Annotated in this window: 101 protein-coding genes, 1 tRNA gene and 1 other RNA gene (1 of these 103 only partly in view); 61 read left to right on the top strand and 42 right to left on the bottom strand. The window is 41.5% G+C overall.

Annotation, left to right across the window (positions count from 1 at the left end):
• Positions 1 to 334 precede the first annotated feature (334 nt).
• From ribF to PR808_RS06835, 9 genes are all read left to right on the top strand, one after another.
• Positions 335 to 1,273 (top strand): bifunctional riboflavin kinase/FAD synthetase, encoded by a 939-nt coding sequence (gene ribF / locus PR808_RS06795; RefSeq protein WP_206084532.1) that lies wholly within the window; start codon positions 335 to 337, stop codon positions 1,271 to 1,273.
• A 28-nt stretch (positions 1,274 to 1,301) separates the two neighbouring features.
• The gene (gene ileS / locus PR808_RS06800; protein WP_206084533.1) at positions 1,302 to 4,112 is read left to right on the top strand and encodes an isoleucine--tRNA ligase; all 2,811 of its coding nucleotides are present in this window, start codon (positions 1,302 to 1,304) and stop codon (positions 4,110 to 4,112) included.
• Positions 4,112 to 4,615 carry a signal peptidase II gene (gene lspA / locus PR808_RS06805; protein ID WP_206084534.1) on the top strand — a complete coding sequence of 168 codons (504 nt, stop codon included), beginning with the start codon at positions 4,112 to 4,114 and terminating at the stop codon, positions 4,613 to 4,615. Before ileS ends, lspA begins: the two co-directional genes overlap by 1 nt.
• Before the next feature lie 83 nt (positions 4,616 to 4,698).
• Entirely contained in the window at positions 4,699 to 5,169 is a 471-nt protein-coding gene (gene fkpB, locus PR808_RS06810) for an FKBP-type peptidyl-prolyl cis-trans isomerase (protein ID WP_206084535.1), read from the top strand.
• A complete protein-coding gene (ispH, locus tag PR808_RS06815; RefSeq protein ID WP_206084536.1) occupies positions 5,150 to 6,103 on the top strand; it encodes a 4-hydroxy-3-methylbut-2-enyl diphosphate reductase in 954 nt (317 codons plus the stop codon). The genes fkpB and ispH overlap by 20 nt, the downstream gene beginning before the upstream one ends.
• Before the next feature lie 299 nt (positions 6,104 to 6,402).
• A complete protein-coding gene (gene dapB / locus PR808_RS06820; RefSeq protein ID WP_206084537.1) occupies positions 6,403 to 7,224 on the top strand; it encodes a 4-hydroxy-tetrahydrodipicolinate reductase in 822 nt (273 codons plus the stop codon).
• 444 nt (positions 7,225 to 7,668) lie between these two features.
• Positions 7,669 to 8,832: a glutamine-hydrolyzing carbamoyl-phosphate synthase small subunit gene (gene carA, locus PR808_RS06825; protein ID WP_272538975.1), complete on the top strand. Its 1,164-nt coding sequence runs from the start codon at positions 7,669 to 7,671 to the stop codon at positions 8,830 to 8,832.
• A 13-nt stretch (positions 8,833 to 8,845) separates the two neighbouring features.
• Positions 8,846 to 12,067 carry a carbamoyl-phosphate synthase large subunit gene (gene carB, locus PR808_RS06830; RefSeq protein WP_206084539.1) on the top strand — a complete coding sequence of 1,074 codons (3,222 nt, stop codon included), beginning with the start codon at positions 8,846 to 8,848 and terminating at the stop codon, positions 12,065 to 12,067.
• Between the two features lie 168 nt (positions 12,068 to 12,235).
• Complete coding sequence (locus tag PR808_RS06835; RefSeq protein ID WP_272538976.1) at positions 12,236 to 13,261, top strand: MerR family transcriptional regulator; 1,026 nt, start codon at positions 12,236 to 12,238, stop codon at positions 13,259 to 13,261.
• Positions 13,262 to 13,299: 38 nt separating this feature from the next.
• Here PR808_RS06835 and PR808_RS06840 read toward each other — a convergent pair whose 3' ends face one another.
• The gene (locus PR808_RS06840) at positions 13,300 to 13,968 is read right to left on the bottom strand and encodes a DedA family protein (protein WP_206084541.1); all 669 of its coding nucleotides are present in this window, start codon (positions 13,966 to 13,968) and stop codon (positions 13,300 to 13,302) included.
• Between the two features lie 150 nt (positions 13,969 to 14,118).
• Positions 14,119 to 15,303, bottom strand: coding sequence for a cystathionine beta-lyase (gene metC / locus PR808_RS06845; RefSeq protein ID WP_206084542.1), 1,185 nt, complete (start codon positions 15,301 to 15,303; stop codon positions 14,119 to 14,121).
• A gap of 430 nt (positions 15,304 to 15,733) precedes the next feature.
• Here metC and exbB point away from each other — a divergent pair, with 430 nt between their 5' ends.
• The 4 genes from exbB to yedF all read left to right on the top strand — a co-directional run bounded on the left by exbB (position 15,734) and on the right by yedF (position 20,167).
• Positions 15,734 to 16,660 carry a tonB-system energizer ExbB gene (gene exbB / locus PR808_RS06850; protein WP_206084543.1) on the top strand — a complete coding sequence of 309 codons (927 nt, stop codon included), beginning with the start codon at positions 15,734 to 15,736 and terminating at the stop codon, positions 16,658 to 16,660.
• A gap of 5 nt (positions 16,661 to 16,665) precedes the next feature.
• Positions 16,666 to 17,091 (top strand): TonB system transport protein ExbD, encoded by a 426-nt coding sequence (exbD, locus tag PR808_RS06855; protein ID WP_206084544.1) that lies wholly within the window; start codon positions 16,666 to 16,668, stop codon positions 17,089 to 17,091.
• Positions 17,092 to 18,716: 1,625 nt separating this feature from the next.
• The gene (gene yedE, locus PR808_RS06860; protein WP_206084790.1) at positions 18,717 to 19,931 is read left to right on the top strand and encodes a selenium metabolism membrane protein YedE/FdhT; all 1,215 of its coding nucleotides are present in this window, start codon (positions 18,717 to 18,719) and stop codon (positions 19,929 to 19,931) included.
• On the top strand, positions 19,928 to 20,167 hold the full coding sequence (yedF, locus tag PR808_RS06865) for a sulfurtransferase-like selenium metabolism protein YedF (protein WP_206084545.1): 240 nt from the start codon (positions 19,928 to 19,930) through the stop codon (positions 20,165 to 20,167). Before yedE ends, yedF begins: the two co-directional genes overlap by 4 nt.
• A 396-nt stretch (positions 20,168 to 20,563) precedes the next feature.
• Here the strand turns inward: yedF and PR808_RS06870 are convergent, their stop codons facing one another.
• Complete coding sequence (locus PR808_RS06870; protein ID WP_206084546.1) at positions 20,564 to 21,073, bottom strand: GNAT family N-acetyltransferase; 510 nt, start codon at positions 21,071 to 21,073, stop codon at positions 20,564 to 20,566.
• Positions 21,074 to 21,313: 240 nt separating this feature from the next.
• Positions 21,314 to 22,219: a recombination-associated protein RdgC gene (rdgC, locus tag PR808_RS06875; RefSeq protein ID WP_206084547.1), complete on the bottom strand. Its 906-nt coding sequence runs from the start codon at positions 22,217 to 22,219 to the stop codon at positions 21,314 to 21,316.
• Positions 22,220 to 22,429: 210 nt separating this feature from the next.
• On the opposite strand from rdgC, the gene mak reads away from it, so the two are divergent.
• Together mak and PR808_RS06885 are read left to right on the top strand one after the other, a co-directional pair.
• Positions 22,430 to 23,335, top strand: a complete 906-nt coding sequence (gene mak / locus PR808_RS06880; RefSeq protein ID WP_272538977.1) for a fructokinase — start codon at positions 22,430 to 22,432, stop codon at positions 23,333 to 23,335.
• Positions 23,336 to 23,983: 648 nt separating this feature from the next.
• The gene (locus PR808_RS06885) at positions 23,984 to 25,933 is read left to right on the top strand and encodes a bifunctional 2',3'-cyclic-nucleotide 2'-phosphodiesterase/3'-nucleotidase (protein ID WP_206084549.1); all 1,950 of its coding nucleotides are present in this window, start codon (positions 23,984 to 23,986) and stop codon (positions 25,931 to 25,933) included.
• A gap of 175 nt (positions 25,934 to 26,108) precedes the next feature.
• Here PR808_RS06885 and PR808_RS06890 read toward each other — a convergent pair whose 3' ends face one another.
• The 3 genes from PR808_RS06890 to PR808_RS06900 form a co-directional block, all read right to left on the bottom strand.
• Positions 26,109 to 26,408 (bottom strand): type 1 fimbrial protein, encoded by a 300-nt coding sequence (locus PR808_RS06890; RefSeq protein WP_206084550.1) that lies wholly within the window; start codon positions 26,406 to 26,408, stop codon positions 26,109 to 26,111.
• Positions 26,409 to 26,857: 449 nt separating this feature from the next.
• A complete protein-coding gene (locus tag PR808_RS06895) occupies positions 26,858 to 27,457 on the bottom strand; it encodes a nitroreductase family protein (protein WP_206084551.1) in 600 nt (199 codons plus the stop codon).
• Between the two features lie 350 nt (positions 27,458 to 27,807).
• Positions 27,808 to 28,668 (bottom strand): MetQ/NlpA family ABC transporter substrate-binding protein, encoded by an 861-nt coding sequence (locus PR808_RS06900; RefSeq protein WP_272538978.1) that lies wholly within the window; start codon positions 28,666 to 28,668, stop codon positions 27,808 to 27,810.
• A gap of 250 nt (positions 28,669 to 28,918) precedes the next feature.
• Here PR808_RS06900 and PR808_RS06905 point away from each other — a divergent pair, with 250 nt between their 5' ends.
• Together PR808_RS06905 and PR808_RS06910 are read left to right on the top strand one after the other, a co-directional pair.
• Positions 28,919 to 29,953, top strand: coding sequence for an isopenicillin N synthase family dioxygenase (locus tag PR808_RS06905; RefSeq protein ID WP_272538979.1), 1,035 nt, complete (start codon positions 28,919 to 28,921; stop codon positions 29,951 to 29,953).
• A 49-nt stretch (positions 29,954 to 30,002) separates the two neighbouring features.
• Positions 30,003 to 31,286 (top strand): cystathionine gamma-synthase family protein, encoded by a 1,284-nt coding sequence (locus PR808_RS06910; RefSeq protein ID WP_206084554.1) that lies wholly within the window; start codon positions 30,003 to 30,005, stop codon positions 31,284 to 31,286.
• A gap of 51 nt (positions 31,287 to 31,337) precedes the next feature.
• Here PR808_RS06910 and PR808_RS06915 read toward each other — a convergent pair whose 3' ends face one another.
• Complete coding sequence (locus PR808_RS06915) at positions 31,338 to 35,021, bottom strand: AAA family ATPase (protein ID WP_272538980.1); 3,684 nt, start codon at positions 35,019 to 35,021, stop codon at positions 31,338 to 31,340.
• Between the two features lie 5 nt (positions 35,022 to 35,026).
• Positions 35,027 to 36,238: an exonuclease subunit SbcD gene (sbcD, locus tag PR808_RS06920; protein WP_272538981.1), complete on the bottom strand. Its 1,212-nt coding sequence runs from the start codon at positions 36,236 to 36,238 to the stop codon at positions 35,027 to 35,029.
• Positions 36,239 to 36,474: 236 nt separating this feature from the next.
• Here sbcD and phoB point away from each other — a divergent pair, with 236 nt between their 5' ends.
• The 4 genes from phoB (at position 36,475) to PR808_RS06940 (ending at position 40,790) form a co-directional block, all read left to right on the top strand.
• On the top strand, positions 36,475 to 37,164 hold the full coding sequence (phoB, locus tag PR808_RS06925) for a phosphate regulon transcriptional regulator PhoB (RefSeq protein ID WP_206084557.1): 690 nt from the start codon (positions 36,475 to 36,477) through the stop codon (positions 37,162 to 37,164).
• Between the two features lie 23 nt (positions 37,165 to 37,187).
• The gene (phoR, locus tag PR808_RS06930) at positions 37,188 to 38,498 is read left to right on the top strand and encodes a phosphate regulon sensor histidine kinase PhoR (RefSeq protein ID WP_206084558.1); all 1,311 of its coding nucleotides are present in this window, start codon (positions 37,188 to 37,190) and stop codon (positions 38,496 to 38,498) included.
• 491 nt (positions 38,499 to 38,989) lie between these two features.
• Positions 38,990 to 40,315, top strand: a complete 1,326-nt coding sequence (gene brnQ, locus PR808_RS06935; protein ID WP_206084559.1) for a branched-chain amino acid transport system II carrier protein — start codon at positions 38,990 to 38,992, stop codon at positions 40,313 to 40,315.
• A 157-nt stretch (positions 40,316 to 40,472) separates the two neighbouring features.
• Complete coding sequence (locus tag PR808_RS06940; RefSeq protein WP_272538982.1) at positions 40,473 to 40,790, top strand: helix-turn-helix domain-containing protein; 318 nt, start codon at positions 40,473 to 40,475, stop codon at positions 40,788 to 40,790.
• 42 nt (positions 40,791 to 40,832) lie between these two features.
• Here the strand turns inward: PR808_RS06940 and ggt are convergent, their stop codons facing one another.
• The 4 genes from ggt to PR808_RS06960 form a co-directional block, all read right to left on the bottom strand.
• A complete protein-coding gene (gene ggt / locus PR808_RS06945; RefSeq protein WP_272538983.1) occupies positions 40,833 to 42,599 on the bottom strand; it encodes a gamma-glutamyltransferase in 1,767 nt (588 codons plus the stop codon).
• Between the two features lie 210 nt (positions 42,600 to 42,809).
• On the bottom strand, positions 42,810 to 43,430 hold the full coding sequence (locus tag PR808_RS06950) for a hypothetical protein (protein WP_272538984.1): 621 nt from the start codon (positions 43,428 to 43,430) through the stop codon (positions 42,810 to 42,812).
• Between the two features lie 193 nt (positions 43,431 to 43,623).
• Complete coding sequence (locus tag PR808_RS06955) at positions 43,624 to 44,226, bottom strand: peroxiredoxin C (protein ID WP_219245721.1); 603 nt, start codon at positions 44,224 to 44,226, stop codon at positions 43,624 to 43,626.
• A gap of 211 nt (positions 44,227 to 44,437) precedes the next feature.
• The gene (locus tag PR808_RS06960; protein ID WP_206084564.1) at positions 44,438 to 45,049 is read right to left on the bottom strand and encodes an acyl carrier protein phosphodiesterase; all 612 of its coding nucleotides are present in this window, start codon (positions 45,047 to 45,049) and stop codon (positions 44,438 to 44,440) included.
• 453 nt (positions 45,050 to 45,502) lie between these two features.
• Between PR808_RS06960 and queA the strand changes: the two genes are divergently transcribed.
• The 11 genes from queA to pgpA all read left to right on the top strand — a co-directional run bounded on the left by queA (position 45,503) and on the right by pgpA (position 55,745).
• Positions 45,503 to 46,573 (top strand): tRNA preQ1(34) S-adenosylmethionine ribosyltransferase-isomerase QueA, encoded by a 1,071-nt coding sequence (gene queA, locus PR808_RS06965; RefSeq protein ID WP_206084565.1) that lies wholly within the window; start codon positions 45,503 to 45,505, stop codon positions 46,571 to 46,573.
• Positions 46,574 to 46,662: 89 nt separating this feature from the next.
• Positions 46,663 to 47,790 (top strand): tRNA guanosine(34) transglycosylase Tgt, encoded by a 1,128-nt coding sequence (tgt, locus tag PR808_RS06970; protein ID WP_219245724.1) that lies wholly within the window; start codon positions 46,663 to 46,665, stop codon positions 47,788 to 47,790.
• A gap of 135 nt (positions 47,791 to 47,925) precedes the next feature.
• The gene (gene yajC / locus PR808_RS06975) at positions 47,926 to 48,258 is read left to right on the top strand and encodes a preprotein translocase subunit YajC (protein ID WP_004905542.1); all 333 of its coding nucleotides are present in this window, start codon (positions 47,926 to 47,928) and stop codon (positions 48,256 to 48,258) included.
• Between the two features lie 26 nt (positions 48,259 to 48,284).
• Positions 48,285 to 50,132, top strand: coding sequence for a protein translocase subunit SecD (gene secD, locus PR808_RS06980; RefSeq protein ID WP_272538985.1), 1,848 nt, complete (start codon positions 48,285 to 48,287; stop codon positions 50,130 to 50,132).
• 10 nt (positions 50,133 to 50,142) lie between these two features.
• Positions 50,143 to 51,111: a protein translocase subunit SecF gene (gene secF, locus PR808_RS06985; protein ID WP_272538986.1), complete on the top strand. Its 969-nt coding sequence runs from the start codon at positions 50,143 to 50,145 to the stop codon at positions 51,109 to 51,111.
• Between the two features lie 245 nt (positions 51,112 to 51,356).
• Entirely contained in the window at positions 51,357 to 51,806 is a 450-nt protein-coding gene (gene nrdR, locus PR808_RS06990; protein ID WP_206084569.1) for a transcriptional regulator NrdR, read from the top strand.
• A gap of 8 nt (positions 51,807 to 51,814) precedes the next feature.
• The gene (gene ribD / locus PR808_RS06995; protein ID WP_272539039.1) at positions 51,815 to 52,927 is read left to right on the top strand and encodes a bifunctional diaminohydroxyphosphoribosylaminopyrimidine deaminase/5-amino-6-(5-phosphoribosylamino)uracil reductase RibD; all 1,113 of its coding nucleotides are present in this window, start codon (positions 51,815 to 51,817) and stop codon (positions 52,925 to 52,927) included.
• A gap of 91 nt (positions 52,928 to 53,018) precedes the next feature.
• Positions 53,019 to 53,492 carry a 6,7-dimethyl-8-ribityllumazine synthase gene (gene ribH / locus PR808_RS07000; RefSeq protein WP_206084570.1) on the top strand — a complete coding sequence of 158 codons (474 nt, stop codon included), beginning with the start codon at positions 53,019 to 53,021 and terminating at the stop codon, positions 53,490 to 53,492.
• Between the two features lie 89 nt (positions 53,493 to 53,581).
• Positions 53,582 to 53,998 (top strand): transcription antitermination factor NusB, encoded by a 417-nt coding sequence (gene nusB, locus PR808_RS07005; RefSeq protein ID WP_036958557.1) that lies wholly within the window; start codon positions 53,582 to 53,584, stop codon positions 53,996 to 53,998.
• 252 nt (positions 53,999 to 54,250) lie between these two features.
• Positions 54,251 to 55,243, top strand: a complete 993-nt coding sequence (gene thiL, locus PR808_RS07010; protein ID WP_272538987.1) for a thiamine-phosphate kinase — start codon at positions 54,251 to 54,253, stop codon at positions 55,241 to 55,243.
• Positions 55,233 to 55,745, top strand: a complete 513-nt coding sequence (pgpA, locus tag PR808_RS07015; protein WP_272538988.1) for a phosphatidylglycerophosphatase A — start codon at positions 55,233 to 55,235, stop codon at positions 55,743 to 55,745. The genes thiL and pgpA overlap by 11 nt, the downstream gene beginning before the upstream one ends.
• Positions 55,746 to 55,797: 52 nt before the next feature.
• Here the strand turns inward: pgpA and PR808_RS07020 are convergent, their stop codons facing one another.
• From PR808_RS07020 to fixA, 5 genes are all read right to left on the bottom strand, one after another.
• On the bottom strand, positions 55,798 to 57,123 hold the full coding sequence (locus PR808_RS07020; RefSeq protein ID WP_206084573.1) for an MFS transporter: 1,326 nt from the start codon (positions 57,121 to 57,123) through the stop codon (positions 55,798 to 55,800).
• A gap of 73 nt (positions 57,124 to 57,196) precedes the next feature.
• Positions 57,197 to 57,484, bottom strand: coding sequence for a ferredoxin-like protein FixX (gene fixX / locus PR808_RS07025; RefSeq protein ID WP_206084574.1), 288 nt, complete (start codon positions 57,482 to 57,484; stop codon positions 57,197 to 57,199).
• Complete coding sequence (fixC, locus tag PR808_RS07030) at positions 57,481 to 58,767, bottom strand: FAD-dependent oxidoreductase FixC (protein ID WP_272538989.1); 1,287 nt, start codon at positions 58,765 to 58,767, stop codon at positions 57,481 to 57,483. Before fixC ends, fixX begins: the two co-directional genes overlap by 4 nt.
• A 52-nt stretch (positions 58,768 to 58,819) precedes the next feature.
• Positions 58,820 to 59,761 carry an FAD-binding protein gene (locus tag PR808_RS07035; protein ID WP_272538990.1) on the bottom strand — a complete coding sequence of 314 codons (942 nt, stop codon included), beginning with the start codon at positions 59,759 to 59,761 and terminating at the stop codon, positions 58,820 to 58,822.
• A gap of 11 nt (positions 59,762 to 59,772) precedes the next feature.
• Complete coding sequence (gene fixA / locus PR808_RS07040) at positions 59,773 to 60,543, bottom strand: putative electron transfer flavoprotein FixA (protein WP_272538991.1); 771 nt, start codon at positions 60,541 to 60,543, stop codon at positions 59,773 to 59,775.
• A 504-nt stretch (positions 60,544 to 61,047) separates the two neighbouring features.
• Here fixA and caiT point away from each other — a divergent pair.
• From caiT to caiE, 6 genes are all read left to right on the top strand, one after another.
• Complete coding sequence (gene caiT / locus PR808_RS07045; RefSeq protein ID WP_272538992.1) at positions 61,048 to 62,565, top strand: L-carnitine/gamma-butyrobetaine antiporter; 1,518 nt, start codon at positions 61,048 to 61,050, stop codon at positions 62,563 to 62,565.
• 34 nt (positions 62,566 to 62,599) lie between these two features.
• A complete protein-coding gene (caiA, locus tag PR808_RS07050; RefSeq protein ID WP_102139025.1) occupies positions 62,600 to 63,742 on the top strand; it encodes a crotonobetainyl-CoA dehydrogenase in 1,143 nt (380 codons plus the stop codon).
• 72 nt (positions 63,743 to 63,814) lie between these two features.
• A complete protein-coding gene (caiB, locus tag PR808_RS07055) occupies positions 63,815 to 65,035 on the top strand; it encodes an L-carnitine CoA-transferase (RefSeq protein ID WP_206084579.1) in 1,221 nt (406 codons plus the stop codon).
• A 72-nt stretch (positions 65,036 to 65,107) separates the two neighbouring features.
• Entirely contained in the window at positions 65,108 to 66,667 is a 1,560-nt protein-coding gene (caiC, locus tag PR808_RS07060; RefSeq protein ID WP_272538993.1) for a crotonobetaine/carnitine-CoA ligase, read from the top strand.
• An 85-nt stretch (positions 66,668 to 66,752) separates the two neighbouring features.
• Positions 66,753 to 67,538, top strand: a complete 786-nt coding sequence (gene caiD, locus PR808_RS07065) for a crotonobetainyl-CoA hydratase (protein WP_206084581.1) — start codon at positions 66,753 to 66,755, stop codon at positions 67,536 to 67,538.
• A 23-nt stretch (positions 67,539 to 67,561) separates the two neighbouring features.
• A complete protein-coding gene (gene caiE, locus PR808_RS07070) occupies positions 67,562 to 68,155 on the top strand; it encodes a carnitine operon protein CaiE (protein WP_272538994.1) in 594 nt (197 codons plus the stop codon).
• 67 nt (positions 68,156 to 68,222) lie between these two features.
• On the opposite strand, the gene caiF is transcribed toward caiE, so the two are convergent.
• From caiF to xseB, 4 genes are all read right to left on the bottom strand, one after another.
• Positions 68,223 to 68,615: a carnitine metabolism transcriptional regulator CaiF gene (gene caiF / locus PR808_RS07075; protein ID WP_206084583.1), complete on the bottom strand. Its 393-nt coding sequence runs from the start codon at positions 68,613 to 68,615 to the stop codon at positions 68,223 to 68,225.
• Positions 68,616 to 69,155: 540 nt separating this feature from the next.
• Complete coding sequence (gene dxs, locus PR808_RS07080; protein WP_272538995.1) at positions 69,156 to 71,021, bottom strand: 1-deoxy-D-xylulose-5-phosphate synthase; 1,866 nt, start codon at positions 71,019 to 71,021, stop codon at positions 69,156 to 69,158.
• Positions 71,022 to 71,255: 234 nt separating this feature from the next.
• Positions 71,256 to 72,173, bottom strand: coding sequence for a (2E,6E)-farnesyl diphosphate synthase (gene ispA, locus PR808_RS07085; RefSeq protein WP_206084585.1), 918 nt, complete (start codon positions 72,171 to 72,173; stop codon positions 71,256 to 71,258).
• A gap of 3 nt (positions 72,174 to 72,176) precedes the next feature.
• Complete coding sequence (xseB, locus tag PR808_RS07090) at positions 72,177 to 72,428, bottom strand: exodeoxyribonuclease VII small subunit (protein WP_206084586.1); 252 nt, start codon at positions 72,426 to 72,428, stop codon at positions 72,177 to 72,179.
• Between the two features lie 219 nt (positions 72,429 to 72,647).
• On the opposite strand from xseB, the gene thiI reads away from it, so the two are divergent.
• The gene (thiI, locus tag PR808_RS07095) at positions 72,648 to 74,099 is read left to right on the top strand and encodes a tRNA uracil 4-sulfurtransferase ThiI (protein ID WP_206084587.1); all 1,452 of its coding nucleotides are present in this window, start codon (positions 72,648 to 72,650) and stop codon (positions 74,097 to 74,099) included.
• Positions 74,100 to 74,170: 71 nt separating this feature from the next.
• On the opposite strand, the gene PR808_RS07100 is transcribed toward thiI, so the two are convergent.
• From PR808_RS07100 to panE, 4 genes are all read right to left on the bottom strand, one after another.
• Positions 74,171 to 74,314 (bottom strand): Hok/Gef family protein, encoded by a 144-nt coding sequence (locus PR808_RS07100; RefSeq protein ID WP_206084588.1) that lies wholly within the window; start codon positions 74,312 to 74,314, stop codon positions 74,171 to 74,173.
• A 389-nt stretch (positions 74,315 to 74,703) separates the two neighbouring features.
• Positions 74,704 to 74,847: a Hok/Gef family protein gene (locus PR808_RS07105; protein ID WP_206084588.1), complete on the bottom strand. Its 144-nt coding sequence runs from the start codon at positions 74,845 to 74,847 to the stop codon at positions 74,704 to 74,706.
• Positions 74,848 to 75,091: 244 nt separating this feature from the next.
• Positions 75,092 to 75,712 (bottom strand): protein deglycase YajL, encoded by a 621-nt coding sequence (yajL, locus tag PR808_RS07110; protein ID WP_206084589.1) that lies wholly within the window; start codon positions 75,710 to 75,712, stop codon positions 75,092 to 75,094.
• The gene (gene panE / locus PR808_RS07115; protein WP_206084590.1) at positions 75,675 to 76,586 is read right to left on the bottom strand and encodes a 2-dehydropantoate 2-reductase; all 912 of its coding nucleotides are present in this window, start codon (positions 76,584 to 76,586) and stop codon (positions 75,675 to 75,677) included. The genes yajL and panE overlap by 38 nt, the downstream gene beginning before the upstream one ends.
• A 183-nt stretch (positions 76,587 to 76,769) precedes the next feature.
• Here panE and PR808_RS07120 point away from each other — a divergent pair, with 183 nt between their 5' ends.
• Positions 76,770 to 77,261, top strand: a complete 492-nt coding sequence (locus PR808_RS07120; RefSeq protein ID WP_042846924.1) for a YajQ family cyclic di-GMP-binding protein — start codon at positions 76,770 to 76,772, stop codon at positions 77,259 to 77,261.
• 55 nt (positions 77,262 to 77,316) lie between these two features.
• On the opposite strand, the gene PR808_RS07125 is transcribed toward PR808_RS07120, so the two are convergent.
• From PR808_RS07125 to PR808_RS07165, 9 genes are all read right to left on the bottom strand, one after another.
• Positions 77,317 to 78,678, bottom strand: coding sequence for an MFS transporter (locus PR808_RS07125; protein ID WP_272538996.1), 1,362 nt, complete (start codon positions 78,676 to 78,678; stop codon positions 77,317 to 77,319).
• A gap of 313 nt (positions 78,679 to 78,991) precedes the next feature.
• Positions 78,992 to 79,879, bottom strand: coding sequence for a heme o synthase (cyoE, locus tag PR808_RS07130; RefSeq protein ID WP_206084592.1), 888 nt, complete (start codon positions 79,877 to 79,879; stop codon positions 78,992 to 78,994).
• A gap of 12 nt (positions 79,880 to 79,891) precedes the next feature.
• Positions 79,892 to 80,224: a cytochrome o ubiquinol oxidase subunit IV gene (locus PR808_RS07135; RefSeq protein ID WP_206084593.1), complete on the bottom strand. Its 333-nt coding sequence runs from the start codon at positions 80,222 to 80,224 to the stop codon at positions 79,892 to 79,894.
• Entirely contained in the window at positions 80,225 to 80,839 is a 615-nt protein-coding gene (locus tag PR808_RS07140; RefSeq protein WP_272538997.1) for a cytochrome o ubiquinol oxidase subunit III, read from the bottom strand.
• A complete protein-coding gene (cyoB, locus tag PR808_RS07145) occupies positions 80,829 to 82,820 on the bottom strand; it encodes a cytochrome o ubiquinol oxidase subunit I (protein ID WP_206084595.1) in 1,992 nt (663 codons plus the stop codon). The genes PR808_RS07140 and cyoB overlap by 11 nt, the downstream gene beginning before the upstream one ends.
• Before the next feature lie 4 nt (positions 82,821 to 82,824).
• Complete coding sequence (gene cyoA, locus PR808_RS07150; protein ID WP_206084596.1) at positions 82,825 to 83,775, bottom strand: cytochrome o ubiquinol oxidase subunit II; 951 nt, start codon at positions 83,773 to 83,775, stop codon at positions 82,825 to 82,827.
• A 426-nt stretch (positions 83,776 to 84,201) separates the two neighbouring features.
• Positions 84,202 to 84,972 carry a nucleoside-specific channel-forming Tsx family protein gene (locus PR808_RS07155; protein WP_272538998.1) on the bottom strand — a complete coding sequence of 257 codons (771 nt, stop codon included), beginning with the start codon at positions 84,970 to 84,972 and terminating at the stop codon, positions 84,202 to 84,204.
• A 276-nt stretch (positions 84,973 to 85,248) separates the two neighbouring features.
• The gene (gene ampG / locus PR808_RS07160; protein ID WP_272538999.1) at positions 85,249 to 86,751 is read right to left on the bottom strand and encodes a muropeptide MFS transporter AmpG; all 1,503 of its coding nucleotides are present in this window, start codon (positions 86,749 to 86,751) and stop codon (positions 85,249 to 85,251) included.
• 121 nt (positions 86,752 to 86,872) lie between these two features.
• Complete coding sequence (locus tag PR808_RS07165; protein ID WP_206084599.1) at positions 86,873 to 87,454, bottom strand: YajG family lipoprotein; 582 nt, start codon at positions 87,452 to 87,454, stop codon at positions 86,873 to 86,875.
• A gap of 264 nt (positions 87,455 to 87,718) precedes the next feature.
• On the opposite strand from PR808_RS07165, the gene bolA reads away from it, so the two are divergent.
• From bolA to PR808_RS07210, 9 genes are all read left to right on the top strand, one after another.
• Positions 87,719 to 88,057, top strand: coding sequence for a transcriptional regulator BolA (bolA, locus tag PR808_RS07170; protein ID WP_206084600.1), 339 nt, complete (start codon positions 87,719 to 87,721; stop codon positions 88,055 to 88,057).
• A 352-nt stretch (positions 88,058 to 88,409) separates the two neighbouring features.
• A complete protein-coding gene (gene tig, locus PR808_RS07175) occupies positions 88,410 to 89,714 on the top strand; it encodes a trigger factor (RefSeq protein ID WP_206084601.1) in 1,305 nt (434 codons plus the stop codon).
• A 541-nt stretch (positions 89,715 to 90,255) separates the two neighbouring features.
• Positions 90,256 to 90,876, top strand: a complete 621-nt coding sequence (clpP, locus tag PR808_RS07180) for an ATP-dependent Clp endopeptidase proteolytic subunit ClpP (RefSeq protein ID WP_206084602.1) — start codon at positions 90,256 to 90,258, stop codon at positions 90,874 to 90,876.
• 118 nt (positions 90,877 to 90,994) lie between these two features.
• Positions 90,995 to 92,272: an ATP-dependent protease ATP-binding subunit ClpX gene (gene clpX, locus PR808_RS07185; protein WP_206084603.1), complete on the top strand. Its 1,278-nt coding sequence runs from the start codon at positions 90,995 to 90,997 to the stop codon at positions 92,270 to 92,272.
• A 206-nt stretch (positions 92,273 to 92,478) separates the two neighbouring features.
• Entirely contained in the window at positions 92,479 to 94,914 is a 2,436-nt protein-coding gene (gene lon / locus PR808_RS07190) for an endopeptidase La (protein WP_206084604.1), read from the top strand.
• Between the two features lie 234 nt (positions 94,915 to 95,148).
• Positions 95,149 to 95,424 carry a nucleoid-associated protein HU-beta gene (hupB, locus tag PR808_RS07195; protein WP_206084605.1) on the top strand — a complete coding sequence of 92 codons (276 nt, stop codon included), beginning with the start codon at positions 95,149 to 95,151 and terminating at the stop codon, positions 95,422 to 95,424.
• 175 nt (positions 95,425 to 95,599) lie between these two features.
• Positions 95,600 to 97,471 carry a peptidylprolyl isomerase gene (gene ppiD, locus PR808_RS07200; RefSeq protein ID WP_206084606.1) on the top strand — a complete coding sequence of 624 codons (1,872 nt, stop codon included), beginning with the start codon at positions 95,600 to 95,602 and terminating at the stop codon, positions 97,469 to 97,471.
• A gap of 144 nt (positions 97,472 to 97,615) precedes the next feature.
• Positions 97,616 to 97,987 (top strand): ComEA family DNA-binding protein, encoded by a 372-nt coding sequence (locus PR808_RS07205; RefSeq protein WP_272539000.1) that lies wholly within the window; start codon positions 97,616 to 97,618, stop codon positions 97,985 to 97,987.
• 181 nt (positions 97,988 to 98,168) lie between these two features.
• Positions 98,169 to 98,594 (top strand): acyl-CoA thioesterase, encoded by a 426-nt coding sequence (locus PR808_RS07210; RefSeq protein WP_206084608.1) that lies wholly within the window; start codon positions 98,169 to 98,171, stop codon positions 98,592 to 98,594.
• 55 nt (positions 98,595 to 98,649) lie between these two features.
• Here the strand turns inward: PR808_RS07210 and queC are convergent, their stop codons facing one another.
• Positions 98,650 to 99,345: a 7-cyano-7-deazaguanine synthase QueC gene (gene queC, locus PR808_RS07215; RefSeq protein ID WP_272539001.1), complete on the bottom strand. Its 696-nt coding sequence runs from the start codon at positions 99,343 to 99,345 to the stop codon at positions 98,650 to 98,652.
• A 277-nt stretch (positions 99,346 to 99,622) separates the two neighbouring features.
• Between queC and PR808_RS07220 the strand changes: the two genes are divergently transcribed.
• The 5 genes from PR808_RS07220 to amtB all read left to right on the top strand — a co-directional run bounded on the left by PR808_RS07220 (position 99,623) and on the right by amtB (position 105,488).
• A complete protein-coding gene (locus PR808_RS07220; RefSeq protein ID WP_206084610.1) occupies positions 99,623 to 100,084 on the top strand; it encodes an Lrp/AsnC family transcriptional regulator in 462 nt (153 codons plus the stop codon).
• 74 nt (positions 100,085 to 100,158) lie between these two features.
• Complete coding sequence (locus PR808_RS07225; protein ID WP_272539002.1) at positions 100,159 to 101,904, top strand: SmdA family multidrug ABC transporter permease/ATP-binding protein; 1,746 nt, start codon at positions 100,159 to 100,161, stop codon at positions 101,902 to 101,904.
• Positions 101,901 to 103,685 (top strand): SmdB family multidrug efflux ABC transporter permease/ATP-binding protein, encoded by a 1,785-nt coding sequence (locus PR808_RS07230; RefSeq protein ID WP_272539003.1) that lies wholly within the window; start codon positions 101,901 to 101,903, stop codon positions 103,683 to 103,685. The genes PR808_RS07225 and PR808_RS07230 overlap by 4 nt, the downstream gene beginning before the upstream one ends.
• A 173-nt stretch (positions 103,686 to 103,858) precedes the next feature.
• Entirely contained in the window at positions 103,859 to 104,197 is a 339-nt protein-coding gene (locus tag PR808_RS07235; RefSeq protein ID WP_206084614.1) for a P-II family nitrogen regulator, read from the top strand.
• 10 nt (positions 104,198 to 104,207) lie between these two features.
• Positions 104,208 to 105,488, top strand: coding sequence for an ammonium transporter AmtB (gene amtB, locus PR808_RS07240; protein ID WP_206084616.1), 1,281 nt, complete (start codon positions 104,208 to 104,210; stop codon positions 105,486 to 105,488).
• A 132-nt stretch (positions 105,489 to 105,620) separates the two neighbouring features.
• On the opposite strand, the gene tesB is transcribed toward amtB, so the two are convergent.
• Positions 105,621 to 106,487: an acyl-CoA thioesterase II gene (gene tesB, locus PR808_RS07245; RefSeq protein ID WP_206084617.1), complete on the bottom strand. Its 867-nt coding sequence runs from the start codon at positions 106,485 to 106,487 to the stop codon at positions 105,621 to 105,623.
• A gap of 238 nt (positions 106,488 to 106,725) precedes the next feature.
• Between tesB and PR808_RS07250 the strand changes: the two genes are divergently transcribed.
• A complete protein-coding gene (locus PR808_RS07250) occupies positions 106,726 to 107,184 on the top strand; it encodes a YbaY family lipoprotein (RefSeq protein WP_206084618.1) in 459 nt (152 codons plus the stop codon).
• 152 nt (positions 107,185 to 107,336) lie between these two features.
• Positions 107,337 to 107,433: signal recognition particle sRNA small type (gene ffs, locus PR808_RS07255), an RNA gene on the top strand.
• 356 nt (positions 107,434 to 107,789) lie between these two features.
• Here ffs and PR808_RS07260 read toward each other — a convergent pair.
• The 4 genes from PR808_RS07260 to gloB all read right to left on the bottom strand — a co-directional run bounded on the left by PR808_RS07260 (position 107,790) and on the right by gloB (position 111,146).
• On the bottom strand, positions 107,790 to 107,993 hold the full coding sequence (locus tag PR808_RS07260; protein ID WP_004905417.1) for an HHA domain-containing protein: 204 nt from the start codon (positions 107,991 to 107,993) through the stop codon (positions 107,790 to 107,792).
• Positions 107,994 to 108,066: 73 nt separating this feature from the next.
• Complete coding sequence (tomB, locus tag PR808_RS07265; RefSeq protein WP_225820328.1) at positions 108,067 to 108,435, bottom strand: Hha toxicity modulator TomB; 369 nt, start codon at positions 108,433 to 108,435, stop codon at positions 108,067 to 108,069.
• Positions 108,436 to 108,935: 500 nt separating this feature from the next.
• The gene (gene mltD, locus PR808_RS07270) at positions 108,936 to 110,309 is read right to left on the bottom strand and encodes a murein transglycosylase D (RefSeq protein ID WP_206084622.1); all 1,374 of its coding nucleotides are present in this window, start codon (positions 110,307 to 110,309) and stop codon (positions 108,936 to 108,938) included.
• 81 nt (positions 110,310 to 110,390) lie between these two features.
• On the bottom strand, positions 110,391 to 111,146 hold the full coding sequence (gene gloB, locus PR808_RS07275) for a hydroxyacylglutathione hydrolase (protein ID WP_206084624.1): 756 nt from the start codon (positions 111,144 to 111,146) through the stop codon (positions 110,391 to 110,393).
• Between the two features lie 34 nt (positions 111,147 to 111,180).
• On the opposite strand from gloB, the gene PR808_RS07280 reads away from it, so the two are divergent.
• On the top strand, positions 111,181 to 111,912 hold the full coding sequence (locus tag PR808_RS07280; protein ID WP_272539004.1) for a class I SAM-dependent methyltransferase: 732 nt from the start codon (positions 111,181 to 111,183) through the stop codon (positions 111,910 to 111,912).
• On the opposite strand, the gene rnhA is transcribed toward PR808_RS07280, so the two are convergent.
• Positions 111,909 to 112,379, bottom strand: coding sequence for a ribonuclease HI (gene rnhA, locus PR808_RS07285; protein ID WP_206084630.1), 471 nt, complete (start codon positions 112,377 to 112,379; stop codon positions 111,909 to 111,911). The genes PR808_RS07280 and rnhA overlap by 4 nt on opposite strands.
• 54 nt (positions 112,380 to 112,433) lie before the next feature.
• Between rnhA and dnaQ the strand changes: the two genes are divergently transcribed.
• The 4 genes from dnaQ to ecpA all read left to right on the top strand — a co-directional run.
• Positions 112,434 to 113,192, top strand: coding sequence for a DNA polymerase III subunit epsilon (dnaQ, locus tag PR808_RS07290; RefSeq protein WP_272539005.1), 759 nt, complete (start codon positions 112,434 to 112,436; stop codon positions 113,190 to 113,192).
• Between the two features lie 154 nt (positions 113,193 to 113,346).
• Positions 113,347 to 113,423, top strand: a tRNA-Asp gene (locus tag PR808_RS07295).
• Between the two features lie 977 nt (positions 113,424 to 114,400).
• A complete protein-coding gene (locus PR808_RS07300) occupies positions 114,401 to 114,697 on the top strand; it encodes a helix-turn-helix domain-containing protein (protein ID WP_272539006.1) in 297 nt (98 codons plus the stop codon).
• Positions 114,698 to 114,822: 125 nt separating this feature from the next.
• On the top strand, positions 114,823 to 115,343 hold the 5' portion of the coding sequence (gene ecpA, locus PR808_RS07305; RefSeq protein ID WP_206084636.1) for a common pilus major fimbrillin subunit EcpA. 85 nt of this gene lie beyond the right edge of the window; only the first 521 of its 606 coding nucleotides appear in the window; the start codon lies at positions 114,823 to 114,825; the stop codon falls past the right edge of the window.

The raw sequence follows: 115,343 nt of genomic DNA on the forward strand, positions 1-115,343 counted from the left end.
TATGATATTTGCTCGCTTATTGATTGCTTATTAATCACGAAATGTGTTTAGCTATAGGCATTGATGAGAAAACGATAAAAATTGAATATTTTTAGAGACCTCGGAACAAATTTGTTGTATTGATAATCCATTGGTTATCCCAACATTTTTTGATATCTATGCCTAATTGCTCATATTGGGTAGCATTGTGGCTTGTTGTTCACGTAAAATAGATGGCTATTAGGTCGTGTTAGAATCAAAAAAATAGGGTTTAATGTAACCTTTTGCGAACTAAGGTTAACCTTATGCGTCGTACAAGGTATAATCCTGCAATTTCCTCGGTATTGAGCCTGTTATGGAGCTAATTCGCGGTATACAGAATATCCGGGCGTGCCATCATGGTTGCGTGCTGACTATTGGTAATTTTGACGGTGTTCATCGTGGGCACCAAGTATTACTTCAAAATTTGAAACTCAAGGGTAAGGAACTTGGCTTACCTACGGTTGTGATGATTTTTGAGCCACAACCTCTTGAATTTTTTATTGGTGACAAAGCGCCTGCGCGTTTGACACGTTTAAGAGATAAAGTTAAATACCTCGCAGACAGTGGTATTGACTACCTTCTTTGTGTTGAATTTAACCAGCACTTTGCCTCTTTAACACCCGCTGAGTTTGTCTCAGATTTACTGGTTGACAAATTAGGGGTGAAATATCTCGCCATCGGTGATGATTTCCGTTTTGGGAAAAATCGCATGGGGGATTTTGCCTTTTTGCAGCAAGCAGGTGAAGAGTTTGGGTTTGAGGTTGCTGATACAGAAAGCTTTTGTGATTCAGGTCTTCGCATCAGCAGCACGGCCATTCGTAAGGCTATTCAGGTTAACGACCTTGAATTGGCGGAAAACCTGTTAGGGCATGCCTATCGGATTAGTGGGCGAGTGGTTCATGGTAACCAGCTTGGCAGAACAATAGGTTTTCCGACGGCAAACCTACCATTAAAACGTTTAGTCACACCAGTGACGGGTGTGTATGCTGTAGAAGTTTATGGTTTAGGTGATAAGCCTTTGCCTGGTGTGGCGAATATCGGCACACGACCGACTGTATCTGGAAAAGGAACGCAGTTAGAAGTTCATCTGATTGATGCCACTATGGATTTATATGGGCGTCATATCGATGTAGTGTTACGTAAGAAATTACGTGATGAGCAGCGGTTTGCTTCGTTGGAAGCGCTTAAGGAGCAAATTGCTAATGATGTAATTGCAGCAAGAGAATATCTTACTGCAATAGGAATCAGATAATTTAGCGGAAAATTGGAACTGAGAATCGATGAGTGACTATAAAAATACCCTGAATCTACCAGAAACAGGGTTCCCAATGCGTGGCGATCTCGCTAAACGCGAACCACAGATGTTAGAGCGCTGGTACAAAGAAGGTTTGTACCAAGCAATCCGTAAAGCAAAATCGGGCAAGAAAACCTTTATTCTGCACGATGGCCCTCCATATGCTAACGGCAGTATTCATATTGGTCACTCAGTTAACAAAATTCTCAAAGATATTATTATTAAATCCAAAGGATTAGCGGGTTATGATTCCCCGTATATTCCTGGTTGGGATTGCCATGGCTTACCGATTGAACACAAAGTTGAACAAATCGTGGGTAAACCAGGAGAAAAAGTTTCCGCCGCTGAATTTCGTGCACAATGCCGCCAATATGCAAAAGAGCAAATTGAAGGCCAAAAAGCTGACTTTATACGTCTTGGTGTATTAGGTGAGTGGGATAAACCCTACTTAACCATGGACTTCAAAACCGAAGCCCACATCATCAGAGCGTTAGCAAAAACCATTGCAAACGGCCATTTAGTGAAAGGTGCTAAGCCTGTTCATTGGTGTACAGCATGTGGTTCTTCATTAGCTGAAGCTGAAGTTGAGTATTATGACAAAACTTCCCCATCTATCTACGTTCGTTTCCCTGCAGTAGATAGCAAAGTGGTGTGTGAAAAATTCGGGGTTACGAGTGATAAAACGCCATCACTGGTTATCTGGACAACAACACCGTGGACATTGCCTGCTAACCGCGCAATCTCGTTGAATCCTGAATTTAAATACAACTTGGTACAAGCGAATGGCGAATTAGTCATTTTAGCAGCTGACCTTGTTGAAGATGTAATGAAAACTGTTGGTATCGACGAATGGGCAGTTTTAGGTGAATGTGAAGGTTCTGCGCTTGAACTGCTGCGTTTTGAACATCCATTTATGGGCTTTGATGTTCCTGCTATCTTAGGTGACCATGTTACATTAGATGCAGGTACAGGTGCCGTTCATACTGCGCCAGGTCATGGTCCTGAGGACTATGTGGTTGGCCAAAAATACGGTTTAGAGACAGCAAACCCTGTTGGGCCAGACGGTTGTTTCTTAGCCAATACCTATCCAACACTGGATGGTGTGTTCATTTTTAAAGCTAATGATTTAATTGTTGAGCTATTAAATGAAAAAGGCGCGTTGCTGTATAAAAAAGCAATCACGCACAGCTACCCATGTTGCTGGCGTCATAAAACCCCCGTTATTTTCCGTGCAACACCACAATGGTTTATTGGCATGGATAAAAATGGCTTACGCGAACAATCATTGAAAGAAATTGATATCGTTCAGTGGATCCCTGGTTGGGGTCGCGCACGTATTGAGTCAATGGTTGAAAACCGCCCTGACTGGTGTATCTCTCGCCAGCGTACTTGGGGAACGCCGATGTCTTTGTTTGTTCATAAAGATACGGAAGAGCTTCATCCTCGTACGTTAGAATTAATGGAAGAAGTCGCTAAACGCGTTGAGGTTGACGGTATTCAAGCATGGTGGGATCTTGACCCAGCTGAATTACTGGGTGATGAAGCTGAAACCTACCGTAAAGTACCAGATACACTAGACGTCTGGTTTGACTCTGGGTCTACACACTTTGCCGTAGTTGATGCACGTCCTGAATTCCATGGTAATTCAGCTGACATGTACTTGGAAGGCTCTGACCAACACCGTGGCTGGTTCATGTCCTCATTGATGTTATCAACAGCAATGAAAGGCAAAGCGCCATATCGCCAAGTGTTAACGCACGGTTTCACCGTTGATGGCCAAGGCCGTAAAATGTCTAAATCATTAGGCAATACGGTAAGTCCACAAGATGTCATGAATAAACTGGGTGCAGATATTCTGCGTCTATGGGTTGCTTCGACGGATTATACAGGTGAAATCGCGGTCTCTGATGAAATCTTAAAACGTGCAGCGGATTCATATCGCCGTATTCGTAATACTGCCCGCTTCTTGTTGGCGAACCTTAATGGTTTCAATCCAGAAACGGACATGGTGAAACCTGAAGACATGGTGGTGTTAGACCGTTGGGCGGTTAGCCGTGCGCTTGAAGCACAACAAGAAATCGCCAAAGCGTATGATGAATATGATTTCCTTTCCGTTATTCAGCGTTTAATGCATTTCTGCTCTATCGAAATGGGTTCGTTCTATCTGGATATCATTAAAGACCGTCAGTACACAGCGAAAGGCGACAGCTTAGCGCGTCGTAGCTGCCAAACAGCTCTGTTCCATATCGTTGAAGCGTTAGTACGTTGGATAGCCCCAGTACTTTCTTTCACTTCAGACGAAATCTGGAATGAATTACCAGGAAAACGTGCTCAATTCGTTCTAACCGAAGAATGGTATAACGGCTTATTTGGTTTAGATGAGTCAAATGAAATGAATAACAGCTTCTGGTCTGAACTGCTGGCGGTTCGCGGTGAAGTGAATAAAGTGTTAGAGCAAGCGCGTACAGATAAACACATTGGTGGCTCACTAGAGGCTGCGGTGACGTTATATGCAGATAAAGACTTAGCAAACAAACTGCAAAGTTTAGGTGATGAACTGCGTTTCGTTCTGCTGACTTCTCAAGCGACTGTCGCGGATATTGCAACGGCGTCTGCTGATGCGCAAGAGAGCGAGTTAAAAGGCCTTAAAATTGCCTTTAGTAAAGCGGAAGGCGAAAAATGCCCACGTTGCTGGCATTATGCGAGCGATATCGGCTCATCAAGCGAGCAACCAGAAATTTGTGGTCGCTGTGTGACGAACGTAGCCGGTGACGGCGAATTGCGTAAGTTTGCTTAATGAAGACGCCTATTTGTTCTACTGGCCTGCGTTGGTTATGGCTAACCATCGTGATTATCGTGGCAGATTTAGGAATAAAGCAGTTGGTGCTAAAAGACCTGAATCTGTATGAACCACATGCTGTAATGCCATTTTTCAACATCATGTACGCCCAAAATTTTGGTGCGGCATTTAGTTTCTTGGCTGATGAAGGCGGCTGGCAGCGTTGGTTCTTTGCGGGTATTGCGGTGGGAATTTCCATTATTTTAATGGTGATGATGTACCGCCAAAGCGCGCAAAAACGCCTATCCAATATTGCTTACGCACTCATTATTGGCGGGGCAATTGGCAACCTTAGCGACCGTCTGGTTCATGGGTTTGTCGTTGATTACCTTGATATTTATGTCGGTAATTGGCACTGGCCAACATTCAACCTAGCTGATATGGCAATTTGTATTGGTGCTGCTTTAGTTATTTTGGAAGGTTTTTTACCAGAAAAGCCAAAGCAGGAAAAAGCCAAATAAATTGGTAGCACAATAGGTTACAATGTAATGACACACAGCCCAGATTTTCTGGGCTGAATTTTATGACAAAATAGGTTTGGTTTATGTCTACTCAAATACAGGCTCAGAGCGCAGTTTTACTGCATTTCACATTGAAATTGGAAGATGGCTCTACAGCCGATTCTTCACACGCACAAGGAAAGCCTGCGTTGTTTGTGTTAGGGAATGATTCGTTATCACCTGAACTTGAGGCCAAATTAATTGGGCTTAACGAAGGTGAAAAGAAAAATTTTTCATTACCTGGTGATACTGTTTTTGGTAAACATAACCCTGATTTAGTGCAGTATTTTTCATTGCGTGATTTTATGGATACAGGTATCCCTGAAATTGGGACTATCATGTTATTTACCGCAATGAATGGCAGCGAAATGCCTGGTGTAGTAAAATCGATCGAAGGTGAATCGATCACTGTTGATTTTAATCACCCACTCGCTGAGCAACAAATTAGCTTTGAAATTGAAGTGCTTGAAGTAGACCCGCAATTGGAGAATCACAATGCAAATATTAATGGCTAACCCTCGTGGTTTTTGTGCTGGTGTTGACCGCGCAATTAGCATTGTAGAAAGGGCATTAGAACTATACGGCGCACCTATCTATGTTCGTCATGAAGTGGTTCATAACCGTTATGTAGTTGATGATTTGCGTCAGCGTGGTGCTATTTTTATTGAAGAAATTTCTGAAGTACCAGATGGTTCAATCTTAATTTTTTCTGCACATGGTGTGTCACAAGCTATCCGCCAAGAAGCACGTTCTCGTGATTTGACCATGCTATTTGATGCAACATGCCCACTAGTGACTAAAGTACACATGGAAGTCGCTCGTGCAAGCCGTAAAGGTAAAGAAGCGATTTTGATTGGGCATGCGGGGCATCCAGAAGTCGAAGGGACAATGGGGCAATATAGCAACCCTGAAGGTGGTATGTATCTTGTTGAAAGCCCAGAAGATGTTTGGAAATTGAAAGTTAAAGACGAAAATAATTTATCGTTTATGACACAAACGACACTTTCTGTGGATGACACTTCAGATGTCATTGATGCACTAACCGCACGTTTCCCTAGTATTGTTGGGCCACGTAAAGATGATATTTGTTATGCAACAACCAATAGGCAGGAAGCGGCAAGAGAGCTGGCTGAGCGTGCAGATATTGTGCTAGTTGTAGGCTCTAAAAACTCATCAAACTCAAACCGTCTTGCTGAACTTGCATCAAGAATGCAAAAACCTGCATTTTTGATTGATGGTGCAGAAGACATCCAAACTGAGTGGCTAACGGATAAAAATATTATTGGTTTAACGGCTGGGGCGTCAGCGCCTGATATTTTAGTTCGTCAAGTTATTGATAGATTAAAAGAGCTTGGTGCAGACTCTGTTGTTGAACTACAAGGCCGTGAAGAAAATATTGTTTTTGAAGTGCCAAAAGAATTGCGAGTCGAAGTTAAAGAAATTAACTAATACATAGCATACATAGCAGCATATTATTCAAAGAGTCATTTTGTATCATCAAGGTGGCTCGGTCTTTTTTATTCTGATTTTTTCTTTCCTACTTTTCTTATCATCAACACTTTTTCTGATAATCAGTCCGCGTTCTACGTTTTTGTTAATAACTGTCGATTAATACTGGCAGAATCTCATCATGATGGTTAATCTGTAACGCAATAATAAACTAAATTGTTTGTGAAAAATATTGATATTCACGTGAGATACTCAGTTTAAATTTAGTCATTTGCATCAATAATGAAAAAGGATGAACCATGGAAAATTCAGTGGTACGTGTTGCGATTGTCGGCTCAGGTGGTCGTATGGGACGGCAGTTAATTCAAGCGGCACAACAACAAGATGGCATTCAATTAGGCGCTGCTATTGAGCGAGAAGGCTCTTCGCTGATTGGCGCAGATGCAGGTGAGCTTGCAGGAGTTGGTAAACTAGGAATTTATATTACGAATTCTCTTGATAAAGTCGTTGATGATTTTGATGTTGTTATTGATTTCACCCGGCCTGAAGGCACGCTGCATTATTTAGCATTTTGCAAAGCTAACCAAAAGGGCATGGTTATTGGCACAACAGGTTTTGATGAACAAGGGAAACAAGCTATTGCTGATGCGGCAAAAGTCATTCCAATTGTGTTCGCGGCAAACTTTAGTGTCGGTGTTAATTTAGTCCTTAAATTACTGGAAAAAGCAGCAAAAGTGATGGGAACTTACACCGATATTGAAATTGTGGAAGCTCACCATCGTCATAAAGTTGATGCTCCGTCTGGTACTGCATTAGCTATGGGGGAATCTATTGCGGGTGCGCTAGGAAAGGATCTAAAAGACTGCGCAGTATATACCCGTGAAGGTTATACTGGTGAGCGTGAAGCTGGCACTATCGGTTTTGCAACAATTCGAGCAGGAGACATTGTTGGTGAACATACGGCGATGTTCGCTGATATCGGCGAACGCGTAGAGATCACACATAAGGCATCAAGCAGGATGACCTTTGCAAATGGTGCTATTAAAGCATCCTCTTGGGTTTTTTCTAAAAAATCTGGGTTATATGATATGAAAGATGTGCTTTGCCTTGATGATCTTTGATTTTTTATTTTAAATTATCATTATAAATCAATAAATTATTTATTATTTATTGGTTTATAATGGCTTTTGTTATTATTTTATTTTAAATTGCTATTTTCCGTTTAATTCATCTGTAAAACTGACTTTTATTCGAGTTAATTTCCCTTTAATCTCAATTCAAGCTGCGTTATTATCAATTGTGCAGTTATCTTACTTGGCAACCGTTTACTTATTCATATTGGCTATCATTTTCAGTGCTCACGTTAAGTAAACTGGGGTTGTTGTCTATAAAAGTAAGATAAAAGTGTAAAAAATGCATTTTTTTCTAGACAAGACCCTATCTCATCATTAGAATGCGCGCAATTTGCCAAAAATTTGCTTAAAAACTCATTTTGGCATTGATTTAGATCGCAAAATCTGAATTAATATGCAAAAAACGTGATTTATTATTCTCCGGAGGGTGTTTTGATTAAGTCAGCTATATTGGTTCTGGAAGACGGAACCCAATTCCACGGGCGTGCCATCGGTGCTGAAGGGGCCGCAGTTGGAGAAGTCGTTTTCAATACGTCAATGACCGGATATCAAGAAATAATTACAGACCCTTCCTATTCCCGCCAAATTGTTACTCTCACTTATCCCCATATTGGTAATGTCGGCACTAATGCTGATGATGAAGAATCCCCAAATGTTCATGCTCAAGGCTTAATCATTCGTGACTTACCATTGGTTTACAGTAACTTTCGTGGGCAAGAAGGGCTATCCGAGTATCTGAAGCGCCACAAGGTTGTGGCAATTGCAGATATCGATACACGTAAACTGACCCGTTTATTAAGAGAGAAAGGGGCTCAGAATGGGTGCATTATTGCAGGAGATAACCCTGATGTGGCGCTTGCGCTAGAAAAAGCACGTAACTTTTCTGGGCTTAATGGGTTAGATTTGGCAAAAGAAGTGTGTACTAAAGAAGCCTATAGTTGGACCCAAGGCTCATGGACGCTAGAAAACGGCCAACAAGGTGCTAAATCAGTTGAAGAGTTACCATTGCATGTTGTTGCTTACGACTTCGGTGCAAAACGCAACATTCTACGCATGTTAGTTGACCGTGGTTGTCGTTTAACGGTGGTGCCTGCGACAACATCAGCAGAAGCAGTACTCGCAATGAATCCAGACGGAATTTTCTTGTCGAATGGCCCTGGCGACCCAGCGCCATGTGATTATGCAATCAAGGCGATTAAAACATTTTTAACAACGGATATCCCTGTTTTTGGTATTTGCTTAGGGCACCAATTATTGGCTTTAGCTAGCGGTGCAAATACCCTGAAAATGAAATTTGGTCATCACGGAGCAAATCATCCTGTGAAAGATTTGGATCGAGATGTTGTGATGATCACGGCACAAAATCATGGTTTCGCAGTCGATGAATCTACACTTCCCGATACATTGCGTGTGACTCACAAGTCACTATTTGATGGAACACTACAAGGTATTCACCGTACAGATAAACCTGCATTTAGTTTCCAAGGCCATCCTGAAGCAAGTTCAGGGCCACATGATGCAGCCAATTTATTCGATCACTTCATTGATTTGATTAACGAATATCGTCAAACCACACCACGTCAAAACGCACAATAATCGGGAGCAAATCATGGCAAAGCGTACAGACATAAAAAGCATTCTGATTTTAGGTGCGGGTCCAATTGTTATCGGTCAAGCATGCGAGTTTGATTATTCTGGGGCTCAAGCATGTAAAGCCTTACGTGAAGAAGGTTATCGTGTCATTTTAGTTAACTCTAACCCTGCGACGATTATGACCGACCCAGAGATGGCCGATGCGACGTATATTGAGCCGATTCACTGGGAAGTGGTTCGTAAAATTATTGAAAAAGAACGTCCTGATGCAATTTTACCAACAATGGGTGGGCAAACAGCGCTTAACTGTGCGCTTGAACTTGAGCGTAAAGGGGTTCTTGCTGAGTTTGGCGTTACGATGATTGGTGCAACAGCAGACGCCATTGATAAAGCCGAAGATCGTCAACGCTTTGATAAAGCGATGAAAAAAATTGGTTTAGGTACTGCACGCTCAGGTATTGCTCACAACATGGAAGAAGCGTATGCCGTTGCAGACGATGTGGGGTTCCCTTGTATTATTCGCCCATCGTTTACGATGGGCGGAACGGGTGGTGGTATCGCTTACAACCGTGAAGAATTTGAAGAGATTTGTACGCGCGGTTTAGATTTATCGCCAACCAATGAATTATTAATTGATGAGTCATTGATTGGTTGGAAAGAGTATGAAATGGAAGTTGTTCGCGATAAAAATGACAACTGCATTATTGTCTGCTCAATCGAAAACTTTGACGCAATGGGGATCCACACTGGTGACTCAATCACCGTTGCACCCGCTCAAACCTTAACAGATAAAGAATACCAAATCATGCGCGATGCCTCGATGGCAGTTTTACGCGAAATTGGTGTTGAGACGGGGGGTTCAAACGTTCAGTTTTCGGTTAATCCAAAAGATGGGCGCTTAATTGTTATTGAAATGAACCCGCGGGTTTCTCGCTCGTCAGCGCTAGCTTCTAAAGCGACGGGCTTTCCAATCGCGAAGATTGCAGCGAAACTGGCGGTCGGTTATACCCTCGATGAACTGATGAATGATATTACTGGTGGCCGTACACCTGCTTCGTTTGAGCCTTCTATCGACTACGTTGTGACTAAAATTCCACGCTTTAACTTTGAGAAATTTGCGGGTACCAATGACCGTTTAACCACGCAGATGAAATCGGTGGGTGAAGTGATGGCGATTGGCCGCACTTTCCAAGAGTCGATGCAAAAAGCGTTACGCGGCTTAGAAGTGGGCGCAACAGGTTTTGATCCTAAAGTTGAACAGGATGACCCTGAAGCACTGACGCGCATTCGTCGTGAATTAAAAGATGCAGGCGCAGAACGCATCTGGTTTATTGCAGATGCATTCCGAGCGGGCTTGTCCGTTGATGGTGTCTTCAACTTAACCAACATTGACCGCTGGTTCTTAGTACAAATTGAAGAGCTGGTGCGTCTAGAGGAAGAAGTTGCGGAGTTAGGTATCAACGGCTTAACCAAAGATTTCTTACGCGTATTAAAACGTAAAGGGTTTGCGGATGCACGCCTAGCAAGTTTAGTTGGTGTATCAGAAGCTGAGCTACGTAAATTACGCCAAAGTTATGATTTGCACCCCGTTTATAAGCGTGTTGACACCTGTGCTGCTGAGTTTGCAACCGATACTGCCTATATGTATTCCACGTATGAAGATGAGTGTGAATCCAACCCAAACCATAGCAAGCCAAAAGTGATGGTTCTGGGGGGAGGGCCTAACCGTATTGGTCAAGGTATTGAGTTTGACTATTGTTGTGTGCACGCTTCACTCGCGCTACGTGAAGATGGCTATGAAACTATCATGGTTAACTGTAACCCAGAAACCGTTTCAACTGACTATGATACGTCTGACCGTCTCTATTTCGAACCTGTTACGCTCGAAGATGTGCTAGAAATTGTGCGTATTGAGCAGCCAAAAGGTGTGATCGTACAGTATGGTGGTCAAACGCCACTGAAATTGGCACGTGCACTTGAGGCCGCCGGTGTTCCTGTCATTGGAACTAGCCCTGATGCGATTGACCGTGCAGAAGACCGCGAACGTTTCCAACAAGCGGTTAATCGTTTGAATTTAAAACAACCGCAAAATGCGACGGTGACAGCGATTGAGCAAGCTGTTGAAAAAGCGGCTGGAATTGGTTATCCACTCGTTGTACGCCCATCATATGTTCTCGGCGGTCGTGCGATGGAAATCGTGTATGATGAAATCGACCTGCGCCGTTATTTCCAAACTGCAGTCAGTGTCTCAAATGATGCACCAGTACTACTTGACCGTTTCTTAGATGACGCTGTAGAGGTGGATGTTGACGCGATTTGTGATGGTGAAATGGTGCTGATTGGCGGGATCATGGAGCACATCGAACAAGCGGGCGTTCACTCTGGTGATTCTGCTTGTTCATTGCCAGCGTATACACTGAGCCAAGAAATTCAGGATGTGATGCGTGAGCAAGTTCGCAGCTTAGCATTCGAATTACGTGTACGTGGCTTAATGAATGTTCAATTCGCAGTCAAAAATAACGAAGTGTATTTGATTGAAGTGAATCCTCGTGCTGCGCGAACTGTCCCATTTGTTTCAAAAGCAACGGGCGTACCGCTGGCAAAAGTGGCTGCTCGTGTTATGGTTGGCCAGACATTGACCCAGCAAGGTGTGACGAAAGAAGTTATTCCTCCTTACTATTCAGTCAAAGAAGTGGTTCTGCCATTTAACAAATTCCAAGGTGTTGACCCAATTCTTGGCCCTGAAATGCGTTCAACAGGGGAAGTCATGGGAGTTGGTCGTACTTTTGCAGAAGCGTTTGCTAAGGCGATGTTAGGTAGCAGCTCAACCATGAAAAAATCAGGTCGAGCATTGTTGTCCGTGCGTGAAGGCGATAAAACTCGCGTTGTTGATTTAGCGGCTAAATTGCTAAAACATGGCTTCGAGCTAGATGCAACGCACGGTACGGCGATTGTTCTTGGTGAAGCAGGAATTAACCCGCGCTTAGTTAACAAAGTACATGAAGGTCGCCCACACATTCAAGATAGAATTAAGAATGGTGAGTACGATTACATCGTGAATACAACCGCAGGGCGTCAAGCGATTGAAGACTCAAAACTAATCCGTCGTAGCGCATTGCAGTATAAGGTTCACTATGACACGACGTTGAATGGTGGTTTTGCAACCACAATGTCACTGAGTGCAGATCCGACTGAAAAAGTGATTTCAGTCCAAGAGATGCACGCGTTGATTAAGTAATCAACGCGTATTGAATTGAGCCCCAGCGGTAGCCTGCCGACTGGGGCTTTTTTTATATATTGCTTACTTGAAGGGGAAAGGTGCAAAAAAAATAAAAAAAGGCAAAATGGTCATTGACTCTCACGTAACGTGAGGCCGTAACCTCAGTCTCACTTACAGGAGGAACGTATGCTATTTCAAGTGGGTGAAATCGCGGAAAAAACGGGGTTAACCATCCGAACACTTCATCATTATGAAGAAATTGGCTTATTGCTTCCAACTGCAAGAACCGATGCAGGTTACAGACTCTATAACATGCAATGTATTGAGCGATTAACGCAAATTCAATTACTGCGCCAAGTTGGAGTCAAACTCAAAAACATCGGTGAAATATTGGATGGTCAGAGTGGAGATATGACAAACCTTCTGCAGGAACGAATTGCTTTATTAACTGAACAAATGCAGCAAATGGCAACATTGCGTTTTCGGTTGGAGCAACTTCAAAAACAGATGCAAATGGGTGATACCTCAACTCAGGTCGATTGGTTCTCTGTATTGGAGATGATGACGATGTTTGATAAATATTTTACACCGCAAGAGTTAGAACAATTACCGCTATACACCGCACATACGCTGAAAAACCAAGAGTGGCAGCAACGAGTGGCGGCGGTGAATGCATTAATGCAACAAGGTATGACACCTCAATCAATTGAAGCACAGCAACTGGGGTATGAATGGATGGTCGCTCTGGAAAGAGATACGGGTGGAAACCCAGATTTTTTTGCAAGGTTGAATAAAATTCACTTAACAGACAACGCGTTAGCTTATTCATCAGGTATTTCTGAGTCAATGATCCAATTTGTTGCACAAGGGTTTAGTGAATATCAATTAGCGCTGTTTAAGCCCCATTTAACAGAAGAGCAGTTTGCGCTTGTTCGGCAACATTATTTTACTGCGGGGCAAGTTTGGCCTGAGCTGATTGCTGGGCTGCATAATGCATTGAAAGCACATAAATCTCCAGACTCACCTGAAGTACAAGTGCTGGCTCGTACATGGTTAGACATGTTTATTCAATTCACTGGAGGTGACCCTATCATTCAGGAAAAGATCCGCACAGTTTACCGTGAAGAGCCTAAAGTTTCTCAAGGTACTTGGATGACGCCAGAAATCGGGCAATATTTATTTTCAGCGGTGAATATTTTGATGGGGAAATAATGCAAGTGGCCGCAATATTGCGGCCATAGATATTTGTGTTATTTATTGCTACTTAATGCCTTGCGGTGTTTCCAATACATCACAATAGAGCCAATTAATCCACTAATTAATAAGATAACAGGGATGATCATTAATGCGCTAATAACCACTTGCTCGTGCTCTTTTACAAACGGGATTTGGTTAAGGGCATAGCCTAAAGAAACGATAATACCTACCCACAAAAGTCCGCTTAGCCAATTGAAAAACTGAAAACGGCGATGGCTTAATTCAGAGAGCCCTGCAAGTAAAGGTAATAATGTACGAACAAAAGCTAAAAAACGACCAATAAGTAAGGCGTATAAACCTTGTTTATTAAACATATTATTTGCTTTTGCATGATACTCATCAGGAATTTGGGCTAGCCAACGCTTGACCGTTTTCGTTTCACTGAGCCATCTACCTTGCATAAACCCTAACCAACAACCCAAACTCGCAGCTGTGGCGAGCAATAAAATGGTTGGGATAAAGTGCAAAACTCCTTTGGCGATTAATGCGCCAGAAAGGATTAACAAGGTATCTCCAGGCAGAAAAGCGGCGGGAAGAACCCCATTTTCCAAAACAATAACAACAAAAAGTACGGTATAAATAACCCAAAGTACTTCGGGGTTGGAGAGTTTTAGGAAATCGTGATCCCAAAGCGCTAGTACGATTTCGCGTAGGACTTCCATAATCATTCCTGTATTTGTCTAAAAGCGAATTTCCTTATTTATATTACAGGAAAAAATAAGATTGGGTTTGATTTGTTTGGGGGTATTCATTCATTAGTCGATGAATTGCAGAAAACATTTTAGTGTTTTCTGCAATTTTCATTTTTTATTTTAAATGCGTTCAAAAGCCAATTGTAGGTCATCAATTAAATCTTGTGGGTGTTCAAGCCCCACGTGAACACGGAAAAAAGTCCCTTCGTTCAATTGAAAATCATATTGTCTCATGCTGAGTAAATCTTCTTTTTGGTAACCTAAAATTAGCGATTCAAATCCACCCCATGAATACCCCATTTTAAAATGAGCTAAATTTTCGATAAAAGCAGCGAACTGTTCAGTGGATAGGCGTGACTTAAGTTGAAAAGAAAATAAGCCATTACACCCTGAAAAATCCCGAATAAAGAATTCATGACCAGGCGAAGTTGGCAGGGCTGGATGAAAAACCTGTTCGACTTCGGGGCGTTCTTGCAGCCAGTTTGCTACTTGTATACTGTTTTCTTGGTGCTGTTTTAGGCGCGTAGGGAGGGTATGCAAACCACGATTAGCCATATAAACGGTATCGGGGTCTGCGGTTTGCCCAAGCAGATATGAATTTTCACGTAAAGTTTCGATGCAGCGCTTATTTGCTACTGCGACTCCTAACATGCCATCAGAATGCCCATTAATATATTTTGTTGCGGATTGTATTGAAATATCCACATCGAACAATAAAGGTTTGAGCAGGACACCCGCTGCCCATGTATTGTCAATCATAATGATGATTTCAGGTGCTTTGTTACGTATAGCTTGAACGAGAGCAGGTAAATCGTGGACTTCCATGGTAATTGAACCTGGAGATTCTAAAAAGACAATGCGCGTATTCGGTTGAATCAAATCTGTAATCTTTTCGCCAATGAGCGGGTCAAAGTAGGTCGTTTTAACCTGTAATTTGGTTAAAATATGGTCGCAAAAATTCTGTGTTGGGTCATAAGCGGAGCCTGTGACTAAAATGTGCTCTCCTGCAGAAATAAAGGATAAGATTGCATTGGTGATGGCAGCAGCACCTGATGGGTAAAGTACAGAACCTGCTCCACCTTCTAATTCAGCCATGGCTTCTTGGAAAGCAAAATGGGTTTGTGTGCCTCGGCGGCCATAAAAAAGCACACCATCCGCACGATGCCGAGTTGCATGACGTTTTTCTTCAAGCGTGTCAAAGATAATCGAAGATGCTCGTTGAATGACAGGATTTACACCTTTTTGAGTGAATTTAGGGTTCCGACCAATGTGCACTAATTGGGTTTCTGGTTTGGTGTTTGCCATGATCTTTCCTTTATGGTTTCAAATTTAGCCTATCCAGAGGCGTGGATACTATGACGTTAATGCATTCGTGGGGAAATGTAACTTGAGTTTTCTTCAGTATTACAAAGTTCAATAAATCGTATTGGTATAGAAGAAGGGGGGAGTATATTTGTCCATTGAATACCTTTATTGCATTAATAAGAATAAACAAGCAATACCCGTGTAATAGGCGTGGACTTCATTGTTTGAGAACAAAAAATATAAAAAAATTTGTGAATACTAATGATAATTACTATCAATTCGCGCTGTCTTTGATATCATCAGCACCGTCTTTTTGAAAAGAGACGAACAGCGCGAGTTAAATTTCGCTTTTAAAGGTTAGTCGATGAATGGCACAATCATCGATATGAATTTTTTTATACAACACTAAAAAGAGAGTAAAGGCCAACTGATGCGTAAACTAACAGCTTCTATTCTATTGGCGTTCGGCTTGATGGGGACGGCGGTCGCTGAAACCACACCAGCAACAACACCAGCTGCGTCTCAAAATACATCATCGACACCTGCTGCAAATCCTGCGGCGCCAATTACAGCACCAAATGGTGAAGTTGCTCCCGTATCTTCTGAGCCTGCAGTCAATACTGCTGTTGTGAATGAAAATATCGAAATTGCGACAGAGGCGCCAACAGGGGGTTTTGATCAGGATTTATCTGTTTGGGGCATGTACCAAAATGCGGATAATGTCGTGAAGACGGTGATGATAGGTTTGGTTATTGCATCAGTCATTACATGGGCACTCTTCTTCTCTAAAGGCCTCGAAATTTTAGTTGCTCGTCGTCGTTTAAAAGACGAAGCGAAAGCGATCGCAGAAGTGAAATCCCTTGATGAAGCCGTGAAAATTGCTGAAGGTTTCAAAGGAAATAGTATTACACGAATGCTGCTTAATGAAGCAGTAACAGAAAGAGCGTTATCGGCAAATAGTACCGACCTGTCTGGTACGAAAGAGCGGACGTCATTCCGCCTTGAAAGGGCCGTTGCTGCAATCAGCCGATATATGGGCCGTGGTAATGGTTACTTAGCGACTATTGGTGCTATCTCTCCTTTTGTTGGTTTGTTTGGAACGGTATGGGGCATCATGAATAGCTTTATCGGGATCGCTCATTCACAAACCACTAACTTAGCAGTGGTTGCGCCTGGTATCGCAGAGGCACTTCTTGCAACGGCAATTGGTCTTATCGCTGCGATCCCAGCAGTGGTAATTTATAACATTTTCGCCAGAATGATTAATAACTACCGTGGTCAGGTAGGGGATGTGGCTGCACAGTCTGCATTATTATTAGGGCGTGATCTTGATCTGGCAAATAGCAAAGCAAGGTAATTATTATGGCAATGCGTTTAGGTGACGAACAAGATGATAGCGGTGAAATGCATGAAATTAACGTAACACCGTTTATCGATGTGATGTTGGTTTTATTAATTATCTTCATGGTCGCGGCTCCCTTGGCAACTGTAGATATTAAAGTTGACTTACCTGCTTCAACCGCGAAGCCGCAGCCACGGCCAGAAAAACCTGTGTTCTTAACAGTTAAAGCGGATAGCCAGTTATTTATTGGCGATCAAGCTGTATCAAAAGAACAGCTTTCTGCAACACTTGACCAAGCAACAAGTTCAAATAAAGAAACAACGATCTTCTTCCAAGCAGATAAAAGTGTTGATTATGAAACGATGATGGATGTGATGAATGCATTACGCCAGTCGGGTTATCTAAAAATTGGCTTAGTTGGAATGGAAGCTACTTCGTCTAAATAGTCAATATCAACGATATCAGCTGTTATCACGCGTTTTATCTTTAAGGATAAAGCGCGTTTTTTATGAATCAAACAAAAGTGCATCAAAGCGAGTGTATAGCTGCCTGATTTTTCTATCGAATGCTAATTATTCTGTGTAATATCATCTTTATTTGTATGATTAAATCATGATTAAAAGATTTTTATCCTATATTCACACGTTTTATTTGTGTTTGATTGAGAGGACAGAGCCTTAGTCGCATGTAAAATACTCTCTTATGGGGTATTTAGCGCTAAGATAAAGTGATAAAACAAGAAGTATATTAAAATAACTGATGAATATTCGATATTTTTTATCTGGCTTCAGATAAGGTAATTGAATGAAACCGTATTTCAACGTGACATTTTTGACTCAATTATAAGCTGAGCTTCTTTTTTTAATGCGGTTTTTCATTGAAAATGTAGCTTAGTGTAGTCTGAAATAGGGTGTATTTGACTACTTTCAATGTGATTAAACCAACAAAACATAACAAAAAATAAACCATTATATTTGAATGGTTTTATTAATAATGACTATTTTATCAATATAATAATTAAACCACATAAATCACATGGGTAAATTAAAAAATTAAAATTTAGATAAAATGATTGTTTTTTATGGGGAAATTTAGTTTTGATAGAATAGGTATATGGATGTAAATAAAAAAAGGATTATTTTTGCTTCGAAGAAAGATAATGATTATGTAAATATTTTTTATGAAATTAGAATCGAGTATTTATTTTGAATATATTTACATCAGCACTTTATATTTAAAATAATATAAATATATTTAATTTAAATATAAAGTAAATAGTGAATGAATAGTAAATATGTATATATGTAAATAGATTGTAATATCTTAACAATAGGCGTTTTATGTTGCTTGATTTCTTTAACTATTTGATATTTAGCTATTTAATTAAATTTAGATGACTTCTTAAGTTAAACAAAAAAACACTTGCGCAACCTAAGTGTTAGGCTATAATACAATCAATAACATTTGGAAACACTTTTAAATATTTTATTATACCAAGTTATTTATTTTTGAAATTTACTCGAGCTAGGGAAATAATCAAGCCATGCTAATTTTAAAAATAATTTAGATTAGCAAGATTTTAGGCTTTATATTAAAAGTAGATATAACTACTTAATTGGGTAACTCAGGTAGAACATTATATTTTTGAGTCAACATGAATGTTATTACTGGAGTCAAATGGGCTGACTACAGACTACGCATAGCAAGCGAAGCCAGAAATGGCAATTTCATATTATACTCCTCTATAGATAAAATAAGACTACATTTCCAGCGTTACCTTTAAGGTAACGCTTTTTTTTTACTCAATATTTTATCGTATAATAAATGTGTATTTTTTCGCACCAATAACATAATCAGAATGGAATAACCGCCAATCTAGCACCAAATGTCCCTTAATAATGCAGAAAATCAATCTTTTCCCTATTTTTTGATAAAAGAACTTCACGAAAAGAAATATCCGCGTATGATATTTTCACTTCGCTGTGGGGTATCGATATAACAGATTATAAAGATAATTATACAACGGCGAACTTCTCTGCCAGGATCTGGCGTGAATAAATTGGATGTAACAATGACTTGGTCTGATTTCAAATCTCACTATCTCATCGGTTTTTGGAAACCTTTGCCCGCAGTGATTGCCGCAGGTATTTTATCAACCTACTACTTTGGCTTAACGGGTACATTTTGGGCCGTTACGGGTGAGTTCACTCGCTGGGGTGGACACATTATGCAACTCTTTGGCGCTCATCCAGAAACGTGGGGTTATTTCAAAGTCATTGGCTTTGAAGGATCACCACTTGATCGTATCGATGGCGTCATGATTATTGGTATGTTTGCGGGGTGTTTTGCCGCAGCGCTTTGGGCCAATAATATTAAATTACGAATGCCACAGCATCGTATTCGCATTTTCCAAGCTATTCTTGGTGGTATTATTGCTGGATTTGGTGCGCGTTTAGCGATGGGATGTAATTTGGCAGCATTCTTTACTGGGATCCCTCAGTTTTCTCTACACGCATGGTATTTCGCTGTTGCGACTGCGGCAGGGTCATATTTTGGCGCTAAGTTTACATTGATGCCGATGTTTAGGATCCCAGTCAAACTGAAAAAAGTCAGTGCGGCATCACCATTAACGCAAAATCATGATGTGGCGAAACGACGCTTTAAGTTAGGGATGATTATTTTTACCTTAGCATTGGCGTGGGGTTTTTATACCTTGCTTGACTCTCCAGTGATGGGTTTTGCTATCCTTTGTGGAATTGGCTTCGGCTTATTAATTGAACGAGCTCAAATTTGTTTTACTTCTGCTTTTCGTGATTTATGGATCACCGGTCGAACCCATATGGCTAAAGCCATTATTATTGGGATGGCTGTCAGTGCGATTGGTATCTTTAGCTATGTTCAATTGGGGGCTACACCTAAAATTTTATGGGCAGGCCCAAATGCAGTGATTGGCGGCTTACTATTTGGTTTTGGTATTGTCCTAGCGGGTGGCTGTGAAACAGGTTGGATGTACAGAGCAGTGGAAGGCCAGGTTCACTATTGGTGGGTTGGTTTTGGTAATATTATTGGTGCCACTATCCTCGCTTATTATTGGGATGATTTAGGCCCTTGGTTAGCGACCGATTTTGACAAAGTGAATTTATTAGAGACCTTTGGGCCACAAGGTGGTCTGTTGGTGACGTATGCATTATTGGCAGTGGCTTTTGTGCTGATGTTAGTCTGGGAGAAGCACTTTTTCCGTAAGCGTACACAAAAATCACAGCAAACATCAGCGGAGGCAATATGAGTAAGAAAGAAATTATCCCTGATTATCGTTTAGATATGGTCGGGGAACCTTGCCCATACCCTGCAGTCGCAACATTAGAAGCGATGCCATCACTAAAAAGTGGCGAAATATTAGAAGTGGTAAGCGATTGCCCACAATCCATTAATAATATTCCGTTAGATGCAAAAAACTACGGCTATACGGTTTTGGATATCCAGCAAGATGGGCCGACGATACGTTATCTTATCCAAAAATAACGGATACCCGAGATACCCGTCATACTTTGCGCCGCAGCGTTGTTGACTGCACTCACAGGCTCTAGTCACATACTTTAGTATGCTCCTAGAGCCTGTTCGGTGGTCGCCTAGCTGCAACACAAATTATTTAGGGTATCTTAGCGGTATGATAGGCTATATCATTCGTTGATTGACAAGATGAATTCTTGCCGCCGCGTTGTTGATTGCGCTCACAGGCTCTAGTCACTTCCCTATGATTGCTCCCCATATTTCAAGTGGTGGCTTTGTTGGCTTCGTTAGTCACATACTTGTGTATGCTCCGCGTATCCTCACTCGCCGTCTTGCCACCTCATGACTATTTAGAGCAATGCAGTGATTATCATGATGCAATGCATTCATATTTTAAATTAGTGGTGGTTATTCGTCCTGCCAGCTAGCAATATCTAACACCAGCTCACATTCATCATCGATGTATCCGCCAGTTGGAATAAACCCCAGTTTTTTATAAAACTCAAATGGGCTTTCTTCCCCTTCACCACAGCTATTATAAAGGCGTGGATAACCTTTCTTTTTTAGATAACGTATTACTTGGATTAATGCTTCGCGACCAAAGCCTAATTTTTGGTAAGGCTCCGCTATCATGAAGCGCCAGAGCATGATGCCATCATATTCGAGCTCGTCATCATCTAAACCAGAGTGCAGCATGATAAATCCAACGGGGGTATCATCCGCATAAATCCCTCTGTACCAGGCACAGTCTGAAAACTGTGCCTCAACCATTGAGTAAGCATTATCAGCAACCATATTACGTTGTGCTTCACTCAGTGTGTGGCTAAGTAGGCAAATTTCTGAGAAATTGTCCGCAGTGATTTTTTGTAAGGTAACTAATGAATTTTCATCCACTTCAGGTTCGATAAGCTCTTTCATGACTATTCCTTCGATAGAATATTGACCATAATTCCAATAATGGAGGCTGATATTTATTATTTTTATTTAACAAATTTGAAACTAAAGTAAATTTGTTACAGGGTTGTAATTTAATCAACCAGAGATTTCACAACCAGTCAATGACTTAATTGTGGCTATGCAAGCGGAGTCTAAAAAGAAATGGCAACTTACTTTTTAGTGCGTTGCCATCGTGAGATAGGAAAGAAAATTTAAGAAGGGTTAGTGTTCTGCTTCACCGCCCAGAACATCAATCAAGCGAGCGATTAAGGCGCTCAGTTCGCTTGTCATTAGAACATAATCCGCATCAAATTTTTGTGCGTAATCTTCTTTGCCGATGTCGTCATTTTGGTCTTTCAATGTATCACTGAATTTAAGTCTTTTTAGCGAACCATCATCAGATAACATAAATTGAATGCGTTCTTCCCAATCTAAAGCGAGCTTCGTGACGAGTTTACCTGCCTCGATATGTGTCGCAATTTCATCAGAGATCAGATCTTGCTTCTTACAGCGAATAATTCCGCCTTCTTCTAAGATAGCTTTTAGCTCAGCTTCATCCATCACAGCAAAGCCTTGAGGGAGTGAGCCTGAACGGATCCATTCGGTGAGTGTGAGTTCAATTGGGTCTTTAAATGTAAGAGGAACAACAGGAAGAGAGCCTAAACTTTTACGTAATAAGGCTAAGTTATCTTCAGCGCGTTTCGCACTTGCTGCATCGACAATAATGAGTTGATTGACGGTATCAATCCAAATATAGGTTTTGCTAAATTTACTGAATGCGCGAGGTAGTAAGGTGTGAACGACTTCGTCTTTTAAGGCATCTTTTTCAGTTTTTTTGAGTTTTCGGCCTTGGTCTGCTTCGAGTTTCTCTATTTTGTCCTGTACTTCTTGTTTAATGACAGGAGATGGCAGCATTTTTTCTTCTTTTTTAGCACAAATCAGAATTTGGTTACCTGCAGCGTGGGTTAAGGCATCTGCACCATTCATCGGCGCGACCCAACCTGTTTGCATCATGTCTTGGCTGCCGCAAGGGTGATAGGCAAGTGCGGCAAGTTGTTTTTCCAGATCGTCTGCAGAGAGTGCCAAATCTCGATTCAGGCGATAGACCAATATATTCTTGAACCACATGAAAAACCTACCTTTGTTGATAAATAGCCAGTTAGAGCAGGGGCCTATGATAACGAATTGTCGGTTATTAAGCGAAAAAAATATATTTGGCCTAAGGTCCTATTAAGGAAGTTAAGCAATCCCTCAGTTTTTATCTCTTATACTTGAAAAAAGCATCCTAGACAGGTCATGATGGTGAAAATAAACAAGAAAATCAAAGAGAGCTGCGCAATGAGAATAGGAATTGACCTAGGTGGCACGAAAATTGAAGTGATTGCATTAGATGATGATGGTGAAACCTTATTTCGTAAGCGTGTTTCAACACCAAAAGGCGACTATCCTGCAACACTCAGCGCTATTGTCGGTTTGGTAAATGATGCGGAAACGGCAACTGGGCAAACAGGAAGTGTGGGAGTTGGAATTCCAGGCACCTTATCTCCTGTGACTGGAAAAGTGAAAAATGCCAATTCAACATGGCTGAATGGCCAGTTTTTTGATGCCGATTTAGGAAAATTATTAGGGCGTGAAGTTAAAGTCGCGAATGATGCGAATTGTTTAGCGGTATCCGAAGCGGTTGATGGCGCAGGTGCGGGGGCAAAAGTGGTCTTTGCCGTGATCATTGGGACGGGGTGTGGCGCAGGTATTGCACTTGATGGGCAAGTACACTCAGGCGGCAATGGCGTAGCAGGGGAATGGGGACACAATCCATTACCCTGGCAAGATGATAGCGACAGGCAGTTCTTATCAAATGAAAACTGCTATTGTGGCTTAACAGGCTGCACAGAGTTGTTTGTCTCTGGGACAGGCTTTATGGCCGATTATGCTAAATTATCGGGTGAGACAAAAATAGGTTTAGACATTGTTAAGTTAGCCCAAGAAGGGGATAAATTTGCTAAAATTGCGATGGATAATTATTTGAATCGACTAGCAAAAGCATTAGGGCAGGCGATCAATATGCTTGACCCTGATGTCATCGTGTTAGGGGGAGGAATGAGTAACGTAGATAGCCTCTATGAAGAGCTACCCACACGCATTCGCTCATGGGTATTTGGGCGTGAGTGTGATACACCCATTCGTAAAGCGGTGCATGGCGATTCGAGCGGGGTACGCGGCGCGGCTTGGCTATTTTCGTCCTAATTTACGTTGTGGCGGTGTTAGCTGCACTCGGCTACTCATTTTTTCATCATACTTCAAGCTGTGACTACGTTGGCTTCATTCAGCCACCCTAGTCACATACTTGTGTATGTTCCTAGGGATGTCTTCATTTTGCCGCCTTGCCACAACTCGAATTATTTAGAAAAAAGCGTGGATGTGATGAAAATTAACAAGAAATAGAGTGTTAGTTTTCATGTTTAAATAATCATCTTTTATTGCTTAAATTAAATTTATATTAATTAAAAATTAAATAATACGTATATTTATAAAACATAAAATTTAAGTTAAATAAGTTTCTCAATACTAAGTGATATCAATCACAATTCTTTTTTTCCTACGAAAATTATTCACAAAACACTAAAAAAATAATTTCAGTTATTTGGCGTGAATTTGTCATGAATAATTCATTTTTGTGACAGATATAAAAATCAGGCTCGATAAAAAGATGAAAACCGTGATTTAGTCACAAAAAATGGTTACTGTTTGCAGTGTATTATCATTAAAAATTGACGTTATGCACATTGTGTAAAATTTTAATGCCATTTTGTTGGTTATTTGCTCAATGGCATAAGGTGTGTATACGGATTCGAGAGGCAATTTTCTCTCAATAAAGGCAACTAAGGGGATCAAATGAATAAAGTATTGAAGCTCTCAACACTTGCTATGTTAGTCGCATTTAATGCGAACGCGGCAACGGTTGATTTACGTGTTATGGAAACATCAGACGTTCACAGTAACCTTGTAGACTTCGACTATTATAAAGATAAACCAACAGAACAATTTGGTTATGTTCGTACTGCGACTTTAATTAAAGCGGCAAAACAAGAAGCTACAAACGCTGTACTCGTGGATAACGGAGACTTAATCCAAGGTAGCCCACTGGCTGACTATATCGTTGGTGAAGGCCTAAAAGATGGCGAATCTCACCCTGCGCACAAACTACTGAATACAATGGGTTACACCGTCGGTAACTTTGGTAACCATGAGTTCAACTTTGGATTAGATTTCTTGCATAAAGCCATTGAGGGGGCAAAATTCCCATATATCAATGCCAATATTATTGATGCAAAAACAGGTAAAAACTACTTCAACCCATACATTATTGTTGATACGCCAGTTAAAGATAGAGACGGGAAAACGCATACCATTAAAGTGGGTTACATCGGTTTTGTTCCACCTCAAATTCTTATTTGGGATAAACCAAACTTAGAAGGCAAAGTTTTAGTTAATGACATTACTGAAACGGCGAAAAAATTTGTGCCTCAAATGAAAAAAGAAGGCGCTGATTTAGTTGTTGCTATTCCTCACTCAGGTTTCTCTCAAGAGCCTTACAAGGCAATGGCTGAAAACTCCGTGTATTACCTCAGTGAAGTCCCAGGAATTGACGCCATTATGTTTGGTCACTCACATGGTGTGTTCCCAAGCAAAGACTTTAGCGATATCAAAGGTGTCGACATTGCAAAAGGAACTGTCAATGGTGTTCCAGCTGTTATGCCAGGTCAATGGGGGGATCATTTAGGGGTTGTCGATTTAGTGGTTAGCAATGACGATGGTGCATGGAAAGTGGTTGATGCAACAGCACATGCTCGCCCTGTTTATGACAAACCAAATAAAAAAGCCCTTGTTGAACGTGATGGCGACCTTGCGAAAATTATCGAAAAAGAGCACGAAGATACCCGTAAGTTTGTCGGTAAACATATTGGTAAAGCGTCTGAAAACATGTACAGCTTCTTAGCGTTGGTGCAAAGTGACCCAACGGTACAAATTGTCAATGATGCGCAAATCGATTACACCAAAAATTTCATTCAGGGTGACCCTGATCTGGCCGATTTACCCGTGTTAGCAGCAGCCGCACCGTTTAAAGCGGGTGGTCGTAAGAATTCACCAACTGAATTTATTGAAGTCGAAAAAGGTGATTTAACGTTCCGTAATGCAGCGGATCTTTACCTGTATCCAAACACGTTAGTTGTGGTTAAAGCAACGGGGGCGGATGTGGTTGAATGGCTAGAATGTTCTGCGGGTATGTATAACCAAATCGACCCACAATCAACGGCGCCACAAAGCTTGCTGAACTGGAACGGTTTCAGAACGTATAACTTCGACACAATAAGTGGCGTGGATTATCAAATCGACCTGACCCAGCCTGCGAAATATGATGTTGATTGCCAAACCGTGAATAAAGATGCTAACCGAATCAAAAACGTCACTTACCAAGGTAAACCGATTGATCCAAAAGCAACTTTCTTAGTGGCAACCAACAACTATCGTGGCTACGGTGGTAAATTCGCAGGTACAGGTGATAGTAATATTGCATTTGCTTCTCCAGATGAAAACCGTTCAATTTTAGCCGCGTATATTGCTAAAGTGTCTAAAGAAAAAGGTGAAATTTCAACGAAAGCGGCAAACAACTGGTCATTTACACCAATTAAGACAGACAAAAAACTGGATGTTCGCTTTGAAACTGCACCAAGTGAAAAAGCGGCTAACTTTATTAAAGAAAATGCACAGTATCCAATGAAAAAAGTGGGTACTGATGACATTGGTTTCGCTATCTACCAAGTGGATCTAACGGCTAAGTAAGCGTTTTAATTAACGTTATAGTGAGCCTGCCCTATTGGGTGGGCTTTTTTATATTAGTAAAATAAGAGAAATGGGGTAGGAAGATATTTTGATGGTAAATAAATAACGCTCGGCGCATTTTACTGACAACTATCGAAACACGTCGAGCGGTTATTGATTTTTGACACCTAATAAATTATTCATAAAACACATTCAACATAGGTAGTTTACTGAACTTATCGTATTCGACTTTAACATACTCAGATTCTATTTTTTTGCCATTTTTTAAAGAGCCTGTCATTGAAATGTCTTTTCCTTTTCGGTAGCACACAACATTGACACGTTCTTGGTCATTCGCATTTATAGCACATTGTGGTTCATACACAGAACCAGTGAATGTGATTGTCCCTCCTGATGAGTTATTACTAGCATAGGTGAAAGAACAACTTGAAATGATTATAGCAACTACAGATGTGAGTAAAGATAAACGTTTCATAGTCCACCCCCTAAATAACACTGAGAACAGTGTTTTTTTGCCTTCACTTTTAGTGTAGTTCAATTATTAGTAATGCAAACTAAATTTTCTAAATATATTTGGATTTTAGTATTGGAGCGATTTAGTTCATTGATAAACATCAAAATTTATTTGATTCTTATATCATTCGATTGATCGTTAATCATTGTTTTTTTTGAATTAATAGCAAAGAAGGGTGGTGTGAAATTATCTTTTTATTTAAGTTAAATTTTATTGGTAAATATGTTTTTTGAATTTATTGTTCCATTAAATAAATTTTAAATATAAAAGTAATTTGGTGTTCTATTTTCTTTATTAAGGTAATCGTTAGTGATGATTTATTTTGTGGAGGATTTAATAAATAGTGAAAATAAAATGCCCTTATAAATAGTTTTATAAGGGCATTTATTTTAAAATCTTACTGTTTCATTTTATTTGAAAACTTTGAAACGTACATCGTCATCCATAAAGGCTTTATCACCTGCTGGCGCATTAATCGAACCAAATACCATTTGAGCACGTAAGACCCAATTAGCAGGTGTGTTCCACGTTTTTTGTACATCATTATCCACTAATGGATTGTAGTGTTGTAATGATGCGCCGATATTTTCTTGAGACAACGCAGTCCACACAGCGAATTGTGCAATACCACTTGCTTGCTCTGACCAAATTGGGAAGTTATCTGCATATAAAGGGAATTGCTCTTGCAAACCTTTTACAATGTCTTGGTCTTCAAAAAACAGGATAGAACCTGCTCCCGCTGCAAAACTATCAATTTTTTGTTCGGTAGCGGCAAAAGCTTGATCTGGCACAATTTTACGCAGAGCTTCTTTGGTCATATTCCATAATTTCTTATGTTCAGCGCCAAACAGAATGACCACACGCGAAGTTTGTGAATTAAACGACGATGGTGAATGCTTTACAGCTTCTTTAATTAATTTTGTTACGTGTTCTTCAGATACAGGTAAAGCATCGCCGAGGTTATAAATAGTACGACGATTTTTAATCATTTCGATAAATGCGTTAGACATTTTAGTCTCCTAGATCTTCATTAGCGCACGGCATTTTATAGAATCTATCTTAGAAGCCGCAGTTCGTTTCAATAGTAACTACTATAACGGGGGAAAGTTAAAATCATAGAAAAAAAATTTAACCGTAAGGTTCAAAATTTTAGGCTAAGATTTATTTTTATAAATAAGTAATAAATTCAATATATTAAATTTATTTTTTTGCAGTATTTAGTTTTTGATAAGTTAAAATAGGACATTGGGCATCAAATGGGTAGAAAAAAATTGAGGATATTAAAGGGGGAAAGATGTATCAAGATAAAGGGTCTAGCGGGGGCGTAATCCCGCTAGACAAAAATGATAACTAGTTTTACTTAATTGAGTTCACTGACATCTTTGGTAATTTCAATTTTGGTTCCACCAAAGTTATCAATGATATATTTTCTGACAGCTTCAGTGTGGTACAACTGTGCTAATTTAGCAAATTTAGGGTCATCTTTATTATCCGATTTTACGACTAATAAATTAATATTGTTCTTGATAGTGTCATCATTTTGTTCTCTAAATAAAGAATCTTTTAACACATTAAGTCCACCTTCTTGTGCTGCAGTATTACCGATAATGGCAATATCGACATCAGGCAAAGCTCTTGGGCCATGTGCATATTTTATTTGTCTAAATACCAAATCTTTTGGGTTTGCAATAATATCATTAGTCGATCCAGTCGCTTGATTAAAATCAGGTTTTAATGTGATTAATTGAGCCTTTTCAAGTAATTTTAGTGCGCGTATATGATTAGCTGCATCATTAGGGATAGCCACAATGGCTTGTTTAGGCAAATCTGCAAGGTTTTTATGTTTTACCGAATAAATGCCCATTGGTTCAAAATAAGTGGTGGAAATCGCGGCCAATTTATTATTATGGTTTTTATTGAAGTCTTTTAAAAAACCCCATGATTGAAATGCATTGACATCAACGTCCCCATCAATTGTTGCCACATTAAGTGTGATCCCATCATCAATGATTTTGACATCAATATCTAAATTTGCTTCTTTCGCACTTGGAGATTGCGCAATAAATTTCCATATATCAGCATCACTTCCATGGCTGCCAATAATAATTTTTTGCGATGTTTGTTCTTGCTGATTTGGCTTATCGGTTGAACTTTCCTCTTGTGAACAAGCGGTTAGCGTAGAAAATGACAAAGCTAATAATAATGCAGATATTTTTTTCATTCGATTATCTCTAATAATTTTTGTTGGTGATATCTAATCAAACAAAAATAGTTTTTTATAAATAATATTTTATTCAGACTCTAAGCTTTTGGTTATATACAGAAAATACACATGGACTCATTCGAAATTGTTATATCGATATAGTTTTAAATTATTTTTAGCAATATTTATTGTGGTATCTAATCAGATATTAAAAATAAACGTGAAAATTCTTCACCATCTAAAAAATAATTTAAAAGGTTGATTAATTATGTCTTTAACACAATTGCCTATTATTGATTTACATGAACTTGATAATCCTGAAACCAGAGATGACTTTTATAAAAAGCTACGTTTTATCGCTCGTGAAATCGGTTTCTTTTATTTAGTTGGTCATAACATTACACCAGAATCTCGTGAGCAGCTCTTAACCACGACAAAACAATTTTTTGCCTTACCAAAGGCAGAAAAAGAAACGATTTCTATGGCGCATTCTCGCCATTTTCGCGGCTACACTGCGTCAACAGAAGAAAGCACTCGAAATCAGCCTGATTACCGTGAACAAATTGATATTGGTGAAGAGTTACCCGCGCTCGAACTGACAGAAAATGACCCAATTTGGTTTAACTTACATGGACCAAACCAATGGCCTCAGGCCTTACCCGAGCTGAAACAGCAAGCGCTGGCATGGCAAAGTGATATGCGTGCCATTGCAGTGAAGCTCATCAAAGCATTTTTGGTTGCTTTAGATCTCCCTGAAAATAGCTTTGAGCACATTATTGCTGAACCTGCCCAGCATTTATTGAAGCTTATACACTATCCCGCGAGAGAAGATAATAACGATGGAGAACAAGGTGTTGGTGCTCATAAAGATGCAGGTATTTTAACCTTATTGTGGCAAGACAACAGTGGCGGCCTACAAGTCGAAACGGATAATGGCTGGATTGATGTCGCGCCATTGGAAAATGCATTTGTTGTAAATATTGGTGAAGTGTTTGAATTAGCAACTAACGGTTATTTACGAGCTAACGTGCACCAAGTTGTGAGAAAGAAAAACAGTGATTCCCGTTATTCCATCGCTTACTTTATTACACCAAGTATTTTTGCTGATGAAGTGCCATTATTAACCTTACCAAGTTATTTAGCACAACAAGCTTTAGGGCCTGATAGCGATCCTCTCAACCCTTTATTTACCAATTTAGGAAAAAATGTGATTAAAGGCCGTTTACGTTCACATTTAGCGGTAACACGCAGATTTTACCCTGCGGAATATGCGCAAATAATAAATAACAGTAATATCCTATAACGAATAGAACAAATTGACATTGATAAAAGAAAATCAGTTGGAGCTAAGTATGTCAGATCAAAGTTACAAAAAAGACTTAAATGGAAGGGCATTATCGCCTGAAACCTTAATGATGAGTTATGGGTATGACCCGCAGCTTTCAGAAGGGTCGATTAAGCCTCCCGTTTTTCTGACGTCAACGTTTGTATTTAAAACGGCTCAGGAAGGAAAAGATTTCTTTAATTTGGTTAGTGGGCGCACACAAGCGCCTAGTCACCAGAAGCAAGGGCTCGTCTATTCACGATTTAATCACCCCAACAGTGAAATTGTTGAGGACCGGTTAGCGTTGTATGAAGGGGCACAAAGTGCCGCTTTATTTTCATCCGGTATGTCAGCGATTACCACTTGTTTGATGGCGGTGTTACAACCTGGAGATGTATTACTGCATTCACAACCACTCTATGGTGGAACAGAAACTTTGTTTCTCAATACGTTAAAGCGGTTTGGTATTACATCAGTGCCTTTTCAAAATGGCTGTGATTTAAACGCTGTTTTAGACGTGGCAAATAGTATTGAGCAAGGCCAAAAGATTGCGGCCATTTATATTGAAACGCCATCAAACCCGCTAAATACAGTGGTTGATATTGAGTTATTGAGCCAAGCAGCGAAACTAATTGGTCAAAAACAAGGTGGAGAAGCCCCACTATTGATTTGTGACAATACGTTGTTGGGCCCTGTATTTCAAAAACCTCTCGCATTAGGTGCGGATTTAAGTGTGTACTCACTAACTAAATATGTGGGTGGACATTCGGACCTTGTTGCAGGGGCTGTTGCAGGTAGTCATGAACTGGTGAAAAAAGTTAAAGCGCAACGTAATGCCATCGGAACGCAATTAGACCCGCATTCAAGCTGGATGTTAGGGCGTTCTTTGGAAACGCTGCAATTGCGGATGGAGAGGGCAAATAACAGTGCACAAACGCTGGCTGAATTTTTATATCAGCACCCGAAAGTGAGCAAAGTGCATTTCCCTGCATTTTTTCCGAAAGGCAGTGTTGAACACCACGTTTATCAGAAACAATGTAGTGGTGCAGGTTCAACGTTCTCCATTAATGTTGGAAAAGATGAAGCTGATGCGTTCCGTTTTTTAGATAATCTCGCGATTTTTAAACTAGCAGTGAGCTTGGGGGGAACGGAATCATTGGCAAGCCACCCTGCTTCAACAACGCACTCAGGTGTTGCACAAGCAGTACGTGAGAAAATTGGGATTAGTGATAACTTAGTGCGTTTATCTATTGGTATCGAGAATGTAAATGACCTAAAACATGCATTAGAGCAAGCATTAGACGCCATCTAAGCGATTAAATATTATGGAGAGGAATAGGTTTGCTCCTCTCCATTTTCTTGACTAATTTAACCGATATTGAGATGGTAGCTCGCTAAAACCAAGGCCATTGGCTTTTTTCACGTTAATCTGTACTGGAATACGCTCTTTCATCGCTTCTACATGACTAATAACGCCAATCATTTTCCCTGAAGCATTCAGACTTTCAAGAGCATCAAGGGCAATATCTAGCGTTTCGGCATCCAAAGTACCAAATCCTTCATCTAGAAATAGTGACTCTAATTGTGTGCGGTTGCTGACCATGTCTGAAAGTGCCAGTGCTAATGCTAAACTAACAAGAAAGCTTTCCCCCCCAGATAACGTTTTGATATCTCTGACAGAATCAGCCTGCCAGCTATCGATAACTTGTAACTCTAAGTTAGCTTGGTGGCTACGTTGCAATATATAGCGGCCATGGAGCTTATCGAGTTGTTGGTTGGCTAACGTTACCAAACAATCAAGCGTTAGGCCTTGTGCATAGCGGCGGAATTTATCCCCTTCAGCGGAACCAATGAGTGCATTTAAATAACTCCAATCATCGTAACTGAGTTGGCTTTTTTCTATTTCTTGCAGTAAATCTTGTTGCTGGTGGCGTTGTTGTCTATCGGTATCTAAGCGATTAATAATGCGCCCTTGTTGTTGATTATATTGTTTAATTTCCTCATCGAGGGTTGTGATAATGTCGTTTAATTGTGCCTCAGAAAGTGACGAAAAATCTGTGGAACGTTGCTGACTAAGGGCTTCGAGTGCTTGCATGCTTTCTTGATGGCGGGTCTCACTTTGCAATAGCGTTTGGCTGACTCGTTGCTTTAACGCTTCTAACTGTTGTTTTTCTTCAAGGTTTAACAATGCCTCAAGGAAGGTTTGTTGCGTGCTAAATGGGCTTTTTGCCAGTGCATCATTAAATTGCTCTTGCGCTTGTTGATGTTCGAATTTGGCTTTATTGAGTGTCTTGATAATCTCCTGCAAGCGACCATTAAGTGAGGCAATATTTTTATCAACTTCATTTAGCTGTTGACTAAGTTGTTCTTGAGCTAACGAAAGCGCCTCTTGTTGAGTATTCATCTGTTGGATAAATAGAGGTATAGGTAGTCCTGAAAGTTGTGTTTTGCGCTCAGCGTTTTTTTGCTGAAGGACTATATTAGCTTGTTTAAATTGAGTTTCTTCTTTTTCAATTTGCTGATTGAGTTGCTTTAATTGGTCGGATTCAGATTTAAGTGTGGCGCTTGTGACCTCAATTTTTTGGTTTAGAGCCTGCGCGGTGACTTTTTGAGTATTGTAAAACTCACCACGTTGAGTGATATCACTCACCCATTTATCAAAGTTTTCACTTTCTGGTAAGTTCAGATCAAAATGGACTAAAGCTGTTTGAAATTGCTCAGTTTGTTCATTTTTTCGTTGCTGTAATTGAGCCAGTTCTCTCTGCGATTCATCAAATAATTGGGTTTGATATTTTAATCGCTCTTCAATGAGTGAAAGGCCTGCTTGTTGTTGAGTTAAATACGTTTGCTGGTCGTGCTGCAACTGCTTAGCTTGCTGATATTCACGCTCTAATATCATGAATTCATGGGTGATTTTTTGTTGTTGTGTTAGTTTAGCGGTTAGCTCATTGATAAAGGCACTCACAGCCTGCTCGTTCAGTGCTAATTCAGGTGTAAGTGCTTGCTCACATGTTTTTTTCCAGTTGTGAACCAAGCTATCTAGGTGAGCAGTGGTTTGCTGCAATTGTTGTGCTTGCTCTTTTTGGCGTAGCTGCTGTGTTTCGGATAGCGTGGATAACTTAGTTTGTTGTTGTTTAAGGTGGTCAAGCTGCTCAGTTAAGTGAATGAGTTGCTGTTGTGTTTCGCTCAGGTGAATGGATTGGTATGTTTGTACCGCTGGATGTTGCGTGGAGCCACATAGTGGGCACGGTTTTCCTGAAACGAGTTGTTGACGTTCTTGCTCTAAACTGACAATTTTCTGTTCTAATTGGTACTTTTCATTGGTTAGTTTGATGCGAGGTGCCAACTCATTGATTTGAGACTCAGTCAGTTCGCGTTCTTTTTGTGTTTGGCTGCTCTGTTGCTGTAAATCAGCATGTTGCTGATTATGTTGCTGTAATTGGTTTTGCGCACTCAGGTATTGGGACAACATTAACGGTAATAATTTGGCATGCTGTAAACGCGTTTGCAGTTGCTCAATCTGTTGATTAACTGCATAAATATCGTATTTTTCTTGGTCGGCTTTGTATTGTTGTTCTTGTCTTTTAAACGCGAGTGTGTGTTTTTCTAAGGTGGACGTAGTTTGTGTTAATTCTTCTGTGCGTTTTTGTTTATCCACTTGCAGTTGTTCAATTTCGTTTGAGAGTTTCTTTTGTTTCTGTAATAAGGTATTGAGCTGATCTCCTAATTCAAAAATAAAACGCCCTTGCTGTTTCCAACTGCCTATTTGCGCGTTGATATCTGCATCTTTTTGTTTTTCATTTAGAAATATGTTCAACTCGTTAAGTTGATGGGTTGCTTGTTGAATCTGGCCTTGTGTCTCATTTATCCACTGTTGTTTTTGTTCAAAAGTTACCTTTTTTTCAGCTATTTGTTGTTTTAATTCGTGTTGTTGCTGCGTTAACTGCAAAATTTGGTTATCGAGAGGGCGAACTGTTTCATCAATCATTTGGTTTTGTTGTTTTACAAAATCAATATGTTTGCGGTGTTCATCCTGAGATTGAATGAGTGTGGCTTGTAGCGGCGTTCGTTCGGCCTGTTGTTTTTCCAGATTGAGTTGTAACTGCTGTTGTTGTTCTGTGTATTCAGTGAGTTGCCTCTGTAGACTTTCAATATTTTGCCAAAGAGGGCGTAGCGACTCCGCAGGTTCGCCATTCGATAGTTTCTTCAGTTGTGGTTGCGCCGTTTGGTATTCAAGTTGGGCATTTTTTAGTTCATTATCAAGTGATTGTAATCTCACAGTGAGCTGGTTGTGTTGTTGCCACCAATTAAGTTCCTGTTGATGCTGTGCACGCTTTTGCTTTATTTCAGTTTCGTGTTTCAGTAACGTATTTTGCTGTTCTAGCAGCTCTTGGTGTTCTGATTCCGTAAGTAAATTAATACTTTGCGCTCTGGCTTTTAAGAGATCTAAATCTGTTTTTGCTTGCTTGTGTTGGTTAAAAATATATTTGGAGATTTGGCTATAAATTTCTGTGCCTGTAATTTCTTCAAGTAGGTCAGCGCGTTCTTTTTCGGAAGCGTTTAAGAAAGCGGCAAAGTCCCCTTGCGATAGCAAGATGGATTTTGTAAAGCGGCCAAAATCTAACCCTGTAATTTTGGTTATTTGGTCGCGAATTTCAGATACCTTAACGGTAATGATTTTGCCATCAGCCACTTGGGCAAGTTCCGCTTTCGGTGGTTGCAAGTTGCCATCTGGTTTATTACCTGCGCGGCGTTGGCTCCAAAATGCGCGATAGGCCGCACCTTTGACTTCAAATTCCACTTCTGCAAGGCAGTCCCCGGTGTGGCGGGTCATCAGTTCGTTTTGGCTTGCGGAAATTGAATCTAATCGTGGTGTCCGATGATATAGCGCTAAGCAGATGGCATCCAATAAGGTGGTTTTCCCCGCACCCGTTGCGCCTGTGATGGCAAATAGCCCCTGGCTGGCAAACGGCTCTTGCGTAAAGTCGATTTTCCATTCACCTTTGAGAGAATTAATATTTTTGAGGCGTAAACTTAAGATCTTCATATCAATTACCCTTGCTCTTGGCGTAATGCGTCGTAGGATTGTTGGAAAAGTTGGGTTAGACGCTGTTCACGTTCAGGGTCTTCTAGCGTTTCTTCGCTAAGGCGGCGTAAGAAAACTTCTTCTACTGTAAGTTCATTCAGGGTTTCATTGGCCAACGCAAGGTTTTGCCCTTGTTTTTGCTTTCTCTCACGGCGCAGTAACACGACTTCAACGGGAAGGTTTTGTGTGAGTGCTTCGATGCGTTGTTGAATATCCGCGAGATAATCTTGAGAGGCCACCTCAATATCCAACCAAACTGCATTTTCACCTTGGTAATCTTGCCATACGCTAAGTTGTTGTTCTATTTCTTTTAATGAGCCTTTAATCGTCTGTAAGGGCTGAATAATAGGGATCGCTAACGGGGTGATTTCGGTTAATTCGCTGCCTGTGAATTCAACTAAACAGACACTTTTTTGTTGGGCGGTTTCATCAAAACTGAGGGCAATAGGGGATCCGCAATAGCGAATATGTTGTTTTCCACCAATCACTTGAGGGCGATGAATATGGCCAAGAGCAATATAATCCGCAGGGGGGAACGCCCCTGAAGGGAAGGCTTCTAATGTGCCAATATAAATATCACGCACGGAATCGGTTAATTCCGCGCCAATGACAGTTAAATGCCCCGTAGCAATAATTGGAATATCCACGCCGAGCATTGCGCGTTGTTCGAGGGCAAATTGGTAGCTGGCTAGGTAATGGTCATGAATAGCGGTTTGTAGCGAAAGCTGTTTTTCTTCAATACTTTGCCCTGCAACACTCAATTGAATATCCCGAGGGCGTAAAAAAGGAATGGCACACACGAGGCCAATGGGTTGCGATTGTTTATTGTGTAGAGTAATAACATTCGGTTCACTGCCAGAGGTGACCACTTGGGTATTGAGGTAGCTTAATAATGCGCTTGATTCATTCAGAACGGAGACGGAATCGTGGTTACCGCTCAAAATAACCAACTGGCAACCCGTTTTTTGCAAGTCCACAATAAATTTATTATATAACTCGCGGGCATAACTAGGTGGTGACCCTGTATCAAAAATGTCCCCTGCTACGATAACGGCATCAACGTGATGAATTTCGACTTGGTTTACTAACCAATCTAAAAAGTGTTGGTGCTCAGGCGCACGGCTTTTGGTAAAAAAGTATTGGCCAAGATGCCAGTCAGAGGTATGAATAATGCGCATGAGCCATCCGTTCCTGTCTTTGATAAAGGGCATAAATTACTGCTATCCAGTATACCTGATCCTATCAAAACCTCGTGTTTTTCTCGTGTTATGGCGGAATTATTTCACTTAGATGACATTTACCCGCTAATATAAGGAGAAATATTTGATTTGCGAATAGACATTCATAATTTTGTCATAAAAGTGACGCATAATGCGTTCACATTAACAATGTCTTCTTATTTACAGGAACAATCATGGCAAGACGCATTCTAGTGGTTGAAGATGAAGCGCCCATCCGAGAAATGGTTTGTTTTGTATTAGAACAGAATGGTTTTCAGCCAATTGAAGCTGATGATTATGACAGCGCAATTGCACAGTTAGTTGATCCTCTCCCTGATTTGGTTTTATTGGATTGGATGATCCCTGGTGGTTCAGGTCTCCAAGTGATTAAACATATGAAGCGCGATAGCGCGACGCGTGATGTTCCCGTGATGATGTTAACAGCACGCGGGGAAGAAGAAGATCGTGTCAAAGGGCTTGAAGTCGGCGCTGATGATTATTTGATTAAGCCGTTTTCCCCGAAAGAGTTAATTGCTCGCGTTAAAGCTATTCTCCGTCGGATCTCTCCGATGTCGACAGAAGATATCATCGAAATGAATGGGTTAACGTTAGACCCAACCTCCCACCGTGTGACGAGTAATGACACCCCGATTGATATGGGGCCAACGGAATATAAGCTTCTGCATTTCTTTATGACTCACCCTGAGCGTGTATACAGCCGTGAGCAGCTCTTGAATTATGTGTGGGGCGCGAATGTTTACGTCGAAGATAGAACGGTGGATGTGCACATTCGGCGTTTAAGAAAAGCGCTAGAAACTGAAGGTCATGATAAAATGGTGCAAACAGTACGCGGTACGGGTTACCGTTTCTCTGTTCGTTATTAACGACAAACTAGGGAGAGACATGCGTGCTTGAACGCTTATCGATTAAACAGCTGGTTTGGGGGCTGTTTTTATTTATCTTGCCAGCGCTGATTTTGTCCATTTTTATCGGGCATTTGCCTTGGCTGTTGGTGGTTTCGTTACTGGCAGCCTTAGTGTGGCATGCATATAACCTGCTAAAACTATCTTATTGGCTTTGGTTGGATAAAAGTATGTTACCACCCGAGGGGCGAGGAGGATGGGAGCCGATATTTTACGGTATTTACCAGATGCAGCAGCGTAATCGTAAACGTCGCCGCGAATTAGGGCAGTTGATTAAACGTTTTCGTAGTGGCGCTGAATCCTTACCCGACGCCGTTGTGATGATGACCACTGAAGGCAATATTTTTTGGTGTAATCGCCACGCTCAGGCTTTGTTAGGCTTTCGCTGGCCAGAAGATAATGGCCAACATATTTTCAATTTATTGCGCTACCCTGATTTTAGTCGTTATTTTTCAATCAAAAGCTACGACCAAGCATTAACCATTGAGCTGAATAGTGGGGAAATTGTTGAGTTTCGTATCTTGCCTTATACCGAAGGGCAGCTGCTGATGGTGGCGCGAGATGTCACTGAAAAACGTCGGTTGGAGAAAGCGCGTAGGGATTTTTTTGCTAACGTTAGCCACGAACTACGCACTCCACTTACCGTTATTCAGGGATATCTTGAGGTAATGGATGACCAGGAAGGTATGCCAGCCGTCAATAAAAAAGCGCTGAATGTGATGCAAGAGCAAGCTCATAGAATGGATAATTTGGTTAAACAGCTTTTGCAGTTATCTCGTATCGAAATTGCACCGCAAATCAACCTTGATGAGCAGGTAAACATTCCAGTAATCCTCAAAATGATTGAGCAAGAAGCGTTAAGTTTAAGCCAGGGCCGCCAGCAATTTGAGTTTAATATCGATGAATCACTGCGAGTACATGGCAATGAGGAGCAACTGCGCAGTGCTGTGGCGAACTTAGTGTATAACGCCATTAACCATACGCCTGAAGGCACAAAAATTCGTGTGGATTGGCGTAAAACCAGTCTTGGTGCTCAATTTAGTGTGAAGGATAATGGGCCAGGGATCCCGTCAGAGCATCTTCCACGTTTGACAGAGCGTTTTTACCGTGTGGATAAAGCACGTTCACGTCAAGGTGGTGGTGGAACAGGGCTTGGGTTGGCTATTGTGAAACATGCCGTTCAGCACCATAGCAGCCAGCTGGTGGTCACTAGCCAAGTTGGTAAAGGGAGTGAATTCTCATTTACTTTGCCACCTGTGCTAATCGTTGATGATAAAAAATTGAAAAAATCCTAAATAATCCCACTTTATTAATATAATCAACTTGTTAATAAAGTGGATCCTGCTTGCTTACCTATTAATTAATTTTGTTAATACATTATTTTTTTATATTATCCTGCCAATTAATGATTTTGATATTATATATCCTACCAGTTAGTAAAAAAAATGAATGACAAAATGATGAGTTGATTATTTTTCGAACAAATCATATAACGAGTATTGTGATTTTACTGAAAGGAATCACTGGTTCTGAAAATTAGTTTAGTTATTTCCTCTTGTTTTCGGGTTTGCTATTGCCTTTTTGCCCTATAAAAGTTCTACTTGTTGTCAGTTATTGGCGATTTTTTCTGTTTTTTGATTTTTCGTTTTGTCATAGGCAAGCAGGCATACTTTTTTATATTGTTAACAGTATGTTTATCAGAATTCTATCTCGCTATATATATTTCAAAGGGTTGCTAAGTGCATATCCGTAATTTTTTATTTTCGCTACTAAAAATTAACATAATATGGCTCATCGTTTATCATCAAGAGATATCATCGCATTAGGTTTTATGACCTTTGCGTTATTTGTCGGGGCAGGAAATATTATTTTCCCTCCGATGGTTGGCTTACAGGCAGGGGAACAAGTTTGGACCGCCGCACTTGGCTTTTTAGTCACGGGTGTGGGTCTACCTGTATTAACCGTTATTGCATTGGCGAAAGTTGGGGGCGGAATTGAAGCCCTGAGTTCGCCAGTTGGGAAAACAGCGGGTTTACTGCTAGCGGTAGTCGCTTATTTATCTGTCGGCCCGTTATTTGCCACACCAAGAACCGCAACAGTATCGTATAAAGTCGGGATCGCACCATTATTTGGTGGCGAATCTGATATGTTACTGTTTATCTATAGCGCCGTTTATTTTGTGTTGGTAATTGGTATTTCGCTATATCCAGGGAAACTGCTGGATAGCGTAGGGCACATTTTGGCGCCTGTTAAAATGCTGGCATTGGCTATTTTGGGTGTTGCAGCGGTGATGTGGCCTGCGGGCGATCCAATTCCGTCGACGGTAGACTACCGTGATATGGCTTTTTCAAATGGCTTTATTAACGGTTACCTCACTATGGATACCCTCGGGGCGATGGTGTTTGGGATTGTTATCGTGAATGCGGCGCGTTCAAGGGGTATCGAAAACTCATCATTACTCACTCGCTACACCATGTGGGCAGGCTTAATTGCTGGGGTACTGTTGACGCTGGTGTATTTATCCTTGTTTAAACTGGGTGAAAACAGTGGCTCGTTGATCCCAAATCCAGAAGATGGTGCGGATATCCTACATACTTATGTGCAATACACGTTTGGTGGCTACGGTAGCTTCTTCCTTGCGGTATTGATTTTTGTGGCTTGTATGGTGACTGCGGTTGGCTTGACCTGTGCTTGTGCAGAGTTCTTTAGCCGCTACGTGCCAATTTCTTACCGTAAGCTGGTGTTGATCTTAGGTATTTTCTCTATGGTCATCTCAAACTTAGGTTTGAGTAAATTAATTGCCTTCTCATTACCTGTACTGGTTTCAATTTATCCACCTTGTATTGTCTTGATCTTACTGAGCTTTACATTGAAATGGTGGAAAAATCCAACGGTGGTGATAGCCCCAACGATGCTGGTAAGCTTTGTGGTCGGTTTAATTGGTGCGGTGAAAGCGTCCGAACATTTGAAAGTCTATATCCCAGAGTGGATGACAGCGATGCCATTGTATAAACAAGATTTAGTTTGGGTATTACCTACGCTTGTTGTCTTAGTTGTCGCGATTGTCTGTGACAAAGTGGTGTCACCATCAGTGCAGCATAAGCAAGCTTAATTATCTGAATTATCAAATAAAAGGGAGCCGATTGGCTCCCTTTTTCTTTTTGAGTGTTTTCAAAACTGAAATGTACTTACCAAATAAATGTAGAGTTTTTTTGTTGAAATTAGTACTCGGTACGAATGAAGTGGTGTGTATGCGCAAGGAGGTGCAGATGAACTACTTAGAGCTTATTGAAACGACAGTATTTAGTCGTGAGCGAAAGTTATTGATGGACGATGATGAGTTTCAATTATTTCAGACATTTTTGTTAGAAAATTATGAATATGGTGACACGATAAGTCGCACTGGCGGATGCAAACATACTGGAATGAAGCAACAAGAGTTTGCTGAGGCGATTGGCTCAAGTGTGGATTTAGTCCGTAGTTGGGAGCAAAAGCGTAGATTCCCATCGGGCATGGCACTTAAAATTTTATTTCTTATTGAAAAAAAACCTAGCATTATCGATGAATTAAGGAATATTCGGGTTTAACCAAGCCCATGATAGTACAGGGCTTGGTTTTATTACGCTGAATTAATCCACGCCTACCGCACTACCTGCTGGTCGGCGAACATCATTAGATCCGTAAATAAAGCCTTCGCGGACTTTACCAGAAACGGCGGAGTCATTACCCGATGACTTAGCACTGACGCCAGCACCATCAGGGATAGCAACCATGATTAGCTCAGCGGCGCCCCAAGGTGTTTGCTCAACCATTTTATAGCCCATCTTATCGAGGAGGGCTAAGCTATCTTTCGACACACCGCGCTCTTCGTAATATACCTCATCAGGTAGCCATTGATGGTGAATACGCGGTGCATTGACGGCTTCTTGTGGTGGCATACCGTGGTCAATGATATTCAAAGCAGTTTGCAGGGTGATAGAAATAATTCGTGAGCCTCCCGGTGAGCCAAGCACTAAGAATACTTTGCCGTCTTTGGTGACAATAGTTGGGCTCATTGATGAAAGTGGACGTTTACCCGGCGCGATAGAATTTCGTTCACCTTGTACTAAGCCATAAAGGTTTTTCTCTCCAACTTTTGTGGTGAAATCGTCCATTTCATCATTAAGGAAGAAACCTGTTCCTGGAGGGATAACCACGGAGCCAAATCGACCGTTGATTGTGTAAGTAGTTGAAACAGCATTTCCTTTTTCATCAACAACCGAGTAATGCGTTGTTTCTGGCTTTTCATGAGGCCCCATACCTGGCTGAACTTGTGTTGAAGGTGTCGCTTGGTTTGGCTTGATTTCTTTGCGCAGCTCTTCGGCGTAGGCTTTGCTTAACAATTTTTCGGTTGGGTTATCCACAAACTCAGGGTCGCCAAGAAACGTATTTCGGTCCATATAGGCGTGGCGCATAGCCTCGGTTAGGGTATGAATATACTCAGCAGAATTAAAACCCATCTCTTTAAGGTCATAACCCTCTAAAATATTTAAGGTTTGGCAGATAGTAACACCACCTGAGCTTGGCGGTGGCGCAGAAATAAATTGATAGCCTCTATAGGTACAGCTAACTGGTGTTGTGTCCGTGATAGTAAAATCGGCAAAATCTTTCGCGGTGAGTATGCCGCCATTTTTCTTTGACGCCTCCTCGACCGCTTTTGGTATTTCACCTTCATAGAAAGCGGACGGCCCATTTTTGGCAATTTTTTCAAGGGTATTGGCTAAATCGGTTTGTACCAATAAGTCACCGGGCTGGAAAGCACTACCATCAGGTTTTAAGAATATACGCGCAACTTCAGGGTCTTGTTTAAAGCGCTCGGTGGTTGTATCCAGCACATCGGTATCTGCACGGGTTAGGGTGAAGCCTTCTCTGGCAAGCTTAATTGCAGGCTCCATCACTTGTTGGCGGCTCATCGTGCCGTATTTTTCTAATGCGTAATCAAGGCCTTTTACGGTACCCGGCACACCCGAAGCGAGGTAGCCATACAGGCTTGCGTCTTTGATTAACTTACCGTCTTTATCAAGATACATGTCAGCGCTTGCTGCGGCAGGGGCGGTTTCTCTAAAATTGATGAATAGGTCTTTGCCATCAGCCAAGTGAATGGTCATAAAGCCGCCACCGCCAATATTGCCACAACACGGGTTAACAACGGCTTGGGCATAGCCAACTGCCACTGCAGCATCCACAGCGTTTCCGCCTGATTTCAAGATATCTGCGCCAATTTGTGAGGCTAAATGTTGAGATGAAACGACCATGCCTTTTTTGGCTTCAACGGCAGGTTCTGATGCAGCAAAGAGTTGACTTGAAAATAATAAGGAAACTAGTAAAGCAGCAGGGCGTAATGATGTTCTGATCATTCGTATCTCCCAGTTAAGGTAAAGTTTGATGTAACACAAATCAATAATATGAATAATTTGTTAATTATTTGTGTTTTTAATGTATAGCATACAATAGTGCAGAACGTTGAATATTTGAGTTAAGAAGTGTTAACTGGGTAGGGTTATTTATCAATAAGCAGGATTTAAATATGGATAGGAAAAGGGCTCAAAAAGAGCCCATGAAGTATATTATTTCTTATTAAACAATGCCATGTGGACCCAACCATTATTGGTTAAAATGAGAGGGCTTTGCTGTGCACGTTCAGCATGTGTTTGTGCTGATTTAATTTGAGGATAAGCCGCAATCACTTTTTCATTTTTTGCCCATGCAGCAACATCCTCCAGTTTTTGCGTGTAGTTGGCGATAGAAATCTGCTGACCACCGCGCTCAGCTGGCTCAGTAAAATTAGTGACTTCGTTAACGACTAACTTACCCGTGCAGAAACTGCCACGGCCTGAAGATTGGGCTTGCTTCTCGTTATAAAATTTTTGCCCTTCACTGGTCAATGTATATTCGACGCCATCCCCTACTTGCTCTCCACTCCACATATCTTTCACGGTGACTTGTTTTTCGCTTTTTTCCAGTAAACCTGCATTCACTAAAGTATCCAGTTGTTCAATATTACGGTAGCTGAATTTGGTGATAAAGCCTGCTGGCATAGGATCTACATTGATACAAATCGCTTTCTTAGTATCGAGGTAATCTTGGATAGACTTTTTGAAGTTACTTTCTGATGCGGTTTGGCTGCTATCACATCCTGCAAGTAATGCACTGATGAGGGCGATTGAAGTGATGAGTTTTAATTTCATTTTCCGATACCTAGCTTTGTTATTTATTTGTAATTAAATGATTCTAATTGTAACGGTAATATAAATAAGGAAAGGTTTATAGTCAGAGATAAATGATAAGGGAGATTTTGGGGTTGTTTGAGATGTTTCTTAGGACGAGCTTATGAAAAGAAAAAGCGGGCAGTGCCCGCTTTCGAAAAACTAAATCGATTGATTACAGTTTTGCAGAGTTTTTGGTCAGGTAGTCAGCAACGCCTTTTGGAGAAGCATTCATACCTTCTTTTCCTTTTTCCCACTGAGCTGGGCAAACATCACCGTGCTCTTCGTGGAATTGCAGTGCGTCAACCATACGCAGCATTTCGTCGATGTTACGGCCTAATGGCAGGTCGTTAACCACTTGGTGACGAACAACACCGTTTTTGTCAACGAGGAAAGAACCACGCAGGGCAACGCCTGCTTCTGGGTGTTCAATACCGTAAGCTTTCATGATTTCGCGTTTGATATCAGCAACCATCGGGTATTTAACTTCACCGATACCGCCGTTATCTACTGGGGTTTTACGCCATGCGTTATGAACAAACTCAGAGTCAAAAGAAACACCAACAATTTCAACACCGCGTTTTTTGAATTCTTCATAGCGGTGGTCAAATGCGATCAGCTCTGAAGGACAAACGAAAGTAAAGTCCATTGGCCAGAAGAAGATCACAGCTGGACGGCCGTTCAGGTGGGTTTTCAGGTTGAAGTTTTCAACGATTTCACCGTTACCTAAAACAGCAGCAGCAGTAAAGTCAGGGGCTTGACGTGTTACCAGAACCATAATTTACTCCTATGAGTTTGATTTTTGTCCGAGAGATTTTACAAAAAATTATGTATTTTCGGACATAGACTTCCAAAAGGATAAAAAATTATCTTTTGATAATAAAGACATTTAAACCAATTATTGTGATAGGTTTTAGCTATCAATTGTACTGGTTTAATAAATTAATATCAATAAGATAGTTTTATTCTGCCAAAGTGCAAGCATTAATTTATTCCTTTGCCTGTATTGTGACATCTTGTACAAAAATTTGTTGCAGCGCATTCACCATCATTTGTGGGTAAAATTGAAAGAAAATATTTTCAAGTTCACTATACTGCAATAAAAAATCATCAAATGAACCACTTAGCGCACTCAGTTTAGGCCTTCTTTTCGCCATCCCATTCAGGGATTTACCGATATAGCTTTTGTCTGCGTAGCGAATTAACCATTGCTGCGGCCAGAGATACTCATTTAGCTCCTGAAATTTTTCAGGGGTATGACAAAGCTGAGGTTCGATAATATTTCGACAATAACGCACAAATTCAGGCAATGAAATGGCTGGCTCAATTGTCGACCAATGCAAAGACAAAAAATGATCCCATACTAAATCCAAGGTGATCGGCGCAACACGCCGATATTCCTCACGAAACAGCAATTTGGCTTCTTTGACTAAGGGATGTGTGTCAGTAATTCGATCGACGGCTCGGTGCATCATAATGCCAGAGACAATTTCGGACGAGTAAATGCCCGCAGGGTTGCCGCGAACGTAGTCAGCCATTGTATTGCCGAGCAGGGAGCTGTCAGCGAGGTGGGCTAGGTGGAGGTGCGCTAAATAATTCACTTTAAAATGTCCGTCGTCTTTCAAACCACAGGGGTGTTAGCTTCGTAAAGCCACCCGAATCACATACTCATGTATGCTCATCGGGATATCTTTACTTGCTGCCTACCTGTGATTCGAAATCCATAGGACATGCAACGCAGCTTAGCTAACTTTTTGATTGCTCAAACTATAGCAGTAATTATGTTGAATTCGAAACTTACAGGACATTACTTGGTAGAGGAATAATAAAGAATTCCTCTAATTCGAAATTCATGAGGTATGAGTATTGAGAGATAAAAGGAAAAACAGAAATAATTCATTTATCGAATGGATAAATAGCGTACAGAATTTTTTGCTAACAAAATATTTGTCAAATAATGGTGGTTTTTTGTGCGATTTTGCGCTTATTTCTTGCGCCAAAGGCGGTGCGGCACTAGACTAGTCGCCTGTTTTTTTTAGATTGATGTCAATACAATGCGTGTTTCTGATTTTACTTTTGAATTACCTGAAGAACTGATTGCCCACTACCCACAGGCTGAACGTAGCGCTTGCCGCTTATTAAGTCTAGATGGCGGATCGGGGCAGCTAACGCATGGTGTTTTTACGGATGTTCTAGAAAAATTGGAGAAAGGGGATTTACTGGTATTCAACAATACTCGCGTGATCCCTGCAAGGCTATTTGGTCGTAAAGTTAGCGGCGGTAAAATTGAAGTTCTCATTGAACGCATGTTGGACGAGCACCGTGTATTAGCACATGTTCGCGCCTCAAAAGCGCCGAAAGAAGGCACTGAATTGTTGCTGGGTGAAGATGAAAGCGTCAACGCCACGATGGTGGCGCGTCATGGAGCTTTATTTGAGCTGCGTTTTGATGATGAACGGGATGTGTTGAGCATTTTGAACCAAATTGGTCATATGCCATTGCCACCTTACATCGACCGACCTGATGAAGAAGCGGACAAAGAGCTTTATCAAACCGTGTATAGTGAAAAACCGGGGGCTGTCGCAGCACCAACGGCTGGCCTACACTTTGATGAGCCTTTGCTTGAAGCTTTGCGCCAAAAAGGTGTCGAAATGGCGTTTGTCACGTTACATGTTGGCGCGGGGACGTTCCAGCCTGTTCGTGTTGATACCATCGAAGACCACATCATGCACTCCGAATATGCGGAAGTGCCACAAGATGTGGTTGATGCGGTATTGGCGTGTAAAGCGCGTGGTAACCGTGTTATTGCAGTGGGAACAACGTCAGTTCGTTCATTAGAAAGCGCAGCTAAAGCCAGCCAAGATGCCTTAATTGCTCCATTTTTTGATGATACCCAAATTTTTATTTATCCAGGTTATGAATATCAGGTGATTGATGCACTCATCACTAACTTCCATCTGCCTGAATCGACATTAATTATGTTGGTTTCTGCATTTGCTGGATATAAAAACACAATGAATGCGTACAAAGAAGCGGTTGCTGAGCAATACCGTTTCTTTAGCTATGGTGATGCGATGTTTATCACCCCCAATGCGAATGCAAAATTCGAAAAAATTGGCGAATAATCAGTGATAAGCGGTGGCATCGGCTGCTTGCTTAGCAAATTAATATTATCGATAACATCAGACTGTTTTTCTGATGTTTGGAGGCAAACGTGAAATATGAATTACAAACGACCGATGGCAATGCACGCCGCGGCCGTTTAGTGTTTGAGCGCGGTGTGGTTGAAACCCCTGCATTTATGCCAGTGGGCACCTACGGTACCGTAAAAGGTATGACCCCAGAAGAAGTGAAAGAAACGGGTGCCCAAATCCTGTTAGGCAATACTTTCCACCTGTGGTTACGTCCCGGCCAAGAAATCATGAAGTTGCATGGTGACCTCCATGACTTTATGCAATGGCAAGGTCCAATTTTAACGGATTCGGGTGGTTTCCAAGTCTTTAGTCTTGGCGCGATGCGTAAAATTAAAGAAGAAGGCGTACACTTCCGTAACCCAATTAATGGTGAGAAAGTTTTCTTAAGCCCTGAAAAATCGATGGAAATTCAGTACGACCTCGGTTCAGATATCGTGATGATATTTGACGAATGTACGCCATATCCAGCAGATTGGGATTATGCAAAGACCTCAATGGAAATGTCACTGCGCTGGGCTGCGCGTAGCCGCCAACGTTTTGATGAGTTAAACAATAAAAATGCGTTGTTTGGTATCATCCAAGGCAGTGTTTACGAAGATTTACGTGATATTTCGGTTAAGGGGCTGGTGGAAATTGGCTTTGATGGTTACGCTGTAGGCGGCCTCGCCGTTGGCGAACCGAAAGAAGATATGCACCGTATTTTAGAGCATGTTTGCCCACAAATTCCGGCAGAAAAACCGCGGTATTTAATGGGTGTCGGTAAACCAGAAGATTTAGTGGAAGGCGTTCGTCGTGGTATCGACATGTTCGACTGTGTGATGCCAACACGAAATGCACGAAACGGCCATTTATTTGTCACAAATGGCGTGGTAAAAATTCGTAATGCGAAGTATAAATCTGACACATCAACGCTCGATGCGGATTGTGACTGCTATACTTGTCGTCATTACAGTCGTGCCTACTTGCATCATCTTGATAGATGTAATGAAATTCTTGGCGCAAGGCTCAATACCATCCATAATTTACGTTATTATCAACGTTTAATGGCGGGTATCCGCCAAGCCATTGAAGACGGTAATTTCGAAGAGTTTGCGAAAGATTTCTATCAAAAGATTGGAAAACCTGAACCTTCGTTAAATATCGAATGAATTTAAGTGCGAAATCACGCTAATCTGTGTAGCATAGTTAGCTTGGTTTATTCGTTAGACTTCGAATATAAACGCACTGAATTAGTTAGAGTCTGTACTTAAAATTGCTTTCAATAAAACAATGAGGAAAGTTGAATGAGTTTTTTTATTTCTGAAGCAGCGGCATCAGCAGGTGCACCAGCGCAAGGTAGCCCATACACCATGGTTATCATGCTTGTTGTTTTTGCGCTGATCTTCTATTTCATGATTTTGCGTCCACAGCAAAAACGTGCGAAAGAACACCGTAAATTGATGGAATCTATCACTAAAGGTGATGAAGTTTTAACAACTGGCGGTTTAATCGGACGTGTGACTAAAGTGTCTGAAACAGGTTATGTTGTTCTTGAACTGAGTGAGAACACAGAAGTAACCATCAAACGTGATTTCGTTGCTGCTGTTTTACCTAAAGGCACAATGAAAGCAATTTAATTCTGATTTTCCCGAAGGGAACTGCCGTGCTAAACCGTTATCCTTTGTGGAAGTATCTGATGTTGATCGTTGCGATCCTCATCGGTCTGCTTTATGCGCTTCCTAACCTATATGGTGAGGATCCGGCTGTTCAGATCACTGGCGTGCGGGGAACCGCCGCCAATGAACAAACGCTGGTCCAAGTCCAAAAATCGTTACAAGATGACAACATTGAGAGTAAGTCTATCTCTCTGGAAAATGGGGCAATTTTAGCCCGTTTCAACAACTCTGATGTTCAGTTACGTGCTCGTGAAGTCATCATGAATGCACTGGGTGACCAGTATGTTGTTGCATTAAACCTTGCACCTGCGACGCCTAAGTGGCTCGAAGCTGTCGGCGGTGAGCCGATGAAGCTGGGTCTTGACCTGCGTGGTGGGGTTCACTTCCTGATGGAAGTTGATATGGACACTGCATTAGGTAAGTTGCAGGAACAAAACATGGATGGTTTGCGTAATGACCTGCGTCAAGAAGGCATTGCGTACTCTTCTATTCGTAAAGGCAATGATTACAGCGTTGAAGTTCGCTTCCGTAATGCTGACGATCGTAGCCAAGCAGAAAAAGCACTAGCACGTAAATATCCAGACCTCGTGTTTAGTGATGGCAGCGACAACACGATGATCGCTGTGATGACCGACGAGCGCTTACGTGAAGCTCGTAACTATGCTGTTTCTCAAAACATTACTATCATCCGTAACCGTGTAAACCAATTAGGCGTTGCTGAGCCTTTAGTTCAACGCCAAGGTGCAGACCGCATTGTGGTTGAGTTACCGGGTATTCAAGATACAGCACGTGCTAAAGAAATCTTAGGCGCAACCGCTACATTAGAATTCCGCCTTGTCAATACCAGCGTGGATTCATCCGCTGCAGAAAGTGGCCGTGTACCAGGTGACTCTGAAGTTAAATATGACCGTGAAGGGGCGCCATATGTCCTGTATAAACGCGTTATTTTAACGGGGGACCATATCACTGACTCCACCTCTGAAGCCGATGAAAACGGTGCACCGCAAGTGAGCATCAGCCTTGATAGTTCTGGTGGTTCTATCATGTCTGACTTTACGCGTGATAACCAAGACAAGCTAATGGCAACGCTGTTTGTTGAATATAAAGACAGCGGTAAAAAAGATGCGACTGGCCGTTCAATCTTGGTGAAAGACGAAAAAGTTATCAATGCTGCACGTATTTCTGCACGTTTTGGTAGCAAATTCCGTATCACTGGTATCAATAATGGTAATGAAGCACGCCAGCTTTCATTATTATTACGTGCAGGTGCATTGATTGCGCCAATTCAAATCGTTGAAGAACGTACTATCGGTCCAACACTGGGTATGCAAAATATCGAGCAAGGTCTGAAGGCGTGTATCGCGGGTCTGTTAGCGTCTATCCTGTTTATGATTATCTACTATCGTAAATTTGGTTTGATTGCGAGTAGCGCGCTGTTAGCTAACTTGGTGTTAATTGTGGGTGTGATGTCGTTGTTGCCAGGTGCAACACTTACCATGCCAGGTATTGCGGGTATCGTATTAACCCTTGCGGTTGCGGTCGATGCCAACGTACTGATCAACGAACGTATTAAAGAAGAGCTGAAAAACGGGCGATCCGTTCAGCAAGCGATTCATGAAGGTTATAAAGGTGCCTTCTCAAGTATTATCGATGCAAACTTAACGACATTGATCACCGCTATCATTCTATATGCAGTGGGGACGGGGTCGATTAAAGGCTTTGCAATTACGACAGCGATTGGTGTCGCAACCTCTATGTTTACAGCGATTGTAGGTACACGTGCGATTGTGAACCTGCTATATGGTGGTAAACGTATTAACAAGCTGTCAATTTAAGGAGCACGTTGTGGCACAGGATTATACTGTTGAACAATTGAACTATGGCCGTAAAGTCTATGACTTTATGCGCTGGGACAACGTTGCCTTCACGATTTCAGCTCTGTTATTGGTTGCATCAGTTGTCATTATCGGACTAAAAGGGTTTAACTGGGGTCTAGATTTCACTGGGGGGACGGTTATTGAGATTAACCTAAGTCAACCTGCTGATTTGGATAAAATTCGTGATAGCTTGTCTAACTCGAACCATAAAGACCCATTGATTCAAAACTTTGGTAGCAGCCGTGACATCATGATCCGTATCCCGCCAATTGAAGGCACTGCGGGTCAAGAAGTCGGCAAAGAGATTATTACGATTATCAACCAAAACGTTGATGATAAAGCCACTGTAAAACGAATCGAATTCGTGGGGCCGAGTGTCGGTGCAGAGCTGGCGCAAACAGGGGCATTAGCTCTGTTAACTGCGCTTATCTGTATTTTGATTTATGTCGGTTTCCGTTTCGAATGGCGTCTGGCAGCGGGTGCCGTATTGTCTCTTGCCCATGACGTGGTGATTACCTTGGGTATTCTGTCTCTGTTCCATATTGAGATAGATATGACCATCGTAGCATCATTGATGTCGGTTATTGGTTACTCGCTGAACGACAGTATCGTTGTTTCCGACCGTATCCGTGAAAACTTCCGCAAAATTCGTCGTGGTACACCGTACGAAATCATGAACGTCTCTTTGACACAAACACTGAGCCGTACCATCATGACATCAGCCACTACTTTGTTAGTGGTTCTGATGCTGTACCTGTTCGGTGGCGCAATGTTGGAAGGCTTCTCACTGGTTATGTTAATCGGTGTAACTATCGGTACTATCTCATCTATTTATGTGGCTTCTGCATTAGCACTGAAGATGGGTATGAAGCGTGAACACTTGATTCAAGCGAAAGTCGAGAAAGAAGGTGCTGACCAAGAGTCATTACTGCCTTAGTTTTTAAAAACGATAAATAACTAAGCCAATTAGTACTCAAAATAGTTTGTGTTGTGAGTAGGCAGCAAGCGAGCGATATCCCTAGGAACATAGTAAACTATGTGACTAGGGTATCGGAGTGCAGCTAACACCCTCACAACACGAAATATGAAGAGTTACGAACACCTTGTAAGTTACCTTACAAGGTGTTTTTTCTTGCATAGTAGGGTAAACTATCCCTCCGTAAATAGGACTCAGGAAACGCTATGCATTGCCCATTTTGCTCAGCTGTAGATACGAAAGTCATCGACTCGCGTCTGGTTGGTGAAGGTGCTCAAGTCCGTAGACGCCGCCAATGTTTGCTTTGTCATGAACGTTTTACCACGTTTGAAGTGGCAGAACTTGTCATGCCCCGAGTCATTAAAAGTGATGAAGTGCGTGAGCCGTTTGATGAAGAAAAACTCAATCGCGGTATGCAAAAAGCGTTGGAAAAACGCCCTGTTAGCTCTGATGATATTGAACAAGCTATTATTTCCATTAAGTCCCAGCTCCGTGCGACAGGGGAACGTGAAGTTCCGTCGAAATTAATTGGTAGCTTGGTAATGGATGAGCTGAAAAAGCTCGATAAAGTGGCGTATATCCGTTTTGCCTCGGTTTATCGTAGTTTTGAAGATGTGCGTGAGTTTGGCGAAGAAATCGCGAAATTACAGGATTAGCGCCAATGATTGAACAAGATAACATTTACATGGCGCGTGCTTTTGAATTAGCACGTCTTGGCCGTTTTACCACATCACCGAATCCGAACGTCGGGTGTGTGATTGTACGTGATGGCGAAATTGTGGGTGAAGGCTATCACCAAAAAGCGGGTGAACCCCATGCGGAAGTGCATGCACTGCGAATGGCGGGCGAGAAAGCGAAAGGGGCAACGGCGTATGTCACCCTTGAACCTTGTAGCCATCATGGCCGTACACCACCTTGTGCAGAAGCATTGATTAACGCAGGCGTGAGTCGTGTTGTTGCCGCGATGCAAGACCCCAACCCACAGGTCGCTGGGCGTGGTCTGTACATGTTGTCTCAAGCGGGAATTGAAACTCGCAGTAATGTTTTATTAGAGGAAGCCGAAGCGGCAAACCGCGGTTTCTTAAAACGCATGCGTACTGGCTTCCCGTATATTCAGTTAAAACTTGCCGCCTCACTCGATGGTAAAACCGCGTTAGAGACAGGCGAAAGTAAGTGGATCACCAGTGCTGCGGCGCGTAAAGATGTCCAAGAGTTTCGTGCCCAGGCTAGCGCCATCTTAAGCACCAGTAGCACTGTGATTGCGGATGACCCATCTCTGACAGTGCGTTGGAACGAGCTCCCCGCGGATATTCAACACGTTTACCCAGAAAGCCAAGTGCGCCAGCCAATCCGTATTGTGCTGGATAACCACAACCGCGTGACGGCTGACCATAAAGTCACACAACTTGATGGTGAGTGTTGGTTAGTTCGCGCAACCCCAGAAGCAAACACATCATGGCAAGGAAAAGTTGAGCAGATTGCCGTTCCCGCTGATGATAACGGCACTGATCTGGTTATTTTAATGATGCAGCTGGCGAAACGTAACGTAAACAGTATTTGGGTAGAAGCGGGGGCCAAATTAGCGGGATCGTTACTCAAGCTGGGTATTGTTGATGAACTGATTGTGTATATTGCCCCTAAATTACTGGGCAACAATGCACGTGGTTTGGTTGATTTCCCTGCATTAAATGCCTTGGTGGATGCGCCAAGATTTGAATTTACAGATGTGACGAAAGTCGGTGATGACCTGCGTGTCAGGCTACGCCCTGTCTGGTAAGTGCGTTTTTTTGAAATTCGCGCATACGATAAACGAAAGAATGTGATAAAATCCGCGCCCCGCGGGTTATAATTAATATTAGAGGAAGACTATGAACGTAATTAAAGGTGTTGTTGCTGCGCCGAAAGCGCGTGTTGCTATCGCTATTGCTCGTTTTAACAACTTTATTAATGATAGTCTGCTGGAAGGCGCTGTTGATGCGTTAGAGCGTATTGGCCAAGTTTCAAACGACAACATTACTATCGTTTGGGTCCCGGGTGCCTATGAACTGCCATTAACCGCGAAAGCGCTAGTTGAAACTAAAAAATATGATGCCGTTATTGCACTAGGTACGGTTATCCGTGGTGGTACTGCTCATTTTGAATACGTTGCGGGTGAGTGCAGCTCTGGCCTGTCCCATGTTGCAATGAATAGCGAAGTGCCTGTAACTTTTGGTGTATTAACCACTGAAAATATCGAGCAAGCTATTGAACGTGCGGGTACTAAAGCGGGCAACAAAGGCGCTGAAGCTGCCTTAACAGCACTTGAAATGATTAATGTGATTAAAGCCATCAAAGGCAAATAATACACAAATAATGTGACGTCGCGGAGAGTGTGTAAACCTCTTTGCGACACAAATTATTGTGTATAGTTTTTAAATTTAAGGGGAATCTTGTGAAACCTGCTGCTCGTCGCCGCGCTCGTGAGTGTGCTGTACAGGCCATTTATTCATGGCAATTATCTGGCAATCCAATTGCTGAAGTCGAATATGAGTTTATTGCTGAACAGGACATGTCAGACGTTGACGTAAACTATTTTCGTGAACTGTTATCAGGCGTTGCGACCAATGCAACTAAGCTTGATCAACTGATGGCGCCTTATTTATCTCGTCAACTCGAAGAGCTGGGTCAGGTAGAAAAAGCGATTTTACGTGTCTCTATGTTTGAATTGAGCTTCCGTGAAGATGTGCCTTACAAAGTCGCAATTAATGAAGGTATTGAATTAGCGAAAGTATTCGGCGCAGAAGATAGCCATAAATTCGTTAACGGTGTATTAGATAAAGCGGCACCAGCGGTTCGCCGTAAAAAATAATAATATCAGGGTTCCCTCCTGTAACACTACAGTAGTCGAGAGGTAGGCTGGGTTTCAGTCTACCTTTGTACTTATAGGCTCGTCATACTTTAAGTTACAGGTGTATTGGCTAGAATTGGCTCAAATGCAGGTTTTAGTCTATTTTAGGAAGTGCAGTCATTTGCCGCCTATTTGTAACTTGAATTATTCAGAGTATAAATTATTTATTTCGTTTAAAACGAAAATAGAGATAGCGAAAACGGAAAATCTACCATGTCATATGGCGAATTTGACCTCATCGCACGTTACTTTAACCGTCAAACCACTAACCGACGTGATGTGAATATCGGTATTGGTGATGATTGTGCGTTGATGACCATCCCGGAAAAACAGCAACTTGCTGTGAGTACTGACACTCTCGTTTCCGGCATTCATTTCCTACCTACGATTTCTCCCGCTGACCTTGCGTACAAATCATTAGCCTCTAATTTAAGTGACCTTGCTGCAATGGGGGCTGATCCTGCATGGGTTTCTTTAGCTATTACACTGCCTTGTGTCGATTGTGAATGGTTGCAGTCTTTTAGTGATAGTTTGTTCGAACAACTAAATTATTATGGAATGCAATTAATTGGTGGTGATACGACTCGTGGGCCTATGAGCTTAACCTATACAGTGCATGGCTTAGTGCCAGTTGGTAAAGCAATGTCCCGTTCTGGTGCGCGTAATGGCGATTGGATTTATGTGACAGGCACATTGGGGGATAGCGCGGCAGGGCTCGCTATTTTGCAAGATAGACTGCATGTTGCGAACACCGAAGACAATGCGTGGTTAGTTGCACGCCATTTGCGTCCTCAACCGCGTATTTTACAAGGCCAAGCCCTGCGTAATTTAGCCTCTTCAGCGATTGATATTTCTGATGGCTTGGTTTCCGATTTAAACCATATTTTAAAAGCCAGTGGCTGCGGTGCGCGGATCAACTTAGATTCGTTGCCACAATCGGAGGCGTTAAAACAAAGTTGTAGTGTAGAACAAGGGCGCTTATGGTCGCTCAGTGGCGGTGAAGATTATGAATTGTGCTTCACAGTACCTGAAATCAACCGTGGTGCGCTAGAAATGGCGTTAGCACATACAGGCTCTGGTTTTACCTGTATTGGGCAGATCAAACCCCAATCCGAAGGGATCCGCTACTTTTGCAATAACCAAGAAGTTGATGTAAACCTTAAAGGTTTCGATCACTTTGTTTCGGAAGGTGTTTATGGCGACTAGCCAAGAAAAAGTAGAAGCGAAAAAACGGCTAAACATGCGTAACCCATGGCATTTACTTGCTACGGGGTTTGGCAGTGGATTATCGCCGATTGTTCCTGGAACGATGGGCTCACTCGCTGCAATCCCATTCTGGCTATTGATGTCAGGGATGCCCGTTTGGAGTTTATGGGTGGTGATTGTTGCAGGCTTCTGGATTGGCTGTATGATTTGCCAACGCACGTCGGACGACATGAAAATTCATGACCACGGCAGTATTGTCTGGGATGAGTTTATCGGTATGTGGATTACGTTGATGGCGATCCCTGTGGTGGATTTTGAGTGGGTTGTCACCGCTTTCTTTATTTTCCGTATTTACGATATGTGGAAGCCTTGGCCGATCCGTATTTTTGACCGTAAAGTTGGCGGCGGTTTTGGCATTATGATCGACGATATCATCGCGGCGATTTTCGCTTATGCAACTGTCTGGCTATGTGTTAAGTTTAATTTGCTCTCATTTTTATGAGTAAAATAAGAAGGCCATCAATGGATGGCCTTGCTTGTCATCATTAACAAAATTATTCCTTTCGACGACTAATTCCCATTACTGATGTTTGTGCTAGCGTTAACCCTTTGGTTTCTGGAGCAAACAATATCGAAACGACTAAACCTAATAACGACACTCCCGCCCCCATCAATACCACATTACTAATACCATATTCACTGATAAACACAGGCAGAGCCCACGTAGAAAAGATGGTTCCGATACGGCTAATTGACATGATCACACCGACGGCAGAAGCACGGATATCCGTTGGGAACAGTTCATTTGGATAGAGCCATTGTAAGATCCCAGGCCCTCCAGAGAAAAAGGCGTAGATCCCAAACATAATGATCACCAGACAGATCCCAAGGTTGGAAAATAGCCCGAGGGTCGCTAGTGCAAGTGTCATAATGGCAAAGCTGCCAATAAGTAAGGGACGTCTGCCCATTTTATTGAGCCAATACATGGCAGGCAGGCAACCTAACATAAAGAATAGGCTGATCACGACGTTACCGAGTGCGGCGTTTTTACCTTGATCCCAACCGAGCTGCCCAACAATTTGTGGGCCGAAGGTATAGATGGCGAACATTGGGATCACTTGGCAAGTCCAAATAATCGCGGTAAATAAGACGAAGGAAAAATGACGTTTAGTGAATAATTGCAGGAAATGTGTTTTCTTCTGTTCTTCCGCTTCAAACACCACGGGTTGCCCGAATAGTTTTTCCATCATTTTTTCACATTCTTTAATTCGCCCTTTACGTATCAACCACAGTGGCGATTCAGGCAAATCAAAGCGACCGATCAAAATAACGATGCAAGGGATTACTGCGCTGCCTAGCATCCAGCGCCAGCCGCCTTCGACATCGTACAGCACATAGCCCACAAGGTTGGCGCAAGTTGCCCCCACATACCACATCGCCGCAATAAAGCCGACGGCAAATGCCCTTTGTTTGGTGTTTGAAAATTCGGTGATCATTGAGGTAGCGATGGGGTAATCAGCGCCAATCACAATGCCAATCAAAAAGCGCATGAGAAGTAGCTGCAATGGCGTGGAGACAAACATGGTTGCGACAGAAATGACGCCAATCGCCACAATGTCAATGAGGAACATTTTGCGTCGACCGACTTGGTCACATATATAGCCAAAGAGTGATGTACCGATAAATAACCCTGCAAGGGTTGCTGCGCCGAGTAAGCCTATCCACTCGCTGCTTAAATTGAGTAAAGGGGTGAGTTGTTCAAGTGCGACACCGATCAGAACCAATACATAACCATCAAGAAAAGGCCCGCCGCTGCCCCACAGCATGATCCGCCGATGCACGGAGGAGAATTGAATATCATCAAAACTTTTCGGTTTCATTGTGTATCCCAGTGTCAGCGTAAAATACGCTATAAAACTCTCGAAGTCTTTGAAACTTCGAGAGTAATACTAATCAGCCGTAACGAAATTCAATGCCGAAAGTGCCTCGTGGGTATTCCCACTTTTCGAGTGCACTCTCTAAGCCTAAAATACGGCAAGTACCGCACTCAAGGCAGCCAGCATAGTCAAAACGGACTGAGCCATCTTCTTGTTTTTTATATAAACCTGCGGGGCAGGCCTTTGTTAAAGTGTCGAGCACTTGCATATCAGGGTGTTCTTTGATGACGATATGTGGATTTTCTTCATCGACATTAAATTTATTGATACCAAGTTTGACATCAACGTTAACTGGCTGGCTCATATTGCTCTCACTCCTTTAATTCCATCCTTGATTAAATTCATGAAGCCCACTTTTTTCGCATGTTGCAGCATGGTTTTACGCAGTGGAACAGGCGCTTCATCCGAAATGGTAAATAATTTTTTCGCAATCCCAATCGCCATTTCTGGGTAAGCGGTAAACATACGTGGGTTATCCAAAAATTCAGGCATTTTTTGGTACATCTTCATGTCACGCAGTGGACCTTCATTTAATAGTGAAAGATATGCACTGAGCCCTTGCTTGCTAAAGTCTTCTTTTTTCATTGCATTAAGCACAGTTTTAGCTGCCGCTTCACCCGAGGCAACGGCTAAATCCATGCCGCGAATGGTAAACCCAAGGTTCATACACATACCCGCTGCATCACCCGCAATTAACACGCCATCACGGACAAGTTCCGACTGCATTTTTAAGCCCGCTTCTGGCACAACGTGTGCAGCGTATTCAATCATCTTGCCGCCTTCAATTAACGGGGCGACAGCGGGGTGCTGCTTAAAATCTTCTAACATTTGTGGAACAGATTTTTTGGCATCTTTGATATGATGCAAACCACAAACCAGACCTAAAGAGACAGTGTCCTCATTGGTATATAAGAATCCTCCCCCCATTAGCCCATCAGTTGGCGAGCCAGCAAATAGCCATGCAACGCCTTCATTGTCTTTAATATTGAAGCGATTACATAAAACATCTTTAGGGAGTTCGATTAATTCTTTAACCCCAACAGCGACATGTTCAGTGCTCACACGCTTCGTCATGCCAATTTGTTCGGCGAGCAGTGAATTCACCCCATCAGCCAAAATAACAACTTTGGCTTCAAGCACATCACCATCCGCTTCGACACCAACGATTTTGCCGTCCCGCTCGACCAGTTTATCAACTCGGATACCTGTAATGCATTGCGCTCCCGCATTTTCAGCTTGTTCTACCAGCCACGGATCGAGTTTTCCCCGTAAAACAGACCAAGATGTTTCGTCTGGGCTCTGCTCGGCGCTATTTTGAAAATCGACGGTGACGGCACCGGTTTCAGTCATAAATGACAGCCTTTCACGGGTGATCATGCGTTCGATAGGCGCTTCTTGGGTAAATCCAGGAATAATGCGTTCTAAACTATGGGCGTACATCCGCCCACCTGTGACGTTCTTCCCGCCAGCGTAGTTTCCTCTTTCAATTAGGAGAACTTGCGCACCTTCACGGGCAAGCACCAGTGCAGCGACAGAACCCGCTAGGCCTGCGCCAACAATGATTGCATCAAAAATATCATCGGACATAGTTTCTCCAAATCATACTAAGCAGTGGAGTGACAACTCCACTGCGATAGGCTTATTTCGCCAATTGCTGCGTTAAAGCAGGCAGAATTTTGAATAAATCACCGACAATGCCGTAATCGGCAAATTGGAAGATAGGTGCGTTTTTATCTTTGTTAATGGCAACGATAGTTTGTGCGCCATTTGCCCCGACCATGTGCTGGATTTGCCCTGAAATACCGACAGCAAGGTAAAGTTCAGGTTTGAGCATTAAGTTGGAAATCCCAACGTAGCGCTCGTGCTCCATCCATTTTTCATTTTCAGCGACAGGGCGGGAGCAGGCAATTTCAGCACCTATGGCATCCGCAAGCGTTTTGGCAATGGCAATGTTTTCTTGGCTGCCGATTCCGCGACCTACACTCACTACAAGGCGAGCTTTGTCTAATTCCACGGAGTTGCCTGCTTTTTTCTGAACCGAGGTACGTACAACAGATTGTTTTGGTTCGACCCATTGTGCAGTTTGAGCCGTCCCGCTGCGTGATGCATCATTTGCAGCTGCTTCAAAGGTGCCTGTGGTAACGGTTGCAATGGAAAAGATGCTATTTAAGGTTTCTTGGCCAAAAGCTAAGCCGCCGTAGACCATATGTTTAATGACTGCTTTGTCGGCTTCGATAGCAATCGATGCCGCATCATTTGATACGGCAGCTTGCAGTCTTGCACCTAAACGAGCAGCCAGTAATTTTCCACGACGTGTATTCGGTAGTAGTAACAGGCCTTTGTCGCCATGTTGTTTAATGGTCGCAACGATGGTGTCAGCGTAGTCTTCCAAAATACGGTCATCAGGTTTGCCCGTTAATTGAAAGACTTGTGTTGCACCCAATTGAAATGCTTGGGAACTTTGTGCTTCATCTAATGCTAATACATTCACTTGCTCACCGAGGGTGAGTGCTCCGCCAATCAATTCGGGTAGACGAGAAGCCATATCGCTAAAGACCCAAACGGTTGATAATTTGCTCATGACGCCTCCGATTAAATAATTTTTCTTAAATGTTCAGCAAATTGTGCAATTTGGTCTTCGCCATCACCTTCAATAATGATGCGTTGACGCACTTTTTGCTTCGGTGCTGCAATCGATTGAGCCGATAAAGCGGCGACATCTGCGAGTGCAATATCAGCGATGCCCCATGCTTGAACTGGCTTTTTCGCAGCGCCTAAAATTGCTTTCATAGACGGAATAACAGGGACGTTAATATCGGAGGTCACTGCAATAATGGCTGGCAGCGGAAGCGACAATGTTTCAATTTCATCTTCAAGTTCGCGCTCAACGACAATGTTATCTGCCCCAAGAGAAACAATTTTCTTCACGCCATTAATGGCAGGAATTTGCAGGCTTTCACCTAGTAGAATGCTGACTTGCTGTGCATTGAGGTCAGCAGAACCGTCACCACAAATGATTAAGTCAAAACCTATTTTTTGTGCGGCTGCACCAAGGGCAATGGCACTTTGATGAGGAAGGGCATGTTCGAATTGGTCATCAATAACCACGACTAATTCATCTGGGCCGCGAGATAACACGTCTTTACGGCCTTTCATGTTGGTCAGCGCTTTGCCACCAATACTTAATGCTGTGATTTTGCTATCGGGTTGTTGTGCTTTAATTTGATTAGCCGCTTCGATGGCATTTAAATCATATTGACTAATTTTGGTATCCGCACGGGAAAAATCTAAAGAGCCATCTGAGCTATTAATAATAATATCTTGTTCATCAGGAACAGATTTATAACATGTAATAATATTCATTACATCTCCTAAAAATATATTTAATAAATATGATCCGTTTTGGTTTCGGATTATATAATTATCATGAACTGGATATTTAAAAATAAAACCTAGGTCACCAATATTGAAAACTTGAAATTAAACGTGTTTTAAATATTCATACTGCTACCTTACTCACCAATATTGTAAAAATCATCAACTTAGCGACGAAATGTTCAATATTGCTACCCTAATCACCAATACTGAAGGTATTTAATAACATTGCCGTTACAAGATATTTTATCTATTTGTATTGATTGGTTATTTTGATAATAAAAAAACGAAAAAACAGTAACAAATATTTATCACGAATAATATTGTGACCTTAATAACAGAATTGTTAATGATGAGCCGACATGATTTGAATAGTGATTGGATTAATAGTTAATTAAATTTATAGGAATTAAATAATAAATAAGTGGAGAGGTATTGCGAATAATATCTATTTTAAAACTTATGTATTAAATAATAAATCGGGATCGAACTATGAGCAAAGAAAATAAAAAGGGTGGGATAGAACCGAAAGTGTTTTTTCCTCCATTGATCATTGTTGGACTATTGTGTTGGTTAACCGTCCGTGACCTTGATGCTTCGAATGAAGTGATCAACCAAGTGTTTAGCTACGTGACAAACGTGTGGGGCTGGGCATTTGAATGGTATATGGTCGTGATGCTTGGTGGCTGGTTTTGGTTGATTTTAGGGCCATATGCGAAAAAAACCCTAGGAGAAGAGAAGCCTGAATTTAGCCGTGCGAGCTGGATTTTCATGATGTTCGCTTCGTGTACATCGGCAGCGGTACTTTTCTGGGGGTCTATTGAAATTTATTATTATATTTCAACGCCGCCTTTTGAATTTGCCCCTTATTCAACTCAGGCGAAAAGTATTGGGCTTGCCTATAGCTTATTCCACTGGGGGCCATTACCGTGGGCAACCTATAGCTTCTTAACGGTTGCGTTTGGTTACTTCTTCTTTGTACGTAAAATGGATGTTATCCGCCCAAGTAGTACATTAGTACCGCTGGTCGGTGAAAAACACGTAAATGGTTGGTTCGGAACAATTGTTGATAACTTCTATTTAGTGGCGTTAATCCTTGCGATGGGCACTAGTTTAGGGTTAGCAACTCCGCTAGTGACTGAATGTATTCAGTATTTATTCGGTATCCCTCACACTTTACAGCTTGATGCGATCATTATTTTCTGCTGGATTGTTTTGAACGCAATCTGTGTGGCATTCGGTCTGCAAAAAGGGGTGAAAATTGCCAGTGATGTACGTAGCTACCTGAGTTTCTTAATGCTTGGATGGGTATTCATTGTTGGTGGTGCAAGTTTTATCGTTAACTACTTTACCGATTCTATCGGGGTATTAATGATGTATATGCCGCGCATGCTGTTCTATACAGATGCGGTCGGTAAAAGCGGTTTCCCACAAGGCTGGACAGTATTCTATTGGGCTTGGTGGGTTATCTACGCAATTCAAATGTGTATTTTCCTCGCACGTATCTCTAAAGGTCGTACCGTTCGTGAACTGTGTATTGGTATGGTCGCGGGTCTGACCGCAGGTACCACTCTGATTTGGACGATTTTAGGCAGTAACACACTGCAACTTGTCGACCAAAATATTATTAACATTCCAAAACTGATTGATGAGTTTGGCGTTCCACGCGCCATCATTGAGACATGGGCTGCCTTACCTTTGAGTACTGTAACAATTTGGGGCTTCTTCATCCTCTGCTTTATCGCCACTGTGACACTAATTAATGCTTGTTCTTACACCCTCGCCATGTCGACTTGTCGCGCAGTGAAAGACGGTGAAGAGCCGCCATTGTTAGTGCGCATCGGTTGGTCTGTTTTAGTTGGTGTCATCGGCATTGTTTTACTGGCTCTAGGCGGATTGAAACCAATTCAAACAGCGATAATTGCCGGAGGATGCCCACTTTTTTTCGTCAACATTATGGTAACGCTCTCGTTTATTAAAGATGCCAAAGTGCATTGGAAAGATGACTAATTTACTCAGAAACAACATTTAAGAGGTTATTGATATGGATTTTAGATTGAATGATGAGCAGGAGCTGTTTGTCGCAGGGATCCGTGAACTGATGGCCAGTGAAAACTGGGAAAGCTACTTCGCACAATGCGACCGCGACAGCCAATACCCTGAACGCTTTGTCAAAGCGTTAGCGGATATGGAAATCGATAACCTGCTGATTCCAGAAGAGCATGGTGGTTTAGATGCAGGGTTTATCACCGTTGCTGCGGTGTGGATGGAACTGGGGCGTTTAGGTGCGCCAACATACGTGCTGTATCAACTGCCGGGTGGTTTCAATACCGTACTGCGTGAAGGGACGCAAGAACAGATTGATAAAATCATGGCGTTCCGCGGCACGGGGAAACAAATGTGGAACTCAGCCATTACTGAGCCGGGCGCGGGTTCTGACGTGGGTAGCCTGCAAACTACTTATCAGCGCCGTAACGGTAAAGTTTACCTGAACGGAAGCAAATGTTTTATCACCAGTAGCGCCTATACGCCATACATTGTGGTGATGAGTCGCGATGCAGATTCGCCAGATAAACCCGTCTTTACTGAGTGGTTCTTGGATATGAGCAAACCAGGTATCAAGGTTAACAAACTTGAAAAGCTGGGCCTGCGCATGGATAGCTGCTGTGAAATTACTTTTGATAACGTCGAACTGGATGAAAAAGACATGTTCGGTCGCGAAGGAAACGGCTTTAACCGCGTAAAAGAAGAGTTTGACCATGAACGTTTCTTAGTGGCGCTAACTAACTACGGTACAGCGATGTGTGCATTTGAAGATGCGGCGCGTTATGCCAACCAACGCGTTCAATTCGGCGAAGCAATCGGTCGTTATCAATTAATTCAAGAAAAATTTGCACATATGGCGATCAAGCTCAATTCAATGCGCAACATGTTATACGAAACTGCATGGAAGAGTGATAACGGGCTGATCACCTCAGGTGATGCAGCAATGTGTAAATACTTCTGTGCAAATGCCGCATTCGAAGTGGTGGACTCTGCGATGCAAGTACTGGGTGGCGTTGGTATCGCGGGTGAACATCGGATCGCACGTTTCTGGCGCGACCTGCGTGTTGACCGCGTATCGGGTGGTTCAGATGAAATGCAAATACTGACACTAGGCCGCAGTGTACTGAAACAGTACCGCTAATGACGTAACCGTCGTGGATTGACCCTTTGATCATGGTTAGAGGGTCAACCGAGTTTCACAGGAGAATCGAACATGGCAGCGCATTTACCTATGCCTGAATTTGGCCCGCTTTCTGGGGTTAAAGTCGTATTTTCAGGAATTGAAATTGCAGGCCCATTCGCGGGGCAAATGTTTGCGGAATGGGGGGCAGAAGTTATTTGGATTGAGAACGTGGCATGGGCAGACACTATTCGTGTCCAGCCAAATTACCCGCAGCTATCGCGACGTAATTTACGGGCGCTCTCATTGAATATCTTTAAGGATGAAGGACGAGAAGCATTTCTTAAGTTAATGGAAACGACGGATATATTTATAGAAGCGAGTAAAGGCCCTGCTTTTGCCCGCCGAGGGATCACGGATGAAGTGCTGTGGGAGCACAATCCAAAATTGGTTATCGCTCACTTATCGGGCTTTGGCCAGTATGGCGACCCGCAATATACCAATCTTGCTGCATATAACACCATTGCTCAAGCCTTCAGTGGCTACCTGATTCAAAACGGTGATAAAGACCAACCAATGCCCGCTTTCCCATATACGGCAGACTATTTCTCGGGTATGACCGCCACAACTGCGGCATTAGCTGCGTTATATAAAGCGCGCGAAACAGGGAAAGGGGAAAGCATCGACGTGGCAATGTATGAAGTGATGCTGCGTATGGGGCAATACTTCATGATGGATTATTTCAATGGTGGTGAAGTTTGCCCACGTATGACCAAAGGGAAAGACCCGTACTATGCAGGTTGCGGCCTGTATAGCTGTAACGATGGTTATATTGTCATGGAAATTGTCGGTATCACGCAAATCCAAGAAATTTTCAAAGATATTGGTCTCGCACATTTATTGGGTACTCCTGAGATCCCAGAAGGTACACAACTGATTCACCGTGTTGAATGCCCATATGGGCCACTCGTTGAGGAAAAATTAGATGAGTGGTTAGGCGCACGTTCCATCGAAGAGGTACTTGCAAGGTTAGCTGAGCTGAATATTGCGAGCGCTAAAGTGTTAACCATTCCTGAGTTAGAAACTAACCCACAATATATTGCCCGTGAATCCATCACCAGTTGGCAAACCATGGATGGGGAAACCTGTCGTGGCCCAAATGTGATGCCAAAATTCAAAAACAATCCAGGACAAATCTGGCGTGGTATGCCATCTCACGGTATGGACACCACTGAAATACTAAAAAACATTGGCTACAACGAAAATGATATTCGGGAGCTGGTCGATAAAGGGCTAGCGAAAATTGTTGAGTAATTAAGTGATTATTCAGGTCAATCTTTCCTGTTGGCCTGAATGTTCATTGGGGAAATAGAGGGAAAACAATTAATGGATGTAATCGGTAGACAAAATTTGCGTCAAATGTGGGACGACCTTGCGTTAACTCACCAAGACAATAAGGCGCTTATCTTTGAGTCTTGCGATGGAAATATTCGTGAATTCAGCTATTTAGAAATGAATGAGCAAATCAATCGCACAGCGAATCTCTTTTTAGCCTATGGCATTCAAAAAGGGGATAAAGTTGCCTTACATCTGGATAATTGCCCTGAATTTTTCTTTTGCTGGTTTGGTTTAGCGAAAATCGGCGCAATTATGGTGCCCATCAACGCACGGTATAAATATAACGAAAGCGCGTGGATTATGCAGAACTGCCAACCTCGTATGGTAGTGACTTGCACCGTATTTTTAGATATTTATCAACGTGTTTTGGCGGATGAAAGCACTTGTCTTGAACATGTTTTTTTAATTGCAGATACACCCGTCCGACAACAAGATGGCATTTCGGACTTTTTATCAGAACAAGCGGCTCAGCCAGCGGCGCTCACACAAATTGTTGAGCTCAGTGTGAGCGATACTGCGGAAATCTTATTTACCTCAGGAACAACGTCAAAGCCTAAAGGGGTGATTATCACCCACTATAATTTACGTTTTGCGGGGTACTACTCTTCATGGCAAAACGCGTTACGTGCCGATGATGTGTATTTAACGGTGATGCCTGCTTTCCACATTGACTGTCAATGTACGGCATCGATGGCAGCTTTCTCCGTTGGTGCAACGTTTGTCTTAATCGAAAAATACAGTGCGCGGCGTTTTTGGCAGCAAATTGTTAGGCATCGTGCCACTGTGACTGAGTTAATCCCAATGATGATCCGAACGTTATTAAGCCAACCGCTGGCGGATAACGAAAAAGAGCATTGCCTGCGAGAAGCCATGTTTTATCTCAATTTAAGCGATGAAGAAAAAGAGCAATTTATGGCACGTTTTGGCGTGAAACGCTTTTTAACTTCTTATGGTATGACCGAAACGATAGTGGGGTTGATTGGGGACAGACCTGGTGATATCCGCCGCTGGCCATCAATTGGCCGCCCTGGTTTTTGTTACCAAGCGCAAATTCGGGATAAAAACAACCAACCCGTTGAAACAGGAGTGATTGGCGAACTGTGTGTTAAAGGTGAGCGCGGTAAAACGCTGTTTAAAGCGTATTACAACAACCCCGAGGCTACAGAAAAAGCCTTTGATGGCGCAGGTTGGATGCATACAGGGGACTTCGCTTACCAAGACGAAGACGGCTTTTTCTATTTTGTTGATAGAAGCAGCAATATGATCAAACGCGGTGGTGAGAACGTCTCTTGTAGTGAAATCGAAAATATCATTGCCTCACACCCTGCCATTGTGGATGTAGCGGTCATTGGTGTTGCGGATGATATACGTGACGAAGCCATTAAGGCGTTTATTGTGCTGGAAGAAGGGGAAACCTTAACGCAGGAGGAGTTCTTTGCCTTTTGTGAAAAACAAATGGCGAAATTTAAAGTACCAACGTGTGTTGAAGTGCGCAAAGATTTACCGCGAAATTGTTCTGGGAAAGTACTGAAAAAACATCTGCAATAATCGGATCATTCTATTAATTCTGAGGATACCTCTGTTTATTACTTAAAACAGAGGTATCCCCCTATGATGACGAAAGGATTGCACTATGAGTGAATCATTAAAAATTACCCGTAATGGCTCCATTTTGGAAATCGTACTCGATAGGCCTAAAGCGAATGCGATAGATGCAAAAACCAGTTTCAAAATGGGTGAAGTTTTTCTTAACTTTCGAGATGACCCATCTTTAAGAGTCGCCATTATTACAGGGGCAGGGGAACGTTTTTTCTCTGCAGGATGGGATCTAAAATCCGCTGCGGAAGGTGAAGCCCCTGATGCGGATTTTGGTCCAGGTGGCTTTGCTGGGTTGACTGAGATTTTTAATCTTAATAAACCCGTGATTGCGGCGGTTAACGGTTATGCATTTGGTGGCGGTTTCGAACTCGCATTGGCGGCAGATATGATTATTTGTTCAGAAAATGCCAGTTTTGCGTTGCCAGAAGCCCAATTAGGGATTGTTCCAGACAGTGGCGGTGTTTTACGTCTGCCAAAAATAGTGCCTGCACCTATCGTGAATGAAATGGTAATGACAGGCAGGCGCATGGATGCTCAAGAAGCATTGCGTTGGGGCGTTGCGAATGATGTGGTGCCTATTGAAAAATTGATGGATAGAGCCCGTGAGCTGGCAGAGCAAATCACGCAAAGCGCACCATTAGCGGTTGCGGCATTAAAAGAAATTTTCCGTGCTACTGGGGAGTTGACCGTCGAAGAGGGTTACAAACTGATGCGCAGTGGGGTATTAACCAATTACCCAGCGGTTTTACACTCTGAAGATGCGACAGAAGGGCCGTTAGCGTTTGCAGAGAAACGTTCTCCAAGTTGGAAAGGCCGATAATCTAGCCACCTGAGAGGTCAATTGTGAGCTTCTATTCATTTGAAGGCGTAAGGCCCGTGGTACACCCAACGGCGTATGTTCATCCTTCCGCGGTCGTGATTGGTGATGTAATTATCAAAGAAGGAGTATTTGTTGGGCCGAATGCGTCACTCAGAGGGGATTATGGGCGCTTAGTGATTGAAAAAGGGGCCAATATTCAAGATTGCTGCATTATGCACGGTTACAGTGATGTAGAAACGATTGTGCGGGAGTGCGGGCATATTGGTCATGGCGCTATTTTACACGGGTGTATCATTGGCCGCGATGCTTTAGTCGGAATGAATAGCGTCATCATGGATGGCGCCGTGATTGGTGAGGAAAGCATTGTTGCTGCAATGAGTTTTGTTAAAGCTGGTTTTCAAGGCGAACCACGGCAAATGTTAGTGGGGAGCCCCGCACGATTTCTTCGTCAGGTTAAGGATGAAGAACTACATTGGAAGCAATTGAATACAAAAGAGTACCAGGATCTTGCTGGGCGCTATCTTGTTGGGTTAGAAGAGACTAAGCCCCTCACTGAAATTGAAATTAATCGACCAAAACTATTTGGTACCACAGAAGTGAAGCCTAAAGGGCAATAGGTATTGGTCGGAAATAAAAAAAACGCGGGTTTAAAACCTGCGTTTTTTTATTGATATAACATATTAACTAGCGGCGCTGTGCTTTGGATAACATCCATTGCCATTTCTGTTCTCTATTCAGTTCACTTGGTGGCATTGAAGCCGCTTTCACGGGGGAATCTATGGTGACTTTTTCCGATTGGTGGTTTCTTAAACGAGAATAAAGTTGGTTATCAATTTTACTCACTTTAATTAAACGCTGGCATTGGCACCCACGACCCGATAGTTTATTCGGGATCATTTTAACTTCACATTGGATCTCAGCCACATCCGATAGAATATAAGAAACAATATTAACAGCATTAGGATGCGGAATATCGAAATTGTTAGATATTTCTCTGGCGGTTGTCCAACGACCTTGCTTCATTACCCAATGTGCTATGGATAAATACAAGGGTTCGTTAATATATTGTCCACACATAAGCGCTCCCAAATCTAATTATTAAAATTGAATAAATAAAGAGAAACTATATGTAAATTGTAGTTGGAATAATGTTATTTATCTCCCGTAATAAATTAAAGGAAAATAATTAATTATTAAAGCCTGGTTAAAATTGTTAAAATAATATATTTGTTATTGATTTATTTTACTTTGCTTTTAGATAGTTAAGTAATTTATAACGAATATAAGTCAGAGCCTAAATTGCGCAGTCATACAGTGACAAGGTTCATAATAATAGATTTAAAAATAATTTGCATGTGTTTATTTTTGAAAATTACATTCAAGGTAATAATTTTGTTTATATTCTATTTTTGGGTGAAGAGATAAACATTGTTGTTTATTATCTGATTATATTTGGTTTTTTTATTGAAAGGGATGTTATTAAACTAAGGGGAATATGTAAATGTTGTTATTTTAGATAACTATTTTTATAACAAATTAATCTAATACTCAATTAATGCGTATTTGAAAGAAAATGAGAGTCATTACACGAAATAATGACTCTCATTTAATAAAAGGTTATTTATTCAGGTAGCTTGTGATTGAATTAACAATGCCTTTGGCATTTAATCCAAGATCGGCAATCAGCTCTTCTTGGCTACCTTGGGAGATAAAGTAGTCTGGCAAGCCAAGGTTTAATACAGGAATTATTTTCTTTTCATGCATTAAAAACTCGTTCACGCCACTCCCTGCGCCACCCATGATGGCATTTTCTTCGAGTGTCACTAACATATCATGGCTATTTGCCATCTCGAGGATCAATGCTTCATCCAAGGGTTTCACAAAGCGCATATCCACAACGGTCGCATTTAATTGCTCTGCGGCTTCAAGCGCGTGGCTGAGTAAGGTCCCGAAGCACAGAATAGCCACTTTTTCACCTTGGCGGCGGATGACTCCTTTACCAATAGGTAATGGTGCTAAAGGCTGGAGTTCAGCCCCTGTACCCGTACCACGAGGGTAACGGACAGCACTTGGACCATCGTTATAGTGGTAGCCAGTGTGTAGCATCTGGCGGCACTCATTTTCATCACTAGGGGCCATGATAACCATGGTTGGTATACAGCGCAGGAATGAAATATCAAAAGACCCTTGGTGAGTTTGCCCATCGGCACCTACGATCCCTGCGCGATCAATTGCAAACATCACGGGGACTTTTTGGATTGCTACATCATGAATAACTTGGTCATAGCCACGTTGCAAGAACGTTGAATAGATAGCGACAATTGGTTTATAACCACCAATCGCTAAACCTGCAGCAAAGGTTACAGCGTGTTGCTCAGCGATAGCGACGTCGAAGTATTGGTCTGGAAATTCTTTTGAAAAACGCACCATACCAGAGCCTTCACGCATGGCTGGCGTGATAGCCATTAATTTGCCATCATCTTTTGCTTCGTCACACAACCAATCACCAAAAATTTTGGAGAATGTTGGGCCAGTTTCTTTGCTTTTCGGTAACGTAAAGGTACTTGGGTCAAATTTAGGTACTGCATGCCAGCTAATTGGGTCTTTTTCCGCAGGCTCATAACCGCGGCCTTTTTTGGTCATGATGTGCAGAAATTGTGGCCCTTTTAAGTCACGCATATTTTTCAATGTTTGGGTGAGTGCAACAACATCGTGCCCATCGACAGGGCCAATATAGTTGAAACCAAGCTCTTCAAACATTGTACCAGGCACCACCATACCTTTGATGTGTTCTTCGGTTTTCTTCAGTAATTCTTTAATCGGTGGCATGTTAGAGAACACTTTTTTGCCACTTTCGCGTAATGTGGTGTACAGCTTGCCAGAAAGTAAGTGCGCCAAATGGTTATTGAGCGCGCCAACATTTTCTGAAATCGACATTTCGTTGTCGTTGAGGATAACCAGCATATCTGGCGCGGCATCTCCTGCGTGGTTCATGGCTTCAAATGCCATCCCTGCCGTGATTGCACCATCGCCAATGACACACACGGTTTTACGGTTTTGTTTCTCTTTTTCTGCCGCAATGGCCATACCTAAACCAGCACTAATGGATGTTGAGGAATGGCCAACGCTTAAAATGTCATACTCACTTTCACCACGCCATGGAAATGGATGTAACCCATTCTTTTGACGAATAGTATCAATACGGTCACGGCGTCCCGTTAAGATTTTATGGGGATACGCTTGGTGGCCGACATCCCAAACTAGGTTATCAAAGGGGGTTTTGTAGACATAATGCAAGGCAACAGTCAGTTCTACTGCACCAAGACCAGAGGCAAAGTGACCGCTAGAGCGACCCACGCTACTCAGTAAAAATTGTCTGAGTTCATCACAAAGCTTAGGTAAGCTTTCTTTGGGCTGCAGACGAAGCTCATCAGGCGTCTCAGCCAATGCTAGCGTTGGATATTTAGCGATATCAATACTCATTAGGTGCTCACTTATAATTAATCAAAAATACCCATCCTATTTTCAGCGACAGTAAAGGGCTGTATTTTCTTACGCTAGACATACATAAAAATCGATGTTTCGCGATTTGTTCTATTAGCCACTGACCCATCACATCAAATAGTTAAGGTAAAGCCCGTTTTACAGCTTAAACTACATCGGGTAATCAATGCCGTAATTATCAGTCTTCTTAATGCCTAAAGGCAAAGCATATTGTCAGCTTTTACGCTCAATAATAAAATTAGCTAAAGCACTTAGCATCTCTATATTATACCCATGGGATTGGATCGTCTCTAAAGCGTCTATTGCATCATGATATAGCTCACGCGCTTTTTTCTGTGCAGCCTCAAGGCCGAGTAGCGATGGGTAAGTACTCTTTTCATGTTCAGCATCCGCGCCTTGGCGCTTACCCGTTACCGCACTATCCCCAATGACGTCTAGGATATCGTCTTGAACTTGAAAGGCAAGTCCAATGGATTCAGCATATTTATCTAAGGCTGGTAACAATTGATGGCCTTTATCGCCAGCGGCATATGCCCCAAGACGAATCGCTGCACGAATGAGCGCACCAGTTTTATGTTGATGAATACGTTCTAATGAAGCAAGGTCAACATGTTTGCCTTCTGCATCTAAATCAAGGGCTTGGCCACCACACATTCCTGCTAGGCCACTGGCGTAAGCTAGTTCAGCTATCATCGCGATACGGTCTTTATCAGAAATATCAGGCATTTTCGCTGAAGCAAGTAACTGAAACGCGAGGGTTTGTAAGGCATCACCCGCTAAAACGGCATTACCTTCACCATACTTGATATGGCAAGTCGGCTGGCCGCGACGTAAATCATCATCGTCCATAGCGGGTAAATCATCATGAATCAATGAATAAGCATGAATACATTCAACTGCTGAGGCGGGGGCATCAAGGTTTTCTTCACTGACACCCAGCATGGAACCGACTGCATAGGTTAGAAAGGGGCGTAAACGTTTCCCACCTAATAATGCACCGTAACGCATTGCATTGGCTAATGGCAGTTCTGCAAAAGGCAGTGCATTTAGCGTATCTAATAGGTATTGGTTAACTCTGTCGTAGGCATGTTTTTGTTGCAGTGCAAAGCTATCTGGAAGTTGTTCAGACATAATTTATTCAGTTTCAGGTGAAAAATCGGCAAGGGGTTTATTTTCATCATCGCTAAGCAATATTTGTACGCGTTGTTCGGCCTGTTGCAGTACTTTTTGACCTTGTTTGGCGATTTGGACACCACGCTCGAATTCATTGAGCGCATCTTCTAGTGGAAGATCGCCAGATTCGAGGCGAGCAACAATTTGCTCCAGCTCTTGAAGTGAGTTTTCGAAACTAACAGTTGGAACTTGCTGAGATTTTTCTTTAGCCATGTTATTTAGCCACTAATGTTAAATCAATATATTTGGAGTATTTTAAATATTTAGCAGACTAACGCAGTCTTGCTACGGTTACAATTTATTATTGGTGTTTTTAGATTCAGTCCGCAAGATAGTGTTATAATACGCCTCTTTATTGACAATTGGTAACGTGTACATGTGTCACTGTGAGATACATTCGTTAGCCCCAACAACCATGAACATGCAGCTATTATGAAGTTTATCATTAAGTTATTCCCAGAAATTACCATTAAAAGCCAAACTGTTAGGCTACGTTTTATTAAAATTTTGACCAGTAATATCCGTAACGTGCTTAAGTCACTTGGCGAAGAAATTTCGGTTGTCCGTAATTGGGATAACATAGAAGTGCGTGTGAAAGGGGAAACGAAGCATGACGAAATTTGTGACATGCTCGGTCGTATTCCAGGTATTCACCATATTCTTGAAGTTGAAGAAAAACCGTTTACCAGTTTGCACCATATCTTTGAAATGGCCCACGAAGCTTACGGCCCATCATTGGAAAATAAAACCTTCTGTGTGCGTGTAAAGCGCCGCGGTAAACATGAGTTTTCATCTATTGAAGCTGAGCGCTACATTGGCGGTGGGTTAAATCAACACATTGCTTCTGCGAAAGTGAAGCTTAAAGACCCTGATACCACCGTACATTTAGAAATTGAAGATGACAAACTCATCCTAGTGAAAGCGCGTATTGAAGGGATCGGTGGTTTCCCAATTGGTACTCAAGAAGATGTTTTATCGTTAATTTCAGGCGGTTTTGACTCAGGCGTTTCCAGCTACATGCTAATGCGCCGTGGCTGTCGCGTGCACTATTGTTTCTTTAATTTAGGCGGCGCAGCCCATGAAATTGGTGTGAAACAAATTGCGCACTATTTATGGAACCGTTTTGGGAGCTCCCATAAAGTGCGCTTTATTGCCGTTAACTTTGAACCTGTCGTCGCAGAAATTTTAGAAAAAGTCGACGATGGCCAAATGGGTGTTGTATTAAAACGTATGATGGTGCGTGCGGCGTCGAAAGTTGCAGAGCGTTATGGTGTGCAAGCGATTGTGACGGGGGAAGCACTTGGGCAAGTTTCTAGCCAAACCTTAACAAACTTACGTTTGATTGATAATGCGTCTGATACGTTAATATTAAGACCGCTGATTTCCCATGACAAAGAGCACATTATCAAATTAGCTCGTCAAATTGGGACGGAAGATTTTGCGAAAACCATGCCAGAATATTGTGGTGTGATTTCGAAAAGCCCAACAGTGAAAGCGGTAAAAGCACGGATCGAAGCGGAAGAAGCTAATTTTGACTTTTGTATTTTAGAGTCTGTTGTTGAGCAGGCACAAAATATCGATATTCGCCAAATCGCACAAGAAAGTCTAGAGAAAGTCCCTGAAATTGAAATGGTCAGTGAGCTTTCAGTGGAAAATGAAGTGATTGTGGATATCCGCTCTATTGATGAGTTCGAAGATAAACCTTTGAAAGTTGAAGGTATGGAAATCAAACATATTCCATTCTACAAACTCAGCACACAATTTGGTGACTTACCAAAAGATAAAACCTATCTATTATATTGTGACCGTGGGGTGATGAGCCGTTTACAGGCGTTGTACCTCAAAGAACAAGGGTTTGATAATATTAAGGTTTACCGCCCATAATCGAGACAGGGTGCTTGTATCATCCAAAACTTATCAAAGAGAAATGTGGGGGAGATAACCCCCCCACAAGACTACTTACCGCACGATAAAGTAGCTTGAACCAGAGTATTTCCGCTACTGATGCTTAACGAGCACAATCTTTCTTGCATCATGCCTGAAAAACTCAATACCGTAAGACACACGGTAATTAACCCTACAAGGGCAATTTTGGCCATTCCTCTTGACTCCTTTTCTAAAAGGAGACAGAATCAAACTGTTAGGTTTTTGAGACTGCCTCGGAGGCTTTCGTCTTTTTGGCTCTGGCAAATGCTTGAACCAAAATGATCCAAGCACCCGTCGCAATCATAACAAAAAGCCGTGAGCTTCAAAGGCTTTTTCAGTCATTATCTGTAAAATAAATCATTTTAATTCAGTGTGTTAATTGATTTTCAACCAATTATTCATGGTGGGTATGAATAGAGGGTTTATCTTCCAAATAGTCGTTGATTCCATTCGGTAAAACCAATCACCTCGGGGTATTTTGGTGGCGATAATTAGACAGGGTGCTTGTACCACAAACCGACAATAGAAAGAGAAATGTGGGGGAGATAACCCCCCCACAAGACTACTTACCGCACGATAAAGTAGCTTGAACCAGAGTATTTCCACTACTGATGCTTAACGAACACAATCTTTCTTGCATCATGCCTGAAAAACTCAATACCGTAAGACACACGGTAATTAACCCTACAAGGGCAATTTTGGCCATTCCTCTTGACTCCTTTTCTAAAAGGAGACAGAATCAAACTGTTTGGGTTTTGAGACTGCCTCGGATTAAGATTAACATCTAAATTCGGGGCTTTCGTCTTTTTGGCTCTGGCAAATGCTTGAACCAAAATGATCCAAGCACCCGTCGCAATCATAACAAAAAGCCGTGAGCTTCAAAGGCTTTTTCAGTCATTATCTGTAAAATAAATCATTTTAATTCAGTGTTTTAATTGATTCTTAACCAATTATTCATGGTGAGTATGAGTGGAGGGTTTATCTTCCAAATAGTCGTTGATTCCATTCGGTAAAACAAGCTGCCCAGCAACGATTCCTGCGATTTCTCGACCAACTAATAATTCAATTAGTTTTAATGCAAAATCAAAGGACGTAGCGGGCCCTTGGCTGGTCAACAAATTGACGCGTTCATCAAAGTAAACTCGCCGATCAACCCATTTACTCGCAGGAATTTTATCTTTCATCGACGGATAGCAGGTCATATTACCAAGGGGAAATAGTTGGTGGTGTTCTAATACAATGGCAGGGGCAGCACAGATTGCTGCAACAATGTTACCGTCCAGATGCATACGGCGAACTTTTTCAACGACTAATGGGCTATCACGAAATGTTTCAGCGCCTTGGATGCCGCCAGGTAGAACGATAGCGTCAAAAGGTTCATCAGCCACTTTAATTAATGGGATGTCTGCGACGATTTTCATACCCCGTGAGGCGGTGATTTGCAGGGAGCCGTCTTCATTAGCACTAGCAAGAGTGACTTGAATGCCTGCTCTGACTAATAAATCCGCAGTAGTGACAATTTCAATCTCTTCACTACCATGGGTGATGCAAATTAGAACGGAAGTCGTCATATTGTTGTTCTCTATTTTTGACTAAATGATATAAACGGTCATTTTCAGGGGTATTTAGGCCATGAGCTCGGGCTTGTTTGATTAAAAATCCCGTGATGTAATCAATCTCTGTGCGACGATTATTGCGAATATCCTGTAACATGGACGAGTAGTTATTAGCGGTATTTTGAATAATGCCATTAATATACTCAGTCAGTTCTGTTTTATCGGTGTGTAACCCTTCTGCTGCCATAACGTGGCAGATTTCATCAATAACCCGTGAAATTTGCTCTGTGTGGTAAGTTAATTCACCATTTTTACAATTATGTTCTACCGTGAGAGGGTTGATAGCACAATTAGCGATCAGTTTTCGCCAACAGGTGGTCAAAATCTGATTGTGCCAAGCAACGTCAGGAAGTGCTTCATGTAGGATATCTGCAATAGGGTAATAAGCTTGTGCTTGTGAATTGATTGCCCCAATATGTGTCATTCCGTGAGCAACATGAAATACTTGGTTGTTTTCTTGCCAAGCCGCATGGGTTGTCACACCTGCTAAAACGGGGTGTCGCAAAGGTGCTAGCTCTTCTATTGTCCCCATTCCATTATGGAGGAGTAAAATGGGTGTTTTTTCAGGAATATTGCCAAGTAGAGGCAATAAGGCATCGGAAACTTGCCATGCTTTTAAGCAGACAATCACCAGTTCACTGGTTTGTAGATGATTGATATTATTACAAGGAATGAGTTCGCGAAAAGTACGTCCACCAGGTTCATTCACATCGACAAACAAATCGGGCTGAGCCACACGCAGCCAGCCTTGAGTATCATGGCCTTGTAAGGTGAGGCCAGCAAGCCAAAGCTTACCGATAGCACCACAACCGATCAGGGTTATTTTCATAGTGTCCCTCTGAAATATGTGCTCTGACACCTTGTCATCTCTGACATTGGCTATCTGACCAAGTATATACCTTAGTGTGCGTTAATTATAGCGTAAGGAAGGAGAGAGCCCTGATAACTTGAAGTGCAGTGGCTAAAAACGTTATCATGCATGCAACAAAAAATATCCTTAGAGGTCTGAACAATGCCATCATTTGATATTGTGTCTGAAGTTGAAATGAATGAAGTGCGTAACGCGGTAGAGAATGCGCAGCGCGAGCTTACGAGCCGCTGGGACTTTAAAAATGTTGAAGCAAGCTTTGAACTTAACGATAAAAATGAATCAGTAAAAATCACCAGTGAATCGGATTTCCAAGTCCTCCAACTGGTCGATATTTTAAGGGAAAAAATGGCGAAGCGTGGTATTGATGGCGCAGTGCTAAATGTCCCTGACGATATTGTTCATAGTGGGAAAACTTATAGCGTTGAAGTGACGTTCAAACAAGGCATCGATGCGGCTATTGCTAAAAAAATCATTAAGTTAATCAAAGACAGCAAACTGAAAGTCCAAGCGCAAATTCAGGGTGACCAAGTGCGAGTGACAGGTAAAGCACGCGATGATTTACAGTCGGTTATGGCACTAGTGCGTGGCGGGAATTTAGGCCAGCCTTTCCAATTTAATAACTTCCGTGATTAATTACGACGAGTAAGTTATCAATAAAAATAGGCCTACAATTTTGCAGGCCTATTTTTTATTGCTGAATAATCGCTTCCAGTTGCTCGCGATTAATGATTTTTCGATCAACTTTAACGTAGGCACTTAATTCCTCGTCGACAACTAAAGCTTCCATAACCCCATTTTGAGCTCGTAGCTTTTGTTCTAGGGCGCGAGTATTTTTTAAGTGTGTGGGCAATTCGATACGAATACTACTGACGTATGGCGGTTGTTTCATGGTTAGACTAACGACAAACCAAAGGATTGTCAGGATCAAACCACCAATAAAGACAGTATTTGCCCCTTCAAAATTATATAACCATCCACCGACAATCCCCCCAAGTGCGACACCTAAAAATTGGCTGGTGGAATAAACCCCCATTGCGGTTCCTTTATAGCCTGCGGGTGCTTCCTTACTAATCAATGATGGCAAAATGGCTTCCATAATATTGAAGCCAATAAAAAAGATCTGTAAGCCAAGGATGATGATCCATAACTGGCTACCTGAGAACCACAATGTGATTTCTGCAACTGCCAATAGTGCGATGCAGACCAGGAAGACTTGCTTCATTTTACGATATTTTTCTGCGTAGATTATAAAAGGCAAAACAGTCACAAAGGAAATTAGCATTGTGACCAAATAGGCTTTCCAGTGATCTTGGGCGAGAAAGCCTGCTTTTGTCATAATCAGTGGCAGAGCAACAAAGCTCGACATTAGCAATGTATGTAGGCACAAAATACCGATATTTAATTTTAATAATTGAGGCTGAGCTAAAACGGTTTTTAAATTGCCTTTCACAAAGGCAGATTCACGGTTCAAAACATGGGTGTTGGTGTTTGGTACAACAAAAATGGTGAGTGCAATCGCGCCAACGGCAAGTAGGGCTATCCCCCAAAATAAACCATTTAGCCCAATTAGATGGGTAATGATAGGCCCTAAAACAAGCGCAATCGCAAAAGTTAACCCAAAGCTTATCCCTAGAAATGCCATTGCTTTGGTGCGATTTTGTTCGCGGGTTAAATCAGATAGTAACGCCATGACAGCTGCTGAAATCGCACCAGCGCCTTGCAATGCGCGGCCAATAATAATACCCCAAATTGAGTTACTGAGCGCTGCAATAATACTCCCAATAATAAAAATGATTAAGCCAATAACAATGAGTGGCTTACGACCGATTTTGTCTGACATCAAGCCAAAAGGGATCTGAAAAAGTGCTTGGCTAAGGCCATAAATACCAATGGCAATGCCCACTAAAAATTCATTTGCCCCTTGTAAGTGCATTCCATAGCTGGTCAAAATGGGTAAAACCATAAACATACCAAGCATTCGCAAGGAGAACACAGAACCTAATCCCCACGTGGATCTGAGCTCTGCTGATGTCATTTTGTTATCGTTCATTTTTATTCTTCATATTTCGAGCTGTAGCGGTATTGGCTTCTCTTAGCTAGCTAGGTCTCACATATTAGTAATTCAAACTATTTTAGATAGTGTCTGATTACATTAAAAATATGTTGAAATATCAGCTTATTAGCCATTTTTAATAGTGCATTTTATATCTAGCTTATAATAGCAAGGGGCTATTTAACCATAAAATAGATTCATAAGGATAGGCAGAATGCGTAAAAGTGAGTTGTAAAAGCCATCAGAGACAAATAAAAACGGCGGGGAAAGCCCGCCGTTTAGACATTGTTATCATCAGAGAGCAGATAGGTTATCTGACGAGAGCTATAACAGTATCGGTTGAAACGGTAGGATCAACAGACATCATTACACTCAATGCAGTAATTGCTACGATTGAGAAAATGAATAGTTTTCTTGCCCAGACTCGGTCGTCGTTCTCGGTTTTGAAACCTGAAATCGCCATACCCAGCCACCACAAGCTAACTGCTGCACCCACGACCAAATACTTATAGCCCGCGTATCCGCTGATAGCTAACATTAACGTTGCAACCATAAACGCAAGGATGTACAGGAAAATATGTGTCTTAGCGACAGAAATTCCTTTAATCACCGGTAACACGGGAATGTTCGCGGCTTTGTAATCCTTAAAGCGGAAAATGGCAATGGCATACGAGTGAGGCATCTGCCACAAACTGAAAATTAATAACAGGATTAGAGCCCCTGCATCAAATTCATTGGTGACAGCGCAGTAACCGATAACGGGTGGTGCTGCGCCAGACAAGCTGCCAATTAGCGTGCCATAGACTGACTTACGTTTCATATACAGGCTATAAATGCCTACATAAACAATGAAACCGATGACTGCAAGTAGCATTGCCAAGGCATTGGCTGCTACGAGTAGCAGCACCATACCAGCAATACCTAATGCAGCGGCGTAAATCAGGCTAACTTTCGGGTCAATCAGCCCTTTAACTAAAGGGCGATTCTTAGTTCTTTCCATGATACGGTCGATATCACGGTCGATGTAGTTGTTGAAAACACAACCAGAAGCCACGACCAGTGATACACCCAGCAAAGTCGCAACGAACAGCGGGTAATCAATTGACCCTTTTGAGGCCAAAAGAAAACCGCCGATCACAGAAATCAAGTTTCCGAATATAATTCCTGGTTTGGTCACTTGCAGGTATTGCTTAAACATATCGGCAACTCTTTAGTCGAGCATCATATTGATGTTCAGGTTGTACATAATCCACAGCGAGCCGACAACAACGATGCCGACAATAAGCATGGTGAACAGAAATGCAACCAAGTTCCAACGCTCATCAGATGAGGTATTCATATGTAAGAAACATACTAAGTGAACGAAGATTTGCACGACTGCCATACCGACAACAGTCCAAAGGATTGTTGACGTCGTCGCTGTGCCTTCCATCACCATCCAGAACGGGATAACCGTTAGGATAACTGACAGAATAAAGCCAATCAGGTATGTCTTAACGCTACCGTGGCTTGCTCCAGTGTGAGCATCTTTTGCATGACTCATTTAAATAGCCCCCAGAAGATAAACAACGGTAAATACACAGATCCAAACCACGTCTAAGAAGTGCCAGAACAGGCTCAGGCAGTTCAAACGTGTTTTGTTAACGTCAGTCAAACCACGACGAGTGACTTGAATCATCATGATAACAATCCAAATCAGACCCGCAGAAACGTGCAGACCGTGCGTTGCAACCAGTGCAAAGAAACCAGATAAGAAACCACTACGGTCAGGGCCAAAGTCTTCAGCGATCAGTTCGTGGAACTCATAGACTTCCATGATAACGAAGCCAAGGCCTAACAGGAATGTCGCGAACAGCCATAAGTTAACTGCACCGATTTTTCCTTTATGCATCGCAATCATAGCGAAGCCGTAAGTAATACTACTTACTAACAGTAAGAAGGTTTCGCCTAATACGAACTTCAGACTGAAGATATCTTTACCAGCGGGACCGCCAGCAGTTCCATCAGCCAAAACAACATAGGTTGCAAACAAACAAGCAAACAGGATCAAGTCGCTCATGATATAGAGCCAGAAACCGAATACTTTAGTGCCACCTGCATCGTGGTGCCCATGCTCAGCATGGGCGATATTTTGGTTAGTCATTGTATTAGTTGACATCGTTCACACCTGCCTTACGTAATTCTTCAAAGTGCTTATTCTCGATTTCTTCGATTTCAGCCACAGGTACGTAGTAATCAACATCTTCGTCGAAGCTTTTTGCAATCCAAGTTACGATCATTCCACCGAAACCAATGATTGCCATCCACCAGATGTGCCAGATCATTGCGAAACCTAAAACTAAGCTAAATGCTGCGATGATAACGCCAGCGCCAGTATTTTTCGGCATATGAATTTCTTCATATGAAGTTGGTTTCTTATGAGCAAGACCTTTTTCTTTCAAATCCCACCAAGCATCACGAGTTTGAACGTGTGGTTCAATCGCAAAGTTATAGAATGGTGGTGGTGAAGAAGTTGCCCACTCAAGAGTACGTCCACCCCATGGATCTCCCGTTAAATCACGGTTTTCATGGCGGTCACGAATACTCACAATGATTTGGATAACTTGGCATGCAATACCGATAGCGATTAACGCAGCACCGCCTGCAGCAACAACCAACATTGTGTGGTAGGTCGGGTCAATATTCTGGCTTAAACGACGAGTCATCCCCATAAAGCCCAGAATGTATAACGGCATGAATGCTAAGAAGAAACCGATGATCCAGAACCAGAATGCACGGACACCCCATTTTTCATTCAGTGTAAAGCCGTAAGCTTTCGGGAACCAGTAAGTCATACCCGCGAAGCATCCGAACACCACACCACCGATGATAACGTTATGGAAGTGAGCAATCAGGAATAGACTGTTGTGCAGAACAAAGTTTGCACCTGGTACAGCTAACAGAACACCTGTCATACCACCCACAGAGAAGGTGATAATGAAACCAATAGTCCACAGCATTGGTGATTTAAACTCAATGCGACCTTGGTACATAGTAAACAGCCAGTTGAAGATCTTAACCCCTGTTGGGATTGCGATAATCATGGTGGCGATACCGAAGAAGGCGTTTACGTTCGCACCTGAACCCATCGTAAAGAAGTGGTGCAGCCATACGATGAAGGACATAACGGTGATAACGATTGTTGCCCAAACTAATGAGGTATAACCGAATAAACGTTTTTTCGAGAAGGTTGCTGCAACTTCAGAGAACACACCGAACACTGGTAGAACAAGGATATACACCTCAGGGTGACCCCATGCCCAAATCAGGTTGATGTACATCATCATGTTGCCACCCATATCGTTAGTGAAGAAATGGGTACCTAAATAACGGTCTAACGTCAGAAGCGTCAGAGTGACGGTTAAGATAGGGAAAGCAGCAACAATCAATACGTTAGTACATAACGCAGCCCAGCTGAATACAGGCATTTTCATCATCGACATACCCGGAGTACGCATACGGATAATCGTGGCGATGAAGTTAACCCCTGTTAATAACGTACCAATACCCGATATCTGGAGACTCCAGAGCCAGTAATCGACCCCGACCCCTGGGTTGTACTCCAAGCCTGATAATGGCGGATAAGCTAACCAACCTGTTTGTGCGAATTCACCTACCCCTAAAGAGATGTTGATTAAGACAACACCAACTACAAAGAACCAGAAGCTCAATGAGTTAAGGAATGGGAAGGCAACGTCGCGCGCACCAATTTGCAGAGGTACAACGAGGTTCATCAAACCGACAACAAATGGAGTTGCCATGAAGAAAATCATGATAACGCCGTGTGCGGTAAAGATTTGGTCATAGTGATGAGGGTTTAAAAAGCCCTCTTGCCCAGCAGAAGCAAGCACTTGCTGACCACGCATCATGATGGCATCCGCAAAACCACGGAACAACATAACCATCGCTACAATGATGTACATGACACCAATTTTTTTATGGTCAACCGAGGTTAACCACTCTTTCCACAGCCATTTCCATTTACCGAAATAGGAGATCACACCGACTAAGCCAAGCCCACCAAGGACAATAGCAATCAGTGTGACAACGATGATCGGCTCGTGGAGCGGAACTGCATCTAGTGTTAATTTTCCGAACATGCCCTTATTCCTCAGCGCCTGCTGCATGAGCATTATGGCTCATATGCATAGAATGACCTGTAGATTCTTCTTTGGTTTCTACAGGAGCGTGACCTTTATGGTGCTCATGACCAAACTTCAGAACGATATCGTTATAAAGGTTAGGTTTCACGCTAGAGAAGTAGGTAACAGGAACATTTGTGCTTGGCTTAGCGACTTCGTCGAATGCCTGCATTGTATCCATTGTCTTAGGAGACGCTTTTACCTTTTGTACCCACTCATCAAAGCCTTGGCGGTCAGGGGTTGCAATCGCATTGAACTTCATATCAGAGAAGCCATGGCCACTGTAGCTTGCAGAGAAGCCTTTATAGGTGCCTGGTTCATTAGCGATTAAGTGAAGTTTAGTTTGCATACCTGCCATCGCGTAGATTTGGCCACCTAAAGATGGAATGAAGAACGAGTTCATCACCGAATCAGACGTGATTTTGAAGTTAACTGGCACACCAGTAGGGAATGCGATTTCGTTAACTGTAGCAATACCTTGCTCTGGATAGATAAAGATCCATTTCCAGTCAGCTGAAATAACTTCGATTGTGACAGGTTCCTGATCACTCACTAATGGCTGATACGGGTCCAGCTCATGTGTCGTCTTCCAAGTGATAGCACCCAGAATGATGATAATGATGATAGGAACAGTCCAGCAGACTAACTCAATTTTATTTGAGTGAGCCCAGTTTGGACGGTATGTAGCAGACGTGTTGGATTCACGATATTTTCTGGCGAAGATAATCGTCATAAAAATAACGGGAATAACAACAAGCAGCATTAAGCCAATTGCAATAAGAATTAGCTCTTTTTGTTTTACGCCTACGGCGCCTTTTGGATCCATCAACACCATGTCGCAACCACCTAATAATAAGGTTGCTACAACGAGTGAGATTGCTCCGATACTTTTTTTGTAGTTCATAAGTCTCATCCACGACCCCAAATGACAAGATTCTAATTGTCGTTTCATCAGTGCGGGCATTTTACGGTAAGGTTATGCGAGTGTAAATGATTGTAAGGCAAAGAAACGGAATTGTTAGCTCTTTATGTTAATATGATCACATGTAAAGAACTTATAAAGAAAAAGTTAAAATTGATACGGATTATAAGTATATATTGATAAAAGCCCTTTAATACTAAATTATCTTAGTAATTTTTCAAAGAAAAATATATACAAAAGAAGTGAAAAAATGACAAAACTGATATGAATCATAAGCAATATGGTAAGGGAAATTACGTTTTTTATTGCCGATAAAGCTATTTAAGTCGCTTTATCGGCAAAATAGTTTAGAAAAATTATTACTATTTTGATTTAAAAAGAAAATTAATAAATCGCCATACAATTTTCAATAACGCATTAGAACGTATACTTTAATGTATAAATGATTGCGTCTTGATAAAATGTATCGCCTAATTTATTGTCAGCATAGCGATATTGCACACCCGCAGCTAAATGTGGCGTCGTATTCCACCAAAAAGCCATGGCACCATTAATGCCATTTCGCTTTCCTCCGTTGTAGCGTTTATTGCGTGCAAATTCCATTTCGTGCCAGTTGGTTATCATGAAGTTTTCTTCAAACGCGCTGAAATTATAACCTGCTACCCACCCAGCGGTATAACCGTTGTTACCAGAATAGAATGTTTGATCAGTATAGTTTAGGGCGATAAAAGGCTTAAACCACAAGTCACCAAAAGCGGTGTTGTAACCGATACCATATAATGTATTCACATCATGGAAATTCCCGCCATATTTTGTTCCTGGCAATGACCATGTACCGTAAACGTGACCGTACAGATTAAAACCAGTATCACCTAAATAAAAACGGCCTGTTGTTTTGATGGTGTAGCGTTTATTACGTCCTGAATCGGTATGCTGTGTATGGAGAGGGTTTTCCACATCAAAGAAACCGTAGAGTTCACCCCAATTAAAATTAGCTCCACCTTCTAATTCAACATAAGCAAAATCTTTTTTACGAGTCGTTTTCTCCGTTTTGGTCTCAGTACGGTGAGACCAGTCTAAATAGTTAATGTTGATATCAGCAAAACCATTTTGATAGCCTAAAAGATCATCAGAATATGCCGTACCTGCCACAGAAGCTAAGGCGGCAATATAAAGGAGTTTTTTCATAATAGATTATTTTCGTTAATTAATTAATGGGGTTGAGTAGTGCACTATTCGTTAACGTGTTATCTAACTAGTCTCTAACATGTGATATATTAGGCTTTAAAATTGCAATTAAGAAATATTTTTCATTGGATGAGTGATCATAATCACGATCATAAAGTGATTTTGAGGTGTTTTGTGATTAAGGGCTATTTTATTTGAATGATCAGATTCCCTAAACTAATAAGTTAGTCTTAGGGAATCAATTAAATAGATAAGTAAATGTGAGAGAAAAAAGAATTATTGTTTGACAGTTTTACGCACAGCGAGGAAATCTAAACTCCCCCCAATAATTAAACTGATGGCACCAATGCTAATCCCAGCATTAAACAAAATATTTTGGTAACTAGGGATAGCCAGCCAAAATTCAATTTGCGTGGTGAATAGGTAAACTTTCATTCCATTAAAAGAAAATGCCAATAGAGAAAGTAGCCAAATCGCAAGGCAAGTTACTGCAGCAAGTAGGGCATAAACAGCGAAACGATAGCCATTTGCGTATAGCTCACGGCGCTGGAACAGCCCTGTAGCCTGGGTATATAGCAAAGAACTGCGACAGGCTAATAACAATAAGATCCCTGGAACGGCAACGCCAATGGAGATCAAATAAAACAGTGGCCAGCCATAGTTACTGACGAAAATACTGGCGACTGGGCCAATATATACCCGTCCTACCGCAGAAAGGGCAGAGAGGAGTGCAAACTGCGTTGCGGATAAGGATTTATTACACAGCGTCATTAGCAGTGCAACAAATGCTGCGGTACCCATCCCTGAAAAAATATTCTCAAGGAAAATAATGGAGCCCATCGTCATGATATGAGGCGGGGTGACAGCGAGGAACCAATAACCAATGTTCGACCCACCTTGGAGCAAGCCAAAAAGAAACAGAGCCTTAAACAAGCTCATGTTTTTCATTAAGTAACCACCTAATAATGCACCAATGATAGTAGCAGCCATTCCGACTGTTTTATTCACTGTACCGACTTCACTAAGGCTAAAGCCCAGCGCATTGAGTAAAAAGTTAGTATTGAGCGCCATAACAAAAGCATCGCCCAATTTATAAAACACTAATAATAATAAGACGAGCCATGCGTTGTTACGGCTAAAAAACTCGGCTAGAGGTTCATAGATGGCTTTTTTTAACGAGGTAGGCGGGACGCTATTTTCTTCGGGCTCTTTGGCTAGTAAAGTCGCAATAACACCGATGACCATTAACCCTGCCATGACAAGGTAAAGCTGTTTCCATGTAAGGAACTTATCGGCGAGCCAAAGGGCTAACCCACCAGAAACTAACATGCTGATTCGATAGCCCATCACTGAGGTTGCAGCACCAATTCCGCGTTCTTCTGCGCTTAGCAAGTCAGTCTTATAAGCATCAAATACAATATCTTGGGATGCAGAACAAAAAGCGACGGTAACGGCTAATGCGGCGAGATACCATAAATGCTCAGAAGGGTTCATGAATCCCATTGCGGCAATACTAATAATAAGAAGAATTTGTGTGGTTAACAGCCAGCCTCTACGACGTCCCAAAAAAGGCGGTGTATAACGGTCCATCATAGGAGACCATAAAAACTTCAAAACATAAGCTTGCCCGACTAAGGAAAAGAAACCAATTGTTTTGATATCAACGTTTTCAACCGTTAACCAAGCTTGCAATGTCCCTGCAGTCAGCGCTAAAGGTAAGCCAGAAACGAAGCCTAAAAGGATTAAAGTAATATTATTCGGTAGTGTGAAACGAGGCATTATTCCCTCTAAGCCTAAGGTGATTTTGCTGCAATACATAGCGCTGCAGAGGTATTGACCGCGCAAAGCTATCCAAGTGTTAACTTGGATAGCTTAATACGAAATGATGGTATTCGCTCGTTTAATAGCGTGAATTTTGTCTGATAAAATCGGTAATTTCTTGATCGGATGCCATGTCGGCAATTAAATCAGCTAATGCACTATTAATTGCAGCTTCAATTTTTGCATTATTCGCCGCTAACAATTCTTGTGTATTAAAATTACGGGTGAATGAGCGCGTTTTTGTTGAGCCATTTGGTGCAGTTGCTGTGATGCTTACACTTGAATTAACAGTAATATTATGACGTAGACTACCTTCAGCAACTTTAGTGTCCAATTTGTTCAATTGAACGACTAAATTAACATTGGCGGGTGAAGTGACCATAAAGCCACGAGCAGCCATCTGTTTTTCAACGGCTTCTTGCATCAAATAGCGGGGATCACGGGATGGATTAAGCACCACTAGGCTACCATTACGATTGACTTCCGCTAATGATTTATTGGTACGGTTGTCTACGCTGCTAACGCTAATTGAGGTTGCATTCAGCGTCGGATTTTTAGCGGGTAACGCTATTTTGGGTTCGAGCGAGAGTGTATTGCTGCTAGTTGCACATCCAGCAAGTAGAAACAACGCAAAAAGTGGAAAACACAGTTTTCTTAACATAATTTTTTCCAGTTCATCTTTCCTAATTGAAAATGTTTCGTTATGGTGCGGGTAGCCGCCACTCGATATAAAGTCGAGTGGCCAAATTATCCTGAACTATTAGACAACAGTTTTTGAAAAAATTCGCACTAATGTGTCGATATCATAACATTGCCAAGTCATGATCGGATATTTCTATAATAAGAAGATAGCAATAATCAAGATGTGCAATATAGTTTACTGAACTTATCAATACTAGAGCGGGTCGCTATTAAGGAGTATTTTATGGTCGCCAATGCATCACAAAGTATGCAGTCTCGTGTGAGCCAAAAATTACAAGATGCTTTTGAACCAAGTCACTTGAATGTCATTAATGAAAGTCATCAACATAATGTATTACCTGGCTCGGAAAGTCATTTCAAAGTCATCTTAGTCACTGATAAATTTGAAAATAAACGAATGCTTGGCCGTCACCGTGAAATTTATGCTATTTTAGCCGATGAATTAGCGGGGGGCATCCATGCTCTTGCTCTGCATACCTATACACCAAAAGAATGGGATGAATTGGCAGATACCGCGTTAAAATCGCCAGCTTGTCGTGGTGTAGGTGGCGTTAGTCGTTAATTTGTGTAGCCAATTGGCCTTTACTTGGGACGATTGGAATTATCCATCAAACCTAAAAGGAGTCTGATGGGTATTTTTTCTTCAATTTTCGTGAGGAAATAAAAATTTTAGTCAGAAAAGTCACAAATAAAGAGGAAAAATCGCTTCTTTTATCTGCTTTTCTCGACTCAGGGCGCTGTCATCGGTATAATGCTGCGTCTAATTTTCAGTAAGGTTTCGGGACGCTTCTGATATCAGGGATTGACCGTTACGTAAGTAACGCCCCCGGTTCTGGAAGGGAGAAGGCCATTAATTGCTTAATGGCATAACTCTGGAGTAGACCGATCACTAAGATTTATTTTGAGGTAAGAAGATGCAAGTTTCTGTTGAAACGACTCAAGGCCTTGGGCGTCGTGTAACAATCACCGTTCCTGCCACTGATATTGAAAAAGCAGTAAATAGCGAGCTGGTTAGCGTTGCTAAGAAAGTACGTGTTGATGGTTTCCGTAAAGGGAAAGTACCAATGAACATCGTTAAACAACGTTATGGTGCGTCTGTTATGCAAGACGTTCTGGGCGATGTGATGCAACGTAACTTCATCAATGCAATCATCGAAAACAAAATCAACCCAGCTGGTGCGCCTAGCTACAAGCCAGAGCAACTGGAAGATGGTAAAGATTTTGTTTACGCAGTTGAGTTTGAAGTTTACCCAGAAATCGAATTAACCGGTTTAGACACTATCGAAGTTGAAAAACCAGCGGTTTCTGTTAAAGACGAAGACCTGGAAAACATGTTAGATACTCTGCGTAAACAACAAGCAGAGTGGAAAGAAGTTGACGAGGCAGCAGCAGCTGATTCACGCATCACTATCAACTTCACAGGCTCTATCGACGGTGAAGAGTTCGAAGGCGGTAAAGCAGAAGATTTCGCACTGGTTATGGGCGAAGGCCGCATGATCCCTGGCTTTGAAGACGGCGTTGTTGGCCACAAAGCTGGCGAAGAGTTCGATATCGAAGTTAACTTCCCAGAAGATTACCACGCTGAAAACCTGAAAGGTAAAGCAGCGAAATTCGCTATCGTTCTGAAGAAAGTAGAACAACGTGAACTGCCAGAATTTACTGAAGAATTCATCAAGCGTTTCGGTATCGCTGATGGTACTTTAGACGGTCTGCGTGCAGAAGTTCGTAAAAACATGGAACGTGAGCTGAAAAATGCGGTGCGTAACCGTGTTAAAGCACAAGTTCTTGATGGTTTGATCAAAGCGAACGACATCGAAGTTCCAGCAGCAGTGGTTGATGGTGAAATCGATGTTCTGCGTCGTCAAGCGGCACAACGTTTTGGTGGCAACGAACAACAAGCGATGGAATTACCACGTGAACTGTTCGAAGAACAAGCAAAACGCCGTGTTGTTATCGGTCTGCTGTTAGGCGAAGTGATCAACAAAAACGAACTGAAAGCTGACGAAGATCGTGTTAAAGCGCTGATCGAAGAAATGGCATCTGCATACGAAGATCCTGCTGAAGTTATCGAATACTACAGCAAAAACGAAGAGCTGATGAACAGCGTTCGTAACTTAGCATTAGAAGAACAAGCGGTTGAAACTGTTCTGGCTGTTGCTAAAGTCACTGAAAAAGAAACTAATTTCACTGAGCTGATGAACCAAGTTCAAGCTGGTTAATTTATTTCTTGTTGTACAAAATAAAAACCCGCGGTGTCTTACTGCGGGTTTTTTTGCAATTAAAGCTTTTGAATAACAACTTTTTTGTGAATTAAGATAGGGTAACCTTGAAAATCACATTTAAACCCTAATTATATCCCTAATACTTCATCTAGCATGTATTCAGTTTTGCTTGCGATTTGAACTATTTTGTAGAGCAAATATCAAAAGAGAGACGAATTCCACCAAAAGAGTTATTTCGTCATTTTTGAAAATCAATTATGGTTTTCTAATGGGATAATACCGTGTAAGTAAACAGACTTGTGTTAGACTTATTGAAAGAGCGTCTTATTGACTTCAGCACAGTTTACTGCACTTTCTTCTTATTTCACCCGTAATCAGTCCAATATAGGCTAAAATAGAGAAATAAGAGGATCGTGAAAGTTTGCAAAAAAAGGTATTTTTAAACATGTTGTTTTGCAACACTCCCTTTGCTCAAGATGATGGTTAGCAGATAGCAAATTAGGCGCAAGCACCAGAAAGTTTTTAATAGGAGATTTCGATGTCACATTTTGGCGGTCAGGAACAATTAGCATCCCAAATGGCTCTTGTGCCAATGGTCATTGAGCAAACCTCTCGAGGTGAGCGCTCATATGATATTTATTCACGTCTATTAAAAGAACGTATCATCTTCCTGACGGGTCAAGTGGAAGACCATATGGCGAACTTAATCGTCGCTCAAATGTTATTCCTTGAAGCAGAAAACCCTGAAAAAGATATCCAACTGTACATCAACTCACCAGGTGGTGTGATTACGGCAGGTATGTCTATCTATGATACCATGCAATTTATTAAGCCAGATGTTAGTACTATTTGTATGGGACAAGCGTGCTCTATGGGCGCATTTTTGTTGACTGCTGGCACAAAAGGTAAGCGTTTTTGCTTGCCAAATTCGCGTGTAATGATCCACCAACCGCTAGGTGGCTATCAAGGCCAAGCAACGGATATTGAAATCCATGCACAAGAAATTTTAAAAGTGAAAACTCGTATGAATGAACTCATGGCTCACCACACGGGTAAGTCCATTGAAGAAATCAGCCGTGACACTGAGCGTGACCGTTTCTTGTCAGCTAATGAAGCGAAAGAGTACGGTTTAGTCGACCAAATTTATAGTAGCCGCTAATTGGTTAACTTTTGGTATAATTAATTCATACCATAAACTATTTTAAGAAAATCGTTGCTGTGTTTCCTGTTTTAATCAAACAAAAACAAGGCAATATGGATAAAAGTGAGGTCAACTGATGACAGAGAAACGCAAAGAGGGAACGGGTAAACTGCTTTACTGTTCTTTCTGCGGAAAAAGTCAGCACGAAGTACGTAAGCTGATTGCCGGTCCGTCAGTCTATATCTGTGATGAATGCGTAGACTTATGTCTTGATATCATCCGTGAAGAAATTAAAGAACTTGCGCCACACCGTGAGCGCAGTGAACTGCCTACGCCACATGAAATTAGGCAACACCTTGATGATTACGTCATCGGTCAAGAAAAAGCGAAAAAAGTCTTGGCGGTTGCGGTTTATAACCATTACAAGCGCTTGCGTAATGGCGACAAAACCAGTGATGGTGTCGAATTAGGCAAAAGTAATATCTTGTTAATTGGTCCAACGGGGAGTGGTAAAACGCTGCTGGCTGAGACCTTAGCACGTTATTTGGATGTGCCATTTACTATGGCCGATGCCACGACATTAACCGAAGCAGGTTATGTGGGTGAAGACGTCGAAAATATCATCCAAAAATTACTGCAAAAATGTGACTATGACGTAGAAAAAGCGCAGCGTGGTATCGTGTATATCGATGAAATTGATAAAATTTCTCGTAAATCTGATAACCCATCCATTACCCGCGATGTTTCGGGTGAAGGTGTGCAGCAAGCACTTTTGAAACTTATCGAGGGTACCGTTGCGGCTGTTCCTCCACAAGGTGGGCGTAAGCATCCACAACAAGAGTTTTTACAGGTAGATACCTCGAAGATTCTGTTTATTTGTGGTGGCGCATTTGCTGGTTTAGATAAAGTGATTGGTCAGCGTTTAAATACCCGTTCAGGTATTGGGTTCGCGGCAGAAGTAAAAGGCGAGTCAGACAAAGCAACAGAAGGTGAATTATTAACACAAGCTGAGCCAGAAGATTTAATTAAATTCGGTTTAATTCCTGAGTTTATTGGTCGTCTGCCAGTGGTTGCTACGTTGACTGAGCTGAGCGAAGAAGCGCTAATTCAAATTTTACAAGAGCCGAAAAATGCATTAACTAAACAGTACCAAGCGCTGTTTAGTCTTGAGGGAACTGAACTTGAGTTTCGAGAAGAAGCGTTAAAAGCTATTGCGAAAAAAGCGATGGCACGTAAAACGGGTGCCCGTGGCTTGCGTTCAATTGTTGAAGCTGCTCTGTTAAATACCATGTATGACCTTCCTTCTATGACGGATGTCGAAAAAGTCGTCGTTGATGAAAATGTCATTAACGAACAATCAGAACCTTTGTTGATCTACAGCAAGCCAGATGCTCAAGCTTCAGGTGATAACTAATCTTTAAGAAAGCGTTCAATAAATAATCAAACAAAATGAGGGATATCCCTCATTTTGTTTTTTATGTTTAACTACCCATTGAATGCTAAAATCTTGTCCCCATATAGTTTATATTCTGAGGTGTGGTTTCCTTGTTTTTGAGAATATTTTTCAAGCGAGAGACAGAAACCCTTAAACTAGCGTGAGCTAAACGAAGAGAGAGCTTTATGAATCCAGAGCGTTCCGAACGCATTGAAATACCAGTATTGCCTCTGCGTGATGTAGTGGTATACCCACATATGGTGATCCCACTGTTTGTTGGACGTGAAAAATCCATTCACAGTCTGGAAGCAGCGATGGATCATGACAAACAAGTGATGCTGGTTGCGCAAAAAGAAGCCTCGACTGATGAGCCAGGGGTGAACGATTTATTTGCTGTTGGTACAGTTGCATCCGTTATTCAGATGCTAAAACTGCCAGACGGCACAGTGAAAGTCTTAGTTGAAGGCTTAAGACGTGCGCGTATTACTAGCTTGACGGATAACGGCGAGTATTTCCTCGCGCAAGCTGAGTATTTAGCATCCGAACAAGATAAACACGCTGAAGGTGCCGTTTACGACGAAACCACAGCGGGCACTCCAGCATCAATTCTTGATGAAAAAGAAAATGAAGTGCTGTATCGCACCATTGTGAGCCAGTTTGAAAGCTATATTAAGCTCAACAAAAAAATTCCACCAGAAGTGCTGACTGCATTGCACTCGATAGAGCAAGACCAGCTTGATAAACTTGCAGACACTATTGCATCCCACATGCCGCTAAAATTAGCGGATAAACAGCGCGTTCTTGAAATGGCAAATATTGCTGAACGTGTTGAGTTCCTGATGGCGATGATGGAGTCAGAAACAGAATTACTGCAAGTCGAAAAACGCATCCGTAATCGCGTTAAAAAGCAGATGGAAAAAAGTCAGCGCGAGTACTATCTGAATGAGCAAATGAAAGCTATTCAGAAAGAACTGGGTGAAATGGATGACGCGCCAGATGAATATGAATCGCTAAAACGTAAAATCGAAGAAGCGAAAATGCCAAAAGAGGCACAAGAAAAAGCAGAAGCAGAATTGCAGAAGCTGAAAATGATGTCTCCAATGTCTGCAGAGGCCACGGTTGTCCGTAGTTATATCGACTGGATGGTGCAAGTACCATGGCATGCGCGTAGCAAAGTCAAAAAAGACTTAGTTAAAGCACAAGAAGTGTTGGATACCGATCATTATGGCCTTGAGCGTGTTAAAGACCGTATTTTAGAGTATCTGGCAGTACAAAGCCGTGTCAGTAAAATCAAAGGGCCAATTCTTTGCTTGGTAGGGCCTCCAGGGGTTGGTAAAACCTCTTTGGGTCAATCTATTGCGAAGGCAACGGGTCGCCAATACACCCGCATGGCGTTAGGTGGTGTGCGTGACGAAGCAGAAATCCGTGGTCACCGTCGTACCTATATTGGTTCAATGCCAGGTAAACTTATCCAGAAAATGGCAAAAGTTGGGGTGAAAAACCCACTGTTCCTGCTGGATGAAATAGACAAAATGTCTTCAGACATGCGCGGAGACCCTGCATCAGCATTATTAGAAGTGCTTGATCCAGAACAAAATATCGCGTTTAACGACCACTATTTAGAAGTGGATTACGACTTGTCTGACGTTATGTTTGTTGCGACGTCAAACTCGATGAATATCCCTGCGCCACTACTGGATCGTATGGAAGTGATTCGCCTTTCAGGTTATACCGAAGACGAAAAACTGAATATTGCTAAAAAACATTTATTATCGAAACAAATTGAACGTAATGCCTTGAAAAAAGGCGAATTAACGATCGATGATAGCGCATTAATGAGCATTATTCGTTACTATACGCGTGAAGCGGGTGTGCGTGGTTTAGAGCGCGAAATTTCGAAATTGTGTCGTAAAGCCGTTAAAGCATTATTAATGGATAAAAAACTCAAACACATCGAAATCAACGCAGATAATTTAAAAGATTATCTGGGGGTTCGTCGCTTCGACTACGGCCAAGCAGATACTGAAAACCGTGTCGGCCAGGTGACTGGTTTAGCGTGGACTGAAGTGGGTGGGGACTTACTTACCATTGAAACTGCGTGTGTACCAGGTAAAGGCAAGTTGACTTATACCGGTTCTTTAGGTGAAGTAATGCAAGAGTCGATCCAGACGGCCTTAACCGTGGTGAGAGCTCGTGCTGAAAAACTGGGTATTAACAGCGATTTCTATGAGAAACGCGATATCCACGTTCACGTTCCTGAAGGTGCAACACCAAAAGATGGCCCAAGCGCAGGTATTGCGATGTCAACAGCCTTGGTTTCTTGTTTAACAGGTAACCCAGTTCGTGCAGACGTGGCAATGACGGGAGAAATCACATTAAGAGGGTTAGTTTTCCCAATTGGTGGGTTAAAGGAAAAATTATTAGCTGCACACCGTGGCGGAATAAAAACCGTATTAATCCCTAAAGAAAACGAACGTGACTTAGAAGAAATTCCTCAAAATGTGATCGCTGATTTAGAAATTCACCCAGTGAAAACCATTGAAGAAGTTCTTTCTTTAGCTTTAGTTAACCCGCCTTTCGGGGTTGAGGTTGTTAAAAAGAAAGCGAAAAGAGTGAGCTGAATCAAGAAGTTTGCATAAAACTAAGGCTGACAGCTAATTTAGGGCTTGTCAGCCTTTTTTTTCATCGTTAATTTAGCGATGATTCTGATAATTGTTTGTATGCAATCTGTTCTCTTGCCATTGGTAATCAGGATTGATATAACGGCTAAATCATTAATTAGCTGTACGAATAGAAGCTAGCTGCTATAGTTAATTTGATGGTTTATAGTCCAACTAATAATGGGGATGATAAGAGTGAATAAAGCTCAACTGATTGATCAAATCGCTTCTGATGCGAATATTTCTAAAGCTGCTGCAGGTCGCGTTGTTGACGCGTTCGTTGCTACTGTAACGAGTTCTTTGAGTAAAGGAGACGATGTTGCTTTAGTTGGCTTTGGTAATTTCACTGTTCGTGAGCGTGCTGCACGTACAGGCCGTAACCCACAAACGGGCAAAGAGATTAAAATCGCTGCGGCGAAAGTTCCAGCTTTCCGTCCAGGCAAGGGTCTTAAAGACGCTGTTAATAGCTAATTAAGTATTTTAGTTTGTCTTTCTTGCATTTTTGCAAAAACTCAAACTGACGGAATGCCTTTAATCAGCTAATATATAAGCGCACCATGGAAATGGTGCGCTTTTTTTTCTTTCTGAGTTAAGATTAGCGTATTATTAAGAAATTGAATTCAACAAAGCGGAGTTAAGCCTTTTTATGATGGAAAATCTACGCACGAAGGCCAACAGTCCTTTTATTAAAATTTTGCTAGGGCTCATTATGCTGTCATTCGTGCTGACAGGCGTTATGATGGGCGGCTTAGGTGGCAATAGTGCCAACAAAGCAGCAGAAGTTAATGGGCAGCCAATTAGCAAGGAACAGTTACAGCAGGCTTTTCAGCAGGAACGCCAATCATTACAAGAATACTTGGGAGATAAATTCTCTGAAGTGGCGAGTAATGAAGAAAGCATGAATTTGCTGCGTCGCCAAGCGCTTGATAATTTGATTAACAATGAATTGATTAATCAATATGCTAATGAACTGAATCTCTCAGCAAGCGATCAACAGATTGAGCAATCCATTTTCTCTATGCCAATCTTCCAAACTGATGGTCGGTTTGATAGCGACAAATATCGCGAAATCTTAAGTCGTTATAACATCAATGCGGATAGTTTTGCGGCACAAATTCGCCAAGATTTAACACGTGCTCAGCTAGGGAAATCTTTTACTGGGACGGACTTCGCTTTACCATCAGAAGTTAAAGCATATGCTGAATTATTTATGCAAGAGCGTGAAATTCGCACTGCAACTTTGTCCTTAGCTGATGTGCAAGCGAAACAAACGATATCTGAAGAAGAGCTGAAAGCATACTACGATGCGAATCAAAATAGTTTTATTTCACCGGAAAAAGTGAAAGTCAGCTATGTTGAAATGGACGCAGCATCTATGCCAGAAGCCACTGTTTCTGATGAAGAAGTGAAAACGTATTATGAGCAAAACCTGAAAAATTACACTCAGGCAGAGCAAAAACAATACAGCATGATCCAAGTAGCTTCAGAAAAAGAAGCGAACGACATCATCAATGAAATCAAAGCAGGTGCAGATTTTGCAACGCTAGCGGCTGAAAAATCAACGGATAAATTCAGTGCGGGTAACAAAGGCCTGATTGGTTGGATGGAGGCCGCTTCAACGCCGAGCGAAATTATCACTGCAAACTTAACAGAAAAAGGCCAACTTTCGGCACCAGTTAAAGCGCAGGATAACTACGTTGTTTTCCGTTTAGATGATATTAAGCCTGAGTCAACAAAACCGTTTGAACAAGTTTCTGAAACCATCAAAGTTAGCTTGCTGCAAGATAAAAACATCAAGCAGTTCTATGACTTACAACAGAAAGTCAGTGAGGCTGCCACAAGCGATATGGAATCATTAGTTTCAGTTGAATCTGTTTCTGGCTTGAAAATGGTGACAACAGATTGGTTTGATCGTAACAATCCACCTGCGGCGTTAAATTTCCCTAAAGTTATCAATGAAGTCTTTAGCGACCGTCTAGTTGATAAAAATGGCTCTAAAGGGATTAACTCTGACGTAATTAACGTTGAAGGTGACCGTGCATTTGTTGTTCGTGTGACTGAGTACAAACCAGAAAGCACAGAGCCGTTTGAAACAGTTAAACCTGCGATTGAAACATTAGTTAAGCGCCAGAAAGCCGATGCAGAACTAAAAGCAACCGCAGACAAGCTACTTGCTGACTTGAAAGCTGGTAAAGGCGAAGAAGCGTTAAGTACAGCGGGCGTTAAATTTACTGGCGTGCAAACTGTTTCGCGTTTAATGCCACAAACCGCGACGATTAACACAGCAATGGACATGGCTCAACCTGTTGATGGTAAGCCTGCCTACTCTATTGCACGTGATGAATCTGACAACTATGTTGTTATTCAGTTGGATAAAGTGACTTTAGGCCAGCCAACGGAAGACGAGCTGAAACAGTTATCCCGTGAATACCAAGGTGTGATGAGCTCTGCTGTGAATGAAGCGTTGATGCTTAATTTACGTGAAAATGCGAAAATTGAAGTTCTGAATCTTGAATAATTGCGAGTAGCTTCGCAATTTAAGTTGTAAGCATATTATTAAAAGGCCACCTTTGGGTGGCCTTTCGCATTTTTATTTTTCGCAAAATGCCGAGATGATTTTTTTCTGGCACTGTGATGTCTCTACATACATAGGAGAAACATCATGTCATGGAAAACAATTGTTAAACGTAGTTTAGCGACAGCATTATGCTTAGCATTATTGGGGGGCTTTTCATCTTTAACATGGGCGAAAAAAAACACAGCAGAGAAAAACGCAATAACACACTCTCAGCCAACTGAATCTACAGAAAGCGTAAAAGGTATTGATATCAACCAATCAAATAAAGTGAGTATTAATAACGCAACGGCAGAAGAGCTGGCTCAAAAATTGAATGGTATTGGCAAACAAAAAGCAAAAGCTATTGTCGAGTACCGGGAAAAATACGGTGCGTTTAATACCATAGAAAATATTTTGGAAGTCCAAGGAATTGGCCCTGCGTTTTTAGAAAAAAATAAGAATAAACTCATGCTTTGATGTCATGGCTCCTCATTCGAATGATTGGGGAGCTACTTATGATATGGCTATTTATTAATCTGATTTACTGTTTTATGGTAAATAATTTGAGAGCTAAGTCTTATTCGTGATATTTATTCAGCATATTTTCCGTACATTTGTTATTTTTATGTTATCGGAATATAAACTGGTCGGAGTAGTTATGACAACAAAGATTAAAGTTCATGGTTATCATATTGATGTATTCCAGCACGTAAACAATGCACGCTATTTAGAGTTCTACGAGGCAGACCGCTGGGAGTGGATGAATAAGCGCAACTTTATCAGTTGGGCAATACAAAGCAATTTAACCATGGCTGCCGTGAATATCAATGTGAACTATATTCAGGGGGTATTGCTGGGGGATGAACTCACTGTTGTGACACGGATGGATAAAATCGGTTCTAAAAGCGCGGTGTGCTATCAACAAATTATTCGTAATAAAGCAGGGCAATCAGAAGTCGTCTCTGATGCTTATGTCACTTTTGTATTTATTGATAACCTCACTAATAAAGCGATTATGATTGATGAAGAGCTGCGTGAGAAGCTGGAGTCATTTAATGCGGTTATTGATGATTTTATTAGTTAATTAAATGAAAGCCTACCTGATCTTGATTATCAGGTAGGTAAACTTGCTTACTGCATTATTTAGCTTGTAGTTGTTTTAATGACTGCATTACAGCTTCTTTTTGGTTTAAGTATTCGTTTAAGCCATTGCTTCTTAAATGGCAGGCTGCACATTCACCGCAGCCATCGCCTTGAATACCATTATAGCAAGTTAGCGTTTGTTCTTTGATGGTGTTAAGGTGACCGTAACTATCAGCTAACGCCCAAGTTTGGGCTTTGTTTAGCCACATAAGGGGCGTTTCGAAGCGAATATCCTTTGCTAAACCAAGAGTGACGGCGTGATTAAGCGCTTTAACAAATTCATCACGGCAATCGGGGTAACCTGAAAAATCGGTTTCGCATACGCCAGTGATCACTGCTTCTGCTTGGACCTGATAAGCGTAGATTGCTGCTAGGGTCAGAAATAAGATATTGCGCCCAGGTACGAAGGTACTCGGTAATCCACTCGCCTCGCTTTTTTCAAAATCAGGGACAGGGATGTTGTTTCGCGTCAAACTACTCACGGCTAATTCATTGAGTAATGTGACATCTAAAACTTTATGGGCTGTTGCGCCTAATGATGCACTTAATTTCAGCGCAACTTCAATTTCTTGACGATGTCGTTGTCCATAATCGAAAGTGACACAATGCACCTCATCATAATTTTCTAAGGCTTGGATCAGACAAGTTGTTGAGTCTTGCCCACCACTAAAGACGACAACCGCGCGTTTCATAGTCACTCCTTGGTGATAATTCATGTAATTCAAGAAAATGAGGTTTTAGTTTTCCATGTTAGCGAGGTGATAACATAATTAACAGTTTTATTTTTATAGGTTTAGTCTATTTGATGTGCTATTTATCCTATTATTCTTTAATTTGTATAAAATTATTCTATAATAAAGCGAATTGGTGACACTATTATTTTTTTTGAATGATGATGTTTTGCATAATAAGGTTTCCAATATTAAAAACATAACAAAAAGCATTTACATCTAAGCCAAGAGAGCAATCATGTTAGATAAAATAGACAAAAAACTGCTTTGTTTATTGCAAAATGACAGTAGCTTATCCCTCAATACACTCGCTGAAGCGGTTAATTTAACCTCTACACCGTGTTGGAAGCGCCTAAAACGTCTCGAAGATGAAGGCTATATTCGTGGACGAGTTACGCTACTTGACGGCGAAAAGCTGGGGTTAGGCTTGACGGTTATCGTAACGATAAAAACTCAGCACCATAATAGTGAGTGGTATGAGCAATTTGTGTCATTTGTTAGTCAGATGCCAGAGGTACTGATGTTTTACCGTATGGCGGGGGAATATGATTACCTGATGCAAGTTGAAGTGCATGATATGAAATCTTATGACCTTTTTTATAAAAAGCTGGTGAATGGTGTTCAGGGTTTAATTGATGTCACTTCAAGCTTTGCGATGGAAAAAATCAAATATACAACAGTTTTACCTATCCCTGATTAGATTGTCGGCAGAAAAGACAATATAAGGCAGCTTAAGGCGTATAAATTAATTAAAATCATTCAAGGCAGCAATACGTGCGATTATTTTCACAACTAAAATGGTATTTTTTAAGTGAATGGCGGCGCTATCTCGGCGCTGTTTGCTTTTTGATTGTCATTGCTATCTTACAGCTCATTCCTCCTCGCATTGTTGGCGTGGTTGTTGATGGGATTAGCAAAGAAACCATGCCGAGAAGTCAACTAGTCAACTACGTCCTGCTAATGTTATTCATTGCATTAATTGTTTATGGCTTGCGATATGTTTGGCGGCTTTGGCTATTTGGTGCCTCTTATAAACTGGCTGTTCAACTACGCCAGAAATTCTATCGCCAATTAAGTCTGCAAAACCAAGCATTTTACCTGAAATATCGTACAGGGGATCTTATCGCTCGTACGACAAATGACGTAGATCGTGTCGTATTTGCAGCAGGGGAAGGGGTGTTAACGCTAGTTGACTCGTTGGTTATGGGATGCGCTGTTTTAATTATGATGAGTGTTGAGATCAGCTGGCAGCTAACCTTACTGGCGTTGATTCCGATGCCAATTATGGCTATCGTCATCAAGCGCTATGGGGATCAGCTTCACCATCGGTTTAAGCATGCCCAAGGCGCATTTTCATCATTAAACAACCATGCACAAGAAAGTTTAACAAGCATTCGCATGATCAAGGCTTTTGGTCTTGAAGACCATCAATCTAACCAGTTTGAGCAAGTGGCGACCGAAGCAGGCCGCCGTAATATGCATGTCGCAAAAATTGATGCGCGTTTTGACCCAACGATATTTATGGCAATCGGCATGGCGAATTTACTCGCTATCGCGGGTGGGAGCTGGATGGTATTAGATGGTTCGCTCACGTTAGGTGAACTCACTAGCTTTATTATGTATTTAGGGCTAATGATTTGGCCAATGTTAGCCCTGGCTTGGATGTTTAATATTGTTGAACGCGGTAGTGCCGCTTATAGCCGAATTTTAAGCTTATTAAATGAGCCACTGGTGATTAACGATGGCTCGTATTCATTGCAACCTGAAAAAGGTGAATTGAGTGTGAACATTAGCGCTTTTAGCTACCCAGAAACAGCTCGAACCTCGCTATACAATGTCCAATTCAACTTAAAACCAGGGCAGTTTTTAGGTATTTGTGGGCCGACTGGATCAGGAAAATCCACATTATTAACGTTATTACAGCGACAATTTGATGTGACTGATGGGGACATTTGCTATCAAGGGTTGCCGTTATCTGAAATTAAACTAGATGAATGGCGTGCAAGGTTATCGATTGTGAACCAATCCCCTTTCTTGTTTTCAGATACTGTGGCAGGAAACATTGCTCTTGGCAGACCAGATGCCACGCAAGCTGAAATCGAAGAAGCGGCACGAATTGCCTGTGTGCATGATGATATTTTGCGTTTGCCAGAAGGTTATGAGACGCAAGTGGGTGAGCGGGGCGTTATGCTTTCAGGGGGGCAAAAACAACGTATTTCTATTGCACGGGCAATTTTACAAAACGCAGAAATATTGGTGTTGGATGATTCTCTTTCCGCAGTGGATGGGCAAACAGAATTTACTATATTGCAGAACTTAAGCCACTGGCGACAAGGACGAACGTTAATTATTAGTGCTCATCGGTTATCTGCCTTAGTGGAGGCCGATACTATTTTAGTGCTATCTCAAGGGACAATAACCGCTCAAGGTGAGCATGAATCTCTAATAAGTCAGCCAGGCTGGTATAAAGATATGTATCATTATCAACAAATTGAAGCGGCTTTGGATGGTGAACTATGAGCCAGAAAAAACCACTTTGGCCAGCATTAAAACGGCTTCTCTCCTACGGGAAAATTTACCGTGGCACGATGGGTATTGCTATTGGTATGTTATGGCTAGCTGCAATTGCGGAGGTCAGTGGGCCTCTGCTCGTTAGCTACTTTATTGATAATATGGTGGCTAAAAAAGAAATTATCATGCCACTGACCTTGTATATGGTTATTGGTTTTATATTGCTACAGGTAATTGCTGCGCTACTGCATTATTACCAAATCATTTTATTTAATAAAGCCGCTGTCGGCGTGGTGCAAAACTTGCGTACTGATGTGATGAATGCGGCGCTTCGGCAACCGTTAAGTGCATTTGATAAACAGCCCGTTGGTCAGCTAATTTCTCGCGTTACTAATGATACTGAAGTGATCAAAGACCTTTTTGTTATGGTTGTTCCGACGGTGTTTCGTAGCTTAGCGCTGATTTGCGCCATGTTAGTCGCGATGTTTTCCCTTGAATGGCGAATGGCATCAGTTGCAGTAATGATTTTTCCTGCTGTATTTGTTGTGATGATAGCTTATCAACGTCTAAGCACACCGATTATTCGTCGAGTTCGTTCATATCTTGCGGATATAAATAACGGTTTTAATGAAGTTATTAATGGTATGACGGTGATCCAACAATTTTTGCAGCAAGCTCGGTTTGGCGCAAAAATGCAGGATGTGAGTCAAGAGCATTATAAAGCGAGAATGAAAGCATTAAAGCTGGATGGTTTGTTGCTACGTCCATTACTTAGCTTATTTTCTGCTTCTATCCTGTGTGGTTTACTATTCTTATTTGGCATTGAAGGGACAACAACGATTGGGGTAGGCGTTTTATATGCTTTTATTAATTATTTAGGCCGATTAAATGAACCGCTAATTGAATTAACATCACAGCAATCGATGTTGCAGCAAGCCGTGGTTTCTGGTGAGCGTGTTTTTGAGTTAATGGATAGCCCACAGCAAGGCTATGGCGAAAGCATTGCTCCGTTACAAGGTGGCTCAATTACCATTAATCACCTTTCTTTTGCCTATCGCGATGATAAATTAGTTTTGAATGATATTAATCTGCATGTGCCGAATAACCACTTTATTGCGTTGGTTGGCCACACTGGAAGCGGTAAAAGCACAATTGCTAACCTGATTATGGGGTATTACCCATGGCAAAAAGGTGAAATATTGCTGGATGGTCGTGATTTACACACGTTGTCTCACCAAACTTTGCGTAACGGTATTGCGATGGTTCAGCAAGATCCTGTCGTATTAGCGTCTTCATTTTTTGATAATGTGGCATTAGGGCGTGATGTTAGCCAAGGTAAAGTATGGGAAGTGCTTGAAACTGTGCAACTTGCAGGCTTAGTTCGACAGCTTCCGGAGGGTTTAGATACTGTACTTGGCGAGCAAGGAAATACACTGTCTGTTGGGCAGCGGCAGCTATTAGCGATGGCTCGGGTGCTAGTAGTTACGCCTAAAATTCTTATTTTGGATGAAGCAACTGCAAATATTGATTCAGGCACAGAACAAGCGATTCAAAAGGCGTTACGTGTTATTCGTGAAAATACAACGCTGGTGGTAATTGCGCATCGCTTATCAACCATTGTTGATGCTGATGAAGTGATTGTGCTGCATCGTGGTGCAATTGTTGAGAAAGGGACTCACTCGCATCTTTTACAACAAAAAGGGCGTTATTATCAAATGTACCAGTTGCAACAGGTCGGTGAATCCTTATATGCCCGCTGTGATGCTGGGATTGAGGTTGTAACTAGCTAATTATTCTGCACTATTATAATGCATCCTAGAAAACCACTCATTCGAGTGGTTTTTTATTTTGTTGTTTCTAATTGAATTTAAACAATAAATAGTTTTTGGCATGAGATTTGCTCATAAGTCAGTAGCGCTCATAGAGGATGAGCGTGCTATTGAGATGACTTATAGGAGTGAGAATGAAATATATCATCGTAATCATTAAGCCATTTAAATTAGATGAGGTTCGCGAGGCGTTGTCCGAAATTGGCATTCAAGGGATGACAATGACAGAAGTGCGTGGTTTTGGACGACAAAAAGGGCATGCTGAATTATACCGAGGGGCAGAATATACCGTCGATTTTTTACCTAAAGTGAGAATGGAGATTGCCGTTCCAGATGAGTTAGTCGAGTTAGTCATTGAAACAGTCGAGAGAAAGGCACACACCGGTCAAGTTGGCGATGGAAAAATATTCATTTTGCCACTTGAGCAAGCAGTACGAATTCGTACGGGTGAAAAACAAGATGAAGCACTTTAGGAGAACGGCGATGCGTAAATGGTTTCAATATATATTAATAGCAGCAAGTAGTTTTCCAATGACCGTTTTGGCTTCCCAAGAGGGATTAGATAAAGCAGATAATGCCTTTATGATGATATCCACGGCCTTGGTGATTTTCATGATTGTACCAGGTATTGCTTTGTTTTATGGCGGGTTATTAAGAAGCAAAAACGTACTTTCACTTATGGCACAGACGACAGTAATTCTAGCGTTGGTTTCTGTTATTTGGATTGTTTATGGGTACAGCTTAGCATTTAGTGAGGGGAATGCATTTTTTGGTGGATTTAGCCTTGTGATGTTAAAGGGAATTACAGTGGAAAGCTTATCCGCAACAATTCCGCAGTTTGTTCATGTTGCATTCCAAGGGGCATTTGCATGTTTAACCGTGGCGCTAGTGATCGGAGCTTTAGGCGAGAGGATTAAATTTTCAGCCGTTTTAATTTTTACTGTTATTTGGACCACTTTTGCTTATTTACCTATGGCACATATGGTTTGGGGGGGCGGAATTCTTTCACAAGATGGGGCATTGGATTTTGCGGGGGGAACTGTCGTACATATTAATGCGGCAGTCGCAGGCTTAGTTGGTGCTTACTTACTTGGCCATCGTACAGGGCTTGGTAAAGAGGCGATTAAACCACACAACTTGCCGATGGTATTTATGGGGACATCCATTTTATTTATTGGTTGGTTTGGATTCAATGCAGGCTCTGCGGGAAGTGCTGATGGTATAGCTGCTTTAGCCTTTGTTAACACCGTTGCAGCGGCTTCTGGTGCGATTTTATCGTGGACATTGGCGGAATGGATTTTTAGGGATAAACCGTCTTTACTTGGTGCTTGCTCGGGTTGCTTAGCTGGACTTGTTGGGGTCACTCCTGCGGCTGGAACTGTTGGCGTTGGCGGCGCATTAATCATTGGGCTGCTTTCAGGGATTGCGGGTTTATGGGGCGTGGTAATATTAAAACGTAAGCTGAGAGTCGATGATGTTTGTGACGTTTTTGGCGTTCATGGTGTCTGCGGTATTTTAGGTTGCTTGCTGACAGGGGTATTTACCTCAAGTTCATTAGGAGGAAGTGGCTTTGCGGAAGGCATCACGATGCTAAAACAGGTCGGTATCCAAGCGTTTAGCATCTTAGTGTGTGTTGTATGGACCGCTGTTGTTGCATTTATTGCTTTTATGGTTGCAGCGAAGACATCAGGGTTAAGAATTGGTGTCGAAAAGGAAAGAGAAGGTTTGGATATTACTTCCCACGGTGAAAGTGCTTATAACTAAGGCTGCCACGTACTTTTATTTATGAATTCAGGATAAAACTGTGTTCTATTCAAATTGATAATGGCAGTATACACAACACTGCCATTACCTTTTTGCTGAGTAAGTAATCACTTACTTTTCAATCGATGTTGTCTAGCGAGGTTGCCTTTGACGTATAACACCTTCTTGCACAGCTGTTGCAACAAGATCACCTTGAGGATTGTAAATTTGCCCTTTCACAAAGCCTCTTCCGCCAGACGCTGATGGGCTTTCGACTGCATAAAGTAACCAATCATCGATTTTAAAAGGGCGATGGAACCACATTGAGTGATCAATGGTCGCGACTTGTAAATCTCTTTCCATAAAACCACGACCGTGGGGCTGTAAAGCGGCAGGTAAAAAATTATAGTCAGAAGCGTAGCCTAATAAATAATGATGTAGTGAAGGTATATTGGGTAATTGCCCTTTAGCTTTAAACCAAATATAGCGGAATGGCTCTTGAGGTGGCGCATCAAATGGGCTGTAGAATTCAACTGGCCTAAATTCGAAAGGGTTAGGCCTTAAGGCATATTTTTTGACGGCTTCAGGCAATTTATCGGCCAATGCTTGCACAATATCATCTTGAGAAATTAATTGAGAAGGAGGTGGAACGTCAGGCATCAAGTTTTGATGTGAATATCCATCTTCTTGGGTTTGAAATGAAGCCGTCATAAAGAATATTGGTTGGCCATTTTGAATGGCACTGACACGGCGTGCACTAAAACTTCCACCATCACGTAAAATTTCCACGTCGTACACAATAGGGCGAGAGCTATCGCCAGGACGTAAGAAATAACTGTGAAAAGAGTTAATAAAGCGATCTTCAGGAAGCGTTTGTTCAGCGGCATACATGGCTTGCCCAACAACTTGACCACCAAAAACTTGTGGTAAACCAAGGTCTTCGCTTTGCCCTCTGAAAATACCTTCTTCAATTTTTTCTAGTTCAATGAGGCTAATTAAGTTCTGTAATTCTGGGCTCATAATTACCTTAATACCGTTAAAAATAATGAGATGTCGGTATTTTCCCATTATTTTACCAAAATAGGTAGATAGATTGTGTAAGGGTAAACTAACGCTTACTTGCAGTTACAATTTGAAATATTATTTTGTTATTTTATTCAAATTGGTTATACTTTTTTCAATTCCCACATCAAAAAAAGATTCTCCAATTTCAAGTTTTTTAAATATGTTATTAAACATTGCCTTATAGGTCATAATTATGATGTTCTTACGCTACTTAGTTAGCTTTATATTTGTTTTTTCTTTAATCGGCTGTGAAGGGAATAACACGAAGCCAGGTGAAAAAACACTGAATAGTAAAACTAGCCATAACAACCAAACTGTTGATTCAGGAAAAATCGAAGGGCGTGTTGTGATTGTGCAGAGCTCTGTTATACCTGCAGGTGCGGTTATGACTGTTACGCTTGCAGATACTTCAATCACGGATTTGCCTGCGCTTATTTTGTCTCAAAAATACTATGATTCATTCAATAATCGCCCGACCATACCTTTTGAGTTAACTTATCATAAAAATGAGGTAAGGCCTGAAGGTAAACTGACTGTGAATGCAACGGTTAATGCTGATGGAAAGCTACTTTATATCACGGATTCTGTGGTTGAAGTGATTAATAATGGTGTTACCAAAAATATTGAATTATTAATGGTGCCTGCCAATTAACGTTATTTTTATCGCACCTAATTTTTCGATTTTACAGTTAATAGGTTGTCTTTTTTGTGTAATAAACCAGCACTTAGCCGCAGTATTCTTGCTATTTAAACGGCGATCGAGCATAATGCATTTGCTTCGAAAGAAGCATTCAATGGGGGCTCTGTTGGTTCTCCCGCAACGCTAACTTGTTAACTTGGTCAGGTCCGGAAGGAAGCAGCCATAGCAGGGGTCGTGTGTGCCGGGATGTCGCTGGCAGGGCTCCCACCCAAAATTTCATTTCTTACTTTATCCTTTAATATTATTTAAATACATTCAACCCAGTGCTAATAACTAATAAAGTTACCTTTAATTTATTTAACATTTAAATTTTATATAAGTGTTAAGGTGGTTTTGTGTTTTTAAATAATGCCTAATATATAAATAGAACAAAGTTAAAAATATCGCATTAATTGTTAAAATGAGTTGCTTTTTAAGTTTGAGAGGAAAATAAACAGCGTAAAAGGGGTATTAGCATTAAAATAATGCCAATAATTGTGTTTGAATAATAATGAGTTCAGCCGATAAATGTTGTTACCGGCTATAACCATTTACTATCTGTGCGTGTTTCTAAGATATTATCTAACAAATTTCCAAACAGAAGCTGGAATTTTATCGTAGAGTTTATTCATTGTCAGTTCAGCAAGGCGATGATCTGCTGCTGAGTAGAACAATTCCAATTCATCATCAGATAATTCATACTTGTTTTTTTCAATCACTCGCTCAAGTGTTTCAATTGTTGTGCATTTTCTTAAACGCATCAGATAATCAGATTTGGTCATAACGCCCTTTCTTTTATGAGAAATAACTCGGTAATATACAATATGATAGTTAGACTAAAGATAAATAAAGCCTTTAAGTTTTGCTGGTTAGACATTTTAGATCGTCATCCAGCACAGCGACAAGGTTTTGATTCATTGTTTCCCAATCAATAATTTCACTCAATGTGATGACAGGGCTACCAAATAAATCGTAAGTCTCATCGAGATATTCTTCGATTAATGAAATAACAAGATTTTCTTTTGGATATTTGATTTTAAATCGCCAAACAAATGCTGCGATGTGCTCTATGAGTTCATTAAGCGCCGCGCTTTGGTCAGAGCTTAAGTCATTAATCCAATGTGTATTTGTTTGTTGTAAACTTAAAATAGCGTCCCGATTCAGACTATTACATAAGTATTTAAGTTCTGCTATATCATGTCTTTTGGGTGAGTATTCATCCATAATCACCTCCGCAGGCGAATCTGACGTTTGCTATGTATCTTTTTATATCAATAATACAGCCATAATAACTAATTAAAAGCACTTATGTTCAATGTAAAAACATGGGTTGTTAATATATTGAAAAATATAAGGTTATTATAAAAACATTGAATGTTTGAAGGTTTATACTATTAACATAAGTAATATTCAAATACAGACTAGCAGTGAAAACCGCCTCAGTGTAAGAGCAATAATATCACTATTATGACATAAGTCACCCTCTATTAACCACTTTTTTCTACTTTAGAGGGGATACGGGATTTTCTGACTAAACACAATTTTATAGTGTATTTAAATCACCCGTGTATTTTAAATACAATCAGAGATGAAAGTTGACATAAGACAGCTTATAAAAAGTATTACTCCATTCAGAGTATTTAAATAGTTTTATTCAACCTATTAGATGAGGTATTTAAAAACCTTCACAAAATGAAGTAAAGGTTTTTAAATTAGGTTGCAACTTAGAGATAGAGATTTAATGTAACGCCAGGTTTCAGGTCTGCCATTTTGACTCCAGAGTTCCAAGTCATTAAATCATTCAGCTTGATCCCGTGGCGTTTTGCAATACTGTAATAAGAATCACCCTTGCGAACTTTGTACACTGTGCTTTTACGACTATTAGCGACTGGTGCGGCACCTGAAACTTTGAGCATTTGGCCTGGTTTAATCACGCTAGCTGTTTTAAGGCCATTTAGCTTCTGAATGTTTTTCGCTGTCGTATTGAATTTTTGAGCAATACTGGCGATAGATTCACCTTTGCGGACTTTATACGTGGTGACCTTGGCACGATTTTGGCGAGCCGTTGAAATCGCTGTTGGTTGTGTTATTGCTTTAATTTGTTGATTTTGCACAGTGGCAAGGCGAATTGTTTCTAAAACCTCTTGGTCTGTTAGTGAGGTTTTAAATTGCTCTGCTTTTGCAGTAGGCAACATAATATAGTGTGGCCCTGTGGGAGATGTAATCCCTCGGGTATAACCAGAGTTGTAGGTTTTGACGGATTCAACTGTTAACCCTGCCAGCTCAGCCGCTTGGGATAAGGTAATTTGTTGACCGACATCCACTTGTGTTAGTGCTCTATTTTTATTGCTTGTCGGTAAATTAACTTGATACTGCTCTGGATTTTTTAATACTTTACTTAGTGCTAAAATTTTAGGGACATACTGTTTAGTTTCTTTCGGTAATGATAGTGACCAAAAGTCAGTTGGAAGGCCAGCTGCTTCGTTCTTTTTAATCGCGTTTTGTACACAACCTTCACCGCAGTTATAAGCCGCTAAAGTGAGTGCCCAATCATGGCCGAACATCACATTTAGGTTCTCGAGTAAATCAAATGCAGCATTGGTAGATGAAAGAACATCTCTGCGCTCATCAACCCATTGAGTTTGTTTTAACCCATAAGAGCGGGCTGTGATTGGCACTATTTGCCACAAGCCAGCGGCTTGTGCTGGGGAGGTCGCTTTGGGATTAAATGAACTTTCAATAATTGGGATTAAAGCGAGTTCCATCGGGAGGTTACGTTCATTAATTTCGTCTACGATGAGGTACATATAAGGCTCAGCCCTTAATGCCACATCGTAGACAAAACTTTGTTTATTCATATAACTGTTGGCCATTTCCCTAATTTGTGGGTTATCAGGGATGTCCATTTTTAATTCATCACTAATATAGCCCCATAAGTCATAATCAACTTTAGATTGTTGTCGACTAGCCGCTTGGTTATGTGAAGCAATGGTTTCAATTGTATGATTTACTGTGGGTTTATTCTGCTTAACTTTTTTCGGGGTAGTTTGGCATCCAGCCAGCAGAACAATGGCGATAAGCGTCGCGATTATCTTCATTTTTTTCTATTGTTCTTCATTTTAATGTTTAAAAGTCGAACAATAATACTTACCCCACCCCGATATGACAATCAATAAACTTCAATATTGGTCTTTTAATTGACGTAACAGGGTAAAAACGGCCCTCAAAGGTGGATTTTGCATATTAATTTGCAATTTTTTCTGTAATTGCTGATTATCACACTGAAGAAAAATATTTATCTTTTTCTCTGTTTTCAATGTGGTAGGTACTGTAGGTTGATGTTTGTCACGCATTTGCGTTATCTTTTGTAAATATTGTGTAATTGCTTCATTTTCAGGCCAAATATGATGCGCAAACTTTAGATTTGATAAAGTATATTCGTGGGCGCAACAAATGAGAGTGTCATCGGGCAGGGCAGCAATTTTCTGAATAGATTGATACATTTGTTCTGGCGTACCTTCAAAAATACGGCCGCAGCCTGCGGAAAATAAAGTATCACCGCAGAATAAATAAGGTGCTTGATAGAAACCAATATGGTCAGTGGTATGCCCAGATAAAGAGATAACCTGGAAGTTGAAGTGATTGACGACGACGTTATCGCCATCTGCAACTAATTCAGTTGCGCCTTTATCTGCGGTTTCTTTTGAACCAAATACAGGTAACGTTGTAAATTTGTTTAAAATATCTTCCACACCACCTGTATGATCATTATGGTGATGGGTTAATAAGATGGCGACAGGGGTTAAGTGCCTCTGGGTGATTATTTCGAGCACAGCCTCTGCCTCCGCAGGGTCAACGATGATACACTGTTTTTGGTTATCTGCTAAAACCCAAATATAGTTATCATTTAAAGCGGGGACTCGAATTAACTCCATAGTGACCTCGAAAACTGTTTAATAGGGGAATGTCATGAAGCCTGCGCGTATTGATAAAAAAATTCAAATGCCCGTTAGTTGGTCTGATATTCCTTTTGGCGAACAATACCAGCAAGCCCTGGAAAACCAGCTTCGTCCTTGGTGGCCGAAAATGTTTGGTTTTCATCTCCTTAAGTTAGGGCATTTAAGCACTGAAATCCATACCGAAGAATGTCTAATCTCCCATCAATTCAATGTGGGGGAGAACGACCCTCGCTTTAACCTTATTGCGCAGCCCGATGCCTTACCTTTTACAGCAAAGTCGATTGATGCTTGTTTAATCTCACATTGTTTAGCATATAGCCATGATCCACATTGGCTATTGAGAGAGGTTGACCGCGTATTAATCGATGATGGTTGGCTGATTATTACAGGGTTTAATCCATTTAGCCTCGCAGGGTTAGCAAAGTTAGTTCCTGTTTTACGTAAAAGACAGCCTTATTGTAGTCGTTTCTTTCCATCGGTTAGGGTATTTGATTGGCTGAGTCTATTAAATTATGAAGTGTTATATCATCGGAATTGCCACGTAATTCCATGGATGAGCCCGCAGCGGTGGATCAATAAAAGCGGTGGTGGAATTGGTGTGCTTAGTGTCATCGTGGCGAGAAAACGAACATACCCGCTCACGCCAACACCATTAAAATTCAAACAACCGAAAATGAAAATTGGCACCGCATTAGGGGCAGCAAAAGAGTTAAGTAAACGCACGAAAAAGCCAAGTGCTTAGTCTTTTGCGGGTTGATATCCAGTGTCTTCTTTTGTTGGAGATGATGCAGCTTCGCGTGCTAACTCATCACATTTTTCATTTTCAGGGTGGCCTGCATGGCCTTTCACCCAGCGCCAATCAATCGTGTGGGGTTGGATTGCTTCATCAAGACGTTTCCATAAGTCCACATTAACGACTGGGGATTTATCGGCTTTTCGCCATTGCTTACGTTTCCAGCCATGGATCCATTGAGTAATACCTTGGCGAACATATTGGCTATCTGTGGTTAGGATGATATCACATGGTCTTTTGAGGGACTCAAGGGCAACAATGGCAGCAAGCAGCTCCATGCGATTGTTAGTCGTCATAAAATAGCCGTCACTGAGCGTTTTTTCATGTTGTTGATAACGAAGGACAACACCGTATCCACCTGGTCCTGGATTACCCAAACAGGAACCATCCGTGAAAATTTCTACCTGCTTTGTCATTTCTGGTACACTCTATAATATTCATTCACCTCTAGTTTGACACAAAATACCATTATGAGCACGGCGATAACCCGACAAATTGTCCTTGATACTGAAACAACAGGTATGAATAAGCTTGGTGTTCATTATGAAGGCCATAACATTATTGAAATTGGCGCGGTTGAAGTCATTAACCGACGCTTAACTGGTCGTAATTTCCATGTTTATATCAAACCGAATCGTTTAGTGGATCCTGAAGCTTTTGAGGTTCATGGGATCAGTGATGAATTTTTACAAGATAAACCCGTCTTTGCTGACATTGCTGATGAGTTTCTTGAATTTATTCGAGGGGCAGAATTAGTTATTCACAATGCGCCCTTCGATATCGGTTTTATGGATTATGAGTTCCGTAAACTCAATAGAGGGATCCCACCCACAGCCGATTTTTGTACTATCACGGATAGTTTGGTGTTGGCACGAAAGTTATTTCCAGGTAAGCGCAATAACTTAGATGCCTTATGTGACCGTTATTTAATTGATAACTCTAAACGTACGTTGCACGGCGCTTTACTCGATGCTGAAATTTTATCGGACGTGTATCTTGCGATGACGGGGGGGCAAACGTCGTTATCATTCTCGATGGATGCCGAATCAGCAAATAATGAGCAAGCATATGAAATTCAACGTATTGAACGACCTTCAAGTGGTTTAACTGTGTTATATGCTTCTGATGAAGAACTTATTGCTCATGAAGCTCGCCTTGATATTGTTGATAAGAAAGGTGGAAAACCTTGCCTTTGGCGGCAGTCTGATGAAGAAGAAATTTTGCATTAGTTTTGAGTGGTTTTTGCTAAGCGTAATAAAGGTGCGGTGATTTATCCTATTATTTGGGCTAAAAACTGTTCAACTGCGCGATTTTTCAAGAAAAAGTATTGACTGCTTAATGAAGTGTTCGTAATATGCATGGCGTTCCCAACAGGGAACATTCGGAGCGGTAGTTCAGTTGGTTAGAATACCTGCCTGTCACGCAGGGGGTCGCGGGTTCGAGTCCCGTCCGTTCCGCCAAACATTGAAGCCCTGAGCATTTGCTCGGGGCTTTTTTTTATCTTTTTTATGCGAATTCTACTTTGCATTTTATCGTAATTTGCCCTTCACATAAATTTTGTTTCATTAATTCATATCGTAACAAATTGGTGTTATACGCATAGAATGCGTTTATTGTTTTTGTATATGACGATTTTGCAACGCATACTGCTAGTAAGGCTCATATTTTTGATTTCGAACAGTAACACATTTTATTTCATTATTAATATAATGACGGTAATTAGGTGCTTTTTTATGCGTTATTGTGACGATTAAAAAATGTTTTTTTTTATATCATTGATGAACTATTTCAGTTTGAAATGTTATTCTAACAATCATTCTCATTTTTATAATGCTTAGAAAAGTTGAAAAGTAAAGAGTACATTTTCCTTTCCCAAAGATAAACTTGGCGTACTCGATCTTAACACTAGATATTGAATTTTTTTTAGGTGAAAAACCTTAATACTCGTATTTGGTGTTAAATCCCCATTCAAATAATACATTCCATGCCAATTTGTAACAAAATGAAAATGCCTATTAAATTGGGTGTCTCTAATATATATTTAAAAAAATAAGTAATTATATCTATAACTTAATTCGCGCATATTAAAAACAAAATAGCAACATTTAAAATTAATCTATTAATCACATAGTTACTTATTAATTTAATACTCTGATTACGTGTTTTTTGTTGTTTTTAGATAGGGAAATGTTGCAGAAAAAATATTTTGATAGCCGCGGGCTATTGGTTTTTTGTTTTTTAATAGTTTTAAACATTTTTACACGATTTTGTATCCATTTATATTATTAAGAACAAATTAGTTACGAATAATTAATTTTTGAATTATTTAATCAAGAATATAAATATATTAATAATTAGCTTTTATAGAGTTATACGAATTATTTCACCGTTGGGAAAGTTTTGGAAATGCTTATGGAATCAAATAAGTTAAGTTATTATGCTGGTTTTTTCTTACGAAAATCTAGACGAGAAAAAAAATCTAACTGGTAAGCAATTAGCAAAGTTAATGCGTGTAAGTCAGCAACAAATTTCTCGTTATGAAACAGGTAAAACACCGTTAACCTTAGATCAATTACATCAGCTATTATCTCTACTCGATAAAAGTTGGGTTGACCTTATTCTCTTTGTTCAAAATGAAAAAGAGAATGAGAATAATTTAAAAAACGAAATAGAAGAAAAGGAAAGCTATTCATTAGGTCGGTATTTAATGGATTTTGTATCTAGTAAAGAATAATAATTATATTACGTTAATTAAAGAACAGTGGTCAGATTATATTTTATAAAAAACACAAGAAAGTGTTTTTTATACTATGTAATTTTCTATTTGTTATATTTTGAATATTAATTAGAGAGAACAATATGTTTAATAAAAAAATGGCATCTGTATTATTATCTGGGATTATTGCTGCTTCTTTTGCTACTGTTGCAAATGCAGATACGCGTACTGCTCAAGCGACAGCAACATGGCAAGCAACTGCAATTAAAGACACAACAAGTATGTTAGTTGTTACCCCACTTAAAAGTTTGACTTTCAATTACGCTGAAGGACAAAAAAGCTTTAACCAGCAAAACGGTGCATTTGATATTGCTATCCAAGGCCAAGCAGGTGCAACTGATTTTAAATTAACATCAAAAATTATTGCAAATACCTTAGCAAGAACAACTGATGATTCTACATTAGAAGTTGGTGTTAAATGGAATGGTGCAGATTTAGACTCGACTACTGATACAACTTTAATTGATGTCGCACAAGGTATCACTTCAGGTTTAGACAACTTAGCTGCAAATGGCTCTTGGGATGTTTCAGACCGTTCAACAGACCGCGGTGAGTTTACTTTCGTTATTGCTAACGCGAAAGCAGCTGGTGTAGACGCAGAATT

The organism is Providencia sp. PROV197 (genome assembly GCF_028479625.1).
In the GTDB taxonomy this organism is placed as follows: Bacteria; Pseudomonadota; Gammaproteobacteria; order Enterobacterales; family Enterobacteriaceae; genus Providencia; species Providencia vermicola.

Bases quoted from the DNA above. Each gene is read 5' to 3' on its own strand.
- ribF (WP_206084532.1), top strand. From the start codon at position 335: ATGGAGCTAATTCGCGGTATACAGAATATCCGGGCGTGCCATCATGGT.
- ileS (WP_206084533.1), top strand. From the start codon at position 1,302: ATGAGTGACTATAAAAATACCCTGAATCTACCAGAAACAGGGTTCCCA.
- lspA (WP_206084534.1), top strand. From the start codon at position 4,112: ATGAAGACGCCTATTTGTTCTACTGGCCTGCGTTGGTTATGGCTAACC.
- fkpB (WP_206084535.1), top strand. From the start codon at position 4,699: ATGTCTACTCAAATACAGGCTCAGAGCGCAGTTTTACTGCATTTCACA.
- ispH (WP_206084536.1), top strand. From the start codon at position 5,150: ATGCAAATATTAATGGCTAACCCTCGTGGTTTTTGTGCTGGTGTTGAC.
- dapB (WP_206084537.1), top strand. From the start codon at position 6,403: ATGGAAAATTCAGTGGTACGTGTTGCGATTGTCGGCTCAGGTGGTCGT.
- carB (WP_206084539.1), top strand. From the start codon at position 8,846: ATGGCAAAGCGTACAGACATAAAAAGCATTCTGATTTTAGGTGCGGGT.
- PR808_RS06835 (WP_272538976.1), top strand. From the start codon at position 12,236: ATGCTATTTCAAGTGGGTGAAATCGCGGAAAAAACGGGGTTAACCATC.
- PR808_RS06840 (WP_206084541.1), bottom strand. From the start codon at position 13,968: ATGGAAGTCCTACGCGAAATCGTACTAGCGCTTTGGGATCACGATTTC.
- metC (WP_206084542.1), bottom strand. From the start codon at position 15,303: ATGGCAAACACCAAACCAGAAACCCAATTAGTGCACATTGGTCGGAAC.
- exbB (WP_206084543.1), top strand. From the start codon at position 15,734: ATGCGTAAACTAACAGCTTCTATTCTATTGGCGTTCGGCTTGATGGGG.
- exbD (WP_206084544.1), top strand. From the start codon at position 16,666: ATGGCAATGCGTTTAGGTGACGAACAAGATGATAGCGGTGAAATGCAT.
- yedE (WP_206084790.1), top strand. From the start codon at position 18,717: ATGACTTGGTCTGATTTCAAATCTCACTATCTCATCGGTTTTTGGAAA.
- yedF (WP_206084545.1), top strand. From the start codon at position 19,928: ATGAGTAAGAAAGAAATTATCCCTGATTATCGTTTAGATATGGTCGGG.
- PR808_RS06870 (WP_206084546.1), bottom strand. From the start codon at position 21,073: ATGAAAGAGCTTATCGAACCTGAAGTGGATGAAAATTCATTAGTTACC.
- rdgC (WP_206084547.1), bottom strand. From the start codon at position 22,219: ATGTGGTTCAAGAATATATTGGTCTATCGCCTGAATCGAGATTTGGCA.
- mak (WP_272538977.1), top strand. From the start codon at position 22,430: ATGAGAATAGGAATTGACCTAGGTGGCACGAAAATTGAAGTGATTGCA.
- PR808_RS06885 (WP_206084549.1), top strand. From the start codon at position 23,984: ATGAATAAAGTATTGAAGCTCTCAACACTTGCTATGTTAGTCGCATTT.
- PR808_RS06890 (WP_206084550.1), bottom strand. From the start codon at position 26,408: ATGAAACGTTTATCTTTACTCACATCTGTAGTTGCTATAATCATTTCA.
- PR808_RS06895 (WP_206084551.1), bottom strand. From the start codon at position 27,457: ATGTCTAACGCATTTATCGAAATGATTAAAAATCGTCGTACTATTTAT.
- PR808_RS06900 (WP_272538978.1), bottom strand. From the start codon at position 28,668: ATGAAAAAAATATCTGCATTATTATTAGCTTTGTCATTTTCTACGCTA.
- PR808_RS06905 (WP_272538979.1), top strand. From the start codon at position 28,919: ATGTCTTTAACACAATTGCCTATTATTGATTTACATGAACTTGATAAT.
- PR808_RS06910 (WP_206084554.1), top strand. From the start codon at position 30,003: ATGTCAGATCAAAGTTACAAAAAAGACTTAAATGGAAGGGCATTATCG.
- PR808_RS06915 (WP_272538980.1), bottom strand. From the start codon at position 35,021: ATGAAGATCTTAAGTTTACGCCTCAAAAATATTAATTCTCTCAAAGGT.
- sbcD (WP_272538981.1), bottom strand. From the start codon at position 36,238: ATGCGCATTATTCATACCTCTGACTGGCATCTTGGCCAATACTTTTTT.
- phoB (WP_206084557.1), top strand. From the start codon at position 36,475: ATGGCAAGACGCATTCTAGTGGTTGAAGATGAAGCGCCCATCCGAGAA.
- brnQ (WP_206084559.1), top strand. From the start codon at position 38,990: ATGGCTCATCGTTTATCATCAAGAGATATCATCGCATTAGGTTTTATG.
- PR808_RS06940 (WP_272538982.1), top strand. From the start codon at position 40,473: ATGAACTACTTAGAGCTTATTGAAACGACAGTATTTAGTCGTGAGCGA.
- ggt (WP_272538983.1), bottom strand. From the start codon at position 42,599: ATGATCAGAACATCATTACGCCCTGCTGCTTTACTAGTTTCCTTATTA.
- PR808_RS06950 (WP_272538984.1), bottom strand. From the start codon at position 43,430: ATGAAATTAAAACTCATCACTTCAATCGCCCTCATCAGTGCATTACTT.
- PR808_RS06955 (WP_219245721.1), bottom strand. From the start codon at position 44,226: ATGGTTCTGGTAACACGTCAAGCCCCTGACTTTACTGCTGCTGCTGTT.
- queA (WP_206084565.1), top strand. From the start codon at position 45,503: ATGCGTGTTTCTGATTTTACTTTTGAATTACCTGAAGAACTGATTGCC.
- yajC (WP_004905542.1), top strand. From the start codon at position 47,926: ATGAGTTTTTTTATTTCTGAAGCAGCGGCATCAGCAGGTGCACCAGCG.
- nrdR (WP_206084569.1), top strand. From the start codon at position 51,357: ATGCATTGCCCATTTTGCTCAGCTGTAGATACGAAAGTCATCGACTCG.
- ribH (WP_206084570.1), top strand. From the start codon at position 53,019: ATGAACGTAATTAAAGGTGTTGTTGCTGCGCCGAAAGCGCGTGTTGCT.
- thiL (WP_272538987.1), top strand. From the start codon at position 54,251: ATGTCATATGGCGAATTTGACCTCATCGCACGTTACTTTAACCGTCAA.
- pgpA (WP_272538988.1), top strand. From the start codon at position 55,233: ATGGCGACTAGCCAAGAAAAAGTAGAAGCGAAAAAACGGCTAAACATG.
- PR808_RS07020 (WP_206084573.1), bottom strand. From the start codon at position 57,123: ATGAAACCGAAAAGTTTTGATGATATTCAATTCTCCTCCGTGCATCGG.
- fixX (WP_206084574.1), bottom strand. From the start codon at position 57,484: ATGAGCCAGCCAGTTAACGTTGATGTCAAACTTGGTATCAATAAATTT.
- fixC (WP_272538989.1), bottom strand. From the start codon at position 58,767: ATGTCCGATGATATTTTTGATGCAATCATTGTTGGCGCAGGCCTAGCG.
- PR808_RS07035 (WP_272538990.1), bottom strand. From the start codon at position 59,761: ATGAGCAAATTATCAACCGTTTGGGTCTTTAGCGATATGGCTTCTCGT.
- fixA (WP_272538991.1), bottom strand. From the start codon at position 60,543: ATGAATATTATTACATGTTATAAATCTGTTCCTGATGAACAAGATATT.
- caiT (WP_272538992.1), top strand. From the start codon at position 61,048: ATGAGCAAAGAAAATAAAAAGGGTGGGATAGAACCGAAAGTGTTTTTT.
- caiA (WP_102139025.1), top strand. From the start codon at position 62,600: ATGGATTTTAGATTGAATGATGAGCAGGAGCTGTTTGTCGCAGGGATC.
- caiB (WP_206084579.1), top strand. From the start codon at position 63,815: ATGGCAGCGCATTTACCTATGCCTGAATTTGGCCCGCTTTCTGGGGTT.
- caiC (WP_272538993.1), top strand. From the start codon at position 65,108: ATGGATGTAATCGGTAGACAAAATTTGCGTCAAATGTGGGACGACCTT.
- caiD (WP_206084581.1), top strand. From the start codon at position 66,753: ATGAGTGAATCATTAAAAATTACCCGTAATGGCTCCATTTTGGAAATC.
- caiF (WP_206084583.1), bottom strand. From the start codon at position 68,615: ATGTGTGGACAATATATTAACGAACCCTTGTATTTATCCATAGCACAT.
- dxs (WP_272538995.1), bottom strand. From the start codon at position 71,021: ATGAGTATTGATATCGCTAAATATCCAACGCTAGCATTGGCTGAGACG.
- ispA (WP_206084585.1), bottom strand. From the start codon at position 72,173: ATGTCTGAACAACTTCCAGATAGCTTTGCACTGCAACAAAAACATGCC.
- xseB (WP_206084586.1), bottom strand. From the start codon at position 72,428: ATGGCTAAAGAAAAATCTCAGCAAGTTCCAACTGTTAGTTTCGAAAAC.
- thiI (WP_206084587.1), top strand. From the start codon at position 72,648: ATGAAGTTTATCATTAAGTTATTCCCAGAAATTACCATTAAAAGCCAA.
- PR808_RS07100 (WP_206084588.1), bottom strand. From the start codon at position 74,314: ATGGCCAAAATTGCCCTTGTAGGGTTAATTACCGTGTGTCTTACGGTA.
- PR808_RS07105 (WP_206084588.1), bottom strand. From the start codon at position 74,847: ATGGCCAAAATTGCCCTTGTAGGGTTAATTACCGTGTGTCTTACGGTA.
- yajL (WP_206084589.1), bottom strand. From the start codon at position 75,712: ATGACGACTTCCGTTCTAATTTGCATCACCCATGGTAGTGAAGAGATT.
- panE (WP_206084590.1), bottom strand. From the start codon at position 76,586: ATGAAAATAACCCTGATCGGTTGTGGTGCTATCGGTAAGCTTTGGCTT.
- PR808_RS07120 (WP_042846924.1), top strand. From the start codon at position 76,770: ATGCCATCATTTGATATTGTGTCTGAAGTTGAAATGAATGAAGTGCGT.
- PR808_RS07125 (WP_272538996.1), bottom strand. From the start codon at position 78,678: ATGAACGATAACAAAATGACATCAGCAGAGCTCAGATCCACGTGGGGA.
- cyoE (WP_206084592.1), bottom strand. From the start codon at position 79,879: ATGTTTAAGCAATACCTGCAAGTGACCAAACCAGGAATTATATTCGGA.
- PR808_RS07135 (WP_206084593.1), bottom strand. From the start codon at position 80,224: ATGAGTCATGCAAAAGATGCTCACACTGGAGCAAGCCACGGTAGCGTT.
- PR808_RS07140 (WP_272538997.1), bottom strand. From the start codon at position 80,839: ATGTCAACTAATACAATGACTAACCAAAATATCGCCCATGCTGAGCAT.
- cyoB (WP_206084595.1), bottom strand. From the start codon at position 82,820: ATGTTCGGAAAATTAACACTAGATGCAGTTCCGCTCCACGAGCCGATC.
- cyoA (WP_206084596.1), bottom strand. From the start codon at position 83,775: ATGAGACTTATGAACTACAAAAAAAGTATCGGAGCAATCTCACTCGTT.
- PR808_RS07155 (WP_272538998.1), bottom strand. From the start codon at position 84,972: ATGAAAAAACTCCTTTATATTGCCGCCTTAGCTTCTGTGGCAGGTACG.
- ampG (WP_272538999.1), bottom strand. From the start codon at position 86,751: ATGCCTCGTTTCACACTACCGAATAATATTACTTTAATCCTTTTAGGC.
- PR808_RS07165 (WP_206084599.1), bottom strand. From the start codon at position 87,454: ATGTTAAGAAAACTGTGTTTTCCACTTTTTGCGTTGTTTCTACTTGCT.
- bolA (WP_206084600.1), top strand. From the start codon at position 87,719: ATGGTCGCCAATGCATCACAAAGTATGCAGTCTCGTGTGAGCCAAAAA.
- tig (WP_206084601.1), top strand. From the start codon at position 88,410: ATGCAAGTTTCTGTTGAAACGACTCAAGGCCTTGGGCGTCGTGTAACA.
- clpP (WP_206084602.1), top strand. From the start codon at position 90,256: ATGTCACATTTTGGCGGTCAGGAACAATTAGCATCCCAAATGGCTCTT.
- clpX (WP_206084603.1), top strand. From the start codon at position 90,995: ATGACAGAGAAACGCAAAGAGGGAACGGGTAAACTGCTTTACTGTTCT.
- lon (WP_206084604.1), top strand. From the start codon at position 92,479: ATGAATCCAGAGCGTTCCGAACGCATTGAAATACCAGTATTGCCTCTG.
- ppiD (WP_206084606.1), top strand. From the start codon at position 95,600: ATGATGGAAAATCTACGCACGAAGGCCAACAGTCCTTTTATTAAAATT.
- PR808_RS07205 (WP_272539000.1), top strand. From the start codon at position 97,616: ATGTCATGGAAAACAATTGTTAAACGTAGTTTAGCGACAGCATTATGC.
- PR808_RS07210 (WP_206084608.1), top strand. From the start codon at position 98,169: ATGACAACAAAGATTAAAGTTCATGGTTATCATATTGATGTATTCCAG.
- queC (WP_272539001.1), bottom strand. From the start codon at position 99,345: ATGAAACGCGCGGTTGTCGTCTTTAGTGGTGGGCAAGACTCAACAACT.
- PR808_RS07220 (WP_206084610.1), top strand. From the start codon at position 99,623: ATGTTAGATAAAATAGACAAAAAACTGCTTTGTTTATTGCAAAATGAC.
- PR808_RS07230 (WP_272539003.1), top strand. From the start codon at position 101,901: ATGAGCCAGAAAAAACCACTTTGGCCAGCATTAAAACGGCTTCTCTCC.
- PR808_RS07235 (WP_206084614.1), top strand. From the start codon at position 103,859: ATGAAATATATCATCGTAATCATTAAGCCATTTAAATTAGATGAGGTT.
- amtB (WP_206084616.1), top strand. From the start codon at position 104,208: ATGCGTAAATGGTTTCAATATATATTAATAGCAGCAAGTAGTTTTCCA.
- tesB (WP_206084617.1), bottom strand. From the start codon at position 106,487: ATGAGCCCAGAATTACAGAACTTAATTAGCCTCATTGAACTAGAAAAA.
- PR808_RS07250 (WP_206084618.1), top strand. From the start codon at position 106,726: ATGATGTTCTTACGCTACTTAGTTAGCTTTATATTTGTTTTTTCTTTA.
- PR808_RS07260 (WP_004905417.1), bottom strand. From the start codon at position 107,993: ATGACCAAATCTGATTATCTGATGCGTTTAAGAAAATGCACAACAATT.
- tomB (WP_225820328.1), bottom strand. From the start codon at position 108,435: ATGGATGAATACTCACCCAAAAGACATGATATAGCAGAACTTAAATAC.
- mltD (WP_206084622.1), bottom strand. From the start codon at position 110,309: ATGAAGATAATCGCGACGCTTATCGCCATTGTTCTGCTGGCTGGATGC.
- gloB (WP_206084624.1), bottom strand. From the start codon at position 111,146: ATGGAGTTAATTCGAGTCCCCGCTTTAAATGATAACTATATTTGGGTT.
- PR808_RS07280 (WP_272539004.1), top strand. From the start codon at position 111,181: ATGAAGCCTGCGCGTATTGATAAAAAAATTCAAATGCCCGTTAGTTGG.
- rnhA (WP_206084630.1), bottom strand. From the start codon at position 112,379: ATGACAAAGCAGGTAGAAATTTTCACGGATGGTTCCTGTTTGGGTAAT.
- dnaQ (WP_272539005.1), top strand. From the start codon at position 112,434: ATGAGCACGGCGATAACCCGACAAATTGTCCTTGATACTGAAACAACA.
- PR808_RS07300 (WP_272539006.1), top strand. From the start codon at position 114,401: ATGCTGGTTTTTTCTTACGAAAATCTAGACGAGAAAAAAAATCTAACT.